Raw genomic sequence first — 115,343 nt, forward strand, 5'->3', positions numbered from 1 at the left:
ACCAAATGTTTGATAAACAGGGCGTGAAAATAGCGGTTATCGGTTTAACGACTGAAGATACCGCTAAAATCGGCAACCCTGAATACATTGGTGGTATTGAGTTTAGAGATCCAAAAGAAGAAGCGAAAAAACTGATCGCAGAAATTGAGAAAACGGAAAAGCCGGACCTTATTTTTGCCGTTACCCACATGGGCCATTATGAAAATGGTCAACGTGGTGTGAATGCACCGGGTGATGTTGCGCTTGCACGATACTTGGATGAAGGTTCTCTCGATATGATCGTCGGCGGCCACTCTCAAGAGCCTGTCTGCATGGAAGGCCCTAATGTGGTGAAGAAAAACTTCCATCCGGGAGATGAATGTAAGCCTGATATGCAAAACGGTACTTACATAGTGCAAGCGCATGAATGGGGTAAGTATGTTGGCCGTGCGGATTACGAATTCCGTAATGGTGAACTGAACATGGTGAGCTACAACCTGATCCCCGTAAACCTGAAGAAAAAAGTGAAAGTGAATGGCGAGAGTAAGCGCGTACTGATTCAAGATCAAATCGCTGAAGATCCAGAAATGCTTAACTTTTTGCGCCCATATCAAGAACAAGGTCAAGAGAAACTGAATGTGGTCATTGCACAAAGTAATGGCAAGTTAGAAGGGGATCGCAACGTTGTGCGTTTCCAACAAACCAATTTAGGTCGTTTGATTGCACTTTCTCATATGGAACGCGCAAAAGCCGACTTTGCGGTGATGAATTCTGGCGGCGTGCGTGATTCGATTGATGCAGGAAAAATTACTTATAAAGATGTGCTCAAAGTACAACCTTTTGCCAATATTCTCACTTATACCGATATGACCGGGGCTGAAGTGTTGGATTACCTCAATGAAGTGGCGACCAAACCTGTTGATTCTGGCGCTTATGTACAATTCGCGGGGATTTCGATGACAGTGGCCAATGGTAAGGTATCGAATGTCTTTATTGGTGATAAGCAGCTCCGTTTGGACGAAACGTATCGCTTCACCGTGCCTAGCTACAATGCAGCAGGTGGTGATGGTTATCCAAAAATCTCCGATCATCCAGGTTATGTGAATACGGGGTTTGTGGACGCGGAAGTATTGAAAGATTACCTCGAAGCACACAGTCCAATTGATGTGAACCAATATGCGCCAGCGGGCGAAATTGTCTATAAGTGATAGCGCGATAAAGAGTTTGACTCATTGTGAGCAATCATTTTAACTAAAGGCGGTGCTTAGGCATCGCTTTTTTATCGGCACTAATGGCTACTTTGAGATAAGCACGATGACACCTGCGATTGATTTGGCGAAAAAGAAAAAAATTCCTCACACTCTCCATCAATATCAACATGATCCTAATCACAGCAGTTATGGTTTAGAAGCGGCTGAGGTTTTGGGACAAGATCCGAAAAAAGTGTTTAAAACACTGCTGTTTTGCTTAAATGGCGAGCCGAAAAATCTCGCTGTCGCGATTATTCCTGTTGATCAAAAATTAAACTTAAAGCGTGCGGCCAAAGCGGCTAAGTCGAAAAAAGCGGAAATGGCTAATCCAGACATAGCGCAAAAAACCACGGGTTATGTGGTCGGTGGCATTAGCCCACTTGGGCAGAAAAAAGCACTACCGACCTTCATTCATCTCAGCGCAGAAGATCAATCGACCATCTGTGTCAGTGCAGGTAAGCGCGGTTTAGAGATTGAATTGGCACCGAGCGATCTTGCGTTATTAACGCGAGGTGAGTTTGTTGAATTGTGTCAAGAATAGAGAATGAAAATCCGGCCTCGAGTGAGGCCGGATTGACTGGCAAAATTAGTTCTTCAGTTTGATCTCTTCTTCCATCTGGGCGTTATCCACCACATGGTTTTCTCCTAAGTCATTAGGAAGGATCAAGTTTAGAATAATGGCTACGATACCGCATAAGCTGACACCTTGTAGGCTAAACTCTCCGATACCAAAGGCCATGCCGCCGATACCAAACACTAATGTCACTGCCACAATCACTAAGTTACGAGACTTGTGAAGATCGACATGATTTTTAATCAGTGTGTTTAGGCCAACCGTTGCAATTGAACCGAACAGCAAAATCATAATGCCGCCCATTACTGGAATTGGAATGGTTTGCAGTAGCGCGCCCAGCTTACCAACCAATGCTAATACAATCGCGGTGATCGCAGCCCAAGTCATGATTACTGGATTAAAGGCTTTCGTCAGCATTACGGCACCCGTCACTTCGCTGTACGTAGTGTTTGGTGGCGCACCCAGCATCGAGGCTGCGATGGTGGCAACACCGTCACCCGCAATGGTGCGATGTAGCCCAGGTTTCTTGATGTAATCTTTTCCAGTGACGTTTGAGATCGCGAGCATATCGCCCACGTGTTCGACTGCCGGAGCAATTGCAACCGGGATCATGAACAAGATCGCGTTGATGTTGAACTCAGGGAAAGTGAAGTTCGGCATTGACAGCCAAGCCGCTTGCGTAACAGGAGTAAAATCCACTACACCAAAATAGAGGCCCAAAAGATAGCCTGCAAAAATACCACCGCAGATCGGCAACAGTTTGAGAAAACCTTTGGCAAAAACGCTAATCATGATGGTGGTTAACAGTGAAACGCAAGAGATCCACATCGCTACATCTGAGCTAATCAGTTGTACCGAACCATCTCCGGTTTTACCTAGCGCCATGTTTACAGCAACAGGCGCAAGGCCTAAGCCAATCACCATGATCACCGGGCCAACGACCACAGGAGGTAAAATTTTGTGGATGATTTCGACGCCACGGACTTTGATGATCGCTCCCAGTAGTATGTAGACAAAACCAGCAGCCACTAAACCGCCCATCGTCGAGGCGACGCCCCAAGTTTGGATGCCAAACATAATCGGTGCAATAAAGGCAAAGGAAGAAGCAAGAAAGATGGGGACAGAGCGGCGAGTAATAAGTTGGAATAAAAGGGTACCGACACCGGCGCCAAATAGTGCAACGTTAGGATCAAGCCCTGTTAACAGCGGGACAAGAACCAGCGCACCAAATGCGACGAAGAGCATCTGTGCGCCTTGGATGGCATTTTTCATCATGATTTCCCTGAAGCAAAATAAAAATTCGCGGGATTCTATCACTTTTGCAAACGATTGCCATTGAAACTAGATCAAATAAAGTCACAAATGTTGATGAAATTATCACCGAACTCTGCCGTGGATTCCTTGCCGCGGACCGGATAGTTGCTTATCATCGACGTTCACAAAACAGATCATAGGAACAGTATGCGCTATTTAGCTATGTTGGTGATGAGCTTACTCACTCTCCCTGCTTATGCCTTAACCAAGGTCGACTTATACCATACCGAAGTCGTGATTGATCAACAGCAAGACAATGCCGACGCGAATGCTCGTATCAAAGGGATGAGCGAAGTGATTGTTCGAGCTTCGGGTGATAGGAATGCGGTGAACAATGAGGTGATTAAAAAAGCCTTAAGGCAGAATTCGCAATATTTAGCGCAAATCAGTTATGGTCAAAATGGGGCGCAATCTTCGATTGTCATGGGGTTTAGCGCACCGCATATCCGCACATTATTAACTCAAGCTCAATTACCATTTTGGCCTGAAAACCGAGCTAATGTTTTAGTCTGGTTGATTGAAGAGTCAGGTTATGACCGCAGTATCGCTTGGGAGCATTCTGACACGAGTACGTTAAAACAGCTTAAAGGCGCGACTCAAACTCGCGGTTTGCCTATCACAGTGCCTGTGGGTGATTTTGATGATATTACCGGTGTGGAAGCATCGGATTTGTGGGGCGGTTTCGTACAGCCTATCAGCATGGCTAGCCAACGTTATCCAACCGATGCTGTATTGGTGGTCAGAGTGCAAAGTAATGGTGTGCGTTGGAGTTTGTATGATCAACCCGCCGCTCAAATGGCACAAGCCACGAAAGCGCCACTGTCTGGTCAAGCGTCTGGTGACGATGCCATTGAACAAATGGTCGATCAATTGAGTGATTACTATGCAAGAAAGAGCTCGGTTATCGTGGCCAGTGAATCCTCTTCTTCGCTGCTTGCTCGTTTTAGCCCGATTGATGATGCAATGGATTTCTTTACCTTGGAGAATAAGTTGAAGCGCTTAAGTTCTGTTGCTTCTTTGGACATTCTCAAGATTCAAGGTGAGGAAATCACTTTCGAAGTGCATTTGTTGGCTTCAGAGTCCGAGTTTGAGCAAGAAGTGCTACGCATGGGCAAAGTCGCTAAAATTGACGACCCACAGCCAGAGAGTGTGCCAACACAGCTTACCCCAGCAGCAGAGGTTGATGATTCTGCTGTGGAGTCAGGCTCTTTGCAAGTCATACCTGAATCGTCATTATCTCACGCCATCACTGAACCTGTGAAGCGAGTGCTCTCTTTTGAGTGGCAAGCGTAAAGTACTCAGTCACCCCTTGAACAAATGCTGAGATAATCAAAAAGAGCCCATCAGGGCTCTTTTTGCATGAGAAGAATAGGCAATCCTGTCATGGATTGACTCTATGGTTGGTTATCGTGGGTAAAATTGGCTTTCTCTTGCTTTTCGACTTCAGATAGACGCTTGAGTTTCAGTCCGAGCTCTTTACCGCGATGGCGAGCATACAAGGTATTACCGACAAAAGCGGCAAACGTCAGTAGCAGTTCCACTACTGCTAACCAGCGCTCCCCTCCATCAACATAAATAAGCGTCAATGCGTGTAGAAAGTAGAGCATTAAAACAAAGTTGGCCCAGGCGTGAGTGTAGGGTTTTCCAGCCAAAATTCCCGGTAATGGTAAAAGCAGTGGGATAACCCATGCAATGGCCAATGCAACATGATTAAGATGAGGGTGAGGAGAGAGCGAGAATTGCCATAAAACCACCCATATAATTAGGGATAAGTTACTCAGTAAAGCTAGCCATCGGTACTGCTTGGTGCTTGGCATCATTTCTGCCGTCATAATCTGTCCTTTAATCGGCTGGCTAGCATTGCCAGCCGTTTTCCTAAATTTTTAGCCAGTTCACTTTCGTGCGTAGTGAGTTGTGGCGAGTGTGTTGCGACATGGCTTGCACCATATGGCGTGCCTCCAGAGGTTGTGGTATGCAGTGCAGGCTCTGAATAAGGGATGCCAACGATTAACATGCCATGATGCATCAGTGGCAGCATCATACTCTGTTGCGTACTCTCTTGGCCGCCATGCAAAGAGGATGAAGAAGTAAACACGCAAGCGGGTTTATCAATTAATGCACCGCTAATCCATAAAGGGGTCGTTTGGTCCCAAAAGTGCTTCAGTGGCGCGGCCATATTGCCAAACCAGACTGGGCTGCCAAAAGCCAAACCATCACATTGCTTTAACTCATCCAGAGTCAGGTAGGGATCGGTCGTTTGCTCTGCATGATTGTCTAGCGCCGGAACGGTGCGCAAGAGCGCTGTCGCGCCTTGTGCTTCAATTCCGCGTGCGATTTGCCGTGCCAGTGCTTGCGTTGAACCGTGCCTGCTGTAATAAAGTACGACGACTTTAATACTCATAAAATCTCAAGTACTTGCTCTGGTGGACGGCCGTGGCGCGCTTTACCATTGGCGACAACAATGGGACGCTCAATCAACTTAGGATGCGCGGCCATGGCTGAAAATAGTTGATCATCAGTAAGTGCATCATCACTTAGGCCAAGTTCTTTATAGAGATCTTCTTTGGTGCGCATCATATCACGAACCTGTTGTAGCCCGAGTTGAGCGTACAAGGTTTTCAACTGTTCGATGGTTGGCGCTTGGTCTAAATATTTAATGATCTGTGGCTTTAACTGGCGGTCTTCTAGCAGTGCCAGAGTTTCACGACTTTTTGAGCATTTTGGGTTGTGATAAATCACGACTGACATAACTTCTCCTCGTTGTATTGTGATTATTGGAGTGATAAGAATCGGTCTCGTTGCACCATCAATTGGTCAATGCGTGCATCGTAGCGAGCTTGTTCTAAGCTGCCAAGTTCAGCGAGTTGACTTGCTTGAGTGTAATATTGAATCGCTTTATTCCAATTAGCTTTGAGCGCTAGAAGCTCCGCTCGCGCGGCGAGATCTTCCTGGCTATTGCCAATGCCGATATTCGCTTCTGATAGCAAATGCCAGCCGTTGGTATCATTAGGGTTGTCATGGGTGTAGCGCTGCAATACCCGAATGGCATCAGACAATTTATCTTGTTTTAACAAGCTGTTGGCGTAGTTAATTGTTAAGGTTGGATTGTTCGGTTTCTGTTTGAGCGCCTTCTCTAGCAAGGTTTGGGCTTTGGCCGCTTGATTTAGAGCGATATCGAGATCGGCCATCGCATCAAGATAGAAATTGTTTGTTGGGTCTTGTGCAACCAGCTTTGATAAAATCGCCTCTGATTTATCAAATTGCTTGCTATCGAGATAAACCAAGGCTTTGCCATATTGGAAGGCTGGCGCGAGAGTCGCACTCTCTTTTTTCTCCGCACGCTTAAACCAATCAAGAGCGGCTTCATTATCAATCCCAGCATAGCGAGCAACAATTCGCGAGCGTGCTAAATGGTAATCCAATGAAGGTTGAAGGCGCATAGGTGGGTAATGTTGGGCGCGCTCACGGCTGTCGGTAATACGATCTTCTGGCAGCGGATGGGTTAGTAACATCGGTGGCGGTTTACTAGCGTAACGATATTCATCAGCGAGGCGGCCAAAAAACCTTGGCATGGCTTGGGCATCAAACCCCGCTTTGGCTAGCGTTGCAATACCAAATCGGTCAGCCTCTTTCTCATTACTGCGCGTATAGTTTATTTGGCTTTGCATACTGCCTGCGGTGGTGGCGGTAATGGCGGCAATGCCCACTTCAGGTGCCGCAATGGCCAGTAACAAAGAGCCAGCCAATGCGGCGATTGTTGCTGGTGATCGTCTGGCTTGGTCTTCCATACTGCGTGCTAAATGGCGCTGCGTGACGTGGGCAATTTCGTGCGAAAGAACCGAAGCGAGTTCGCTTTCTGTTTGTGCATGCAAAAACAACCCAGAGTGCAACGCAACATAACCGCCAAAGAAGGCAAACGCATTGATGTTGCGATCACGGATCATAAAAAAGGTGAACGGCGTTTTTACATCGTTGGCATTGGCAACCAATTTATGTCCTAGGCTATCGATGTACTCGTTTATCACCGGATCATTGACGATAGGCTGGCTGTTACGCAGCATGCGCATATAAGCATCACCATAAATAAGCTCTTGATCAATCGTCAAGGTCGAACCTGCTACTGTCCCAATGTCCGGTAGCTCTATGGTATCGGCATAGCTCAAGGAAGGGGCGTTTATCGCCACAGTAATACAGAGGCAAAGTAAGGATCGAGCGCGTTTAAACTTCATATTTGTCAGTGATATTCCGTGAGCTTCTTGTCTGTATGACATTGAATGTGTGAATTGGTTTCCAACTCAAAATAACGGCCAAAAATTGTAGAGAGAGAAGAGTAAGCCAGCCAGTGTTTGAGTATCGATAAACACTGGCATGCCAGTCAAAACTCGATACAATGGCAGGCATATATTAAGCATTGAGCAGAAGAATGGAACCAAATATTCTGGATTTACGCCAGCAGCGTTGTCCGATGGCTTTATTACTTGCGAAGCGTCACACTGTTCAATTGGTTTTGGGTGAGGTATTAGACATTTGGCTTAACGACGTCAGCTCAGGACAGGATATAGAAAAATATTTGTCTGCTCATGGCTTTCGTTGCCAGTGGAACACGTCACCCGGCTATTTTTGGCTAAAAGTAATTAAGGAACTCGATTAAATGTTTGAAATGGTAACTCGTTGGTATCAAAGACGCTTTTCTGATCCTCATGCCGTTAGTCTGGTTGCTATTCTGTTTTTTGGTTTTGTAACGATATATTTCTTCGGCCATTTGATTGCGCCGCTGCTTGTGGCCATTGTGCTGGCGTATTTACTTGAGTGGCCAGTAATGCAATTGCGCCGTTTTGGGCTTCCTAGGTCCGTTTCCGTAATTTTGGTGATTTTGCTGTTTGTCGGTTTGATGCTGCTGGCTATCTTTGGTTTAGTACCAACCATTTGGAAACAGGTTGGTAATTTAATCAATGACATTCCTAACATGTATGCAGGGTTGCAAAGCTTCATTTTGAGTATTCCTGAACGTTACCCTGAACTCGATAACTTACAGATTGTTGAGTCGGTGATAAGCAATGCGAAGAACCAGGCTTTAGGTATGGGGGAAAGTGTCGTTAAAGGGTCACTTGCTTCTCTTGTGAGTTTGGCCACCTTGGGTGTCTATCTCATTTTAGTGCCGTTGCTGGTCTTCTTTTTATTGAAAGATAAGAATGAAATGCTGCGAATGACCAGTGGGTTATTGCCACGCAACCGTAAACTCGCGGCTAAAGTATGGCAAGAGATGAACCAACAAATCTCAAACTACATCCGTGGAAAAGTGTTAGAAATACTGATTGTTGGTAGTATCAGTTACGTCACTTTCGCGATTCTTGATTTACGTTATTCTGTGTTACTTGCTGTGGCTGTGGGCCTATCGGTTTTGATCCCTTATATTGGCGCGGCCGCTGTGACGGTGCCAGTTGCCATCGTCGGTCTCTTCCAATGGGGCATGACTCCGCCGTTTTACACATTATTAATTGCTTATGGCATCATCCAAGCTTTGGATGGCAACGTATTGGTTCCCGTTCTATTTTCTGAAGCCGTTAATCTACATCCCGTTGCTATCATTGTCGCGGTGTTAGTCTTTGGTGGGCTATGGGGGTTTTGGGGCGTATTTTTTGCAATTCCTCTTGCCACTCTAGTAAAAGCAGTATGGCATGCTTTGCCCAGCACTGATGAACCTGTTGTTGAGGCTGAATCACCCTAAAATCACTGAATTATAAATAAAAAATAGAGAGTAAACAGAATCTCTAAGGAAGCCTAAACCGTAATCGTTTTGGGCTTTTTTTTGCCAAATAGTAAATATTGATTAGACTGAACTAAGTGGATGTGTAAAAAAGCTATAGATTTTTTGTAACTTGGCGATAACTAACTATAACCACAACAATGATAATTAATTTGGCATCAATGAGGGATACTTATGAAGTTTAGCCAAAAAATAGTTGCAGCTTCTTCTGCACTTCTGCTTGTTACCGTCTCGCTTATTTCCATTCAGCAACTGAGCATTGTGCGCTCGGAAATAGAATCCCTAGTTACAAAAAGTCTGAGTGAAATGGAAGCTGGGGTCAAAAACACCATTGTTTCTGAAATGGAAAGTAAAAAAACCTTGGCTCAATCGACGACTGAAGTGATTGAGCTTGATCCGCTCAACCGGGATTACGTTAAAAATATTCTTGAAAAGCCGAAATTGAAAAAAAGCTTTTTAGCCATAGGGTTAGGGTATGAATCCGATGGTAAAGTGGTGGAGAATGATGACGGTTGGGAACCAAGCGGTGACTACGATCCTCGCAAGCGCCCTTGGTTTGTGGATGCTAAAGCATCGAAAAAACTTATCGTTACAGCGCCGTATGTCGATATTTCTACCAAAAATGTGATCATTTCTATTGGTACGCCTATTTACGATCAAGGTCGATTCTCTGGTGCCATGTTCTACGATATGGAATTGACGGGTTTAGCTGAATTGGTGAACTCTATTAATTTATTCGATGCGGGTTACCTCTTTATTGTTTCAGGTGACGGAGCGACGATTGCCCACCCTGATACCAAAAATAATGGTGAGAAGTTATCGACTTATTTACCACAAGTGACTCTGAAAGAGGGGGACCAACAGATTGAAATTGATGGTACCCGTTATCTCGTCAGCTTCACTCATATTCCAAGTGAGAACTGGTACATCGGTGCGATTGTTGATGAATCCATCGCCTTCAATGCGATTGGCGTATTACGCAATAGCTCTATTATCTATACGTTAATTGGGCTTGTGTTGAGTGTGATTGGCTTGACGCTACTGATTAAAGTGTTAATGCGTCCATTAGGTGTGCTCAATGAAGCGATTCAAGATGTCGCCTCAGGGCAGGGGGATTTAACCAAACGCTTGGATACCAATACGGACCAAGAGTTTGCTCAACTCGCATCAGGGTTTAATACCTTTACTGAGACGCTGCAAAAGCAGATCACGCAATCAAAAGCGATTGGTGAAGAGATCATGCGTGGCACAGAGCTCACGGTGCAAGGTGCTCATGAGTCAGCAGAAGCGATGCGCACTCAGTTACAAGAGTTAGAGCAACTAGCCACTGCAATGCACGAAATGGCAGTGACATCGACAGAAGTCGCCAATAATGCGCAAGGTGCAGCAGCAGCGGCGAAAGAAGCCGATGAAGCAACGCAAGATGGTTCCAGTGTGGTCAGTGAAACGACATTGTCGATCGACAATTTATCGGCCCGCATTGACCAAGCGGTGGAAGAGGTGAAAGGCCTAGAGTCCGCGACGGCAAATATTGAAACTATTTTGAAAGTGATTAATGACATTGCTGATCAAACTAACTTGCTTGCCTTAAACGCGGCGATTGAAGCGGCTCGAGCGGGTGAATCTGGCCGTGGTTTTGCCGTTGTTGCTGATGAAGTGCGTACACTAGCTCAGCGCACTCAGCAATCGACCACCGAAATTCGCAGTATGATTGAGCAATTACAAGCAGGAGCGAGTTCGGTTTCTTCGGCTATGAATGAAAGTAAAACGACGGCTGTTGATGCGGTGAATAAAGCGAAAACGGCAAATTCGGCATTGAACCGTATTCGTGATGCGATACAAGTGATTTCGGACATGAATATCCAAATTGCATCTGCGGCAGAAGAGCAAAGCCTTGTGGCTGAAGAGATCAACACCAATACAGTGAAGATTAAAGATTTGTCGACGCAAGTGGCACAATCTGCTGAAGAAGCCAATATCGCAATGCAGGTTCAAACGGAAAACGTTCGTGAGCAAGATGCTCTGCTCAATAAGTTCATTGTGTAATTACACATCAACTTTTGATTAGCCGTGTTACAAAAATGCCAGTATTAAGAACTGGCATTTTTTATTTCAGTCGAGCTTTGATTATTGGGCGTTTAGATAATCAAGTACCACTTCATGGTGATCTTTGGTTTTGAATTTATCAAAAACCTGTTCAATGATACCTTGCTCGTTGATTAAAAAGCTAATCCGGTGTAGGCCATCATAAACTTTGCCCATGAAGTATTACCCTTGAAAATTTCATGAGACAAAAAATTTGACGATTATTGATAAATTTTATCTTTAACAGTGGGTTAGATTAATAATTTCTCTTTTTGAATCTCAATTATAGCAGTTGTCATGATTTTTTGTAAATCGGGCTGATTTTGACGCTTTCCCAAGCGCAAACTTGTCATAAAAACTAAGGCGTTGCTATTAGTTGAAGTTGATAGTCATTATGATGGGAGCACTTGGTGATCACAATCAATAAACTTATCTGCGTATTTTGGTGATTGCGATCGCTCGTTTCCCCCCTGTGTCAGCATAGTTGTCGCCTAGATTTTTAAGGAGATAACTATGCCAGCTAATCCAGTTCCAATTGATGTGAAAACGAAAGGTCAAACTTGGCTGTTACCACCATATAATTGGTCTCATCGAAGAATTGCTAAAGAATTAGATGTGAGTCCTTCCGTGGTATCTAAGTGGAGAAATGAACTTGTTGAAAGCGGCCTATTGTCTACAGAGCCGCCGTTAGAAAATACTACTACTGATTATTCAGCGGAGCAGCGGTTTTTCATAGTGATTGAAACTGCAACAATGTCTGAACGCGAGTTAGCTGAATACTGTAGGTCTAAAGGGTTATTTGTCGATGACGTTAAAACCTGGCGAGCACTATCTATCAAGGCGCAGAGCGCAATATCAACTTCAATATCACACAAAGAAAATAAGCAACTACGTGAGGAACGCAGAAAGGTAAAAGCGTTGGAGAAGGAGTTGGCACGTAAAGAGAAAGCACTTGCTGAAACGGCTGCACTACTGGTTTTGCGGGAAAAGTTCAATGCCCTCTGGGAAATCAACGAGGAAGACTGATTCCTATCTCAGAGCGGCTTAAAATAGTCACGCTTGTTGATGAAGCTGTACGTAAAGGGGCAACAAAGACAAAGGCTTGTTCCACCGTTGGGTTATCAATACGAACGTTCCAGCGTTGGACACGGAACTCTGCCGAAATCACAAGTGATATGCGTCAGCATCCTCGGCAGCACGAGCCTCATAATAAGCTATCAGAAGCCGAAAGGCAGCAGATATTAGATATCTGCAATACACCAGAGTATGCCGATTTACCGCCGAATATCATCGTTCCAATGTTGGCTGATGAAGGCATTTACATTGCCTCAGAGTCCACATTTTATCGTGTATTAAAAGCAAACAACCAGCTAGGTAAGCGAACTCGTAACAAAGCTGGCATAAGTCCTTCTCGACCAAAGGTTCAAAAAGCCTGCAAACCAAATCAGGTATGGAGCTGGGATATCAGTTATCTGCCATCCAAAATACGAGGGAAGCACTATTACCTCTATTTGATAATGGATATCTTCAGTAGAAAAGTAGTAGGTGCAGAAGTGTATGATCAGGAGCTAGGCGAATATGCAGCGGAGTTACTCCAAAGAACAGCATGGCGGGAAAAGTGTGTGCAAGGCAACATTACTTTGCACTCTGACAACGGTGCTCCTATGAGAAGTTACACCATGCTTGCAAAGATGTATGACCTTGGGGTTGTAAGCTCTTACTCTAGGCCAAGAGTAAGCAATGACAACCCATACTCTGAGTCGTTGTTCAAAACAATAAAGTATTGTCCTTCATGGCCAATGGATGGGTTTTCTTCCATTGAAGACGCTCGGTGTTGGGTTGGTAATTTTGTTGATTGGTATAACAATGAGCATAAACACAGTGGCATAAAGTATGTAACACCTCAGCAGAGGCATTGCGGGGAGGATAATGAAATTCTCCGACAGCGCATGCAAGTCTACCGACGTGCTCAATTGACTCATCCAGGCAGATGGAGTCGGCAAACGAGAGACTGGAGTTATATCGATGAGGTGTACTTGAACCCTGAAAAGTGTGCAGCGTAATCATTGACGTTACTAAATTGTAAAAAAGACGACAACTTGCTTGAAAAACAGCGTTATGTAGGTGATGTAGTTTACCTAGAAATGACACACGCTCCTTTTGTTCCATTCACTCGTTCTTGGCCTCCAGAGTCAACAGTAGAGTTTAAAAGGTGGATCTTTGAGGGTACGGAAGGAGAAATTTTGCTGGAACAGCTATTTGAGAAAATATCTCAGTTACCCTTGGGCAAAGGGAGCACAAGTAGAAAAGTAGTAATAACCTTGGGATTTGAAGACTATGCTTTTGGTTTTGAATATCAGCTACAACTCGAAGATCAAAAGTGTATCCGAAAGTACTATGGCCCCAAGCGAAAACGAGCTAGAGGCAAACAATCTAGGGATAAGTTAAAAGAACGTTTGCTCAACTCTAAGAGCAAAGTGAGCCGAATTAAGGCAATTCCGGCATACCACGATTTTTTAACAGCCAGGAATTCACGAACACCTACACTACCACTTAGCTCAAAAAGAGTAGCTCTTATAGGTTGTGGGACAATTGGTGGGCATCTCACCAAGTCATTAGCAAGCCTAGGGGCAGGGAGCAAGTTTCAATTTAGCTTGTTCGATGATGATACCTTCAAGCCGGGGAACACCACGAGGCATGTGCTGGGAATCCCTTACTATGGCGAAAATAAAGCCGAAGCACTTTGTCATCAATTAAAAGAGAGTTTTCCTCAACTTAAAACTATCCCTCGACGACGCTTCTTTGCTAACGAGAATTTAAATGAATTTGATATACTGATAGATGCCACAGGTGATCATGCCTTTTCTCTTCAGTTGGCGAAAGCTGTGAATCAGCATCGCTCAAATGGAAACCGAATATCTTTAGTACATAGCTGGATAACCGCCTTTGGGCATGTAGTCAAAGCCCTTCTGAATGATGACTCAAATTCCGCTTGCTATGCCTGCCAGTTCGTTTACGGAAGTAATGGAAGTAAAACGGAGATATATCCTGGTCTTAAACCATCTGATATAGAGGAAGCCACTCAAAGTTTCCGTAAGGCCTGTGGTGAGAACGTATTGCCGTTTGGCAATGAGGCTAGTATGAGCGCAGCTGGATTAGCCCTGGAATTACTAAACAACCGAAGTGAACGCTCTCCCAAACTCCTCATACGACGGATCACTGATAAAGCAACTAACATTAAAGATAAGCGGATAAAAAAGAGAGAGGGTTGTCCTGCATGTGGGATGTAGAAAAGGTGCTGCTTGCAGAAGATGGAACTCGGATCTTAATTGAAGCAGGTGTTTTCAGTAAGTTGGCCCCTTATCGTCAATGTGCGTCAGATTCTGTTGAATCAGGGGGAATAATCATTGGTGAGTACCGGGGGAATGATCTTAGAATTGTTGATGTATCTACCCCTGGGAATAAAGACATTCAGCGTAGATCCTTCTTTGGTCGCCGTGACCATAGTCATCAAAACTTTGCTATGAACTACTGGAAGCGGTCATCTGGATCTCAGTCATACATTGGTGATTGGCACACACACCCTCAACATACACCACAGCCTTCAGGGTTGGATATCATTGAGTGGCAACGGGTGCTAACTGGCTCTCCAATGCTTGTTGTAATACTGGGTATCCAGAGTGACTGGTTAGCCCTCTGGCGATCTAACAAGTTAGTTTCTATATCACTATAGGAAAACAGTCCACTATTCAACTTCATATAGATCTAGCCCAGAGCAAGGCTTGTCCCTACGCTATTGGATCGATTTCCAGTGTTCGTTATCCGTAAATTTAACCTCATTTACGGTTGAATCTGAATTTCCCAGAAAACTGGCATGAATGGCGGTAAGATTAACCGAAAATTTAATAAAATTTACGGTTGAATCAGGTGATTGGTTGTTAACGCTGGTATTTTTTCTTCAGCTTTTTTAGCTCTTCTGGATTGTTTTTCTCTAGCTCTTTTTCATATTCATCCATATGTTTCGAGAGCCAAATGTGAACTTTTTGCGCATAGAGAGCAAAAACACCAATGGCTAAACTCAATGTGAATACAACACTTAAAAACAACATCCTAGTCCTCCCATGGTTTACATAGCGCTAATTATTACTAGCAAACAATCCTATCAGTACATCTATTTTAGCTGTCTTCCATGAACCACTGCTCGTTTATAGCATTTACAAAAATACGATGCTTGGACTAGTTTTAGTGAAGCAAAGCCAGCTTGCTATTAATTGACAAGATTATGCAACTAGCAAACGTCGAAACATTTCCGTGTTAAAGTTATCAGGCTACGTCATATGCCACCTATTGTGTAAATGTAGTTAGATTCGGAGGTACTCTAATGTTCAGTGCAGCTTATGAAATGCTCGGAGGTGAGAAGCGTAAAGCTCAGAGCGTAATTGATAGTCTAAAAATTATTCGTCAAGGGCTTCCTGTTGAAATGCTGGATAGAGGAATGTTAACTCTTGGTCTGACTAAGACAGATTACGCGAAAATTATTGGCGTTAATCTGCGCACTCTCCAGCGAAAAATGAAAGGGCCAAACGCAACGCTAAGCCCAACTGCCAGTGAGCATGCTCTTATGCTTGCAGATATGGTCAAAGAAGCAGATGAGTATTTTGGTGATCGTGATGCGACATTACGCTGGTTAAATAAACCCAGTTTGGTGTTTGAAAACGAAACACTACTTTCACTCTGTGACACAAAAACCGGTATCATTTTGGTGACAGAAGAGATCAATAAGTTGAAGTACGGATATACGGCTTAACTGGAAACCTACCAATGGTCTGGTCACAAAGCCACTTTTCTGACATAGCAGGGAAAGTTGGTCTGTTTGGTTCTACGACATAGGCTCTTAGACACACTATGATTGGGTACAAGCGTGTTAGTTCCAGCTCATGTAGCGTATCTCTGCCTTACAAAGTAGGCTTCATCCGGAAACAGATGACTAATGACTCAACATATCAATCTGATTTTATGAGAAAAAAGCATCTCAAGAAAAATCACCATACTTGATACGATTTAATGCATCTAAAACGCGTTTTAAATCGCCTTTAAGCACAACTTCTAGCGGAGTTAGACCAGATAGCGCTGGAATTACGGAAGTTAACCATTCTGCTCTCAAACCAGAGTCCTCAAACACATCCTCCATTTGCTCTTTTAAAGTAGGGTGTTGTGAAAGAATGTACTCTATAGACTTCGGCTGGGTATCATCCTCAAGTTCAACTTTGCGTAAAGTCCATGAGCCATCGTTATTGTCGAGCCATTCGATTTGATCGCCTTCTTCCCATTGCAATTCTTCTTGCAGTATTTCTGGAATGTTGAAGAAAGCTTCACCATCACAGGTCTTCTCAATTTTAATTTTCATTGCTGCTTAGAACCTTATTCTCTTCACATGGTGATTTATGACACGCTTACTCTAGTTTAGCAAAAACAGATTGCCACTGATTGGAACGAACATGCAACTAGCATACTAACCATAAGTTACTTAAATTACACTTTTAAATAATTTCTTATACAGACACTTCAAAAGTGAGTTATAGTGAACTTATATATTAAGGCGACCCCAATAGTAACAAAAGTACATTAAAAGGCACTTATGAAAAAAGGTAAGATGGTAAAGGCACAACCTATGCCTGATTTGAATACCGAGTTCAGTATGGAAACGCTGGGAGCCGCCATTCGCTCAAAGCGCACCGATAAAGGCTGGCGTATTGATGATCTCGCTTCAAAAGCCAATTTATCTCGTAGGACAATCATGAAGATTGAAAAAGGCGATACTAGTGTCACCTTTGCCAATGTACTTGTCCTCATGGATATCTTAGGGCTGTCGTTACGCCTTATCGACTTAAACCTATTTGTTCGTCCACACAACCAAATAACCTACCAAGATGAAAACAACGTGATAAGCAATGAGGATGGTTGGTATGAGTAAGTTGCAACAATTAGACGTGTTTATCGGTACGAATACCAAAATTGGTCGTTTGATTCTTCCTGTCGGAACAGAAACAGAATTCTCATTCATCTATGAAGATGAATTGCAACTCATGGGTTTCCCGATTTCTCCACACATCCCTGTTGATGATCAGGCTTCGCCACGAAGTATCGAGAACTATCTCAGAAATCTACTTCCTGAAGGAGAAGCCTTTGAGGAGATGATACAAAACACCACTATTTCCAAAAGCAATACGTTTGGGCTAATTCGTAAGCTTGGTGCGGAAACATCTGGCGCATTATCTTTTCGAGTCCCAAACTCAGAACCTGAGGAAACCAGCTTTAGAGCTGTCCCTGATGATGAGCTCATAGAACGACTAGAGCGAAATTTAGCCCCATTAGTTTATTGGGACGGTAAGGTTCGCCTTTCAGTTGCTGGTGTTCAAAACAAATTAAACTTACTTAAGCGCGGTGATGAATGGGGATTTGGTGAAGGAAAATTAAGTTCGAACTACATTCTGAAGTTTGAAAGCGGTAAAGCACCGTGTATTGCTGTGAATGAGTTCTTTTGCATGACATTAGCTAAGCTAGCAGGTTTGGACGTCGCTAATGTTGAGTTAACCCGTATTGGGAAGACTAGGACACTGATCATAGAGCGGTTCGATCGTGCTTATATCGAGGCTCGTGATGTCGTTCAACGAAAACATGTGATTGATGGCTGTCAGGCGACTGACTTACCTCCAGGTTACAAATACGAGCGTCAGAATGGGGATGAAGGCGATGGTGTATATATGCGTGATGGCGTTTCTTTCCCACGCCTACTGAGCGTCAAAACCATAGACACGGTAATCACCAACCTAAAGCTTACCCAGTGGATGCTCTTTAATCTAGCAACACTAAACTACGATGCTCATGGTAAAAATATTAGCTTCTTCGTCACCCCTAAAGGCCTTGAACTGACCCCTTTTTATGATTTAGTCAACATAGAAGCTATCGCTCAAGAGGGAGCAAAACGCAACTCACAAAGCGGTAAATTGTCTGCTGATGAGGGGCGTGCCGCCAGTATCCCTCAATATTTTGCAATGTCGATTGGAGATTGGGAAAGCGAAGACTTTCAAAATCCGCCGAAAGGTAACTTCAAACGTCCTATCACCAGCTATGATCTAGCTGAATTCGGCGCTCTGCTTGGCTACTCAGGCCCCAAAATGGCTTCCATAATGGTAGAAACCGTTATTGTTATAAAAAATGCCCTGAAGAAAGCGATTGATCTTACCGAAGCTCAAGGAATCGATGACGGAGAGCGTGAACACATAGAACTATGTGTCTCACTAATCCAAGCAGAGTGTGAATACTTGTTAGCGCAAGCCGACAGTGTACCAGAAATGAGTGAGCTTCTTTAATAGCAAATGCAGGGAGCGATCTTTAGCAATTTATAAACCATTTTTGGACAGAAATTACTTTGATCTGCAGCTAAAAATAACGCCAAACACATTGTTTTTTTTATTGCGGTTTCATCAATTACTTAAGTCAAAGATGAATATAAATGCGAAAGTTTTCTGATTTAGTTGTTTAGAATAGACAAGCGTGCACCTCACGCACTAATCACGCAGCAACGCTCTGGATTTGACTTGCCCTTGCGATACGTTTCAGAAACCACTAATACAGCTTAAAAGTTGTTTACCCATCCATAAGTCACCAGTAGCCAAATATTCACAGAATTAGTCATTGAAATCATATGACATTGGGAAAATAGACTTTAATACCCCTGCCTCAATTCTTCGATTGCTTAAATAGTCATCATCCGCATGGCTCAAAGGTCGCCGAGTAAGAAATTGCTCAAAGTTCTAACAAAAAATACTCCACTGGTAATAGAATATTCGACTAAAATCACACGCTTAACGCGAAAATTTCAAGGACCGGGTATGAATAATCAGGGCTGGATTCACTATTGGCGTAATTCTCTTGCCGATGCCGATAGCGCGAAAGGTGCATTAAAAAAGCAAGATCTGAAGAATTATGTACGAGCGACAACCGACGAGTTCAAAGAAGGTAAGCTTAAACCTGATTCTACATTGCTAGAAGATCTGTTTCGCAATGAACTCGATACCCTAACCGCCGTACAAATTCATCATCGACCGGTCACCTATTATCTTCGGAAAGTTCATGGCAAAGATTACAGCGGTAATATGCCTGGTGTACTGACACCGATTGTCTGCTCTTTATGGGTCAATCGTGAAGGACTACTATTTCCCCACACCACGCCATTCATACCTCGTGATTTGCTTGCTCCTCAAGGAAATGACACCTTTACTATCGCTGACGTCGATAAGCTCGATGAATTCCTGACAACAAATGAAATTCCAGCGCAGTCTACTGAAAGTATTCCAGCCAAATTCGAACAAGAAGAACAGTATCAGAACCATCAAAAAGATTGGCACAACTACTACGGACTCACCCAAAAACTATTTGCCGATTACTGTGATAGAAACCGAATCGAGCAATTCTACGAAGAAATTGAAAGTCGTGGCTTAGTCAACAAAATCAGCGAGTGCTTGGGAGCTTCAAGGCATATTTTAAAACTGTACGATAACCTGAGCAATTCAAACACAACCTTGCCTTTGCTTGATAGTTACGCGGCAAAAACAGTAACCAACCACGATGAATGTATTGATGTATCTCAGACAGTGAATTCGCGTTTTGGCCACTCAAATAGTCAATTCCCGCTAGCTAAAGCGCAATGCGATGCCTTGGCCCATACCTTAGCCATGCAAGAAGGCGATATTCTTGCGGTAAATGGTCCTCCTGGCACAGGTAAAACAACGTTTGTTCTATCTGTAGTCGCGTCACTGTGGATTGAATCTGCGCTAAAAGAGAGTCAACCGCCGCTAATCATTGCGGCATCAACTAATAATCAAGCAGTAACCAACATCATTGATGCTTTTGGTAAAGACTTCGATGAAGGCGACGACGAACTATCAGGCCGATGGTTACCCGACATTTTTAGCTATGGTGGCTACCTGCCATCGGCGTATGGAGAATTGGAAGCTGCCAAAAGTTACCAAACTAAGCATTTCTATGAAAAAGTCGAGCAGTTGGATTTTCTCGATCAAGCCCAAGCGCATTATTTGGATAGAGCAAAACAGGCGTTTCCACAACAGAATTTTGCTGATGTAACGCAAGTTAAAGCGTATCTCCTTGCCGAATTGCGCCAACATCAAAACCAGTTAGATCACATCCAAAACAATTGGCATCACTACAACCGCCAACTGAATGACATCCATTCTCGGCTTGGGGACAATCCCCAACAAACATTGGCAGATCAACAACAAGCCGTTTCTAATGCGCAAGCATTGAAAGATAACGCCAAAGAACAGTTAACTGCGTGGCGAAGCTACCTTGGCAATGAATCTACATGGTTAACTCTGTTTAAGTGGTTACCGCCAATCAAGAATAAACTTGATCTCCAGCGTAGGAGTTTCATGTTTAATCTTATTGAGCACGATGAAGAGCAAATTGAAAACCTGTCATCAGACCGATTTGAGAGCCTACTCAAGCAAATATTTTCTAGTAAAAAAGACGATTTTGACGAACAAAAAAATCGGTATCAATCTTGGTTAGAGCAGTATCAAGAGTTTGAGCAATCACAACTGAATTGGCTTGATTCTATCAATAACTTTACTGAAGACTCTCCAGAACAAACCATTCCACAATTGACCGACATCGATTCGGTTTTAGATATCACGACCCGTTTTCGAATGTTCCGCTTAGCTGTCCATTACTGGGAAGCATGCTGGCTACTCAGTTGCCGAGATTTGGGTAAAGAGCTGAACAAGCAGGCCCGGAAAACAGGTTTGAAAACTGTTCGTCCTCGCTGGCAACGTCGAATGATGCTCACTCCTTGCATTGTATCAACGTTCCATTCTCTGCCTTCTCATATGACTTACCAGTCTCACGTTGGGAATAATGAATTTGAAACTGACTATCTGCTTAATGAAATCGACCTTTTGATCGTTGATGAAGCAGGCCAAGTGGCTCCAGAAGTTGCCGCGGCCTCGTTCTCACTAGCCAAAAAAGCGTTGGTGATCGGTGATATTTACCAAATCCCCCCGATTAGAAATGTGTGCTCATCAATTGACCGGGGTAATTTAAGGCAACATAAAATTATCAGCTCTGATGATGAATACACAGTCATTCAAGAGCAAGGCCGAAGTGTAGTGACTGGCAGTGTGATGCATGTAGCGCAACAAGCAAGCCGCTTTCATTATATGCCGGAAGTTGAGCCTGGAATGTTTTTGCAAGAACATAGACGCTGCTACGATGAACTAATCTCATACTGCAATGACCTTTGCTATCAAGGTATCCTGATCCCCAAGCGAGGACAAGCGACCGAAGATAGCCTCTACTCTCCTTTCAGTCATTTGCACGTCGACGGTATCGCGGAATCATTTAGCGGTAGCCGACGCAATAAGTTAGAAGCAGAAACTATCGCTGCATGGTTACATGCCAATAAGGTTGAAATAGAGAATTACTACGGCGAGCCACTGGCCAAGTGTGTGGGTATAATTACTCCATTTTCAGCCCAAGTGAACCAGATCAAGACCGCGTGTAGTGAGTTCGATATCAAAGCAGGCAAGGGGGATGACCAACTAACCGTTGGCACCGTTCACTCTCTTCAAGGAGCTGAACGCAAAATCATTATTTTTTCCCAAGTGTATACCAGACACAACGATGGCGGGTTTATCGATATGGATCCTTCAATGCTCAACGTCGCTGTCTCTCGAGCCAAAGATGCATTCTTGGTGTTTGGTGATTTGGATATCATTGAAGCTGCGCCATCATCTTCTCCACGAGGATTACTCGCCAAGTATCTCTTTACTGACGAGCGAAATGAGCTGGAGTTTAGTGTTGGTCAACGCCCCGATTTATTACAAATATGCGGCCATCCGAAACTGCTAACCAATGCCGAAGAACACGATGCGTTCTTATCAAAACTGCTGAGGGAAGTACAACGAAAAATAGATATCGTCTCGCCTTGGTTACAGCTAGACAAACTGCAATCAACAGGGCAGTTAGAACTACTAAAAACAGCACTGCACAAAGGTGTCCAGATAACCATACACACCGACAGACATTTCAATACCACTGTCGCAAACCACCCGGATACCAATAAAATAAAAGCGTTTCGACATTGCTGCGCGATCTTGGAACAGCTTGGTATCGTTATCAATGTGATAAATGGTGTCCATAGTAAAAGCGTTTTTGCTGATGATCGGTATATGGCGGTGGGGTCATTCAACTGGTTTAGTGCAAGCAGAAGCGGAAAATACGCCAATATCGAGACATCATTAATCTATGTCGGTGAGTTAGAGAAGGAGAGCAAAACTCAACTCGACTTCTTAAATAGCCGAAGCTGCAACACAAACAAGCAGCCCGTGACGTAGACACAAAGCGTCTCTCTTTTGTCCCGAAGTGACTCAAAACCATTTTCAGCATACCCTCAGACAGTTAATTGCTAATTATTCACTTTTAATGTATCCGCCCCATGATCCCACGGGGCGATATTGTTAGTGTTGGAAGTTCCAAGGCAGGAGTGCATCGATATCAGGCTCAGATTTCGCTAGCTCTTTCATGCACTTAACCATGTAGTCGTAAAGGATAAGGCCGTTGGCTTTCGCTGTCTCGACGATACTGTAAAGCATCGCGCTCGCTTCAGCTCCATTGGGATTGGTCGAGAAGAGCCAGTTCTTTCTGCCTATAACCAGCGGTTTTATTGCGCGTTCAGCACGATTATTGTCTATCGATAAGTGACCGTCATCGATATAGCGGCTCAGCTTCGGCCACTGACCGAGCGTGTATTTTATCGCTTTACCCAGCGGGCTAGACTCAAGCACTTTCTGAGTTGTCATCCATTCATAAAGCTCATCCAGTATCGGCTTAGCATGCTCTTGGCGCTCTGCTTTCCGTTTTTCGGCACAGGCACCTTTTAAGCGTGATTCTATTCCATAGAGTTTCTGGATTTTAGCCAATGCACTATCCGCTTTGCCTGACTTGCCTTTGCCTTGCAGCTTTTTCGCCTCCATGAACTTGCGCCGAGCATGCGCCAAGCAACCGACATTGGTGACGAGATGAAGCCCATCATAAACACCATAGCCATCGGTTTGTAGATAACCACTGTAATCCCCCAAGAAGGCAACAGGGCACGCCCTAGCTCGACTGTTTTGATAGTCGTACAAGACGATATTTCTCACATTAGGGAGGGCGGCTTCAGGCGAGTCTGCGCCCGAGCAGTAAAGCCACATATAACACTGTTTATCTTCTTTGAGGACATTGAGCGGCGTTTCATCCGCCTGAATCACCACTTGCTCAAGTAGGTGCGTTTTTAAGGCCGCGTAAAGTGGAGCGAACTTCTCACTGACTTGGATAATCCACCTTGCCATGGTGGTTCGTGAGAGTTCGATACCCGACTGGGTAAACAGGGATTCTTGGCGGTAAAGTGGCATCGCGTATTGATATTTGCCGAGGATGATATTGGCCAACAAGCTTTCTGTGGCGAAGCTCTTCGGGATAATGCTTTGCGGCGCTGGCTTTTGAACGACGTGGTTTTTGTCTTCTGTTTGCTCGCATTGGCGGCAAGCATATTTAGGACGAACATATTCCAACACTTTTAGTACCGCTGGCGTGAACTCAAGTTTCTCGCTACGGTCTTCACCGATTTTATGCAGGTTATGTTGACAGCAAGTGCACTGCTTTTCATCGTCGTTTAAATCGAGTTCGATAACTTCACGAGGCAAGGTCTTTGGCAGTGGTTTGCGTTTACCACGTTTCTTCTTTGTGATGGTCGTTGTGACAACTTCAACCTCTTCTTCCTTAGCGGCCTCACACTCCGCTTCGTTGAAGAGATCACCTTGAGATTCATCGTAAGGCTTTAACGCCTCCGAGCGTTTAGCGAACTGACGGTCGAAGGCAAGTTTGAGCTGTTCAAGCAGCGATTGACGCTCTTGTTTCAATTGGGTTTCTGACGCCAACAGCGCTTTCACCATCGCTTGTAGCTCGGCAACATCTTGGCTTTCTGAGTTGATATTTGGCGTCTTTTTCATGGCATTGATTATACTAAAATCATGCCGTTAATGCTTGGTGGATATGGCTATATTATCGCTTAAGTCATTGTAAAATCGTTTATTCTAACGGGTTTATGGCCGATAATCGTGAAGCCAGAAAGCAGTCTGTCAAGCTCGAATTGAGTTAGGGTAAACACCTCATTTTGCTCTTTTGATGGCCACTTGTACTTGGCTTTTTCAAGGCGCTTGTACCAAAGAGCAAAGCCTGTTTTATCCCAGTACAGCACTTTGATTTTGTCGCGCTGTTTGTTGGTGAACAGGAACAGTGCGCCGCTGCCCAAGGGCAAGTCGGTGTCATTTTCGATAATCGCAGCGAGGCCGTTGATGGACTTTCTAAAATCGACGCTTTCGCGATAGAGATAGATTTCGGGAGCACTGAGCATACGTTTCATGACAGCGCACCGATAAGCTCTGCGAGATAGGTCGCTGGCGTGCCTTGTGGGATGCTCAGTTCAACATCATTGACGAGCAGCGTCATATTGGCAACGACAACGTGAGTGGCTTGATACTTTGTGGTCTTTTCAACGACTTCTGCTTTAACAAAGCCAACCGTGTTCGGTTTTTCGATGTGCTTTAACTGTTGGCGCTTAGCGTAAAAAGTGGAGAGGCTCAGTCCGTTACGTTCACAGAATAATCGTTGTGATAGTTGGCTGGATTCATAGTGTTCGAACAGGGTTCGCCATTCTTGGTTAGTGCGTCGTTTGGCCATTTCAAATCTCCTTTGGGTTGGAGGTTTGATCTTATTATTCGGGCTAGGTGATTAGAATGCGGGGTTTATGACGCGCTTACCTTTTAATTAGCAATTACGAAGTGAGTCGCATGCCTTTCACATGAACTTTAATGGGGGAAATTTGAAGCTAGAAGAGCAAGCGATTTTATGTGCAAAATAATGACAATGGGGCACTTCTGAGTTACGAACTGCCAAAGCTAACGTTTTCTGAGTGAATATAAGGTACTAGTTTATACGTAAGTCACGATTTGAATTTAGATAGTCGTTGATCAGCGAGTTTCGGTAAGTACCAAATGGTGCATCACTTGCTGAGTCTCTATGAGTGAGATATCGCCCTTGTAACCGGACTGTATCGCCTGAACTAACAAAAAAGCTAACAGAGTCACCCGTGTTTAATTTTAGGCTTTTAGCAGTAAGCACATCATTGATGTATAAGCTATCGATATAAGTAGTCTCGTCTTCCAGCTCGGCAATTGTGAACTGTTTTACATTCTCAGGGACAGTAAAAGAATCTGAGACGGTAGTGTTTTGACCATCTGGAAGCAACTCTCTTATGTATACTGCCTGATCCGAAGTGAAGAACAAATGTGGGCAGGAACCACATTGCCATGCTCTGTTTATTGTATACATGTTGGTGATATCAAAGTCATGTATGTCTACGGAGTGTTTTTTGTTTTGACTTTGAAAGCTAATAGATTTTGGTGCAATGAGCGTCCCAAAACTCAACATTTCTTCTAAGTCGTCAGGCGACCCTGATTGATGGCTTAGTTCTCTAAACCATTCTCCATCGGCAAATTTCGGGATTCTAGAGATTTCATTTGTTGTTATGCCTCCGATTGGAGTAATCAATATGCTTACAGGGATAACAACCGTTTCATTCGGCTTTATAGGCGCTCTAGGTAAAGTATAAGCTAGAGATTTGAGAGCAGCCTTAGAAGTGCTCTCGAAGGTTTGACTCAGGTGTGTTTCACTTTCTAATTGCTCAAAAATAATGGTATCCGCCCCATGATCCCACGGGGCGATATTGTTAGTGTTGGAAGTTCCAAGGCAGGAGTGCATCGATATCAGGCTCAGATTTCGCTAGCTCTTTCATGCACTTAACCATGTAGTCGTAAAGGATAAGGCCGTTGGCTTTCGCTGTCTCGACGATACTGTAAAGCATCGCGCTCGCTTCAGCTCCATTGGGATTGGTCGAGAAGAGCCAGTTCTTTCTGCCTATAACCAGCGGTTTTATTGCGCGTTCAGCACGATTATTGTCTATCGATAAGTGACCGTCATCGATATAGCGGCTCAGCTTCGGCCACTGACCGAGCGTGTATTTTATCGCTTTACCCAGCGGGCTAGACTCAAGCACTTTCTGAGTTGTCATCCATTCATAAAGCTCATCCAGTATCGGCTTAGCATGCTCTTGGCGCTCTGCTTTCCGTTTTTCGGCACAGGCACCTTTTAAGCGTGATTCTATTCCATAGAGTTTCTGGATTTTAGCCAATGCACTATCCGCTTTGCCTGACTTGCCTTTGCCTTGCAGCTTTTTCGCCTCCATGAACTTGCGCCGAGCATGCGCCAAGCAACCGACATTGGTGACGAGATGAAGCCCATCATAAACACCATAGCCATCGGTTTGTAGATAACCACTGTAATCCCCCAAGAAGGCAACAGGGCACGCCCTAGCTCGACTGTTTTGATAGTCGTACAAGACGATATTTCTCACATTAGGGAGGGCGGCTTCAGGCGAGTCTGCGCCCGAGCAGTAAAGCCACATATAACACTGTTTATCTTCTTTGAGGACATTGAGCGGCGTTTCATCCGCCTGAATCACCACTTGCTCAAGTAGGTGCGTTTTTAAGGCCGCGTAAAGTGGAGCGAACTTCTCACTGACTTGGATAATCCACCTTGCCATGGTGGTTCGTGAGAGTTCGATACCCGACTGGGTAAACAGGGATTCTTGGCGGTAAAGTGGCATCGCGTATTGATATTTGCCGAGGATGATATTGGCCAACAAGCTTTCTGTGGCGAAGCTCTTCGGGATAATGCTTTGCGGCGCTGGCTTTTGAACGACGTGGTTTTTGTCTTCTGTTTGCTCGCATTGGCGGCAAGCATATTTAGGACGAACATATTCCAACACTTTTAGTACCGCTGGCGTGAACTCAAGTTTCTCGCTACGGTCTTCACCGATTTTATGCAGGTTATGTTGACAGCAAGTGCACTGCTTTTCATCGTCGTTTAAATCGAGTTCGATAACTTCACGAGGCAAGGTCTTTGGCAGTGGTTTGCGTTTACCACGTTTCTTCTTTGTGATGGTCGTTGTGACAACTTCAACCTCTTCTTCCTTAGCGGCCTCACACTCCGCTTCGTTGAAGAGATCACCTTGAGATTCATCGTAAGGCTTTAACGCCTCCGAGCGTTTAGCGAACTGACGGTCGAAGGCAAGTTTGAGCTGTTCAAGCAGCGATTGACGCTCTTGTTTCAATTGGGTTTCTGACGCCAACAGCGCTTTCACCATCGCTTGTAGCTCGGCAACATCTTGGCTTTCTGAGTTGATATTTGGCGTCTTTTTCATGGCATTGATTATACTAAAATCATGCCGTTAATGCTTGGTGGATATGGCTATATTATCGCTTAAGTCATTGTAAAATCGTTTATTCTAACGGGTTTATGGCCGATAATCGTGAAGCCAGAAAGCAGTCTGTCAAGCTCGAATTGAGTTAGGGTAAACACCTCATTTTGCTCTTTTGATGGCCACTTGTACTTGGCTTTTTCAAGGCGCTTGTACCAAAGAGCAAAGCCTGTTTTATCCCAGTACAGCACTTTGATTTTGTCGCGCTGTTTGTTGGTGAACAGGAACAGTGCGCCGCTGCCCAAGGGCAAGTCGGTGTCATTTTCGATAATCGCAGCGAGGCCGTTGATGGACTTTCTAAAATCGACGCTTTCGCGATAGAGATAGATTTCGGGAGCACTGAGCATACGTTTCATGACAGCGCACCGATAAGCTCTGCGAGATAGGTCGCTGGCGTGCCTTGTGGGATGCTCAGTTCAACATCATTGACGAGCAGCGTCATATTGGCAACGACAACGTGAGTGGCTTGATACTTTGTGGTCTTTTCAACGACTTCTGCTTTAACAAAGCCAACCGTGTTCGGTTTTTCGATGTGCTTTAACTGTTGGCGCTTAGCGTAAAAAGTGGAGAGGCTCAGTCCGTTACGTTCACAGAATAATCGTTGTGATAGTTGGCTGGATTCATAGTGTTCGAACAGGGTTCGCCATTCTTGGTTAGTGCGTCGTTTGGCCATTTCAAATCTCCTTTGGGTTGGAGGTTTGATCTTATTATTCGGGCTAGGTGATTAGAATGCGGGGTTTATGACGCGCTTACAAATAATGTTGGTATCAGAGTTATTTGTAATGGTGAGGAATACCCCCCAAACACCTCTTAATATATATTCTTCGATCAAAGGCACCCCCCAACAGCCATGCTCATAGGTTCCGATGAGTGCTGCCGGAAACTTCTCGTGAACCTTATGATCAAGCATTGCTCTTGTCAGAGGGTCATCTTCTGAGAGCTTTTCAAGCTCCTCAAACTCAGGTGATCTAATAGTATCAAAGTAAGGAAACCTACCTTGTCTCCCTTCAACAATCTCAGCTTCAGGGTATTCTTTTAAGTAATCTTCAACACTATTAAAGTTATTCCCATATTTACCCAAATCTCGATATCTTCCGCTCTCACTCCTTGTTAGCTCTTGAAGGGAAGTGAATACATTGTTTTCAACAAGCAACGGATTCATCACAGGGATAACCTCTAAGTTCCTGTTTGCTATAGCAATTAGATCATCAAAGGTCTGTGATACCAGATATTTGATAGACAGTTCTGGAAGAGAGGTCTGTGACTCGTTCAAAAATGCCTTCAGTTCCTCAAGAGAAAATTGAAACTGAGAGTTAATATGAACATCTCTCCCTGCCTGAATGTTAATAGACTCATCACCAGAGTCTATCTTCTGCTTGTTGAACATTGTAACTCCTAGAAACGTGTATCTCTGCCAGATTGGATATTTATGGATTTCTTGCCTGACTTTATCTTTTGATTAGCCAAACTGCGCTTGTTCCGTATCTTTATTGTGAGCACAGCCAACAGAACTGCTGCAATACCAGAGATTACGTACGTTCCAAGACCACTAAATAACCACTCATGATTATCCTGTAGGTAATTTATAAACTTTTCAATGAGTTCCATCATGCTCTCTGAGTTGAATTTAATAAAAGGAGGTTAGTATTGGGCACTAGAACGTCGTTGTGCTCAAGTGGTAATTTGCCTCAACCAAGTTCCTGAATCTTTGAGATGAGATATCTTCTATGCGTGCCCAATGTCGGGTAGAGATAGGGGGATTTGCATATCCCCCTTATAAACCTATTTCATTCGTTTATTGATAAGTTTGAATAGCGACTCAAAGCTATCGATTACTTCTTCTGGAAGATAGTTTTCTTTTCCTTCGGAGAGTTTACCCATAAATATTCTTGCTGGTTTTGCTTTTACAAACTGCTTCTTTAATCCGAAATCCTTCATCGCTTTTTCGAATCGTTTACAGACCCTTGGAATATTATCGTTGTATTTGAGATCATCAGTTATTTCATCCCTGTAGGCTTCCTCTGCGAGAGAAAGAAAGTAATCTGAACCAAAAAGGTCTTCAATATCCAATTCAGTGACATCGCTATCTATTGCTTCAGAAACTAAGATGACGTTTCTTTTAGATAGCTTGTGATTAGCTATCAAATCGGTCTTAGTGGCAATTGCATCTTTCTCATGATCGAGTAACACCAATAGATTGAGGTGTTGAGACGATAACAAACTCACTAAGTATGGTATTTTTTGAGCCCCTCCAGCTGGAGTTATAGTTATTTTATCCATTAGACCTGTCCTACCCAACGATTTCAGGTATTCAGACATCGAGGACAGGTACCAAAAATCCGTAACCCCTTCAACAACCAAATTGTTTGAACCGATAAATAGCGACTGAGAAACTTCATATCCGAGCGCCGCTTGTAAAGGGAATAACGTAGTTGAATCACCAGTGGGATCATTAGTAACTGTTGTTCCTTTTTCTTGGCATATATTCACGGTCTTAACCGTAGAAAGTTGCTTTGTTGGGACCAAGAAAGGTGAATGCGTTGTATAAATAATCTGATTGCTAAAGTCGTCATCAAGATGTTTTAACAAGTCACTTTGAGATTTTGCGTGCAGATAAAGTCCTGGCTCATCTAGAAGAATGATCGCATTTTCTGCATCCCCGCCGTGTGTATCTGCAAAAAACGTAATATAGAATGAAAAGAACCACCTAAAACCTCGGCTCCTTTCGTTAAGGTTAACTTCAACATCATAAGTAGACGTTGGGTCAGATACGTAGGTATCAAAAAAGTTGCCATCCAAATTGAAGCGGACTTTTAACTCGCGGTCTGTCCATAAGCGTCTAATTTCACTGGTAACAACAGCCCCTGCTCTATTAACGAGCTGGTTTCGTGTCTCAGGATCTGATGCTAACTCTTGGAGCTTAGATGGGTCTATATCCGCAACCTTACACAATTTAATGAAACCCTCGTCCTCCGCAGTCAACTGGTGATTTTGTCTGTGCTGACTGAGGATGCTGAGGTTTTGATGTCCATCCAAATGTGGGTATTCATCGATATATACAAAAACAGGGAGGCATTCCATTATAAAGTTACGGGCTTTTTTCTCTTGTTCGCCATCATCTAAAGCCATAACTATTTGTACGAACTCATCTTTCAGGTCGAGGAAGTCGTCTTGTTTTTCTAACGTGTATTGCGCGGCACCTCTAAGCACTTGGTCATATTGGTCTAAAACTGCTTCCAACCAACTATTGGCAGAATGTGTAGCTGTTGCTTTCAGCATGCTTACCTGCTGCACAGCAGTATCGACGCTATCAGCATTTTCATCTGTTTTTAAAGCATCTAGTAGCGTAACTATTTTATCAATATTTCTGTTTATTGCTTTTGTATCTAAGCTCAGGTCTTTTAAGCCGGAGAAACCAATATATCTAGTGCTTCCGTATCGGCGGGCAATAGTGACAGTTGAAACCTCAGACGCTCTAGGAAAAATCGAAGACAGGGATTCTCTTTCCTCCTGTGACAACCTCCATTCGGTGTTAAGGAATGGTGTGTTTTCATCCTGTTCAGCAAGTCTGCGATGGCGCGGGAAGTTCTTTATGGCTTCAATATCAGTTATGCCACCCGGAGGATTTAAGTGTTGAAGAGCAAGTAAAATGTTGGACTTGCCACTTTCGTTACGACCTAGTATAGCTGTTAAATCATTTGTCGTAATCTCACCACTATCATTGATTGAACGAAAATTTCCAACTCGGAACTTAGTGAGTTTCATCATTATTCCTTTTAAGAACTACTACTGACAATCTGCGCTAGAATCGCCGCTATTGCCGTGGCAAAAGCACCAGTCAGCGCAACCCAAACCTTCATATTGTTGTGTCTTGAGTCTTCTTTAAGACGTCGATTCTCGGCTTCTAACCCAATCATATTTGTTACTAGGTTAAGGAGTATCTGCATTTCTTCAGAGGACAATGGTGCTGACCATTCCTTGAGACTGCTTTCTCCCTCAATTTGTTTCTTAACTCTTCTCGCATACCTGATATGCAGAGAGTACAAAGGTTCTTTCTGGGCACTTAGATTAGAGGATTTTCTAAAAAAGGCGGGGTATCCATCAAGAACATTCTCTACATCTTCTACATCCAAGCCAATGCTATCAGCTATGTTTCTTGGTGTTCTGCTGTTCCATTTTTCATGAGCACCTAGATGCTGAATTAATGCGACTAAACAGTGAAAATCGTTTGTAAAACTACGCTCGACGACCTCAGAAACGAGTGTAATTGGTTTCGCGCTATCCATTTTATTAGCTTACCTATTGAATATGTCATATTTAGAGACCACACTGAAGGTGCCTCCTATTAGCTCGTTGTTATTTTTTGAGCATACCAGACAGAAAATAGAGTGATAATCGTTACTCATTGTTTTTACTTAAAACTTAACGATGATTTACCCAAAACTAGATAGCTCTTCAATAATCAAGTTTAGCTTTGGGTGTGGAGTGTTTTCTGAGTCAATTGATACAGCGATCTTTCTGTTACCCATAATCCGTGCGTGGCTATCTCTTATGTGGTTAGTTGCACTATATAGTCATAAGTAATATTTGTTCAAATGGGAGTGCTCAGAAATGTTATGAATAACAACTCTAAACAGAAAAGGGGCATTTTTGATTTTGACTGATTTGTGCAACAGACTGTTGCACAATTAGAAGATTGGATTGGAGTTGTTGCAGAATTTGCAACAACTGAGGCTTTCCTCGAAGCCTTAGTACTTGATACTAGAAAAGTATGTATCCGAGTGTTAGGCCCACAACCATTATGATGATACTGGTTAACGTCATATTGTTGTCGACCCATTCATCAAGCTTACTCATTCGAAGTTCCTCTTTCTTTGCTAATCATGTCAAAACCATGTTCAACTCCATAAATTACTTCACGTAGAAGTGCCTTATTTGGTGAATTCAAATTAGCAATGACTCGACCAATTTCATTACCCAAGTCACAAAACTCAATATCACCATCTGGAAGGCTATCAAGTGCTAACTTGAGGTTTGAAAGAAAAATATCAGGGTTCAGCAAATCTAAACTAGGTTCATCGAAAACCTCATTTCGGTTGGCCATGAAATCATCTGTAACCCGTTCACCCCCGTCGGCGAAGGATATCCAATCAGGTTTTGTTTCGCTCTTTGCAAGCAAATCACTGTGGGTATTATAAGGAGTCATCCCTTCTAGCAACTCTTTTTCGGTCAACTTTTTCTTGCTCATCGCATACAACCTGACAGGATATTTAGATTAGTTGCAGTATAGCAAAATCAGCTAGACTGCCGTTAGAACGAATACGCTGAAACAAACTTCGGGGCAAAAACGAGTTTGCGAAAAGTGAGGGACGTCAGGCAAACTAGGCTTGCTATGAGAACATGTCCACTTGAAATTCAGCTTTTTTGTTATGAAGCCCACGGGCTTCCAACCAAGAGTAGAATCGACTTCGAGAAATCGATACACCACGTTCGTTTAGTTGCCTAAGAATTTCAATTTTGGTGGTCTTGGTGTCGAGAAGGTTCAATATAAACGCTGTATGCTCATCAAGCCTTGATTTCACCTTCTGCCCCCTCTGACGGCCAGATGATAGCCCTTTGGCCTTACGTTTAGCGTGACCAGCTTTGGCTCGCTTTGAGCGCTTCTGGGCTTCTACGGCGCTGGCAAAAGATTGCCCAATAACTGTAAAAATGATTTCAGCATTATCAACGTTCTCTGAGCTTATGATGGTGTCGTTGTATGCTAAGTGTAGCTCTCCGTATGAGGCTATTTGACCAATGGCACCTACTAGCTCCATAACTTTATGGCGACCCAACCGAGTGATATCCGATACAATGATACTTTGTTGAGAGGTGATGAGAGAAAATAACTTCCGCTCGCTCAACTCTGTCTTGGTGGCAGACTCGTGCTCTTCTATCCAATCCGTTATTTGTATGCCACGTTTAGCAGCGTACGCCTTGATAGCTTCTCTTTGTGATTCGCCATCGGCTCTTTGTGAATCTGATACTCGAATGTAGCCAATCATGCCTGCCCCCAAGTTAAGAGTTAATTGCTCATGGAAGCTTATTTGCTGTTTAGGTAGTCTAATACGACTTCATGGTGATCTTTGGTCTTGAACTTATTAAATACATGCTCAAGGTTACCAGACTCATCAATCAGGAAGCTTGTTCGTACTACCCCCATATTTTCGCGGCCCATAAATTTCTTGAGTTGCCAAACATTGTACTTTTCACAAACTGTGTGGTCTTCATCGGCTAGCAAAGTGAAATTAAGCTCTTGCTTGTTGATAAAGTTAGTTAATTTTTGCGGTGTGTCTGGACTGATACCAAGAACAACAACATTGTGGGCATCTAACTCAGCTTTAGTATCTCGTAACCCTTTAGCCTGAACTGTGCAGCCAGGTGTTGAAGCGCGTGGGTAGAAATAGAGCAATACCTTTTTCCCCTGAAACTCGGATAGCGTCACTGGGTTATTGTCTTGGTTATTCAGGGTAAAATCTGGTGCGATTTCTCCAGCTTCGATTGCCATTGGTTTTGTCCTTACTTTCTCAATTAATGGTATTTGGCGTAGCATTATTCGCTACGTCCTTTTTAGTGCATTTTTATTACGTTAGAGTGTACGTTTTTATCGTTAATTAAGTGTCCTGTCTAGTGTTCACACTAAACAGGACGACCTTTGGGGTTACAGTGCTAAAAGCTACTTTGGTTTTCTAAATTGGGGAGCAATAACATTGTCTAAACGAGATGATACGATTTTATCCATCGCTTTTTCTCGCTGACTTTCATGTAACATCTCCATTAGTTCTTGAACGATCTTAATATGAGTGGCTGCTTGAACAGCTAATGCCTCTTTATGGCTTTGAGCTTCGTCGTAATACTCTTTTTTCTTCTTATTTGCCTGTGCTCTTTCTCCTTTGAGTGCCTTTATTTCTTTTTGAAGCACTTCAATAGGGGAGTCAGCGGTTTCATCCTGAGCAATTTGTACTTCTAATGATTTATTTTTTATCATTAAAACGACGTCGTTATGCCTTCTGAGTGCGCCAGTGGAAAGGCCCGCTTCTTTTTCAACATTGCTATTGTTGATTTTGAGCTTGCCTTTTCGCGCCTTATTGCGCAGCTCTCTCGATGTCAACTTCGCTACATCACCATCCAGCAGCCTTTCCAATGCTTTGATTAGCTTATTTTTGGTTATCTGTGACATTATGAAATCACTCCGTATGGGATGAGTAAGTTCTTAACTTCATCAGGGAAAATGACAGGCTCATAGTCGATACCTAAATCATCCATAATGCGTTCAGCAGCTTGAACTTTAATGTAAGACTCCGTGGCGGTTTGAGGGGTGAGTTCGTCGTTTTCAATATCATAAAGCATGTGGATTTCGGCTTCTTTGCGCTTTGCTTCAGCAAATACGGCATCAACGATGTAATCATTCTTGCAGTCTACACATTCCATTAGGTTAACGAGCGTTCTTAAACCACAGGTGGTCGAAGTACAGTATATCCCTGGCGCAACAGCATGAATGTGTCGGTTTTGAGTTCGAATTTGCTTTTTCCAATAGGTTAGAGATAACATCTCATTATCTACTTTATCCTTGAATAAATTTCGGTCTGTTTTCATCATGTTCTTAGCAAACTCTTTGCCTTTCCCTCCGGCAACCCGCTCCTTGTTTGCCAGTTTCTGATAGATATTCAAGTAGATACGGGCTTTCTGGTCGATTCTTTCTTCATCAATGGCATTGGCAAGGTTTTGTTTCTTTTTCCTGAGCTTTTGAAACTTGCTGGCATTTTTTGCATAGTGCCGCGTCATTGCCATAGAGACATGGCTGAATTGCTGTTTCAGTTGCGGAAAACTGCAAAGCTCGTAGCCAATTAAGTAGTAAGCAAAAGAGCGGCGAAGTTGATGGCCTGTAAATTCATAGTTCTTACCCACTTCAAACGATAAGTTTGGGTCAGATGTTTTTAGGTCAACAATGTCATCATTGGTTAGCGCAAGCTCTTTACCTGTCGCATTTTCAAACCAAGCTTGAGAATGTCTTCCTATTTGCACTTTGCTTATTCCACTGAAATCCTCTTTTATTTTATGGAAAAACGATAGTGAGCTAGGATGTCGCTTTCTGAGTGGCGTGTGCAGTGCTTGAAGCACTTCATACGCTTTCATGCCGATTTCGGTTGTGACAAACTCATCTTGCTTTGATTGAGATCCTTTTGCTGTCTTGGATAGGTTGGCGTGGATAACGTGTATCTTCTGGCGGTTTATTGTTTCAGTTGTGCAGCCCTGAGCGGTGTTTAGGGCATACATCTCATCGGCTCTCATTCCTGTTCGAGCCATTAACCCCCATAGACAACCACCATTAAGCGTTTTAAAAAGCGATTGAGCCTCTATTAGATTGGTGATTGTCCACTGTCCAATCGTTAGGCTACGCTCGGTGTGGAACCTATCAATGTAGTCGGTCCTTATTTGTGGTTTATGAAGGCGCGTGAGAACCAGTGCCTCTTCTTCACTAGGAGAGTGAAGGGCGGTAAAGGTGCCTATAAAGGCCAGTGTACGTTTTTTACTTGATCCCGGTTTTAAATACCATTGAATCTTACCGTTTTTAGTTCGGGCTTCATCACTGACCAGATACTTCGCATATCCTTCATACACCTTATCAAAGTAGGTGGCGATGTATTCTGCAAGTTGCTCTAACTCATCACGAAGAGCATAAGCTTCATCAATAAGGGCCTCTGATCTTTGAAGACCCAGATAGTAGAGCCTTTGAGGGATGACGGTATACTGCTTAGCTTCTTTGATTGTTAAACCAAAATCAGAAGCGTTTAGTTTTTTGTTTAGGCTAACCTCAAACGGTAAGCCTCTCGCTTCTTTGTAAAGCCGATTTAACCCGTTGTAAATCGTTTCTCTTTCAAAGTCGATGTCAGTAAAGCCGGTTAGAGCCCAAGTCTCGAGTCGCTCGAAGTCCAAAGCAGACAGCGTATTAAACCCTTCATTTAAGAGTGGTGTGATGACTTTTTTTAGGTCATGTAATGCATCCCGAAGAGTGCCAAACGAGTGGCTTTGAGGTGATAGCCACATCATTTTAAGTAAAAGGGTTTTAAGCTGATTTTTTAGGTTGCGCTCAATGACTTTATCATCGAGCGTAAAATCTATGGTAAAGATGTGCTTTGCTTTTGGCTCAAAATAAGGCTGTAGCTTGCTCCAAGCGTCATCATCGCCAATTTTGCCTAATGATTCACCCGTAACAGTAAAGCCTATGTCAAGGCTTTCGATCTCATCCCAATCACCACGCTCAATAGCTGGCTTTAAAACATCCATTAAGTAATTTGCATGAGCACCAACATTTTCTTGTGCTTTAAGAAGCTTATTTTGATGCTCTAGGTCAGTGAGTTTTATCATTTTAGCCTCCGTCAGTATATGGATAAAAGAGCGTGATCGAGAGAGACTCTTGGGTGACGACTTTGGGAATTAAATCGCTTCATAGCCCCGTCAAACACATCGTCACTAGCCCCGTCTAGCGTATATTCAAACTGTTCAATTTTCTCATGAATATCACTTTTCGCATCAGGGTACATATCAAGTGTTTCTTTAAGAACATCTATGTATGAAATGAGCTTATAAACAGCTTCAACATCATCTACCGCCTTGGCTGATTGGCACTTGTAACACATATCAAATTCAGCACAAGGTAAGCTTATGCCTACTGCGTAGTTTGTTTCTCGCTGCGTGTTTTTGCCATCACTAATGGCTTGTTGCCCATTACAAGTTAGACCATTGGGGTTGGTTTTAGCATTCCCTGCTGTGCGCTTTTTTTCCCACTCATCGTGTGACAACATCGGAATGCCACGCCTTTTAACCACAATATCTTTTGCTTGCTCTAAGCTCGTTTCATCATCGAGGTTTTCAATGACTTCTATACTCTGAGATAGGATGACTTTATTTAATAATGGATGCCCGTTAAGGTAACTTCTCTCTAACGTTTCCTTCGCGTTTTGGAGTAAGCTTTGAGCGCCTTGAATCCCACCCTCAGCATAGGCTTGGTTACTGGTCATTTCTCGCCAGCGACTCGATTGAAGAGAGAGGTAGTAATGGTTTGGTTCAACAGACCAAGTCCGCATTAGCTCTGCTGAAATAGGGCTGATGCCCTCCCAATCTTTAGGGGTGTCATTTCTATTTTTTGCTAAAAGCAGTCGCTCATATTTCTTGGGCTGCTTGTTTGCTTTTTCATTCGCGTATTGCTCAATCTCTTTGATTACAGCTAAATCAGAAGCGGGGACTTTAAAGAAGGCGCCGATGCCATTCCTATATTTAAAAGAAACGGTAACATTGCCATTGCTGTCTTTTTCGGAGTATGTGAGCGGAAGTAAAATCCCTTTAAGCGGTAAGTCGGTGTAGCAAGATAAAAGACAATAGGCACTATTGGTCGCCCCTTGCCCTGCTTTGGTTTTGCTTGTTGCCTTTAGTTCTTTATGAACAATAGAGCGACCCAGGTGATTAATGACTTTCTTTAACGTGATAGTTTGTTGGTTTCGATGGGCGTAAAACAGCTCTTTGAACCAAGGTAGGCTTTCAGCCCTATATGGAGATAGCAGGTGTAGTTGGTTAACGAGCCTTTTATTTATCTCTTGCAAATTAAAGGTATGATTCACATCAGCGTGATTATTAAGGGTAAAAAGTAACTCAGAGCCATCTTCACTGTTACCGTACAATTTGGACAGTCGCTCTAGTAACTGTATAAACTTTACCCCGCCACGCTTATCCACGTCAAACTGCTCACCCACCAATAGGGCATCGACTGCTTTGTTCGCTCTAGGCTTATGGCTTGAGACCTTTACCACTTGTAGGCTCTTATCTCGCTCTTCTGTATGAACCTTAATTGGGTGGGCAATATCTCGAATGTTACTGTCATTGAGTGAAGTGAAAAAGCACAACAGATGATAGGCAGCACCCATTGTGAGATTAAAGGCTGCGCCAGAATTAACAGCGGTGCCAACTTTACTGCGACTTGTAATTCGCGCTTCCAATGATGTTGGGATTTGAATCACTTCCTCATGTTTACCAAGGGCAAGAATAAAGGGAAGCGTTTCTGGTAAGGGGATGTTGTTTTCTTTGGCAGCAATAAGCTGTGGCGCAACAGTGAAGAATAACGCCTCTAACCGTGTCACAAGAAGCTTTTCTTCCTTATCTGAGTACCCCTTATATGGCGTATTTTCTCCTACAAACCCCCTATGAAGTAAAGCCCAATCAGAAATAGGCAAGCCACACCAATCGAGTGCATTGCGAAGTGCTGTAAGCATGCTCGGTGCTGTCGATTCTTTAATCCCTAACTCATCACCATTATTGTATTCCCATAGGCGTTTTGAAGGGCTAAACATTTTGATACGATGCCTTAACTCGCCATCGTTGCCAGCAAACTTTAGATAACCACTTTCGGTGAATGGGTCAACATTTACCGTATCACAAAAAGCAATATAGGAGCGTAAATTTTCGTAGAATGAACTGATGGTTCTTGCTGAGTTACCATTACTGACATATTGGTTAGCTTTTTCGCAAAAGCGTCTAATAAATACGGTTCGGCTGTCTACTTTTTCACTTTCCTTGTTATTCCTTAAATGCAATAGATGGGAAACATCGATCTGCTTTGGTTGACTTGAGTTCGAATCTTTATAAGGAATCGTCAGATTTAAAGAAATGACATTTTGACTGTTGTGCACACGCTTAATGGTTTTTGAATGTCTTGCGATTTTACTTTTCGCCATTAAGACCAACCTCCGTTTATTTTGCGGTTTTTGGCCTTAGCCATGCTGATTTGGTCGTCCAGCTTATTCATGTACTTAATGTACTTTTCAGTGGTTGACGTGCTTGCATGCCCCATTAATTGAGCTAATTCATCCATCAGGTAGTCATAGCCAACACCGCGTTCTTTTGACTCCTTCCAAAGCCAATGAGTGGCAAAGGTCGAACGCAAATCATGAATACGGTAATACCAAGAAGAGTTCACTTCTCGTATCTGTTTTCGAAGGTTTGAAAAGTACGTTTCTAAAGTATTGACCGAGTAAGGCGTCCCTTTATTTGAAAGAAATAGGTAATCTACGGTATCTAACTTCTCTCCTGACGGAACAAGCTCATTGCGTTTGGTTAGGTTTTTAAGTCGTGCGTGACTTTCTTTGTATATCTCTAGCTCTTCGTACAGCGTAATGGGAATGTCGACGGTGCGTTCCTTACTGCCTTTTGTGCGAGTGATTTTGACTGGTACTGCGTCCAAATCACTGTAGTCAGCCTTTCCTATGTCATTAGCGGGGAAGTGAATGGCTTCGTCAATTCTAAGCCCCGCGTCGGCGCATAGCCGATAGATTAATTCTGTCGACTTTGGGAGAGACGTTACATGCTCATTAAATAAAGCCTTGTGATCAGGGTGCATAGGCTTGAGTTTTTTATGGGCGGGTGTGTTCTCTTTTTTAGGAAACATCCTCATGATATTGGAGGCTTCATAAGTACGTTCAGAGCCGGATTTTGTGTGAGCCAACATATCGTGTTGGTTTAACTCTTGAAGCGCAGTTCCAGTTGTGTAGTGGGTAACAATATTCCGATCGTTATTTTTGATGTGGCCGTATTTTTGCATCCATTTATAGAATCCAATCACGGCACTCATATAACTTCTAGCGGTAGATAAACTAAAAGCTTCATCGCCATTAGCACCTTCAATATTATTGCAGTTTGCAAGCAGAAACTCAGCAAACCGCCAAGGTGCCCCTTCTTCTTCATACTTGGACAACGTTTTATAGGTTAGGTATTCAGGTGGTATTTCATGACCATCTTCATCTACTTGAGAGTAGTGAGTGGAACGTAAGCGCGTCATAAACCCCGCATTCTAATCACCTAGCCCGAATAATAAGATCAAACCTCCAACCCAAAGGAGATTTGAAATGGCCAAACGACGCACTAACCAAGAATGGCGAACCCTGTTCGAACACTATGAATCCAGCCAACTATCACAACGATTATTCTGTGAACGTAACGGACTGAGCCTCTCCACTTTTTACGCTAAGCGCCAACAGTTAAAGCACATCGAAAAACCGAACACGGTTGGCTTTGTTAAAGCAGAAGTCGTTGAAAAGACCACAAAGTATCAAGCCACTCACGTTGTCGTTGCCAATATGGCGCTGCTCGTCAATGATGTTGAACTGAGCATCCCACAAGGCACGCCAGCGACCTATCTCGCAGAGCTTATCGGTGCGCTGTCATGAAACGTATGCTCAGTGCTCCCGAAATCTATCTCTATCGCGAAAGCGTCGATTTTAGAAAGTCCATCAACGGCCTCGCTGCGATTATCGAAAATGACACCGACTTGCCCTTGGGCAGCGGCGCACTGTTCCTGTTCACCAACAAACAGCGCGACAAAATCAAAGTGCTGTACTGGGATAAAACAGGCTTTGCTCTTTGGTACAAGCGCCTTGAAAAAGCCAAGTACAAGTGGCCATCAAAAGAGCAAAATGAGGTGTTTACCCTAACTCAATTCGAGCTTGACAGACTGCTTTCTGGCTTCACGATTATCGGCCATAAACCCGTTAGAATAAACGATTTTACAATGACTTAAGCGATAATATAGCCATATCCACCAAGCATTAACGGCATGATTTTAGTATAATCAATGCCATGAAAAAGACGCCAAATATCAACTCAGAAAGCCAAGATGTTGCCGAGCTACAAGCGATGGTGAAAGCGCTGTTGGCGTCAGAAACCCAATTGAAACAAGAGCGTCAATCGCTGCTTGAACAGCTCAAACTTGCCTTCGACCGTCAGTTCGCTAAACGCTCGGAGGCGTTAAAGCCTTACGATGAATCTCAAGGTGATCTCTTCAACGAAGCGGAGTGTGAGGCCGCTAAGGAAGAAGAGGTTGAAGTTGTCACAACGACCATCACAAAGAAGAAACGTGGTAAACGCAAACCACTGCCAAAGACCTTGCCTCGTGAAGTTATCGAACTCGATTTAAACGACGATGAAAAGCAGTGCACTTGCTGTCAACATAACCTGCATAAAATCGGTGAAGACCGTAGCGAGAAACTTGAGTTCACGCCAGCGGTACTAAAAGTGTTGGAATATGTTCGTCCTAAATATGCTTGCCGCCAATGCGAGCAAACAGAAGACAAAAACCACGTCGTTCAAAAGCCAGCGCCGCAAAGCATTATCCCGAAGAGCTTCGCCACAGAAAGCTTGTTGGCCAATATCATCCTCGGCAAATATCAATACGCGATGCCACTTTACCGCCAAGAATCCCTGTTTACCCAGTCGGGTATCGAACTCTCACGAACCACCATGGCAAGGTGGATTATCCAAGTCAGTGAGAAGTTCGCTCCACTTTACGCGGCCTTAAAAACGCACCTACTTGAGCAAGTGGTGATTCAGGCGGATGAAACGCCGCTCAATGTCCTCAAAGAAGATAAACAGTGTTATATGTGGCTTTACTGCTCGGGCGCAGACTCGCCTGAAGCCGCCCTCCCTAATGTGAGAAATATCGTCTTGTACGACTATCAAAACAGTCGAGCTAGGGCGTGCCCTGTTGCCTTCTTGGGGGATTACAGTGGTTATCTACAAACCGATGGCTATGGTGTTTATGATGGGCTTCATCTCGTCACCAATGTCGGTTGCTTGGCGCATGCTCGGCGCAAGTTCATGGAGGCGAAAAAGCTGCAAGGCAAAGGCAAGTCAGGCAAAGCGGATAGTGCATTGGCTAAAATCCAGAAACTCTATGGAATAGAATCACGCTTAAAAGGTGCCTGTGCCGAAAAACGGAAAGCAGAGCGCCAAGAGCATGCTAAGCCGATACTGGATGAGCTTTATGAATGGATGACAACTCAGAAAGTGCTTGAGTCTAGCCCGCTGGGTAAAGCGATAAAATACACGCTCGGTCAGTGGCCGAAGCTGAGCCGCTATATCGATGACGGTCACTTATCGATAGACAATAATCGTGCTGAACGCGCAATAAAACCGCTGGTTATAGGCAGAAAGAACTGGCTCTTCTCGACCAATCCCAATGGAGCTGAAGCGAGCGCGATGCTTTACAGTATCGTCGAGACAGCGAAAGCCAACGGCCTTATCCTTTACGACTACATGGTTAAGTGCATGAAAGAGCTAGCGAAATCTGAGCCTGATATCGATGCACTCCTGCCTTGGAACTTCCAACACTAACAATATCGCCCCGTGGGATCATGGGGCGGATACAGTGGAACCTAGATAACGAGTGAAAGCTAGCAAGCCTTTCGCGATGGAGCCAGTGTCTTTGACGGCCTCTTCACCACGCAATTTAGACACTAGGTATAACGATTGTGGATAAACAATAGTCCCATCAGGAGCAATGATGATATCGGTTTTCTTTAGGCGTGATTCCAGATTGGAAGGGGAAAGGTAGGGAGAATGTGTCTCCTCTCCAGATTCAGTATTGGTACTCTCTGAAATTTTCAGCTTGGCTAATGTATCGACTTCGACGGAAAACAGTCGGTAGTCATCATAAACATCGGAACATTTTTCTTCATGCGTTTCTATCACAAAACAATCCTCGATATGTTACCCACATATCAAAGATAGATTTGTCATAAAGAAACATCAAGGTTATTTGTCATGAAAAATTTCTAAGGGTAAACTTCTTCTCACCCCATACGCCAAACTGCTCAGCAACCACGTGGTCTTCATCGGATAATAAAGTAAAGTTTAAGTGATCACGTTCAATGAACTTTCCTAAACGCTTAACGGGATCGGTGCTGACTCCGAGTACCACTACGTTGTGAGCATCGAGTTCCGCTTTTACATCTCGAAGGCCTTGAGCCTGAACAGTACAACCTGGTGTCATGGCTTTAGGGTAAAAGTAGAACAACACCTTTTTCCCTGAGAAATCAGCAAGGGAAACGGTATTTCCATCTTGATCTAAAAGTGAAAAAGCAGGTGCTGGCGTGCCTGCAGTAAGCGTTTTCATTATTCTTCCTTTTTTATTGACTGTTTTTTATAAAGTTGAGCGAACCTTGTACATCCAGTGTCTTGCATAAACTGTCAAATTCTTCTTGTAGTTGCATTAAGTTACACCCTGAATCGACACTGGCGGTAATGGCAATATGAAATTGGTTGTGATCAAGATGTAACTTCGATTTATGAATCGTCTGCGCACTCAGTGAAGCCATACCAATATTACGATTGGCAAAAAATTGAGTGAATTTCTCTGTTAGGCCAATTTTGTCTTCAGACTCAACAAACACTTCAACCGTATAGGCATTATCTTGATAATCATGAGGTGATGTACGTTTCATGATAGTGATGAGATCATGTTGTTGGCCTAATAGAGGTAAGGTTGTCTCTACTCGGGTGATGTGGTTTGTATTGCCAGAGACCAGCATGATGAGCGTGAACTCTTTGCCAAACAACGCAATTCGGCTATCGATGATATTGCAGCCTGATTGCGTAACTAAACGTACCACTTCATTACAGATACCAGGGCGGTCTGTCCCTACAGCAGTGATCACTAGATGCTGAGTCATAATATCGCTTCACTTTTATCGTTTTGGGCATGTTATCACAGTTAAATTATAGAGGAACGGTGGTGGAATAGCTTTTTAAGAACTCCGTCTTGAAAATAACGTGTTGTTGACATCGACATATTCAGATCCGCTATAAAGTTTGCCCTTAATTGATGTTGTTTGTTAAACCTCTAACATCTGATAAATATTCATCCAAATGGGCTGATTAAGCGAATTTAATCCCTTGTGTTTTTCAATCGCCTTACAGTACCATGCAGAAAGTAACAAATTAGGGAGATGGACATGTTTTCAGGAAGTATCGTAGCGCTCATTACACCGTTTAATCATGATGGTGAGGTTGATTTTGTTAGTTTGAAGAAGCTGGTGGACTTTCACGTGACAGCCGGAACTGACGCCATTGTTGCCGTCGGAACAACGGGTGAATCTGCCACGCTAACCGTTGAAGAGCATGTCAAAGTTGTCGCAAAAACCGTCGAGTTTGCCGAAGGACGTATTCCTGTGATTGCGGGAACGGGTGCGAATGCTACTCATGAGGCGGTAACGTTTAGCCGTTTATTAAATAATACAGGTATTGCTGGCTGTTTAAGTGTGACTCCTTATTACAATAAACCAACCCAAGAAGGTTTATTTCAACACTACAAAGCAATTTCTCAAGAGACTGATATTCCACAGATTCTCTATAATGTACCTGGCCGTACCGCGGTGGATTTACGCCCTGAAACGGTTGCCCGCCTTGCTGAAATTAAAACGATTGTCGCCTTAAAAGATGCAACGGGTGATTTGAGCCGAGTGGCTCTGCATCGTGAACTTTGTGGAAAAGACTTTATCTTATTAAGTGGTGATGACGCGACAGGTTTAGAGTTCGTTAAATTGGGTGGACAAGGCGTGATTTCGGTGACGAATAATATTGCCGCTAAAGATATGGCGCAGATGATGCACTTAGCATTACAAGGCCGATTCGACGAGGCTGAGCTTATTAATCAACGTTTAATGCCTTTGCATAAAGGTCTGTTTGTTGAGTCGAGCCCGATCCCAGTGAAATGGGCTGCTCACAAAATGGGATTGATTACAAATGGTGATCTACGTCTACCTTTGACTGAACTGTCTGAACCAGCACGACCAGCTGTTGCCCAAGCCATGACCGAAGCTTGTATCTTCTAAATCGATTCAATATTGTGCCGAGGTTTTTTCCTCGGCAGTCTAGGAGTTTTAATGAAATTTACTCATCAGCTAGTTATTAGTTCACTAGCTGTTTTTGTTTTAAGCGCATGTGCTGGTAACCCTTCTCAGCGTCGCCAAGCAAAAGATGATTTTGCTTATTTAGAAACCCCTGCTTTAAAAGAGTGGCAACTTCCAGAAGGAGCCACCCCGCAGTTTTATCTTAACTACCAAATACCAGAAGGTGAATTCCAAGGTGGTATTGGCCGCAGTGTGGACATTCGTCCTCCTCAACAAGTCTTAGAATTGATCCCTGGTGCGCGTGCAGAGCGTCAAAATGGCGAAGTGACATTATGGATGATCAAGCAAGATGAAGCCGATAAGGTGTGGCAAACTGCGTTAGCCATGCTTAAAGAGCGAGATATTGGTATCGCTGCACAAAGTGAAAACCAGATTGATACTGATTGGGTGACTTGGGTTTCCGAAGATGAAGAAGTTGAGATTGGTAGCCGCTACCAAATCTCACGGGTAATGGCGAATAATCGTTTTGGCTTTAAGATTTCATTGACTGGTTGGCGTGAAGGTGGCAAAGAGATGTCAGTGAGTGCCACCAATAAAGAGCGTTATAATGCGTTCATGACCAATTTGGTCACGGCTCGTTACGATACCGATCTACGTCAAGAAGCAGCACGTAAAGCTCAACAGTTGGTTAAACAGATCCCCATTACGATGGGCAGTGACCGTAGTGGTTTCCCTGTAATTATTGCTCGTACCTCTTACGATGTTCTGTGGCAACGTTTGCCTAATCTTATGCCGCAGATCGGTTTTGCGCTCGAAGAGCGCAACCAATCTCAAGGTACAATAAAAGCGAAATACTCCGCGCCAGATGACGCTTTTTGGCAAGACATTGGCGTGAAACCTATCTCGCTGAAAAGTGGAACTTACACCTTCTTATTAGGTGATCTAGGCAACCGTACCTCGATCAACGTGACCAATTCAGCTGGCAAACCGGTGGAAGAAGAGCTATTGAAAGATATGGTGCCTGTACTGTCGGCGATTGCCGAGCGTCAGTAATTGTGATGACGAATCCATGAAAAATAAAGGGACGAAAGTCCCTTTATTTTTGCTCTGAATCTGAGTCTTCGTGCTTATCAAGTTCGTTGAGTTTATCCAGATCACTCTTTTTCCCTTTCAAGCCAAATTTCATGTTAGCCGTGTATTTCAGCGCGGCAATATTACCGATAAACACCGCTAAGATTACAATAGTGATAACCCAAGGGTTGGTAATGAATTCCATATCAGGACTCCGGTTGGCTGATGTTAACAATGTACTGAGTGTAGATCCGATCTAAGTTCTCTTGTACCGTCGACACACCTAGGAGCGGCATGTTTTCAAGCTGTGTCGCCAATATGCTTGGCGTCAACAGGTTAAGACAGTCTTTAGCCGCTGTTTTGTGGCTAATATGCCAAGGTTCAAACGCAACACCGCCTTTCTTTCCTTGGTAGGGGAAGAAAAAACCAAACTTAGGTAAATGCTCTTTCATCCATTGATAAAAAGGAGCTTGGTGGCCTGAGAGATATTCCCACGGTTCAAGCTTGAGTGTGACACCTGTCGGTAATGCTTTGCGATCAAAAACATCAAAGTCACACCCCCAATGGTGGCGGCTGCTACCGGGCAGCGCTGACCAGCGCAAAATCGTGAATATCTTTTGTTCTTCGCTTAACTGAGCAGGGTTTACCGGTTGACTGTTATTATCAAGTAATTCGGCTTGCCCTGACATTTTCCGATTCCAGATGTTCAACTGGCGTTCAAAATCACGAAACCCACTGGCGATATGGAAATCAAAACCAGCGTCGTCAGCCGCTTGCTTTAGAGCGAGCAAATCTTGGATCACCCCGGGGTGAACCAAGAAAGATTTCTGCCCAATCAGCACTGATGTTAAATGGGAGTCGGTTTGTCCGGTCAACTGCTCTGGAGTCATGGGTTACACCAATAAATTCTCTAGGGTTTTTTGGTACATATCCGTCAGTTTCTCTAAATCGGCAATCTTAACGCACTCGTTAACTTTATGAATTGTCGCGTTAACAGGACCAAGTTCGACCACTTGTGCGCCCATCTGGGCAATAAAGCGTCCATCAGATGTGCCCCCTGTCGTCAATAGCTCTGGGGATTTGTGGTTCACCTCATCGACGGCTTTAACGACGGCAGTCAGTAATGAGCCCGTATCGGTCAAGAAAGGTTGGCCGCTTAATGTCCAGCGTAATTCATAATCCAATCCATGGGCATCTAAGATAGAATGCACGCGGCGCTTGATCTCTTCATCGGTTAACTCGGTACTGAAACGGAAGTTAAACTGCACGTCAAACTCACCGGGGATGACGTTTGATGCTCCCGTGCCAGCTTGCAAGTTTGGAATTTGGAAGCTGGTCGGTGGGAAATAAGCGTTCCCTTCATCCCATTTTATTGCCGCAAGTTCGGCTAACGCAGGCAAGGCTTGGTGAATCGGGTTATTAGCAAGGTGAGGATAAGCAACGTGTCCTTGAATCCCTTTTATCTGTAGATCGCCTGTAATTGAGCCACGACGGCCATTTTTTATCACATCGCCCACATTTAATGTACTCGATGGCTCACCGACGATACACATATCAATTGGCTCATTACGCGCCATTAACGTATCGACTACGCGAGTGGTGCCATTGATGAATGGCCCTTCTTCATCTGAAGTGATCAAAAAGGCAATCGAACCTTGATGGTTAGGGTGCTGTTCAATAAAGCGCTCGACAGCGACAACCATGCAAGCAAGCGAGCCTTTCATATCTGCCGCCCCGCGCCCATGTAAATAACCATCAATTACAGTAGGTTCAAACGGCGCTGTATGCCACTGCGCCAAAGGACCCGCGGGAACCACATCCGTATGGCCAGCAAAGGCAAAAAGAGGCGATTGAGTGCCGCGGCGAGCCCAAAAATTAGTGGTATCTTCAAAGACCATTGTTTCCACTTCAAACCCTAGCGCTTGTAAGCGTTTAATCATCAGGTCCTGGCAACCTGCATCCTCAGGAGTTACTGATTGGCGACTAATGAGATCTTTTGCGAGCGCCAGTACAGGGCTGTCTGTCATCCTTGAAATCCTTGTATTAAGAGAAAATAGCAACGTATTGCTGAGCATTAAAACCGAGATGGTAATGGGTATCGACCAATAAAATAGGTCGTTTGATCATAGCAGGCTGTTCAACCAGCAAGGTCACAACACTGTGAGCATCTAACGACTCTTTTTGTGAGGGCGTGAGCTGACGAAAGGTTGTACCGCGTTTATTGAGTACATTTTCCCAACCAAGCGCTTGGCAAAATTGAGCCACGAGCTCGGCATCAATACCTTGTTTGCGGTAGTCATGAAATTGGTAATCCACCCCCGCAGCTTCCAACCATTTCCGTGCTTTTTTAATGGTGTCGCAGTTGGGAATGCCATACATGGTGATCGTCATAAAAATCCTTGTTGAGGCGTATTATTTTTTTAATGGTCAAATCCTATCAGGAAGCGCTGTGGCTTACAAAATAGAGATGCTTTTATTTCGTTGTTTAAAAAAATGTGTTTCAGTTGCTTACGATTGGAAAGTTATTGATCGAACGCAACACTCTAAATGTGAAAACAGAAATAATGAAGCGGCACAGTAATAGGAGGTGTCAATGGAACTGAGTCCTGTTTTTGCAAGGCGACTGTATTTAGCTTTGTTAGTAGAAAGCCTTGAAAGACCAAACGTGCCCAAACTCATCGAAAAAACGGGGTGGCCTCGCCGTACGATTCAGGATGTCCTGAAAGCACTGCCAGGAATAGGGATTGAACTGATGTTTGTTCAAGATGGAAGGCGTCACAATGATGGTTACTATCAACTCTCTGATTGGGGGCCATTTGATAGTCAATGGGTATTAGATCGTCGCTGTGATATTGCGACTAGCCTTGGATTTAGTGCATAAGCCAGCATTTGCTGGCTTTTTTTATGGTGTTTTCATATCCACATTGGGTAAGCAACGATAAACAGTACCGAAAATCGTGACAGAGGTTTTGAAATAATTGGAGTAGTCGAGCGTTACTGTATCGCCTCCCAGTTGATGAGCGTGAGTTTTTAGCTCGTTTACCGCCCTTCGAATCAATCTGTCATTGGGAATGAGCCAAGAGCTGAACCAGTAACCTTCACTGCCTGTCACATCCCCTAACCAGTCACACTGACCAGCATCAAATCCGGCATCAGTACGGATCTGGATGCGATCTGCATCGTTTGGGAGTGGGTTGTGTGATGAGCTACAGCCTATCATTAGCGCTGTCAGCAATAATATAGAGAGTCTTTTCATAAGTTTAACCTTTCAGAACTAGATAAGAGATAAAACCAAGCCAGCTCACGATCAGCAGTGCCCAAGGTAACCATGAGGTCGATACCAAGCTGGATGCAGTTTCAATATGTGCGGGTTCTTCTTCCGTATTTTGTGCGGTTTTCTTTAGCTGCAATGCTCTTTTTTTAGCTTTATCTGCTTGTCGGTTTTTCTCTTTTTGCTGCTTTTTATACAAGGCTATGCTTTTCTCAATACCTTGGGCGATCAGCTTGGTTTGCTCTTTAGTTTGTCCCTGCTTCTGAGTGGCTAAGGCGACTTTCATGGCTTGTTGCTGAGTTTGTTCTGAGGGAATAATCGTTTTATTCATAACGTTTACAAGCGGCTATAGACAGGCGCTCACCCTATCACGTATCGTCATCCTTCACTATTGAGATTGATCACTATGCGTGATGTTCAAGTTAGAAACTGGTCAAGAGCAAAAGATCTGGCTAGCTATTTGAAATCGATTCGCTAAAGTAAAAACGTTTTTTTAAAAGAGCGAAGGTATTGATGCGTTATGCGTTAGAGCGATACGACCAGCATGGTTTTCTTAAAGCCCCTAAACTTATCTGGCTTGGTTGGTTATTTTTGGCAAAAGCTTGGATTGTTTTCGTGGTGGCAGGAGCAAGCCGAGATAATGGCACGACGATTTTAACCATTGTTTACCCAGACCATTCGATGCTTTATTTGGGGTTGATTATGGGGTTGCCAAGTATCATTCTGATGTGGCTTATCAGCTTACGTGCTCCTGAACGATCGTGGCTAAACCGCATCGTCAGTATGGGAAAACCGCTGACGTTACTTATGGTTATCTTGCAATTTATACAAACGCTTTATCATATCTATTTAGAGCACGGCGTTTTTAATTGGGCCAATGCAAGCACACTGTTGGTGCTGTTATGGTTTGGTCTATATCTACTGAAGAGTAAAAGTGTGCGTGATTGTTTTTCTATCCCGATCATAGACAAGGCGTGATCCCAATCAAGGTCGCCCCCAAAAACTGAATTACACTGAGCAAAATAAGTAAGTGAGGATATTTTATGACACAACCTCAAACCGCGATTCTGCCTGAAGCAGGTCCGTTTGCACTATTTAGCCTTTTAAAAGTAAAGCAAAATCCGGCGCATGTTTTAGCGCAATTGAAAGCATTGCCCGCTTTAGTCAATGAGATAAATCAACATCAACCCGGCGCTGAATTAACCGTGTCGGTCGCATTTACTCGCACCTTTTGGCAGCGTTTAAACCAAAGCATACCACAAGAGCTGATTGATTTTCCTGAGCTTGGTAAAGGCGAAACCATAGCACCAAGTACCGAGGTGGATGTGTTGATTCACTGCCATTCTCATCGTCATGACTTGCTGTTTTATGTGTTGCGTAAATGGATGGAATCTGTGGCTGAGTTGGTTGAAATGGTGGATGAAACCTACTCATTTCGTTACTTAGATGCGCGAGATATGACGGACTTTATCGATGGCACTGAAAACCCTAAAGCCGAAAAACGTCAAGAAGTTGCACTGATTGCTGATGGTGAATTTGCTGGCGGCAGCTATGTGATGTTGCAGCGTTTTGTGCATAACCTTCCAGCTTGGAATCGCTTAAATGTGGCGGCGCAAGAAAAAGTTATTGGGCGCACTAAGCCTGATTCGATTGAGCTTGATAATGTACCTGCAGCGTCTCACGTTGGCCGTGTCGATATAAAAGAAGAGGGGAAAGGGCTGAAAATTGTTCGTCATAGCTTACCTTACGGTACGGTGAGTGGTGAGCACGGTTTACTATTCATTGCTTATTGCCATACGCTGCATAACTTTAAAGTGATGTTGGAAAGTATGTATGGTGTGGCGGATGGTAAAACAGACCAACTGCTGCGCTTTACCAAAGCCGTAACGGGTGCGTACTTTTTTGCCCCTTCAGCTGAGATGCTGCAACATCTTGAACTAAAGTAAGTTTCAATACTGACCTACTATCGGACCGAGCCTTGTGCTCGGTTTTTCTTTTTTAAGCATTTTATGTAAAGAAAAGCGTCTACTGTCCGATAAAGAGATCATTCATTCTATGGCATGGGTCTGTTATGGCAATTACCGTTAATACCAATGTTCCCGCTTTGATTGCGCAGCGTCACTTAGGCTCAGCAAGCGAAATGTTGAATCAATCTTTGGAGCGTCTTGCTTCCGGGAAGCGTATTAATAGTGCCAAAGATGATGCTGCGGGTTTACAAATTTCGAATCGTCTTGAGTCGCAAATGAGGGGCTTAGATGTCGCTGTACGCAATGCTAATGATGGCATTTCAATCATGCAGACTGCTGAAGGTGCAATGCAAGAGACAACCAGCCTGCTTCAGCGTATGCGAGATCTCTCTTTGCAGTCGGCGAATGGCGCGAATAGTAAAGCGGATAGGCAAGCTTTACAGGAAGAAATGAGCGCCTTGAACGATGAATTAAACCGAATTGCTGAAACCACCTCTTTTGGTGGTCGTAAGTTACTGAATGGTTCGTTTGGTCAATCCTCATTTCAGATAGGGGCGAGCTCTGGCGAAGCAGTGCAAGTTTCGTTAAAAAACATGCGTTCAGACAGTTTGGATATGGGGGGCTTTAGCTATGTTGCGGCAGGCATGGCGGGTAGCCAGTGGCGGGTGACACAAGATAATCGGCTGCTCACCATGAGCTATACCGACGCCAAGGGAAAACAGCACAACATTCAAATCCAAGCAAAAGTAGGGGACGATATTGAAGAGTTGGCAACCTACATCAATGGGCAAACCGATAAAGTATCGGCGTCAGTCAACGACAAAGGACAGCTACAGCTGTTCATGGCGGGTAAAGAAACCTCTGGGACTATTGATTTTAAAGGTAGCTTAGCCAATCAGTTGCAAATGAATGTGACGGGATATGAAGCAGTAGACACTATTGATATTACCGAAGTCGGTGGTGCGCAGCGGGCGGTTGCCGTCATTGATACCGCAATGCAGTACGTTGATAGCCATCGCTCTGAGTTAGGCGCGTTGCAAAACCGTTTTAACCACGCCATCAACAACCTCGACAACGTACATGAAAACCTCGCTTCTTCAAACAGTCGAATTAAAGATACTGACTATGCGAAAGAGACCACCCAAATGGTAAAACAGCAAATCCTACAACAAGTCAGTACCTCTATTCTTGCGCAAGCCAAAAAACAGCCAAACCTAGCATTGGCCTTACTTCGCTAGCGATAAAAATCAACAATTATCGACCTTTATCAACAACTCTTTAGCGAAATTATTACCTTTTTGGTGGGTTTTTGACCTCTCGTCCTGTTTTTTACACTAAACACATTTTTTTTAAGAAAATTGAAAAAAAATCCTCAAGCTTTGGAAAATACCGCCGTTATAAAAAGTAACTTTGAGAGAACTATTTGGTTTTCCGAGACGTCGGAAACCGGAAACATCGGAAAATCAATTGGAGTAATCACCATGGCAGTTAATGTAAATACCAACGTATCAGCGATGACAGCACAGCGTTACCTAAACAGCGCTAGCAATGCACAACAAACATCAATGGAACGCCTATCTTCTGGCTTTAAAATCAACAGCGCAAAAGATGATGCGGCAGGCCTACAAATCTCTAACCGTTTGAATGTTCAGAGCCGCGGTCTTGACGTAGCAGTACGTAATGCGAATGACGGTATTTCTATTGCACAAACCGCTGAGGGTGCGATGAATGAAACGACCAACATTTTGCAACGTATGCGTGACTTGTCACTACAATCAGCTAACGGCTCAAACTCAAAAGCAGACCGTGTAGCGATTCAAGAAGAAGTCACCGCTCTGAATGACGAGTTAAACCGTATCGCAGAAACCACATCATTTGGTGGTAACAAATTACTTAACGGTACTTTTGAAACTAAGTCATTCCAAATCGGTGCGGATAACGGTGAAGCCGTCATGCTTAGCCTAAACAACATGCGTAGTGACAATGCTATGATGGGCGGCACAAGCTACCAAGCGGCGAACGGCAAAGATAAAGATTGGTCAGTTCAAGCCGGCAGCAACGATCTACAAATCACACTGAAAGATACTTCAGGTACAGATCAGACTATCAATATCTCAGCTAAAGAAGGCGATGATATTGAAGAGTTGGCGACTTACATCAACGGCCAAACTGATATGGTGAAAGCATCAGTTGATGATGAAGGAAAACTACAAGTCTTCGCTGGCAGTAATAAAGTAGAAGGCCCTGTAACATTCGCAGGTGGTCTTGCTGGTGAGCTCGGCATGCAAGCTGGTCAAGCTGTTACCGTAGATGTCATTGATGTGACCTCTGTGGGTGGCGCTCAAGAATCGGTTGCCATTGTTGATGCTGCACTGCAATTTGTAGATAGCCATCGCGCACAATTAGGTGCATTCCAAAATCGCTTTAGCCATGCAATCAGCAACTTAGATAACATTAACGAAAACGTGAGTGCTTCTAAGAGCCGTATTAAAGATACTGACTTTGCCAAAGAAACAACAGCGCTTACTAAGTCGCAAATTCTTTCTCAAGCATCAAGCTCAGTGCTGGCTCAAGCAAAACAAGCGCCACAAGCGGCACTTAGCTTACTTGGCTAAAAGAGCCCAATAGCTCAAGAGTTACCCTTAATGAAAATCCAGCCTCGGCTGGATTTTTTTGCTTAGCGGCAAAGTGGAAAAAGTGTTAGTTGATGCAGCATTATCTTTCTTACTTTTTGACGCTAATCACATTTCTCATGCTCGCTGCATAAATTTTAAAAAAAGGCTTATTTTTTTCTAAAGGATATAAATCTTTCGCCGTTAAAGGATACGAGAGAAATGAGGTGTACCGACGTGAGGTGAGAGACACGGAAGTACATCAACACAATGCCTAAGGAGATCAATATGGCAATTAATGTAAGCACTAACGTGTCTGCAATGACCGCACAGCGTTATTTAAATAACGCCGCTGATGGTACGCAGAAATCGATGGAGCGTCTGTCATCGGGCTATAAAATCAATAGCGCGCGTGATGATGCAGCGGGTCTACAAATCTCAAACCGTTTAACGTCACAAAGCCGTGGCTTAGATATGGCGGTAAGAAACGCAAATGATGGTATCTCCATTGCACAAACCGCAGAGGGTGCAATGAATGAAACCACCAATATCTTGCAACGTATGCGAGATCTTTCTTTGCAATCAGCAAACGGTTCTAACTCAAGTTCAGAACGCCAAGCGATCCAAGAGGAAGTCTCAGCACTCAATGATGAATTAAACCGTATTGCTGAAACAACCTCGTTTGGTGGTAATAAACTGCTAAATGGTTCGTTTGGTAATAAATCTTTCCAAATTGGTGCCGATTCTGGTGAAGCTGTGATGCTTTCCATGAGCGACATGCGTTCTGACACAAAAGCGATGGGCGGTAAGAGCTATGTCGCGACAAATGGCAAAGCGCCTGACTGGTCAGTCACCAATGCGACGGATCTGACTCTGAGCTATACTGATAAACAAGGAGAAGCTCGCGAAGTCACCATTAACGCTAAAGCGGGTGATGACTTAGAAGAGGTCGCTACTTACATTAATGGTCAAAATGGTGACATCAAAGCTTCAGTCGGTGATGAAGGTAAACTGCAACTGTTTGCTGCCAATCAAAAAGTCTCAAGCGATGTCACTATTGGTGGTGGACTGGGTACTGAGATTGGTTTTGCTGCAGGTAAAGACGTAACCGTCAAAGACATCAATGTCACAACGGTTGGCGGCTCTCAGGAAGCTGTAGCTTTGATTGATGGTGCACTAAAGGCCGTTGATAGCCAACGCGCCTCGTTAGGTGCATTCCAGAACCGTTTCGGTCATGCCATCAGTAACCTTGATAACATCAACGAGAACGTCAACGCTTCTCGTAGTCGAATTAAGGATACTGATTATGCCCGTGAAACAACCCAAATGACGAAGTCGCAGATTTTGCAGCAAGCGAGTACGTCAGTTTTGGCACAGGCGAAGCAGTCACCATCTGCAGCTCTTAGTCTATTGGGTTAACCGATAGGCGAATGGAGCTTTGTGGGGAAAGCAGTGTTTTCACTGCCAACCTATGAGGTGGAAGGGAGATTGTTATGGAAATACCATCCTACACATCGAACATCCAGCCTTACGGCTCGCAAAGTGGCATTAAATTTGCTTCAGAAAACGATGGCGCGACACGCGCTTCCTCGAAACAAAATGAGGTGAATCGTACTGAACAGTTAAGAAATAGGCAAAACCAAAGCGTTGAAGCGGCAATCGAGCTTGCACAGCAACGAGAGCAGATCAACAAATCGGAAAGAGCCAAGATGGTAGAGCAGATGAATGAATTTATCTCATCTATCAACAAAGACTTAGCGTTTAGAGTCGATGAAGAATCAGGACGGGATGTTGTGACGATTTATGAAGCCAGTACTGGTGACATTATTCGTCAGATCCCGAACGAGGAAATGCTAGAGGTTTTGCGACGCCTTGCCAGACAAAAAGACCACAGTACAGGTTTATTGGTTGCTAAGGTGTAATCGTAGTTTTTGAGGTGATTTAATGAGCTTAGGCCCGATGGGTATGAATACTGGCATGGATATCAATTCCTTGGTCAGCAAAATTGTCAATGCAGAGCGCGTTCCTAAGCAGCAACGTATTGATAATGAGCTTGGCCAAATTGATGCCAGTATCAGTGCCTACGGCCGGCTCAAAGAGTCGCTGGATACGATGAAAAATCTTATGACGAATTTTCGTCAGGAGAAGGCTTTCGCTTTGCGAAAAGTCGATACTACTGATGAAAACGTCGTCTCCGCGACAGCCACCACTGACGCAATAGCAGGTAAATATGCTATCGATGTGTTGCAGCTTGCACAGAGCCATAAAGTTGCCTCGGATGTTTTAGATAAAGAGGCAAAGTTTGGTCCTGGTAAGCTGCAGATTTCACTTGGTGATCAGAAGTTTGATGTTGATGTCCAAGCCAATTCAAAATTGATTGATATCGTTCGCGGTATCAACAGCACTAAAACCAATCCCGGAGTTCGTGCTTCGGTAATCAATGATGTTGAAGGACCACGTTTGATTGTGGCCTCTAATCTATCTGGAAAAGATCATGACATTAAAATTAATGCTCAGTCTGATGCCGGAAATCCGCTCAAAAATCTAGAATACAAAACGCTGGAAGAGCGCGTTAAAGATTTAGAAAAAGCACGCGCTGCGGCGCAACAAATCATTGCACCACTCACGCCAGCTCAACAAGCTATCGCTGCAAAAGTCGCCGAGAAAATAGGTGCGGCGGCACGCGAAGTTGACCAAAGTATGGCGAGTGGTGTTCAAGAAGTCGCCGGACAAGTAGCTGCCGACGGTAAAGTCGCTAATGCTGCCGGTGAATTAACCGATGCCGCCGTCAAAGCTGCTGCCGCCGCCGGTGTTGCTGCCAATAAATATCTGAAACCGCAAGATCGTATTCCAGGGTGGACTGAAACCGCCTCTGGCACCTTGCTCGATTCCTACTATGAACCTGATCCAGAGCTTGATGCGACCGCGTTAGAAAAAGCGCCAGATGTGCCCGGTTGGACCAATACTGCTTCTGGTACTTTGGTTGACTCCTATGTCACCCCCAAAGAAGCGCAAGCCAAGCTTGAACAGCAATTAGCAGCCGAAAAAGCCGCGGTTGCGGCGGCGGTGCGTAGTGGTGAACTGACGCCAGAGCAAGCCAAGCAGAAAGAGCGTGAAAAGCTTGACCCGCAAGAGCGTGAGTATTTAGATAAAGTGGACAAAGCAGATGCTGAACTTAGAGCGGCACAAGCATCATTTGACGCCTATCAAGGTATGACTCAAGTACAAGCAGGCCAAGATTCCGTGGTGGTTTTGGACGGTGTGGCGACCCTTTCTAGCAACAACAACGTGATTGAAGATGCGATTGAAGGGGTTGATTTGACCCTTAAAGGGCAAACGGCCAAAGGCAAACCACCGGCTGAAATTGGCATCGAATATGACCGCAAAACCGTGCGCGATGATATTGAACAATTTGTCGCGGCGTATAATCAGTTTTATCAGGTCTCTAAAGAACTTGGAGGCGTTGACCCTCGGACTGGCCAAGCTGGGCCACTGGCGGGTGACAGTATTGTGCGCAGTGCAGATTCCCGCCTACGTAGTGTTTTTTCGACTAGAATTGAGCAGGCTCCAGAAGAGATCAAAAGTCTGATTGAGTTTGGTATTACCACCACACGCCAAGGGACACTTGAAATTAACTACGACATGCTAGATCGCCAACTCAATAACAACTTTAATAAGCTAGGTGAGTTCTTTGGTGGAAACCAAGGATTTGCCAAACGGGTTGAAGATGCTATTCAGAGCATGACGGGGGTGACAGGGTCGATTCGCACACGCGAAAAAAGCTTAGTAGAACGCAACTACCGTGTGGCGGACGACCAAGCGGCACTTGATCGCCGCATGGACAGTTTGGAGAAGCGAACGCATTCTAAGTTTTCAGCAATGCAAGACGCGACCAGTAAAATGCAGAACCAATTAGCTGGTATGATGAATGCGTTAGGCGGCTGATATGGAGCAGCAACTCGACCTTTTAAGTGATCTAGATCACCAAATAAGAGCAATGCTTGTCATTGATGAAATTAATACTGAAGAAATCAATCATCTTGTCGATAAAAGGGAACGGATATTGCAAAACTTACTGACGCATGCGTCAGAAAATCCACAGTTTGCAATGTCGAGCCGATGGCGAGAGGCTATTGATGAAACTAAACATCTTGTTGAACTGATGCAGTCAAAAACGGTCGAGATCGGTAGAACGCTCCAAAAATACCGACACGGTAATAAATCCGTTCAGCAATACAAAAAGTTTTTATAAGAGGAAGACTATGCGCGGTTCTTTACAGGCATACAAAAAGGTATCAGTGGATAGCCAGCTCAGTGCGGCCTCGCCGCATAAAGTCGTACAAATGTTGATGGCGGGTGCCATTGAACGCCTTATTCAAGCAAAAGCAGCAATGCTACAGGGGAATATTCCAAGTAAGGGTGAACGCCTTGGTAAAGCATTGGATATCATTATTAGCTTACGCAGTTGCTTATCGATGAGTGATGGCGGGGATATTGCAAAAAATTTAGATCAGCTTTATGAATTTATGATCACTCAGATCACCGAAGCGAATCATCAGAATGACCCGCAACCACTGGATGATGTGATCGACATCATTCGAGAAATTAAATCAGCATGGGATCAAATCCCTCCTGAATACCACAATCTAACGGCAAGCGAAGTGGGCATATAAGTTATTTATAAAACTTTAGGCACTTATTTTTTAAAGTTTTAACTGATGTCACACCAGCTCATTGCTTGGTTGCCTTATTTTTTTTATTCCATAGAATAGAAGCCATTACTAGCCTAATGGCTTTTTTTGTTGCTGAATTCCACAAATTGTCTATCGTTTAATCAAGTGATTATAGAAAAACAAAACTGAATAACGATTTTCAGAAGTGCGGCCACAATTTCTCTGATTTAAGGCAAATATTCTCACCTATGCAAGGTTTAGCAAAACTGCTTGTGATAGAAGACGATCCGCAGATCCGTCTCAATCTAAGTAACATTTTAGAATTTGTTGGAGAGCACTGCGAGGCGATCGAGTCATCCCAAATCAAGGATATTGATTGTTCAAGATTGTGGGGGGGCTGCATTATTGGATCGCTAAAAAGTGAGCAGTTAACTGATGAGATAGCTCAGTGGTTGACTAAGGCCAATTATATTCCACTTCTAATGGCAAACAAGCAGCCATATTCATTGGAAGAATTTACTCAATACGTCGGTGAACTTGAGTCACCTCTTAATTACCCTCAACTGAGTGACGCATTACGACATTGCAAAGAATTTTTAGGACGCAAAGGCGTGCAAGTTCCCTCTACATCGCGTAAGAATACCTTATTTCGTAGCCTTGTAGGCCAAAGTCATGGTATCCAAGAAGTTCGCCATTTGATTGAGCAAGTCTCAGGCACAGAAGCTAATGTGTTGATCTTAGGTGAATCTGGAACGGGCAAAGAAGTGGTTGCGCGTAACATCCATTATCATTCTGCACGCCGCAACGGTCCGTTTGTGCCGATTAACTGTGGCGCGATTCCGGCTGATTTACTTGAAAGTGAATTATTTGGTCATGAAAAAGGGGCGTTTACCGGAGCGATAACCGCGCGTAAAGGTCGTTTTGAGCTTGCCGAAGGCGGTACTTTATTTCTCGATGAGATCGGTGATATGCCGATGTCGATGCAGGTAAAGTTGTTGCGTGTGTTACAAGAACGCTGCTTTGAACGTGTGGGCGGTAACACCACCATTAAAGTGAATGTGCGTGTGGTGTCAGCGACTCACCGCAATTTAGAAAACATGATTGATGATGAATCATTTCGTGAAGATCTTTACTATCGACTCAATGTTTTCCCAATTGAAATGCCAGCGCTAAAAGATCGCAAAGACGACATCCCATTGCTGTTACAAGAACTCATGACACGTATGGAAGCGGAAGGTGGACAGCCATTTTGTTTTACCCCGCGAGCAGTCAATTCGTTAATGGAACACAATTGGCCGGGCAATGTTCGTGAGCTAGCGAATTTAGTTGAGCGGATGATCATTCTCTATCCAAATAGTCTCGTCGACGTCAATCATTTACCAACTAAATACCGCTATAGTGATATTCCAGAATTCCAACCAGAGCACAGCTCTTATGGTTCTGTTGAAGACCAAGAACGTGATGTGCTGGCGGGTATTTTCTCTGAAAACTTCAGTTTTGAAGACGTCGAAGAGATGCACGAAAATCTCAACGCACCGCAGTCATTGCCTCCTGAAGGCGTGAATTTGAAAGAGCTATTGGCGGACTTGGAAGTCAATATGATCAACCAAGCCCTTGAAGCTCAAGGCGGAGTGGTAGCGCGTGCCGCTGATATGCTGGGTATGCGCCGTACGACCTTGGTTGAAAAAATGCGTAAATACAATATGCAACGGTGATTCAAAAACAGCATGGGTAAAGTTTAGTCAATATATTGGCAATGGATTAATTATTTGATTTTAAAGAAAAATAGCCTGGCATGTATTTTGCGTGTTAGGCTATTGTTGTTTTATAGGTAGAATTTCGACATGCAGTCTCCTGACACACCCATTAATCAATCTCACTTAGATTCTGTAGAGGATCAAGTTGAGCGCTATAAACAGGTTCTTGATGTGATGCCTGCTGGCGTCATTTTGCTCGATACTCAAGGCGTAGTCAGAGAGGCTAATCCTGAAGCTCAGCGGTTATTGCAAGTCCCATTGGCGGGTGAAAAATGGTATTCCGTCATTCAAAGTGCTTTTGCGCCGAGAGAAGATGATGGGCATGAAATCTCGCTGCGCAATGGTCGTAAAGTTAGATTAGCCATTTCAGCATCAGCAACAGGCCAATTGATATTAATCACCGATTTAACCGAAACTCGGTTACTTCAATCACGCATCAGTGATTTACAGCGCTTATCCTCACTCGGTCGAATGGTGGCGTCTTTGGCACACCAAGTTCGCACACCGTTATCCAGCGCTATGCTCTATGCCTCAAATTTAGGTGCGCCTAACTTGCCAAACGCTACAAGAGAGCGTTTTCAGTCTAAGCTGATGGATAGGCTTCATGATCTTGAAAAACAAGTCAATGATATGTTGTTGTTTGCCAAAGGTGGTGACAATAAAGTCATTCAGCCGTTTACAGTGACAGACTTGGTCAGCGAATTTGTTCCCATGGTGGAAACGGCATTAAAAAATAGCGCAATTGATTATCATCAGGAAGTGGAACAAGAAGGGACTGTGGTGTTAGGTAATGCAAATGCCATTGCCTCTGCACTGAGTAACTTAGTGATGAACGCAATACAAATTGCGGGTAAGGCGTCGCAAATTGATGTCTTTTTTCGCCCGGTAAATGGTGAGCTGAAAATCTCGGTACAAGACAGTGGTCCGGGAGTCCCTGCTGCGCTGCAAAGTAAAATTATGGAACCGTTTTTTACCACTCGCTCACAAGGAACGGGGTTAGGGTTAGCGGTGGTACAAATGGTCTGCCGCGCCCATGATGGGCGATTGGAATTAATTTCAGAAGAAGGGGAGGGTGCTTGCTTTACTATGTGCATTCCACTCGAGCGTCATGCCCCTTCTTCACCAACAGAGACTGGAGAAGGATGATGGCTCAAAGCAAAGTCTTAATCGTTGAAGATGATGAAGGTCTACGCGAAGCGTTAGTCGATACTTTGGCGCTGGCCGGTTATGAATGGCTGGAAGCTGATTGCGCCGAAGATGCACTGATTAAACTCAAAGCACATCCTGTTGATATTGTTGTCTCTGACGTTCAAATGGCTGGCATGGGTGGCCTTGCACTGCTGCGCAACATCAAACAGCATTGGCCCAATTTACCCGTGTTGCTGATGACGGCGTACGCCAATATTGAAGATGCGGTCTCGGCGATGAAAGAGGGCGCCATTGATTACATGGCAAAACCCTTTGCCCCCGAAGTGCTACTCAACATGGTTAGCCGTTACGCGCCAGTGAAATCGGATGATAATGGTGATGCGGTTGTTGCAGATGAGAAAAGCCTGCGCTTATTGTCACTTGCCGACAAAGTGGCAAAAACCGATGCTAACGTCATGATTTTGGGCCCAAGCGGCTCTGGAAAAGAGGTCATGTCTCGCTACATTCATAACTCATCTCCGCGTAAAGATGGGCCATTTGTGGCGATCAACTGTGCCGCCATTCCAGACAACATGCTCGAAGCCACCTTATTTGGTTATGAAAAAGGGGCATTTACAGGAGCGGTACAAGCTTGTCCGGGCAAATTTGAACAAGCACAAGGTGGGACCATTTTACTCGATGAGATCAGCGAGATGGATCTGAACCTACAAGCAAAACTGCTGCGCGTACTCCAAGAGCGTGAAGTGGAACGCTTGGGGGGGCGTAAAAGCATTAAGCTTGATGTCCGCGTATTGGCGACCAGCAACCGCGACCTAAAGCAGTATGTGCAGGAAGGCAATTTCCGTGATGATTTATATTATCGCCTCAACGTCTTTCCAATCTCATGGCCAGCGCTACGTGACCGCAAAGGGGATATTGAACCGCTGGCTCACCACCTTGTAGAGCGTCACTGCACTAAACTTGGTTTACCTGTGCCTCGTATCGCGCCGCAAGCCATTAACAAGTTGCTTAGTTACGCTTGGCCGGGCAACGTCCGTGAACTTGATAACGTCGTGCAACGCGCGCTGATCTTGAGCGAGCAAGGAGACATTGCAAGTGAACATATCTTGTTGGAAGGGGTTGATTGGCAAGATGCTAGCAGCTTGCAACAAGTCGTAGAGCGCAGCGATATTGCCACACCAGAGATTAAGCCTGTAGCACAAGCCGAAGTGAATAAGCTGTTTAATAACAATGGCGCTGCATTGGGTGATGAGCTGAGAGATCAAGAGTACACCATTATTATGGATACTTTAGTCGAGTGCCAAGGCCGCCGTAAAGAGATGGCTGACAAGCTCGGAATTAGCCCTAGGACACTGCGTTATAAATTAGCGAAAATGCGTGATGCAGGAATTGATATCCCCAATTAACCCCAAAGTGGGTGATGGCATATAAATTGCTGCATCACAGAAAGAAGCAGCACAGCAGTCAAAGATTTGGCGTTAGAGGTAGCAATGAGACTTGATGGTTTAAACAGCGAAATGCAAACAATGATGTTGGAAGCAACCAATGCTCGTCCTACGGCAACTGGACAAAGTGTGAGTGCTGATTTTGGCGACATGCTTTCCAAAGCCATTAATAACGTGAACAGTTTGCAAAAGACCTCAGGTAATTTACAAACCCGCTTTGATCGGGGAGATGAAAATGTCTCACTATCAGATGTGATGATTGCTCGTAATAAGTCGAGTGTAGCCTTTGAAGCGACGATTCAAGTTCGAAATAAACTTGTCGACGCCTACAAAGAACTCATGAATATGCCCGTATAAATTAGGTAGCCGCCGTGGCAGAAGATAAGCAAACAACCGATCTTACCGTGACCAGTGGTTCTGACCACGCTTTAATGGCGAGCTCAGATCTAGACATGGACACGCAAAACCCAGATCTTGAAGAGAAGAGTTCATCCAAAAGTGATTTTGCGATGGGCGACTTGGACTTGTTGCGCCAGGTGGTGTTAGTCCTTTCTATTTCCATCTGTGTCGCGCTGATTGTCATGTTGTTCTTTTGGGTTCGAGAACCTGAAATGCGCCCACTTGGCGCTTATGAAACCGAAGAACTTATTCCTGTCCTCGATTATCTTGATCAGCAGAAACTAACCTACAAATTAGATGGTAATACTATCTTAGTGCCATCCAGTGAATACAACAGCTTAAAACTCAACCTCGTCCGTGCAGGGTTAAATCAAAACAAGCAAGCGGGCGATGAAATCTTGATGCAAGACATGGGCTTTGGTGTTTCTCAGCGCCTTGAGCAAGAGCGCCTTAAACTTAGCCGTGAGCGTCAACTTGCTAAAGCAATCGAAGAGATGAAGCTTGTCAACAAAGCTCGTGTATTATTGGCGCTGCCAAAGCAAAGCGTATTTGTTCGTCATAACCAAGATGCTTCTGCCTCCGTATTTCTTACCTTGCGAACTGGCGCGAATCTCAAACAAGAAGAGGTCGACTCTATTGTCGATATGGTCGCCAGCGCTGTGCCAGGGATGAAGCCCAATCGAATTACCGTGACTGATCAACATGGTCGGTTGCTCAGCTCAGGCTCTCAAGACCCCGTCTCTTCTGCTCGTCGTAAAGAACAAGAACTTGAACGCAAGCAAGAAGAGGCGCTGCGTGAAAAAATTGATTCGGTATTAATCCCAATTCTAGGTTTTGGTAATTATACCGCCCAAGTGGATATCCAACTGGATTTCAGTGCCATTGAACAAACGCGTAAACGCTTTGACCCGAATACGCCAGCGACACGCAGCGAATATACGCTTGAAGACTATAACAACGGCAATGTGGTGGCTGGCGTTCCAGGTGCATTAAGTAATCAGCCACCTGCGGATGCTTCGATCCCACAAGACGTCGCGCAGATGAAAGATGGCTCGGTTCTTGGGCAAGGTTCGGTCCATAAAGAAGCCACGCGCAATTTTGAACTCGATACCACCATCAGTCATGAACGCAAACAATCGGGTGTGGTGAATCGTCAAACCGTTGCGGTGGCGATTAAAAACCGACCATCGGTTAACCCAGAGACTGGCGAAGTCACCTATACTCCCTTGAGCGAAAGTGAAATTAGCGCCGTGCGACAAGTATTGATTGGGACGGTTGGCTTTGATGAAAACCGTGGCGATTTGTTGAATGTCTTGAGCATGCAATTTGCCGTGCCTGAAGTTGAGTCAATGGTTGATGTCCCTATTTGGGAGCATCCAAACTTCAACGATTGGGTACGTTGGTTTGCTAGTGCCTTGGTTATTGTGGTTGTGGTGCTGGTGCTGGTTCGCCCTGCGCTGAAAAAACTGCTCAACCCTGCTGCGGATGATGATGACCCAATGTACGGACCTGATGGTTTACCGATTGGTGCTGATGGTGAAACCAGTTTAATTGGCAGTGGTATTGATGGCGGTGATCTCTTTGAGTTTGGTTCCGGTATTGATTTGCCAAACTTACACAAGGATGAGGATGTACTGAAAGCGGTGCGTGCTCTAGTGGCCAATGAGCCTGAACTTGCGGCTCAAGTAGTGAAGAATTGGATGCAAAATGCCTGATAATAAAAATAAGAGTGGAACAGAAGTGACAGAATCATCGGTTGATATTTCAACAATTTCTGGTGATGAAAAAGCGGCTATTTTGTTGTTGAGCTTAAACGAAGAGGACGCCGCGGGCATCATCCGCCATCTTGAACCTAAGCAGGTACAACGAGTCGGTAGCGCGATGGCGAAAGCGAAAGAGCTTAGCCAAGAGAAAGTGGGCGCGGTGCATCGTGCTTTCCTCGAAGATATTCAGAAATACACCAATATCGGTATGGGCAGCGAAGACTTTATGCGTAACGCGCTTATCGCTGCATTAGGTGCCGATAAAGCCAATAACTTGGTCGATCAAATTTTGCTTGGCACGGGTTCAAAAGGGTTGGATTCATTGAAATGGATGGACCCACGACAAGTGGCGAGCATCATTGTTAATGAACACCCACAAATCCAAACCATTGTTTTATCGTATTTAGAACCGGATCAATCGGCTGAAATTTTGGCGCAGTTTGCTGAACGTGACCGTTTAGACTTATTGATGCGCATTGCCAACCTTGAAGAAGTACAACCTTCGGCATTGGCTGAGTTGAATGAAATCATGGAGAAACAATTTGCCGGTCAAGCGGGCGCGCAAGCGGCGAAAATTGGTGGCTTGAAAGCCGCGGCTGATATCATGAACTACCTCGATAACAATATCGAAGGCATCCTCATGGATCAAATGCGTGAGCAAGATGAAGACATGGCAACGCAGATCCAAGATCTGATGTTCGTGTTCGAAAACTTAGTCGAAGTCGACGACCAAGGCATTCAAAAATTGCTGCGTGATGTACCGCAAGATGTACTGCAAAAAGCACTTAAAGGTGCTGATGACGCATTGCGTGAGAAGATCTTCAAAAACATGTCAAAACGTGCAGCTGAGATGATGAAAGATGATCTGGAAGCCATGCCTCCGATTAAAGTATCAGATGTCGAAGCGGCGCAAAAAGAGATTCTGGCGATTGCACGTCGTATGGCCGACAGTGGCGAAATTATGCTGTCTGGCGGCGCAGACGAATTCTTATAATCTAACCCTGACTCAACAATAGGTAGCATTATGTCTGGAGAAAGAAAACGCGGCTTTTTACGTTTAGATGCAGACGCTAATATTGAACAAGCCAAAAAGTGGGGGTTGCCGGACTACGGCGCAGAGATCAATAAAAAAGCCAAAGAAACGGCAATGAACTACGACCCCGGTTGGATGCCAAGTTTTGATGAGCCAGTGGTCGAAGAGCCGCTGCAACTCAGCGAAGAAGAGATTGGCCAGATCAAACAAGGGGCTTATCAAGAAGGTTTGCACCAAGGCCAAGAAGCCGGATTCAAACAAGGTTATGAAAAAGGCAAAGAAGAAGGGCTGATTGCAGGACACCAAGAAGGTGTTGAGCAAGGCAAAACCGAGGGTGTCGCTGAAGGGCAAGCCCTCATCCAGCAGCAGGTTGATATTTTCGTTGGTCTTGCCAATCAATTTGCTCAACCGCTAGAGTTGATGAATGCCCAAGTCGAAAAACAGCTGGTCGATATGGTTTTAACCTTGGTCAAAGAAGTCGTTCACGTTGAGGTACAAACCAATCCGCAAGTGATCTTAGATACCGTCAAATCGTCGGTTGAATCCCTGCCTGTATCCGGTCATGCCATCACATTAAAACTCCATCCAGAAGATGTTGACGTGATTCATTCTGCTTATGGCGAAAAAGAACTGGATTTCCGAAACTGGACATTGGTCAAAGAACCAGCATTAAATCGCGGTGACGTCCAGATTGAAGCTGGTGAGTCGAGTGTGAATTATCGAATGGAAGATCGCATTCGTAGCGTGTTGAAAAGTTTTTGTGGCACCAATCGTCACCAACAAGGTGATCAATAGTGTTGTCTCTTGCCGATCGCCTTAGTCAATACAAAACTGAAGGGTTAACCTGCCGCCCAATGGCATCGGGCAAATTGGTCCGTGTGGTTGGTTTAACCCTTGAGGCTACTGGTTGTAAAGCCCCTATTGGTAGCTTATGTAAAGTAGAAACCATGTCCGGAGAAATGGAAGCGGAAGTGGTTGGCTTTTCTGGCGATAACCTCTATCTGATGCCCAGCGAACAGATAACAGGCGTACTGCCCGGAGCTAAAGTTACCCCAATGACAGGGGATGCGGGGCTACCAGTCGGGATGGAGCTGCTTGGACGGGTGATTGATGGTGTCGGTAATCCACTCGATGGGCTGGGGCCTATTTATACCGAAAAGCGCGCATCGTTTAATGCTGACCCCATCAATCCATTAGCTCGCAAACCCATAACAGAACCTCTGGACGTTGGCCTAAAAGCGATCAACGGTTTACTGACGGTGGGTAAAGGGCAGCGGATTGGTTTATTTGCTGGTTCTGGTGTCGGTAAATCTGTAACGCTTGGCATGATGACTCGTGGCACAACCGCTCAAGTGGTGGTGGTGGGGCTGATTGGTGAACGTGGCCGCGAAGTAAAAGAGTTTATAGAAGAGATTTTAGGCGTTGATGGACGTCAACGTTCAGTTGTAGTAGCCGCGCCTGCGGACTCCTCACCGCTGATGCGTTTAAAAGGCTGTCAAACCGCGTTAGCGATTGCGGAATACTTTCGTGATCAAGGGTTAGATGTATTGCTACTAATGGACTCGTTGACTCGTTTTGCCCAAGCGCAACGTGAAATTGCGTTATCTGTCGGTGAGCCGCCAGCCACAAAAGGTTATCCGCCGTCGGTGTTTGCTAAACTGCCCGCCTTGGTTGAACGAGCGGGAAATGGAGGTCCTCACCAAGGATCGATTACCGCTTTCTTTACCGTGCTCACCGAAGGGGATGATCTACAAGACCCGATCGCTGATGCATCGCGAGCCATTCTTGATGGTCACATTGTTTTATCACGTGAAATGGCCGATGCCGGACATTACCCTGCGATTGATGTAGAGAAATCGGTCAGCCGTGTCATGCCACAAATCACCACCGATGAACATCTGTTGATGTCGAAAGCGGTGCGTCAAATACTCTCCATCTGCCGGAAAAATCAAGATCTCGTCTCTATCGGTGCTTACAAGCCGGGGACGGACCCTGCGATTGACAGTGCATTTACGCTAAAACCTAGGCTGGATGAATATTTGCAGCAAGGGATGAAGGATTCGGTTCCTTACGACATGTGCGTCAATATGCTCAAGCACGTTTTGCAAGTGGGGTAATCGATGGATAACGCACTCGAGTTTTTGCTTGATCAAGCCAAAGACAAAGAAGAAAAAGCCGTGATGGCGTTATCTAAATCGCGTGATGAGCTAGAGAGTTATTACAAGCAGCTAGCGCAGATTGAACAATATCGTCTTGATTATTGTCAGCAGCTTATGGAGCGCGGCATGTCGGGTTTGACGGCGAGCCAATATGGACACTTAAACCGATTTCTTACCCAGTTAGATGAAACCCTTGTCAAACAAAGAGATGCAGAACAACACTTCAAAAATCAGGTAGAGAACTGCCAAGAGCATTGGATGGAAGTGAGAAAACAGCGACGCTCTTACGAATGGCTCATTGAAAAAAAACAGATAGAAGCGCAACGTCTGCAAGATAAACGAGAGCAGAAGCAGATGGATGAGTTTTCTACACTGCTCTTTAGTCGGCAACGTTCTAATCAACACAAGTTTTAAGCAACATAAGTTTTAATCAAAATAAGTTTTAAGTCACTGACGCCTCAAGTCGTCAACGTGTCCAATAAGATGGGTGTCATACTTTCTTATCGATATTGAAGGCTTGGCTCATTTCTTGCTTCTGACTAATCACGGAGTTCATTAGGTTAATCCACTGCGCCATCGTCAAAAAATGATGAAACATGGCTTACTGGCCAATAATGAATCCGCGTCATCCTCTGTTTTTAGTGCGAGCATCATGGATATGAATGTAAATATTACAACACCATCCGACACATCTAAAATGGCCAGCGTGAGTAAAGCAGGCTCTGATGCGGTGAGTGAAGGTTCTGAATCCCAAGGTTTTTTTGAAAAACTGACCACCCTCATTATGGGTCGTAGCACTGAATCTTCGGCAGAAACTGACTTTAAGGCGCTGGATGAGGGAGCTGTGCTCACCGATGACGTGGCAGCCCAAAGTAGCGATGCCTTGTTAGATAAAGAACTTGGTGAGGCATTGAGTGAAGAGGCTGATCTTGCTACCGTGCAAACAAAATCACCCCCTTCAGCAGAGGTTGATGACTCCGCTCTTCAGCAGAAAACAGCACAAGTGATGAGCGATGGCGATGAAATCCTTGGCCGTTTAAATAGCGCCAATCAAGCACTTGCTGACCAAAACGGCAAAACCTTGCCACAAAACACTCATCCGGTAGACGTGCAAATCGACGACAACGCAGGTGACTCCTCGGATCAAGTGGAGCAAAAAGCGCCAGCGGCTGCGCAAATATCAGCACAGGATGTATTCGCTAAACCCACTACTGAACCAGTAGCACCGACGTCAGTGAATGAGCAAGCTCCATTATCTGATCAGCACATCACGGAACAAGATGCAGAGCGTGTGCTGCCTATTCAGCAGGGCAAAGAGCGTTTGATGGCTGCGGAAGGTTCACCTACGGCATCAAGCTTAAACGCAGAGACCGAAGAGAATAGTGAACTCATCCTGCCGGAATCAGTCCGAAAATTCATTCAGCCGCCTCAAGATACAAAGTCAGTGCAAGCAAGCGCTTTGTCGCAAGCGATAGAAGATGAGGCCACTTTACTTGCCACAACTGAAGTTGGCGATGCAACAGTCAACGCGGTGGCAAAAAGTGACAACGCCATGCCCATAGAGTCATCACCTTTGGTTGAAGCGCAAGCACTTGATTCACAATTGACGACAAATTTAGCAGAGGGCAAGCTACCTATTTCCCCATCCCCATCGGCGAATACACCTCAAACCGATTCGGAAAATGATCAGCAAGGACTGCCCACAGAGGCGTTACTGACTGCCGCTGCCATTCCTTGGGCGAACACAGTTGTTGCCGAAGGGCAAGCATTACCTCTAGATGTGGCACAAAGTGAAACGGTCCTCAAGGGTAAAAATACGCCAGTTTCATTAGCCCATTCTGTTCAGCAAGCCTTAGCTCAGCAACAATCTCAAACCATGCAGACTGCCGTGGCGGCAGATAAAGCCGCACTAGCATCGTCACCTCTTGTGACAGCAAGCAATGAGTTATCCAATGTACAAATACAACAGTTAGCGAATGCGGCCGCGATACCAGCTGCAACCCATGCAGAATTGCCACTCAACCCCGCGCTATTCAAAGCCGGATTAGGCGCGAAAGCGTTATCGGGTGTGAATGATGCAGGGTCGGCTCAAGAGCAAAAAGAGGGCACATTAGCGCAGCAGCTTTCGAGTGCTTTGGGGCAACATGGTTTGAACGCGACGCAGAGCCGTGCTGACAACTTGCAAGCCGCGCAACAGCCTCCTTTGTTGCTTAACCGAGAAATGGCCAGTGAGCAAATGGCGGAACGGCTGCAAATGATGATGTCGAAAAACCTTAAACATGTCGATATTCGCTTAGATCCACCGGAATTGGGGCGTTTACAAATTCGTATGAATATGAATGGTGATCATACGACGGTTCATTTTACGGTCGCTAACCATCAAGCACGTGATGTGATTGAACAATCTATGCCAAGGCTACGAGAAATGTTGGCACAACAAGGTGTGCAGTTGGGTGAGACCTCTGTCCAACAACAGAGCGCTGGTCAGCAACAAGCGCGCTACACTGCTGACGGGGATGCTCAATCTGGTCAATTGGCGCGCAACGGAAGCTATTTAGACGAAGAAAACCTTGATACAGACGTCAAACTTGATTTGAATGTCGCATCAAAGCGTGATGGAATCAGTTATTACGCTTAAACTAACATTAAAATAACGACATAGAGAAACATTATGGCTGATGAAGAGTTAGGCGCGGAAGCCCCCAAAGGGAAGAAAAAACTGCTGATTATCGTTATTGCTGCCGTAGTGTTACTGCTTGGTGGTGGTGCAGCTTTCTTTTTGATGAGCGGAGATGAGGCTGAAGCCACGAGTGAGCAAGCCCCCGCAGCGCAGCAAGCTTTGCCAACGGATCCTGTGGCCTACGTTAATATTGCACAGCCGTTTGTGTTTAACGTCACGGGTGATAAGAAAGATCGTTTGGTGCAAATCAAAGTGCAGTTGATGGTGCGAGGTTCAGAAAACGAAAGCCTTGCACGTTACCATTCACCTTTAGTGGAAAGTTCTTTACTGGCCACTTTTGCGTCTGCCACTGTGGAACAGCTTCGTAGCCCTACCGGGCGAATTGAGCTGAGAGATAAGGCGACAGATGATATTAAAGCGGCACTCACTAAAGCGGTTGGGCAACCTGTGATCGAAAAAGTGTTGTTTACCGATTTTGTAATGCAGTAGGTGAGAAGTGACTGATTTATTAAGCCAAGACGAAATTGATGCCCTGCTTCATGGTGTAGACAGTGTTGATGAGGCGGAAGATGATGACGATGTTGCCGATAAGTCGGCGATTAACTTTGACTTCTCTTCGCAAGACCGCATCGTCCGTGGGCGAATGCCTACGCTGGAGCTTATCAACGAACGTTTTGCTCGTCACATGCGTATTAGTTTATTCAACATGCTACGCAAAACGGCTGAAGTGTCGATCAACGGCGTGCAGATGATGAAGTTTGGTGAATACCAAAATACGCTTTATGTTCCAACTAGCTTGAACATGGTGCGTTTTCGTCCGTTAAAAGGGACCGCGTTGGTCACAATGGAAGCGCGTTTAGTCTTCATTTTGGTGGAAAACTTTTTTGGTGGCGATGGCCGTTTCCACGCTCGAATTGAAGGGCGCGAATTTACGCCAACAGAACGACGAGTCATTCAATTACTGTTAAAAATTGTTTTCGGTGACTACAAAGAAGCTTGGTCACCGGTGATGGGCGTTGAGTTTGAATATTTGGATTCAGAAGTGAACCCAAGTATGGCTAACATCGTCAGCCCAACGGAAGTGATCGTAGTGAGCTCGTTTCATATCGAAGTCGATGGCGGCGGCGGCGATTTCCACGTGGTCATGCCTTATTCGATGGTTGAACCCATTCGTGAGTTACTCGATGCGGGTGTCCAGTCGGATAAAATGGAAACCGATGTGCGTTGGAGTTCTGCACTGCGCGAAGAGATCATGGATGTACCCGTCAATTTCCGAGTCAATTTATTAGAACAAGACATTTCATTGCGTGACTTAATGGATCTACAAGTAGGCGATATCATCCCAATTAAAATGCCAAAAAACGCAACGATGTTTGTTGAAGAGCTGCCTACTTACCGAGTGAAAATGGGCCGCTCTGGTGAAAAACTGGCGGTTCAAGTCTCTGAAAAAATTAAACGCCCTGATGTAGTAAAAACGGATCTCGCCTTTTTAGGCAAAGACATCATGTCTGAATTTGAAGATGATGACGAAGAAGATAACGAAGAATAATAGAGTAGGTAACGAAGATGGAACCAAGTGACGACCAAAGATTGGCAGACGAATGGGCAGCCGCATTAGGGGAAGACCCGTCCGCGCCTAGTATTGATGTAGATGAAATTCTGGCCGCGCCTCTTGATGAATTGAAAGACACTTCACCACCGATCACCGAAGATGAGCGCCGCAAACTTGATACGATCATGGACATTCCGGTGACCATTTCGATGGAAGTGGGACGTTCGAAGATCAGCATTCGTAACTTACTGCAATTGAACCAAGGCTCGGTGGTTGAGCTTGATCGCATCGCGGGTGAGTCATTGGATGTGATGGTGAACGGAACCTTGATTGCTCATGGAGAAGTGGTAGTGGTTAACGATAAATTCGGTATTCGTTTAACCGATGTAATCAGCCAGACTGAGCGTATTAAAAAGCTGCGTTAGCATAACGTCAGTTTACGAAAAAGAAGTATTTGGATGAAAAAACTGATCGGTTTATTGCTCTGTTCAAGCCAAGCGATGGCAGCGCCGAATGATCACTTAGATTTAGCGACCACTTTCGGGTCGCTTTTGTTCGTTATTGCGCTAATTCTCTTTTTGGCTTGGGTGTTAAAACGAATGCGAGTGCCCACGTTCGGTAATCAAAAAGGGTTGAGCATTGTACGTCAACTGCCAGTGGGTACTAAAGAGCGTATCGTTATTGTGCAAGCGGGAGAAGAACAATTTCTCGTCGGAGTCACGTCACAATCCGTCCAATTGATCGCAAAATTAGATGCCCCACTCAAACAGGAGGAGGCTGAGGTCAGTCCGTTTGCCGGTCAACTGACTCAGCTGCTAAAGAAAAATGACAAGAAATAGTCGCACGGCCTCATTGAGTTACCTTGGTCATCTATGGCATCTTTCTATGTTGCTGGTGGCATTATTGTTTACCCCGTTTGCGTTTTCAGAGCAAGAGTTAGCCACGCCAATTCCTTCCAGCGCCGTAGGCGCAGAAACGGTGACAGTAACGGCGATGAATAAAGACAGTGGTGCCTCTAAAACGATAGCCACTGGTAGCGTCAGTGGTGGTGGCGGTATTCCAGCATTTACCATGACGACCAATTCAGATGGCAGTCAAGATTACTCGATCAATCTACAAATTTTAGCCTTGATGACCATGTTGGGTTTTTTGCCTGCCATGGTCATTTTGATGACTTCCTTTACACGTATCGTGATTGTGATGTCGATCTTGCGCCAGGCAATGGGCCTGCAACAAACGCCGTCAAACCAAGTAATTATCGGCATCGCTATTTTTCTCACTTTTTTCATTATGTCACCAGTCATCAATGCCATTAATGAGCAAGCTGTGCAGCCGTATCTCAATGAGCAGATGACGGCGCGTCAAGCGTTTGATACGGCTCAAGAGCCACTAAAAGCCTTCATGCTGAAACAGACGCGAGTCAAAGATTTAGAAACCTTTGTTGAGATATCGGGCTCTGACGCAACCAATCCTGAAGAGGTCTCGATGGCGGTGCTGATCCCTGCGTTCATCACCTCGGAGCTAAAAACGGCGTTTCAAATCGGCTTTATGCTATTTTTGCCCTTTTTAATCATTGATTTAGTGGTGGCGTCTGTTTTGATGGCGATGGGTATGATGATGCTTTCGCCGATGATCGTCTCGCTGCCTTTTAAACTCATGCTGTTTGTACTAGTGGATGGATGGAACTTGATCCTCTCAACGCTAGCCGGCAGTTTTGCTTTATAGCGGGGGCGCGAATGACTCCTGAAGTCTTTGTTGAGCTGTTTCGAGACGCACTGTGGATGGTGCTTATCATGGTGTGCGCCATCATCATCCCGAGTTTGTTGATTGGCTTAGTGGTCGCCATTTTCCAAGCCGCGACCTCAATTAACGAACAGACGTTGAGCTTTTTACCGCGTCTCATTGTGACGTTACTGGCACTGATGTTCTTTGCCCATTGGATGACGCAGATGTTGATGGAGTATTTCTTCTCTATCGTTGAACGGCTACCACAGGTGCTGTACTAGGAGCTTGAATGGAGTACCCAACAAGCCTCGTTTTAGAGTGGATTGCTAGCTATTTTTGGCCCTACACTCGTATTTCCGCCATGCTGATGGTGATGTCAGTCACTGGTGCCCGCTTTGTTCCGACCCGAGTGCGGCTCTACTTAGGTTTGGCTATTACCTTCGCCGTGATGCCCGCGATTCCTGCCGTTTCAGAGACCGTTGAACTACTTTCATTTAAAGGTTTTTTGACCACCTTTGAGCAGATTATTATTGGCGTTGCAATGGGCATGATCACCCAGTTTATAATCCAAACCTTTGTTATGCTTGGCCAAATATTGGGTATGCAAGCCAGCTTAGGTTTTGCTTCAATGGTCGACCCCGTAAACGGGCAAAACACCCCTTTGCTTGGTCAATTGTTTATGTTTTTAGCGACCTTGTTCTTCTTAGCAACCGATGGTCATTTAAAGATGATCCAACTGGTGGTATTCAGTTTCAAAACCTTGCCTATTGGCGATGGGGCATTAACGACCGTGGATTTTCGTGAGCTCGCATTGTGGCTGGGAATTATGTTTAAAGTGGCGCTGAGTATGTCTCTTTCTGGCATCATTGCGCTATTAACCGTCAACTTATCATTTGGTGTGATGACTCGTGCAGCCCCTCAGCTCAACATTTTCTCATTGGGTTTTGCGTTTGCGCTTTTGGTCGGCTTGCTACTCTGTTGGTATATTTTAGGCGGCCTGTATAGTCACTACGAACTATTCTGGTTAGAAGGCGAGCAACAAATTTGTCGCCTTATCCGTATTAACTGTTAGGAGGCGCGTTTGGCAGAGTCAGACGGTCAAGAACGTACCGAAGACGCCACGCCCAAGCGATTGGACGAGGCGCGAAAAAAAGGTCAAGTCGCTCGTTCAAAAGAGTTAGCGTCCGTTTCGGTACTGGTAGTGGGTGCGATTGCATTGATGTGGTTTGGCGAATCGTTAGCCCGAGCTTTGTACGCTTTGATGGGTCGAATCTTCAACTTAAGCCGAGAAGAAGTGTTTGATCTCGGAAAGTTGTTTGATATTACGGCTGGTTCTCTTGCGACCCTCATATTGCCACTCTCGCTTATCTTAATCACGTTATTTATTGCTGCATTAATTGGCGCGGCTGGCATTGGTGGAATTAACTTTTCTGTCGAAGCTGCGATGCCAAAACCCTCCAAAATGAACCCGCTTAGTGGCTTAAAACGTATGTTCGGTTTGCAAAGTTGGGTTGAGTTATTTAAGTCCATTTTAAAAGTACTGCTTGTTTCTGGCGTTGCTTTTTATCTGATCAATGCATCGAAAGAAGATCTATTTCAACTGAGCATGGATGTCTATCCACAAAATATTTTCCATGCGCTCGATATTTTGCTCAACTTCGTGTTGCTGATCAGTTGTTCTTTATTGGTCGTGGTCGCCATCGATATCCCATTCCAAATCTGGCAGCACGCTGACCAATTAAAAATGACCAAGCAAGAAGTAAAAGACGAATACAAAGATACGGAAGGAAAACCTGAGGTTAAAGGCCGAATTCGGATGTTGCAGCGTGAAGCGGCCCAGCGGCGGATGATGGCGGAAGTGCCACAAGCGGATGTAATCATCACCAACCCAGAACACTTCTCAGTTGCGCTGCGCTATAAACAAAATACGGATAAAGCACCGATTGTGGTGGCTAAAGGCGTCGATCACATGGCGATGAAAATTCGTGAAGTAGCACGTGCGCATGATATACACATCATTCCCGCACCGCCTTTGGCTCGAGCGCTTTATCACACAACCGATCTTGAGCAGGAGATCCCCGACGGGCTTTTCGTGGCGGTCGCGCAGGTACTGGCTTATGTCTTTCAGCTTAAGCAGTATCGTAAACGCGGTGGTCAAAGACCCAAACTCGATGAGAATAACATGCCGATTCCACCGGATTTACGACATTAATCCTCATCGTTATGCTGGGGCAAAAGCGTTAATGCTGAAGTTAGCGTCAGTTTAAATCACTTATCAGGAATAGAAAGCAGCACCAACACCGCGCCATGCCCGCCAAATTCAAGAGGGGCTTGATGAAATGCCATCACATCAGGGTGTTGAGCGAGCCAGAGAGGAACTTTTTGTTTGAGAATGTGTTTACCGATCCCATGTTGGACACAAGCGCAGTGAATATTTTCTTTCACACAATAAGCAACCATCGCCCCGAGTTCTCGTTTCGCTTCTTGCTGTGTCATGCCGTGCATATCCAAAAATACATCCGGCACATAGACGCCACGTCTTAACCGTTTAACTTCATATTTCGACACATCATCACGAGCATAGCGTGTCGGGCCTTCATCGCTGAGTTTTGGTATAAACTCATCGGAAAAATAAAATTCGGTATCGCTGGCTTCCCGCGCAATACGGCGGATTTCTTTTTGTTTGGGGTTTCTGTTTGGCGGCTGGATTATGGTATCCTGTCGCAACTTTTTAACGCCCTTTACTGCATCCCGAAACAAGTCGAAAGCGTCATCGTGTTCGGTCTCTTTTTGGCTCATTGGGTTTGGTCATTTTCTAACAGATCGATATTGGCAGTATTGTAGCGCTTTTCGGAGGCAATTTTGGATAAGATTTTTGTAGAAGAGGCGGTTTCTGAACTTCACACGCTTCAAGATATGATTCGTTGGACGGTCAGCCGTTTTAATGCCGCCAACTTATTTTATGGTCATGGGACCGATAATGCGTGGGATGAAGCCGTTCAGCTAATCCTACCGACACTCTATCTTCCGATTGATGTTCCTCCGCATGTACTGAATTCTCGTTTAACAGGCAGCGAACGTCTGCGTATTGTTGAACGGGTGATTAAGCGCATTAATGAACGTACTCCTATCGCCTATTTAACCAATAAAGCCTGGTTCTGTGGCCTTGAGTTTTATGTGGATGAGCGAGTACTGGTGCCACGTTCACCGATTGGCGAATTGATTGAAGCGCAGTTCCAACCTTGGTTGATCGACGAGCCTGTACGCATTATGGATTTGTGTACTGGCAGCGGTTGCATCGCCATTGCGTGCGCCCACGCGTTCCCTGATGCTGAAGTGGATGCGATTGATATCTCAACCGACGCACTGCAAGTGGCAGAGCAAAATATTCAAGATCACGGTATGGAGCAACAAGTTTTCCCGATCCGTTCCGATCTATTCCGTGATTTGCCAAAAGAGAAATATGACCTAATCGTGTCGAATCCACCGTATGTGGATCAAGAAGATATGAATAGTTTGCCCAAAGAGTTCAAACACGAACCAGAACTCGGCTTAGCCGCCGGTACCGATGGTTTGAAATTGGTGCGTCGTATTTTGGCCAATGCGGCGGGGTACCTCACTGATAACGGTATTTTGATCTGTGAAGTGGGCAATTCGATGGTGCATATGATGAACCAATACGACCACATTCCGTTTACTTGGCTTGAGTTTGAAAATGGTGGGCATGGCGTATTCATGCTGACTCGCCAGCAGTTGGTTGATTGCGCTAGCGACTTTGCGCTTTATATCGACTAATGCCGTACGCATAAGAAAAACGCCAGCCACAGTGCTGGCGTTTTTTTATCCATTAGAAAAATACACATTGCTTTATTTTGGGGCTTTACATCATTTCCTAATAAAGCCACTATGAATCCACGAACAATAGAATGAAGCGGTGATAGGGAGCATGTTGCTCTGTGTCATCAATATTGAGGAAGTAATGGCAGGAAACAGTATCGGACAACATTTTCGGGTGATGACATTCGGAGAAAGTCACGGTATCGCACTAGGATGTATCGTCGACGGATGCCCTCCGGGCTTAGAAATTACAGAAGCTGACTTACAGATAGACCTAGATCGTCGCCGTCCTGGCACATCTCGCTATACAACGCAGCGCCGTGAAGCGGATGAAGTCAAAATTCTTTCTGGTGTATTTGAGGGGAAAACCACAGGTACATCGATTGGTCTATTAATTGAAAATACCGACCAACGTTCAACCGATTATTCAGACATTAAAGACAAGTTTCGCCCCGGTCATGCCGATTATACCTACCATCAAAAATATGGCATTCGCGACTATCGTGGTGGTGGCCGTTCATCAGCACGAGAGACAGCGATGCGAGTGGCAGCGGGAGCCATTGCGAAGAAATATCTCAAACAAGAATTTGGGGTTGAAATTCGCGCTTACTTGTCACAAATGGGTGATGTTTGTATCGATAAAGTGGATTGGAATGAAATTGAGAATAATGCCTTTTTCTGTCCAGATGCAGACAAAGTGGCGGCATTCGACCAACTGATCCGTGATTTGAAAAAAGAAGGTGATTCGATCGGTGCAAAGATTCAAGTTGTCGCGACCAACCTGCCTGTTGGTTTAGGTGAGCCGGTATTTGATCGTCTAGATGCGGATATTGCGCATGCTTTGATGAGCATTAATGCGGTGAAAGGGGTAGAGATTGGTGACGGTTTTGATGTCGTGCAGCAAAAAGGCAGCCAGCATCGAGATCCTCTAACACCGAACGGCTTTCGCTCAAATCATGCTGGCGGTATTTTAGGCGGTATTTCGACTGGACAAGATATTGTTGCCAGTATTGCACTTAAACCCACGTCAAGTATTACAGTACCTGGCGATACCATTACTCGCACGGGTGAACCCACACAACTTATCACGAAAGGTCGCCATGATCCTTGCGTTGGTATTCGCGCAGTGCCCATTGCCGAAGCAATGCTGGCGATTGTGTTGATGGACCACTTACTTCGTCATCGCGGGCAGAATTTTGCGGTTCAAACCGAAACGCCTAAAATCTAATCCAGCATAACCGAATTAAAATGAAAAGCGCCCTTCTTGTTAGGGCGCTTTTGTTTTAATCAATTTTCTGTTTGGCTAATTTCCGCGGCTGAATGAATTTTTTATCGAAACAAGTCAGCTAACTAACCAAATATCTAACATCGGAATATCTAACATCGGATTATGGCTAATGAATCTGATTTTCAGCATCAAGCTGGAAAGAAGGCAAACGCCATTTAAAACGCACTGCCGCCATACGCAATAAATAACCCACAATAAGCGTTACTATCGTGCTGGTGACATCATTGATGCCGAATGCGAGTAAGGTTAAATAAAGCCCTGAAGCGACTAATGAAACCGAAGCGTAGAGTTCTTCATGTAGTACCAGTGGCGTTTGTCTGCAGATTAAATCGCGTAATAACCCACCAAACACCCCAGTGACCAACGCAGAAACCATACAAATGCCGGGATGCAAACCCATGCCCATTGCGATTTTTGTGCCTATGATACTGAACACAATTAGCCCCAATGCATCTAAACGAATGAACAACCCTTTGAGTTTGATTACCCATTTAGCTAAGCCTGTGGTGAGAACGCCTGCGATACAGGTAATGGCTAAAAACTCCGGATTCTTCACCCAACCTAGCGGATAATGGCCGAGTAAAATATCCCTCACCGTACCGCCTCCAATCGCAGTGGCACTCGCTACTAACATCACACCGAACCAATCCATTTTTCGACGGCCTGCACTCAATGCGCCAGTCATCGCTTCGGCAGTAATACCAATAATATATAAAACACTGAGCAACATAATGCGGTACTCCGACAGCACTTCCTTAGGTATATAAGAACCGAGAAAGCGGTTGAACTTAAAAATGGAGGCGCAAGTGTAGTAGTAAAGTCAGGCGATGGCGAATGAGATTTTATGCCAAGAAACCGTTTGACCGATTAATAAAACGGCTCTTCTCCGCTTTCATGAGTCTGTATGCACAGGCTCATTCATCATAATCACATGATTTATAATGCTTATTTTAAAAATAAGTCAGTAGTCTATTTTGTCGTCTTTGTCTTCCTCGTTATTTAGCTTTAAAGGCCAGTGTGTTGAATCTTGTTCAATAGAAGAAATGTCCCAAGGCGTACTCGTTCGCTGTCGTCGAGATCGTAGGTATAAAGTCAAAGAGCCAATATCAGGGACTTCCTGCACCGTCGATCACTACGTTAAAAGACGTCTTCAAGATTTACCTGTGAGTGGGCGACCTTGTACGATTGAGGTTGAGCTGGCTAAAACTAGAGACAAAGAAGGACGACGGTTGATCGAAGAGACTGAATATGTGGCTAAAGGTGGTCGTTATACCGCTCGCTTTTGCAAGTTCATCAGTGGGTTATGTCGCCATATGAGCATACATGCCGTCTCTCAACATTTAGGAATCCGCTGGGAAACAGTAAAAAATATCGATAGGGAATACTTGCGTTCAAGCCTACCAGCATTAGACCCCGAGAAACTGAATAACTTGGTTCATATTGGCGTCGATGAAGTTGCCAGAGCCAAGAGACACGATTATATGACGGTTGTTTATGACCTCGTCTCTGGGCATTTAATTTGGGTTGAACATGGCCGAAAAGCAGAAGTTCTGATCTCCTTCTTTGAGCAACTATCAGAAGAAACCAAATCAGGAATCAAAGCAGTATCAATGGATATGGGCCAGTCTTACCAGTCGGCGGTCAGGAAAATGCTTCCCAATGCTGATATTGTTTTTGACCGATTTCATGTCATGCAGAACTACTGCATCTTAATCAAAAAAGAGAGAGCAAAAGCTTTTAGAAATGGCTCTCACGACGAAAAAAAAATGTTGAAAGGAACGCTCTTCCTCCTACTGAAAAACGCTCACAAATTGGATGATAGGCAGTCTGACAGACTTGATGACTTACTTGAGAGCAACAAGACTTTGTGCGTTGTTTACATGCTCAAAGAGCAGCTACAAGCCATATGGGATGAACCCGATTACGAAACAATGGTGGCAGCTCTAGAAGCTTGGTGTCGTCTTGCCAAATCGACCAGAATACTTTCCTTAATTAATTTTGCCGATGCTTTATTGGAAAGAAAAGTGGGTATTTGTAACTACGGAAAATACAAACTGACTAACGCTCGGGTAGAAGCAGGTAATGTCTCGATTGGCTTACTCAGACGAAGGGCAAGAGGGGTGAGAGATACAGACTATTTCAAATTGAAGATCAGACAAACATCGGTTCCCGATACACACTCAACTTTTTACCCAAATATCAAGCTCACCTAAGCGGAGAAGAGCCATAAAACTAATGAAGTGGGGCGATTGAATGGCTTTACCTGACTACAGAAAAATAAGAGAATGCGTTGAGAAATTTTTGCCTGCATGACTGAGTGATGATACATCAATACCAAGACTTGATCTCCCTGTTCAATGACACTTTTTTTGAGCCATTCAATACGCGTTTAGAGCTCGGTGGTGATGAGCCGATTTACTTGCCTGCTGATGCACAAATCAATCATCACCGCATCATTTTCGCACGAGGCTTCTTTGCCTCGGCACTGCACGAAATCGCGCATTGGTGCGTCGCCGGCCCTGAACGGCGATTGATGGAAGATTTTGGCTATTGGTATCAACCAGACGGGCGAACCGCGCAAGTCCAAGCCGAATTTGAAAAAGTAGAGGTTCGCCCTCAAGCGTATGAGTGGATTTTATCGGTCAGTGCTGGCTTTCCTTTTACTGTGAGTTGTGACAACCTACACGGCGATTTTGAACCAGACCGTATCGCTTTTATGACTCAGGTACATCGTGAGGTAGTCGCTATCTTACAGGTTGGGCTTCCACCCCGAGTGAAGATGCTGTCAGATGCATTACGTGCTTTTTATGGTACGACAGAATTAAGGCTAGAGCACTTTATCATCAGGTAACTAGCTAAATAATAAGAGAAAATGAGAGTTGTATGATTATTGGATTTGAAGAAAAACTGCTGGAAATGATTGATGCACGTATTGCGACGGCATCGGACGATGAATTGTTTGCGGGTGGTTATTTGCGAGGTCATATTTCTTTGTCTGCAGCCGCGTGTGAAGATGAAGGAATTGATGATCTATCTCTGTTTAAAGCACGAATTGAGCAAAGCCTAGAGCAAGCGCGCACAGAGCTTACGCCTGCCGACCGCGTGATTGTGTTCGATTTATGGACCGAGCTTCACAACCAAGCTTAAGATGAGCACATTTAACTCATTCGAATTCTTTGAATGAGTCCGTAAAATTTTTATGGTTGTTGTTAATTTGTGCGATCGCTATGCTTAAGCCATATTCGAACACACAAGGGCAACACCATGAAAGTCATCGCATTTGGAGCATCAAACAGCTCAACTTCAATCAATAAAGCATTGGCCACTTACACCGCTCACCTCATTGAAGGTGCAGACGTGGTGGTGCTTGATATTAACAACTATACCGTTCCTATGTTTAGCGAAGATCTTGAAAAAGAGCTTGGTCAAGCCGAAGGCGCTCAAGCTTTTCTGCGTGATCTTGCTCAAGCGGATGCGTTTGTTATCTCTTTTGCTGAGCATAATGGTCACTACCCAGCGGCGTACAAAAATTTATTTGACTGGGCAACACGCATTGACCGTGAACTATTCAAAGGTAAACCTGCTGTTTACCTAGCCAGCTCTCCAGGTCCTGGTGGCGCGCAATCGGTTTTGGCGGCGGCAAATAATTCTGCTCCTTATTTTGGTGGTAATGTAAAAGCGTCTGTCTCGGTACCGAGTTTTTATGACAATTTTGACTTGGCTACGGGTCAAGTGACTAACCCAGAAGTGGCGGCACAATTGAAAGACGCGATTGCGAAGCTCGTATAGCTTTCTTGTCTCGTTTTAAGTTCGTTTCACCTTAAGTCTCACGCCTTTTCGCGTGAAAAAGTGAGCATTAAAAAAGCCTTGCTGGATAAGTAAGGCTTTTTTCTATGATGGTTTTTATCGAGGAGTACGTTCGGTGATGGCTTTGCCTTTTTTGAGTTTTCTCACCCACATTCGACTTGGATGAAGCGTTTCGAGAACATCAACAGCAAGCGGAAGTGGATCGCCACTCATTTGTGAAGCCAGCAACTCAGCCATTAATGGCGCAGAACTTAGCCCTCGCGATCCTAGCCCGAGCATGCAGTACAAATGAGGATAGTGAGCCACAGATGGAGTCTGTTGCGGATCTTGGGACGTTAACGGCTGGTAGTCGAGCTTGATCTGTTCAAAGTTGCCCACATTCCCGACAAACGGCAAATGATCGCGGCTGACACAGCGAACGCCTTGGCGAGATTGATTGCTAGATGTATCGACTTGCTGTATCCAGTTTTGATCGTTAATACAACGGGTTAAGCGTTGTCCATTCTCTTGCTGCGCCGCCGCATCGAATGCTTGGTTGATTTGACTTCGGTCATAGCTTGCGCCAATGCAGTGCTGTTGAGTGTTGGGGTTGTGCGGTGTCATATAGCCGTCGTAACACAACACGCTGCTCAGCTTTTGCAATGTTTCTGAGGTTGGAATATGGCTCACTTGTCCTTTCACTTTGCCAAGTGGCAACGCTTGAGTTTGCTCGAAATGGTCAAATTGATGACCGTTTGCAATGACCACACACTGATGGTGCTTTTCGCTACCATTAACACTTAATGTCCACTGCCGCTGTATTTCATCCCAGCGCAAAGACTCCACCTTGTGATTGAAATAGGCGTTGAATCTCTCACTTTGGCTTAATTGGTCAAACAGGCCTTGTGTCAGTTGAGCAGGGCAAAGCCATCCTCCGAGTGGGTAATGTAAGCTAGCCATGTCAGTCGGTAAGCCGACGTTTTGTAACGTTGCTTGTTGATCGCAGTAGTGCATTAGCTGAAGGTTAAATTGCCCTTCAAGCATCGCCATCTGTTTTTGGGTCGATTTTTCATCCCACATCAATTGGGTCACACCACACCAATCATGATCAAAAGGGACGGTTTGCGCCATTTGCTCAACAAATTGCCGAGCAAACAGAAAAGCGGGCGCAAAAACACGCGATACACCACTGTGGTTTTTATTCAGCAGTGGGTAAACCGCACCTTGTCGGTTACCTGAAGCACCTTGAGCGGCCTGAGGATCGGCGCAATACAGGCTGACATTGATACCGCGGCGATTGAGCATTTTAGCTAATGTGGCACTAGCAATGCCGCCGCCGATGATCGCCACGTCGGTAACATTGGTCGTCGGCGCAATCGCAAACCAAGGTTTTATGTTGCTGTACGATGTTTTGTGTTCCAGTTGACCAGCAATCATCTCTCTTTTGGTGCCAAAGCCTTTCACTTTTTTCATCGAAAAGCCTGCTTCTATCAATTCGCGTCGTACAAAACCTGCGGCGGTAAAAGTGGCGCACGTGGCTTTGTGTTTCGCCAGTTTGGCCATATTCTCAAACAGCGTTTGATTCCACATTTCAGGGTTTTTACTGGGAGCAAAACCATCCAAAAACCATGCATCTACCACGCCTTGCTCGGTTGTTGGAACTTGCGGCATACACTCTTTGATATCACCGAACCAAAGATCAAGGGTAATGGCGCCATCATCAAGAACAATGCGATGACATTCTGGTACTGCAATCGGGTAGTGTTGTTGAAGCTTTTTCGCATAAGTCGCTAATTCAGGCCACGCTTGGTGCGCTGTTATCAAGTCGTGTTTATTGAGCGGATATTTTTCAAAACTGATAAAATGCAGCGCTTGCAATGGCGCATTTGGGTTTTGTTGCCTAAACGCATCAAATTCTTGCCATACAGCGAGAAAATTTAACCCAGTGCCAAACCCCGTTTCGGCAATGACGAATCGTTTTTGGTCATATTGGTGCCATCTTTGTGGTATACGATTTTGGGAAAGAAACACGTAACGCGTCTCTTCTAGGCCGTTAACGTTGGAAAAGTAAACGTCATCGAATTGGTCGGAAACGGGTGTGCCCGCTTCATTCCAACCCAGTGTTGCGTTGGTTATGCTGGTCATAATGGTGTAATTCTGTGAAATCGGGCGATATATAGCTCGAGATTGTACGAATTTCTGGGAAAGCTGACCACTTTTGTTATTCTTCTTAGTTATTATCTAAGCGAATTTTGAATTATAGGAATGTCACATGAAACGAGTCGTAATCACCGGTATGGGTATTGTTTCAAGTATCGGTAACAACGTCGAAGAAGTTTTAGCGTCTCTAAAAGCAGGCAAATCAGGTATTACCGCTTCTGAGCAGTTCAAAGAGAACGGTTTACGCTCTCAAGTGTGGGGTAGCCTGAAAATGAACCCTGCTGACCATATTGATCGCAAACAGATGCGTTTTATGGGTGATGCGGCCGCGTTTGCATACCTATCAATGGAACAAGCGATTGCCGATTCAGGTTTAGCACCAGAGCAGGTCTCTAATGACCGCACTGGTATTGTGGCTGGTTCTGGCGGTGCGTCGTCGTATAACCAAGTTATTGCTGTCGACACATTGCGCACAAAAGGCGTGAAGCGCGTTGGCCCTTACATGGTTCCACGTACTATGTCTTCGACTGTTTCAGCCTGTCTTGCTACGCCATTTAAAATCCGTGGCGTCAATTACACCATGAGCTCCGCTTGTGCGACGTCGGCTCACTGTATTGGTCACGCAATGGAACTTATCCAATTGGGTAAGCAAGATGTTGTGTTTGCAGGTGGTGGTGAAGAGCTCGATTGGTCTTTAACTATGATGTTTGATGCAATGGGTGCGCTGTCAACTAAGTACAACGAAACACCAGAAAAAGCGTCACGTACTTACGATGCTGACCGCGATGGTTTCGTGATTTCAGGCGGCGGCGGCATGGTTGTGGTTGAAGAGCTTGAGCATGCACTGGCTCGCGGCGCAAAAATTTACGGTGAAATCGTCGGTTACGGTGCGACATCCGATGGCTACGACATGGTGGCTCCATCAGGTGAAGGCGCTGTGCGTTGCATGAAGATGGCAATGCAAGCGGTAGATAGTGTGGATTATGTCAATACACATGGTACTTCCACACCTGTCGGTGATGTAAAAGAGTTGGGTGCCATTCAAGAAGTGTTCGCTGGCAACAGCCCAGCTATCTCGGCAACAAAAGCAATGACTGGCCACGCATTGGGTGCGGCAGGTGTGCATGAAGCCATCTACTCTACCTTGATGCTTCACCACGGCTTTATCGCGCCAAGCATCAACATTGACAATTTAGATCCAGCGGCTGATGGCCTTGATATTGTGACCGAAATGCGCGAGCAAGAGCTAACCACTGTGATGTCTAACAGCTTTGGTTTTGGCGGTACGAACGCGACGCTAGTGATCAAAAAGTATCAAGGCTAATGCGCCTACACACCTCTAATAAAAAGGTTTCCAGAGCGGGTCAGCTTAGCTGATCGAACAGACGCAGACTCTGTCCCATGGAGAGCGGGACGGGATCCTTTTGTTCTGGGTTTTTGCCCGGTTTCCGTGAGGAGCCGGGCATTTTTATGGAAAGCGGGATTTCTTCTCGACAGTCTGTGCGCTTTTCTGCACAATTCCTTCAATTTCGAAAATTGTGAACTCCGCTATGAAAATCCTTATTGATGAAAACATGCCTTATGCTGAATCGTTATTTAGCCAGCTTGGTGAGGTGGTGTTAAAACCCGGTAGAAGCTTAACGGCTGATGATCTTATCGACGTTGACGCCTTGATGATTCGTTCTGTTACGAAAGTAAATCAAGCACTATTAGCGAAAGCCAATAAATTAAAGTTTGTTGGTACGGCGACGGCAGGTATGGACCACGTTGATCAAGCGCTTTTGGCTGAAAGAGGCATCTTTTTTACTGCCGCACCGGGGTGTAATAAGGTGGGAGTGGCTGAGTATGTTTTCAGTGTATTGATGGTGTTAGCACAGCAGCATGGTTTTTCTGCCTTAGAGAAAACCGTTGGCATTATTGGTGCTGGTCAAGTCGGCAGCTATTTAGCCGAGTGTTTAGCGGGGATTGGCATTAATGTGCTGCTCAACGATCCCCCAAAACAAGCACAAGGTGATTGCCGCGAGTTTACTCATCTTGATGTTTTACTTGATAAAGCGGATGTCATTACGCTGCATACACCCATTACTAAAAGTGGTGAATGGCCAACTCATCACTTGATTGATGAAGTTCGACTTGCCCAGTTGCGCAGTGATCAGATCTTGATCAACGCGGCTCGTGGCCCTGTGGTGGATAACCAAGCGCTGAAACAACGCCTACAGAAAAATGATGGTTTTATTGCCGCTTTAGACGTGTTTGAATTTGAACCTGAAGTGGATATGGAACTGCTGCCTTTGCTCGCCTTTGCGACGCCGCATGTGGCTGGCTATGGGTTAGAAGGTAAAGCCCGAGGCACGACCATGATTTTTAATAGTTTTTGTGAGTATCTTGGCGATGACCATTGCGCGAATGCCAGTAGTTTATTACCCGAGACTCCCATTGCCAAAGTGTATTTATCACGCGGTTGGGATGAGGAAACATTACACAGTTTAACCCAATTGATTTATGACGTACGCAAAGATGACGCCTTGTTTCGCCGTGAAATTGGCAAACCAGGTGCTTTTGATCAAATGCGTAAACTTTATTGGGATAGAAGAGAATATAGCGCGATGACTGTCGTCGGTAGTGAGTCGTGTGATCTCACTCCCTTAGCTAAATTAGGTTTTAAAACAGAGGTAACAAATGAGCCAAGAATTTAATATCGCTATTTTAGGAGCAACCGGCGCGGTTGGTGAAACCATGCTTGAAGTGCTCAAAGATCGCAAATTCCCCGTTGGTGAACTTTACCTACTTGCCAGTGAGCGTAGTGAAGGTAAATTCTACCGCTTCAATGGTAAGACCATACAAGTACAAAATGTTGAAGATTTCGATTGGTCACAAGTTCAGATTGCACTGTTTTCCGCTGGTGGTGAATTGTCCGCAAAATGGGCACCTATTGCCACAGAAGAAGGCGTGGTAGTCATCGATAACACCTCACATTTCCGCTATGAGTACGATATCCCACTTGTTGTGCCTGAAGTGAACCCTGAAGCGATTGCGGATTTCCGTAACCGCAATATTATTGCGAACCCAAACTGCTCAACCATCCAAATGTTGGTGGCGTTAAAGCCGATTCACGACGCTGTGGGTATCGAGCGAATTAACGTATCAACTTATCAGTCCGTTTCAGGAGCTGGGAAGTCAGGCATTGATGAGTTGGCGGGACAAACCGCAAGGCTGTTAAACGGTGTTTCGGCCGATCCTGATGTGTTTAGCCAGCAAATTGCGTTTAACTGCATCCCACAAATCGACCAGTTTATGGATAATGGCTACACCAAGGAAGAGATGAAAATGGTGTGGGAAACGCAAAAAATATTCAATGACTCAACCATTATGGTCAACCCAACTTGTGTACGCGTGCCAGTTTTTTACGGCCATGCTGAGTCACTGCATATTGAAACACGCTTACCGATTGATGCTGAGCAAGTTATTGAGTTATTAGAGAAAACTGAAGGTATTGAAGTATTCAGCGGGAATGATTTCCCCACGCAAGTTCGCGATGCGGGAGGGAAGGATACGGTTCTTGTAGGGCGTATTCGCAACGATATCAGTCACCACAGTGGCATTAACATGTGGGTAGTGGCAGATAACGTGAGAAAAGGCGCTGCAACAAATGCGGTACAAATTGCGGAAGTGTTGATTCGAGATTATTTCTAATTAATACCTAGTAAAAAGGAGTGGCTTACCACTCCTTTCTCTCTACACAAAAAAGCCGAGTGATTGATTCACCCGGCTTTTTTATTATCGTCCAGCTCAAGGCTGAGAATGATGGCTATCTTTTTGACTTGTGCGCGTTAGGGTTCTGCTTGCAACTGCCGTCGGCACATTTACCATATAGATAAAGGCTGTGATTGGTGAGCTGTACATTATATTGCTCGGCAATCTCTCTTTGGCGTTGTTCGATCACCTCATCTGAAAACTCAATCACTTCACCACAATCTAAGCACACTAAGTGGTCGTGGTGGTGGTGTGTTGAAAGTTCAAAAACGGATTTTCCACCTTCAAAATGGTGACGAGTGACAATACCCGCATCATCAAATTGGTTTAATACTCGATAAACAGTCGCAAGACCGATTTCTTCACCAAGATCAATCAATTTCTTATACAGTTCTTCAGCGCTGATATGTTGGCATTCAGGCTGCTGTAGCACTTCTAAAATTTTTAGCCTAGGAAGGGTAACTTTAAGACCTGCATCCTTGAGCGCTTGGTTATTATCTGACATACACTTTCCTGTTGATGATCTGCAGCAGTTAACAGAATTCATAATTGCGATCATTATAGGGGAGTCACTGCTAACAATAAACCACGAAGTTCAAAGGGTTACTTTATATTTGTCACAAAGCCGCGCAATATCACTGATATAACAGCTCTTACCAGTTACAATTGCGTAACATTTATTAGTGATTGAGTCGATAGGTTTAAAAGGTGAGCACGGAATGAATCACTCTTTAGCAAGATTTTATAAGCCAAATATTGTTAAGTGGGCGTTAAATAGCTGGCCTCCTTTTTGGGGAGCTGGTATCCACATTGATGAAATTAGTAGCGACTTCCGTCAGGTGAAAATGCGCCTAAAGCTGCGGTGGTGGAACAAAAATGCCAATCGCACTCAGTATGGTGGCAGCATTTTCTCTCTTACTGACCCTGTTTACTCGTTGATGTTAATGGGGATTTTGGGTGAGCAATATTACGTATGGGACAAAGAGGCCAGCATCAACTTTATCAAACCGGGCCATTCTGATTTGTATGCGGAGTTTCTGATAACGCAAGACCAACTGGATTCAATCTTAGTGAGCACGGCCAATGGGGATAAATGCTTTCCGGAATTTGTTATCCATGTTAAGGATGCCAAAGGCGAAGTGGTCTCTGAAGTGCAACGTAAATTGTACGTGCGCAAAAAACCTAAATATAGAGAAGAGAGTGATGCAGACAAAATGGTTACTTTTTGTGATCGCTAAGGCTGTTCGTTCTGCATTTGGCACAGCTCAATCCAAGCTTCGGCGGTGCGAGAAACGTACCGTTCCGCGTGCCATATTAATCCTAAGTGCCAATCAATACTGGGTGTCATCGGTTTGACTAAGACGCCTTCTCCTTGAATTCGTCGACAAAGTGGTTCGGGTAGAAAGGCAACGCCTACGCCACTTTTGACCAACGCGACTAAAAAATCCCATTGGCTACTGCGCGCTGCAACTTGTGGTGTAAATCCGTGTTGTAGGCAGAATGAGTGGATGTAGTCACTCAGCGTAAAATCATGGGTATAGAGGTAAAATGGCTCATTTTGTAGTTGCTCCCAACCGATAGCTTCTTGCTGCTTCCAAGGGGATGTATCAGGGAGTACGGCGCAAATGGGGTAACTGTCTAAGGAGAGTGACCGCAGATTATCAATCGGATGAGGCGAAAGCATGGTGACGGCTACGTCAATTTCGCCATTGAGGATAGCTTGCTCTATTTTACGTCCGCCATACTCAACGATGGTGAGCTCTACATGAGGGTAGGTTTGACGGTATTGGCGGATCAGACCTGCGTAAAGGTGTCCAACCATTGGTGGAATTCCGAGATGCAGTTGTCCCCGCTTTACCTGATTGAGATCGACCAGCTCGGCTTCTAACTGAGACATCTGCGCTAAGATCTCTAGCGCTCTTTGATAGACAACCTCTCCTGCATCGGTAAGCCAGAAACGTCGACCTTCACGATGTAGTAGTGGCTGTTCAATTTCCTGCTCTAAACTGCGGATCATCTTACTGATGGTGGGCTGGGTAACGAACAGTTGCTCGGATGCGCGGGTAAAGCTTTGTTGATTGACCAATTCAACAAAATAGCGCAGTGCTTTAATATCCATAATATCTCCTTTTATCATTCCATTTTGGCATGAAAATGATAATAAAAAGTCATTTTACGATGGTTTTATGGCTTAATATAATGTGACTAATTTCACAAAACGGCATTAGTCTCATCATGCAAAGAATAAGAAACAGCCAAAGAGTAAAAAACAATCTGCAAACAGTGGTACAAGTTGTTGCGCTATCAATGATCTGGTTTTTGGCGGATTTTCTAGTCAGCACTTTTCATATTCCTTTACCAGCAAATTTAACGGGCATGCTATTGCTGTTAACTTTAGTGATTATGCGAGTTGTAAAAGTTGATTGGCTGCGCAAGGGAGCAACTTGGTTATTGGCGGAAATGCTGTTGTTCTTTGTACCAGCGGTCATTGCGGTCGTTAACTATCAAGAGTTAATGCAACAGCAAGGGTTACGAATTATGGCGGTACTTGTCATTAGTACCATCATGGTCATTGCTATTACTGCTTGGACCGTTGATAAAATGTATCGTTTAGAGCTGATATTAGCGCGTAGAAAAAGCAACCGGGCAATACGCCTAACCAAAGTGGAGCGTTCATCATGAGCTCACTACTTACCTCAACGCTGCTTGGTGTATTTTGCTTGCTGCTAACCTTGGCTTTTTACTATGGCAGCAAGTGCCTTTATCAACGTAAACGTTCTATTTTCTTAATGCCGCTGCTATTGGCCCCTATATTGTTAGTGGCTGTTGTGATGATCTTTCACATCCCTTACCAAACCTATATGGCAGAATCTCATTGGTTATTGTGGCTACTTGGTCCGGCGACAGTGGCTTTTGCTATTCCGGTCTATGACAACCGATTGTTGATCAAGCGCCACTGGCTCTCTCTATCCGTGGGAGTGATCGTATCGGTTGTGGTTTCTGTGGGGAGCACGGTTTTGTTGGCTCGTTGGTTTGAATTACCCGATATGCTTCAGCGCAGTTTAGCGATGCGCTCGATTACCACGCCTTTTGCTGTTGAGGCGACGAAGTCAATTGGTGGGCAAAGTGATCTGACTGCTCTGTTTGTGGTACTTACTGGGGTGATAGGCATGGCGGTAGGTGAAGTGGTGTTAGCGTTATTATCCATTCGCTCTGGGCTTGGTAAAGGAGCCAGTCTTGGCGCTTCCGCGCACGGTGCAGGAACGGCAAAAGCGTATCAAATTGGCAATGCTGAAGGGGTAGTGTCGAGTGTGGTGATGATGATTGCGGGTATGGTCACTGTGTTGCTTGCTCCATTTATCGGCCGTCTACTTTGGTAAAGAAAAGAGTGCTGTTGTATACGGGTCAATAAAAAATCCCCTCGCAAGGGGATCTTTTATGTTTAAGAGATTAGCCTTCAAGTTCGGCTAAACACATCTCTTCATAAATCTGCTTAACCCATGTGCTGACGCGCTGTTCAGTCAGCTCTGGTTGACGATCTTCATCGATGCATAAACCAATAAAGTGGCTATTGTCACCCGCAACCAAGGCTTTAGAGGCTTCGAATTCATAACCTTCAGTTGGCCAGTGGCCAATAATCGTTGCACCTTTGCTTTCGATAATGTCACGCACTGTACCCATCGCGTCACAGAAGTATTCAGCGTAGTCTTCTTGATCGCCGCAACCGAAAATAGCAACTAATTTCGTCGAGAAGTCGATCGCTTCTAATTCTGGGAAAAAATCATCCCAATCACACTGCGCTTCACCGTAGTACCAAGTAGGGATACCCAGTAACAATAAGTCAAAATTATCAATGTCTTCTTTGCTGCTTTTCGCAATATCTTGAACGTGAACGAGCTGCTTACCCAGTTGCTTTTGAATCATTTTCGCAACGGCTTCAGTATTACCGGTATCGCTACCAAAGAAGAGGCCTACACTTGCCATAGAATCATTACCTTTAATTTGTCATTTTCTGGCGGATGAGCGTGCTCTTTACCCCAGTCCGGTGCCTTCCCAACTGAGTTGGATAAGTCCTTTAAGGATAAAGCCAGCACAACCTAAAAACAGAACTAGCCATACAATACGGCGCCCAAATGGCGGTACATTACCTTGCTTAAGGACATCTTTTATTGCCATACCGATAAGGAAAAATATAGACGCAAAAAGAAGATCGAGTCCAATCGACTCAAGCATGTTCATGTAGTCGTACAGCATGGGTATCCTTTATGCCAATTTGCTTGAGCGCACTATAACACTGTTATTCGTCAAAGTTAATGCGCGCATTGGTACCTATTTCACACTTGTTGTTTCACAGTAAAGCGGCTAGCTGCCAATGAACTTCCTGATCGCTCGTAAAACTTCAACGGGCTTTTCTGCGTGTAGCCAGTGCCCTGTGTTAGCGATGACGTGCGCTTTCGCTTGGCTAAACTGCTGCTGGATCATTTCTTGGTGTTCCGCTAGTAGATAGTCAGAGTTGCTGCCTTTAACCAATAAGGTTGGAATAGAGCTGCAAGGGATTGGTTCCCAGCCTAAAATATTCCAGTAATTTTTTTCAATGGCGGGAACATTAAAACGCCAGCTCATTACACCATCTTCTCGTTTAAATAACGATTTACTGAGAAATTGTCGTACGCCTTCTAGCTCAATATGTTGCGCTAAAATGGCCATGACCTCTGCTCGCGAGGTAGGCTGCTGTGCAATAACCGCGTTGAGCCCCGCCAGTACGTTGTCATGTTTCCGATGCTGATAGCTGACGGGTGCCATATCTAAAACCACCAGTTTGGCGACTTTGGATGAGGCGATGTCAGCCAGCTTCATGGCAACTTTACCACCCATTGAATGGCCAATCAGCGTGACTGAATCACAAGCTAACTCTTCGAGTAAACTAGCAACATCGAATGCCATACTCGCGTAATCATGTTCCTCACTGTGAAATGATTGACCGTGATTGCGCAAGTCAATACTCAATACTTGGTGATCGGCTTTTAGGTCTCTTGCAAGTAAACCTAGGTTGTCTAAATTGCCGAATAAACCATGGATCAAAACAACGGTGTGACCTTCACCTTCGAGTTTGTAATTAAGAAGTGCTGACATTTTATCTTATTAGTGATTGGTTTAACGTAGAGTATCAGTGAAGATCTCGCTATAATCCCTCAGAGTTTAAACATTGAGATTGTGAAAAGCGAATGAAAACAATTGAGGTTGATGAGGATCTATACCGTTATATTGCCAGCCAAACCCAACATATTGGAGAAAGCGCGTCGGATATTTTACGCCGTTTGCTCAATGTTGACGGTAAAGTGTCTGCAGCAGCGGTCGTGACGCAAGTAAGTACCGAGCCCAAGGGCATTGTTGTGAGTAAAGATGCCGTACAAGAGATACAGATTGATAGCGTAAAAGAGATGCGTTCTTTGCTCATTTCTGATGAATTTGCGGCTTTGAAAAAAGCAATTGATCGTTTTATGTTGGTGCTTTCAACCTTATACCGTATCGATCCAGTAAGTTTTGCTGAAGCGACCTTAGTGAAAGGACGTAAGCGTGTGTATTTTGCTGACAACGAGCAAACCTTGCTTGCTAGTGGGCAGACAACCAAGCCAAGAGCGATTCCAAACACACCATTTTGGGTCATTACCAATAACAATACTAGCCGCAAACAACAGATGATCGAGCAGCTGATGGTATTGATGAATTTCCCGAGTGACATTATTGAGAAAGTGACGCACTCAATCTGATTTGTGCCCATTCATAGATAAAAATCTGATTCAAGCCTCATACTGCGGACCACTAAGTCCGTATCATGAGGCTTTTTATTTCGTTGTTATTTTAAGAAAGGATGTCAAAAATGGCTATGCACCCACGCGCCGGACAAAAAGCACGGCAGGAAGACTTACATAATATCCCTGCGCTCGTTGCAAACTACTTTTTACTTCAACCTGATGCGGCTAACCCAGACCATAAAGTACAATTTGGTACTTCGGGGCATCGTGGTTGCGCGGATAAATCGACATTTAACGAAAACCACATTCTTGCTATTGCTCAAGCGGTAGCAGAAGTGCGCGCTCAGCAAGGAACCACTGGGCCGATTTTTGTCGGAAAAGACACGCACGCACTCTCTGAGCCTGCTTTTTCTAGTGTACTTGAAGTACTGATCGCTAATGAAATTGAAGTGATCGTTCAACAGGATAATGGCTATACGCCAACTCCGGGTATTTCACACGCAATCTTGACTCATAACTTGAAGCACGCGCAAAAAGCTGATGGCATTGTGATCACACCTTCTCATAATCCACCACAAGATGGTGGTATTAAATACAATCCTACCCATGGCGGCCCTGCTGAAGGGGAAATCACGCAAGCGATTGAAAACCGTGCCAATGAGATCATTGCAGAAGGCATGCAAGGCGTGAAGCGTCTGCCTATTATGTCGGCAAAGCAATCGCCGCTGTTTAAACAAGTTGATCTTGTGAAACCTTATATTGATGACTTAGTGAATGTGATTGATATGGAGGCCATCCAAAAAGCCAATCTAAAACTGGGTGTTGATCCGCTCGGTGGCAGTGGTATTGATTATTGGCGTCAAATTGGCAAAGCGTATCAGCTTGATTTAACACTGGTGAGCGAAGCGGTGGATCCGACATTCCAATTTATGTCACTCGATAAAGATGGTGTAGTGCGTATGGACTGTTCTTCTCCTTATGCAATGGCGGGGTTATTAGCGTTAAAAGATCAGTATGATCTCGCGTTTGGTAATGACCCTGACTACGACCGCCACGGCATTGTCACTCCGAAAGGTTTGATGAATCCAAACCATTTCTTAGCCGTATGCATCGATTATCTGTATCGTCACCGCAAACAATGGCGTAAAGAAGTGGCTGTTGGTAAAACGTTAGTATCAAGTGCATTGATTGACCGTGTGGTCGCCGATCTTGGCCGTGAGCTGTGTGAAGTACCTGTCGGCTTTAAGTGGTTTGTTGATGGCCTATACAGTGGTCACTTCGGTTTTGGTGGTGAAGAGAGCGCAGGTGCGTCATTCCTGCGTAAAGACGGAACGCCTTGGTCAACGGATAAAGACGGTATTATCCTTTGCTTACTGGCGGCGGAAATCACCGCTGTCACAGGTAAAAATCCGCAGCAATATTATGAAGATCTGGCCGCGAAACATGGAGAGTCTAAATATAGTCGTATTCAAGCTGTCGCAAATGGCCCACAAAAAGCAGTGCTGAGCAAATTATCACCAGAGATGGTCTCTGCGCAAACATTAGCGGGAGATGAGATCACAGCCCGCTTGACGCATGCTCCCGGCAATGGCGCAGCCATCGGTGGATTAAAAGTGACCACTGATTATGGCTGGTTTGCTGCTCGTCCATCAGGCACAGAAGATATTTATAAGATCTATTGTGAAAGTTTTAAGGGCGATGAGCACCTCAAGCAAATCGAAGCGGAAGCGCAACAGATTGTTAATCAAGTCTTTGCCGACGCTGGTTTGTAAGCAAACTTATCAATTAAAATAGGCGGCCAGAGGCCGCCTATTTTATATTTAGTCGTCTACTATCTTGGTTAAAGCTGAGGCCAACTGTCGGGAACGATGAACCAGAACTTTCCGCTGTCACTTTGGCAATGCACAAAACCATGCTCTTCATTTGCTGTGTAACGCGTGCAGTTTTTACCTTTCCCGCTAATCCATTGAGGCTTTTCCAGTAAGAATAATGCTTCATCTATTTGATGTGACTGGCTTTGATAACACCAAAAACCAGCAATTTGTGACGGATTGAGTTTATAACCTAGGCATTCACTAGGAACAGGCTCATCGTGAAAAGGGTTTACATATAAGCGCCCTTGCATCAGTAAATGACGGCTAACGTCACGCCAAAGTGGGTAAGCCGCACTAAATTGGGCTGATTGGGAAAGGGTCAATTGGTGGTTCAGCATATGTTCAAGTTTGAGATCTAATCGATCTTGAGCATTGGGACCATACCACAGCCCTTGATGTAGCAGGTAAAACTTCACTGCGACTTCCCAATGCTCATAACGCTGACTGCGTTTATTTTTGATGACAAAATCTAGCGAACCTAGTGTACTTCCTGCTTCGTTCAATTGAATTTCTTCAGAAACGGCGGAATAAGTGGGGTTTAGCGTAAACAATAAAGAACATAAATGCTGGTAGAGAAAGCCTAATCTAGGGTTCCCTCCATATTCTTCTTTCAATGTCGGAACATTGGGTAAAAAAGGAGTACGCGCCGCGACTACACCCTCTCCTTGAAAAAGAGTAGGGGTTGTCGACACCCAGTGTGCCAGTGTGTTGAGGTCCATTGTCATTAATTGTTCTCGTCCTTATTTTTCGACATTCTAGCTTGAAATTGTTATAACCACGCTAATGATAAAACTCAATTTTGGAATGAAAGATGGATAATTTAAAACTTGAAGCTCTGCTCAATCAAAAGCTTAATCCTCAATTGATTAAAGACTATTGCCCTAATGGATTGCAAGTTGAAGGTCGCACTGAAATCAAAAAGATTGTGACGGGTGTGACGGCCTCGCAAGCGCTGATTGAACAAGCAATTGAACGAAATGCTGACGCTTTATTAGTGCATCATGGTTATTTTTGGAAAAGTGAGCCTGAGTCCATCCGTGGAATGAAAGGCCACCGGATCCGAGCTTTGATACGAAATGATATAAATTTATACGCATATCACTTGCCGTTAGACATCCATCCAGAATTAGGTAATAACAAATTGCTAGCTGATTTATTGGGGATTCATGTTGATGGTGGATTAGAAGGGCACCCGCAGTCGGTCGCCATGTATGGCCATTTTGAACAAGCGTTGACAGCCGATGAACTCAGTCAACGAATCGAACAAGCTTTGCAACGACGGCCACTGCACGTAGCACCGAACTCAAACAGAATCATCAAAACGGTGGGTTGGTGTACTGGTGGTGGGCAAGATTACGTCGATCTAGCGGCGCAGCACGGATTAGATGCGTTCATCTCTGGTGAAATATCAGAGCGGACTACCTATTCAGCAAGAGAGCAAAACGTCCATTACTTCGCAGCTGGCCACCATGCAACAGAACGGTATGGAGTGAAAGCTCTCGGAGAATGGTTAGCGAACGAATATGATTTTGAGGTCGAGTTTATCGATATCGATAATCCTGTCTAATGGGCTGTTTCTTTTTGTAAAGGTACCAAGTAAAAAAAGAGCGAGTGTTAACTCGCTCTTTTCAATGAAGTGTTATAACTGATTACTATGCACGTTCGTGTAATGGCTTGAAATCACGCATTTTTTGGCCAGTATAAAGTTGACGAGGTCGACCAATTTTATTGTCTGGGTCACTGTGCATTTCATTCCAGTGAGCAATCCAGCCGATAGTACGAGACATTGCAAAGATAACGGTAAACATTGAGATTGGAATACCGATCGCCTTTAGAATAATGCCTGAGTAAAAATCTACGTTGGGGTAGAGTTTTTTCTCAACAAAGTATGCGTCAGAAAGGGCAATGCGCTCAAGTTCCATTGCGACATCCAACAATGGATCCTGAATATTGAGCTCTTTGAGTACATCATGGCAAGCTTCACGCATTACCGTTGCTCGCGGATCGTAGTTTTTATAAACACGGTGACCAAAACCCATTAAACGGAATGGGTCATCCTTATCTTTTGCTCTGACCACATACTCAGGAATGTTATCAACGTTGCCTATCTCCTCTAACATACGCAGACAGGCTTCGTTAGCCCCACCATGAGCAGGCCCCCACAAAGAGGCAATGCCAGCAGCAATACAGGCAAACGGGTTAGCACCAGAAGAACCAGCAAGGCGAACCGTTGAGGTTGATGCGTTTTGTTCATGATCAGCATGCAGAGTGAAAATTTTATCCATCGCACGAGCAACTACAGGATTAACCTCATATTCTTCACATGGTGTTGCAAACATCATATGCAAAAAGTTTTCAGCGTAGCTTAAGTCATTACGTGGGTAGATAAATGGTTGGCCGACAGAGTACTTGTAGCACATTGCCGCCAGTGTTGGCATTTTTGAGAGTAGCCTATAAGCCGCTATTTCTCGGTGTATATCATTATTAATATCAAGTGAATCATGGTAGAACGCGGCAAGCGCTCCAACCACACCACACATTACAGCCATTGGATGAGCATCACGGCGGAAGCCGTGGAAGAAACTTGCAATTTGCTCGTGGACCATAGTGTGACGCGTCACCGTATGTTTAAACTCTTCATATTGCTTACGATTAGGGGCTTCACCGTAAAGAAGAATATAACAAACTTCCAAGTAATCAGCGTTATTGGCTAATTGATCAATAGGGAAGCCGCGGTGCAGTAACACCCCTTTTTCGCCATCGATATAAGTGATTTGAGATTCACAAGATGCAGTGGCAAGAAAACCAGGGTCAAAAGTGAAGTATCCGTTGGCTCCTAGTTTACGAACGTCGATTACTTGTGGGCCTACAGTCCCATCCATAATCGGCAGCTCGATTGGCGCTTTACCTTCAATATGAAGGGTCGCTTTCTTATCTGCCATAACAATCTCCTTTGTTTATTATTTAATCCGTCCAGGATGTTTGTGTGACATTTTTTTACGTGTGTTCTTAATTAAAGTCAATTTTTCTCGTCTGATGTGTGCACTTGTTTTGATTTTTTATACATATAAAGTTAAAAATCTGTTCTGTGTAGCAAAAATTGTTACATCAATTGTATTAGAATGTTGCGAGCCGTATAGTGGCACTGAAAATTTTGGTGAACACCTTATAAATAAAAGGCTAGAAACTGTATTTTAGTATTGCATTCTGTCTTTATTGTTAACGGAATTATTACATTTAACTGCGCGATATCGGGCTTTTTATGTTAAAATAATGTTAACTTTTGTGGGTTTTACAACCAAAATTCATTTATAACTATAAATGCTCAATGGAGCTGAGTGAGCAAGCCCGTGAAAGAAAGAAAGTCAAGACCTGTTAATTTAGATTTACAGACCATTCACTTTCCGATCAGTGCGATAGCATCCATCCTACACCGAGTGTCTGGGGTGATGATGTTCGTTGCGGTCGGAATTTTGCTGTGGTTACTCTCCCTCTCGTTAAGTTCTCCGGTAGGTTTTATGGAAGCCAGCAACATTGTGAATGGCTTTTTCGCAAAATTTATTTTATGGGGAATTTTAACAGCGCTGTCTTACCACATTGCAGGTGGTATACGCCATTTGCTGATGGACCTGGGCCACTTTGAAGAGTTGGAGTCAGGGGTTATGAGTGCCAAAGTCGCCTTCATCGCAACAGCAGTGCTTTCAGTTTTAGCGGGAGTATTGGTATGGTAAAACATGTTTCTTCTTTTGGTCGTAACGGAGTGCATGATTATCTGCTGATCCGTGCTTCTGCGATCATTATGACTCTTTATACTATCTACCTAGTCAGCTTCTGTGCTTTCTCTGGTGATATCTCCTATGTTTCATGGACACAGTTTTTTGGTGGAACCTTTACCAAAGTCTTCACAATGCTGGCGTTAGTCTCTGTCCTTATCCATGGTTGGATCGGTTTATGGCAAGTATTAACGGATTACATTAAGTGTTCTAAATTGCGTGGTGGCCTGCAATTGGTCGTTATTGCAGTGCTCTTTGGATACTTCTTCTCTGGCTTATTTGTATTGTGGGGTGCGTAAGTGACTATTCCAGTTCGTGAATTTGATGCCGTAGTGATCGGCGCTGGTGGTGCTGGCATGCGTGCAGCACTGCAAATTTCAGAGCAAGGTTTATCCTGTGCTCTGCTTTCTAAAGTTTTTCCAACACGTTCTCACACGGTTTCGGCTCAAGGTGGTATTACCGTTGCGTTAGGCAACGCGCATGAGGACCACTGGGAACAACATATGTATGACACGGTGAAGGGCTCCGACTATATCGGTGACCAAGATGCTATCGAGTACATGTGTAAGAATGGTCCAGAGTCGGTGATTGAACTAGAGAAAATGGGTTTGCCTTTTTCTCGTTTTGACAATGGCACCATTTATCAGCGCCCATTTGGTGGGCAATCCAAAAATTTTGGTGGTGAACAAGCGGCTCGAACCGCTGCTGCCGCTGACCGTACTGGTCACGCACTACTTCATACCTTGTATCAACAAAACATTAAATATAAGACCACTATTTTCTCTGAGTGGTACGCACTTGATTTAGTGAAAAATGAAGAGGGTGCAGTACTTGGCTGTACCGCCTTGTGTATGGAAACAGGCGAAGTTTGTTATTTCAAATCTAAAGCCACAGTATTAGCGACTGGCGGAGCTGGCCGTATCTATGCTTCAACCACCAACGCGCACATCAATACGGGTGATGGCGTGGGCATGGCTATCCGCGCTGGCGTCCCGATGCAAGATATCGAAATGTGGCAATTCCACCCAACAGGGATTGCTGGTGCTGGCGTTCTTGTGACGGAAGGGTGTCGTGGTGAAGGTGGTTATCTTTTAAATAAAGATGGCGAACGTTTCATGGAACGTTATGCACCAAACGCGAAGGATTTGGCTGGTCGTGATGTAGTAGCCCGCTCAATGATGATTGAGATCCGTGAAGGTCGTGGTTGCGATGGTCCATGGGGTCCGCACATCAAGCTTAAACTCGATCACCTTGGCAAAGAAACTCTGGAATCTCGTCTGCCGGGCGTATGTGAGTTGTCACGTACGTTTGCTCACGTCGATCCAGTTAAAGAACCTATTCCAGTGATCCCAACCTGCCACTACATGATGGGAGGAGTACCGACTCAAGTTTCAGGTCAGGCGATTAAGCAAGATGCTAAAGGCGCTGATGTGGAAGTTCAAGGTTTGTTTGCGTGTGGTGAAATTGCATCAGTATCGGTGCATGGCGCGAACCGTTTGGGTGGTAACTCTCTACTGGATTTAGTGGTCTTTGGCCGAGCAACAGGCTTACATTTGGGCGAAACGTTGAAAAAGCAAGCGGACGCAAAACCTGCCACAGAAGCGGACATTGAAAAATCGCTAGAACGTTACAACCGCTGGGAAAACAGTACAGGTGGTGAAGATCCCGCGCAAATTCGTAAAGATTTGCAACGTTGTATGCAAAATAACTTCTCGGTGTTCCGTGAAGGTGAAGCGATGGCTAAAGGTCTTGAAGAGCTTAAAGTGATTCGTGAACGTTTGAAGAACGCACATCTTTCAGACAAGTCAACCGAGTTCAACACTCAACGGATCGAGTGTTTAGAGCTGGAAAACTTGATGGAAACAGCATTTGCTACCGCGGTTGCTGCAAATTATCGTACCGAAAGCCGTGGAGCCCACGCTCGCTTTGACTATCCTGAACGCGATGATGCTAATTGGTTATGCCATTCAATTTACAACCCTGAGACTGAAAGCATGTCGAAGCGTAGCGTAAATATGGAACCAATTTATCGTGAAGCGTTTCCGCCTAAAGCGCGCACATACTAAGGAGAAGGCACTATTATGAAATTGAAATTCTCTTTGTATCGCTATAATCCGGATGTCGATCAAAAGCCTTACATGAAGGATTATCTGCTTGAAGTCGAAGAGGGCTCTGACATGATGTTGTTGGATGCACTCATTTTGCTGAAAGAGCAAGATCCCACCATTGCTTTTCGTCGCTCGTGCCGTGAAGGGGTGTGTGGATCTGACGGTTTGAACATGAACGGTAAAAATGGATTAGCGTGTATCACTCCATTATCCGCGCTTTTGGCCAAAGGCACGATCGTTATTCGACCTCTGCCTGGGCTACCAGTCGTCCGTGATTTAATTGTCGATATGGCCCAGTTTTATGAAAATTACGAGAAGGTTAAACCTTATCTTGTGACTGACGGAAACTTGCCTCCGGCTCGTGAGAACTTGCAATCACCAGAAGAGCGAGCGCATTTAGACGGTTTATATGAGTGCATTATGTGCGCTTGCTGCACAACTTCATGCCCTTCTTTCTGGTGGAACCCGGATAAGTTTATCGGCCCAGCAGGTTTGTTGGCGGCTTATCGTTGGCTAATTGACAGCCGAGATACTGCAACAGATGAACGTTTATCTAATCTTGATGATGCTTTTAGCGTTTTTCGTTGCCATGGCATCATGAATTGTGTAAGTGTTTGTCCTAAGGGATTAAATCCGACGAAAGCCATTGGACATATCAAATCAATGCTTGTGAACCGTTCGGTTTAAAATGAATAAAAATTGCAGGTCTTCGGACCTGCCTTTTATAGCTCGGCATAGACCGAAGCAAACGTGAAAACTACTGGTTAAGGGAAAATATGCACAACGGCGTGATGAAGGCATGGCTCGAGTCTTCACACTTGGCTGGCGCCAATGCAACTTACGTAGAGGACCTCTACGAACTGTATCTAAGTGATCCTGATCTGGTAAGTGAGGAGTGGAAACGTGTTTTTGATGGCTTGCCTGCGCAAGCTGACAATGTGGTTGAACAGCCACATTCACGTGTCCGTGACTACTTCCGACGACTCGCGAAAGAAACAAAGCATTACAATGTCCAAGTTAGTGATCCAGATGTCGATGCTAAGCAAGTAAGAGTCTTGCAGCTGATTAATGCTTACCGTTTTCGCGGTCATGAAGCGGCTCAACTCGACCCCCTAGGTTTATGGCAACGCCCATTAGTGGCAGAATTAGACCCAGCGTTCCACAATCTTAACGAAGGTGACTTCGAAGAAACTTTCAATGTCGGCTCTTTTGCTATCGGGCAAGAGACAATGAAATTGAAAGACATTTATCAAGCCCTCAACAAAACCTATTGCGGTTCCATCGGTGCAGAATACATGCACATTATCGACACTGAACAAAAGCGTTGGATACAACAACGTCTTGAATCAGTCGTTGGACAACCTTCTTTCAGCAAAGAAGAAAAACGAATTTTCCTCGAAGAATTGACAGCCGCAGAAGGCCTTGAGCGTTATTTAGGCGCGAAATTCCCTGGTGCGAAACGCTTTTCTTTAGAAGGTGGCGACGCGCTCATCCCAATGATGAAAGAGTTGATCCGTCATGCTGGTAGCACAGGTATGCGTGAAGTTGTGATTGGTATGGCGCACCGTGGTCGTCTTAACATGCTCGTCAACGTCTTAGGTAAAAAACCTCAAGATCTGTTCGACGAGTTTGCGGGTAAGCATGGTGAAAGCTGGGGAACGGGTGATGTTAAATATCACCAAGGTTTCTCTGCTGACTTTGCGACACCCGGCGGTGATGTGCATCTAGCCTTAGCATTTAACCCTTCGCATCTTGAAATTGTTAATCCAGTCGTAATTGGTTCAGTTCGTGCTCGACAAGATCGATTGGGAGATGAAGACGGTTCGACAGTGCTACCTATTTCGATTCATGGTGACTCTGCTATCGCTGGCCAAGGTGTCGTTGCCGAGACATTTAACATGTCTCAAGCGCGTGGTTATTGCGTGGGAGGGACGGTACGTATTGTTATTAACAACCAAGTTGGTTTTACCACGTCAAACCCTCGTGATACACGCTCGACTATGTATTGTACTGACATCGCTAAGATGGTTCAGGCCCCCATTTTCCACGTCAATTCTGATGATCCAGAAGCAGTTGCTTTCGTCACCCGCATTGCACTCGATTATCGTAATGAATTTAAGCGTGATGTCGTCATTGATCTGGTTTGTTATCGCCGTCACGGCCATAACGAAGCCGACGAGCCAAACGCAACTCAACCGCTGATGTATCAAAAGATCAAAAAGCATCCTACGCCGCGTAAGCTTTATGCCGATGTTTTGATAGAGCGTGGTGAGTTTGATATCGAGATTGCCACACAGTTAGTCAACGAATATCGTGATGCTCTGGACCATGGTGAAGTCGTGGTGAAAGAGTGGCGTCCAATGGCACTGCATTCTGTTGATTGGTCACCGTATATTGGCCATGAATGGGATATGCCATGGAATAATAAAGTTGACCTTGAGCGTTTAAAAGAGCTAGGTAACCGAATTTGTCAGTATCCAGAAAGCCATAAACTGCAAAGTCGTGTGGATAAAATCTATACCGACCGACAAGCGATGGTTAATGGAGAGAAGCTTCTCGATTGGGGTATGGCTGAAACGCTGGCTTATGCAACCTTAGTTGATGATGGAAAGCGAATCCGCATTTCGGGGCAAGACTCTGGGCGTGGAACCTTCTTCCACCGTCACTCGGTATTGCATAACCAAAGTGACGCAAGTACCTATATTCCATTGGCGAATATCCATGATAAACAGGGTCCTTTTGAAGTATTGGATTCGGTTTTGTCGGAAGAAGCAGTGCTAGCTTTTGAATATGGCTACGCGACAGCGGAGCCGAGTGGTTTGACGATTTGGGAAGCTCAGTTTGGTGATTTCGCCAATGGAGCTCAAGTCGTGATTGACCAGTTCATCTCTTCCGGTGAACAAAAATGGGCGCGTTTGTGTGGTTTAACCATGCTGCTACCTCATGGTTATGAAGGGCAAGGCCCGGAACACTCATCAGCACGCCTAGAGCGTTATTTGCAACTGTGCGCCGAACAAAACATGCAAGTGGTGGTTCCCTCTACGCCAGCGCAGGTATACCACATGCTGCGTCGTCAGGTTATTCGTCCAATGCGTCGACCATTGATCGTTATGTCACCAAAATCGTTGCTGCGTCACCCACTATGTATCTCAACACTGGAAGACTTGGCTGACGGATCGTTTTTGTCGGCTATCGGCGAAGTTGACGATCTCAACCCAGCGAACGTCAAACGTGTTGTGTTCTGCTCTGGTAAGGTTTACTACGACCTGCTTGAACAGCGCCGCAATAACGAACAAGGTGATGTTGCTATCGTCCGTATTGAACAGCTATATCCATTCCCGAAAGAAGAAGTGGAAGCGGTTATCGCTCAATACACTAATGTTGTTGACTATGTATGGTGCCAAGAAGAGCCTCAAAACCAAGGTGCTTGGTACAGTAGCCAACATAACTTCCGTTCTGCCATTCCAGCCGGTGCTGATCTGAAATACGCAGGTCGCCCTGCATCAGCATCACCAGCCGTTGGTTATATGTCGGTACACTTGAAACAACAAAAAGCGTTGGTTGAAGACGCTCTGACCCTAGCTTAACGAACTAGAAGTAAAAGGAAGACACAGATTATGACAATTGAAATTCTGGTTCCAGATCTACCTGAATCAGTGGCTGATGCAACAGTCGCGACATGGCATAAAAAGCCAGGTGAAGCCGTCGCTCGTGATGAAGTACTCGTTGAGATTGAAACTGATAAAGTCATTCTTGAAGTGCCAGCACCAGAAGCGGGTGTTCTTGAAGCCATTATCGAGCAAGAAGGTGCGACGGTGCTTTCGAAACAGTTATTGGCGAAATTACAACCCGGTGCCGTTGCAGGTGAACCGACGAAAGACACCACCAACGATACAGAGCCGTCTCCTGATAAACGCCACAAGGCCACATTGACAGACGAAACGAATGATGCGCTTAGCCCTGCGGTACGCCGTTTACTCGCCGAGCATGGTTTGGAAGCAAGCCAAGTGAAAGGCTCTGGTGTGGGTGGACGTATCACGCGTGAAGATATTGATGCTCATCTAGCAGCCGCAAAATCAGCGTCAGCAGTTGCTCCAAGTCAACCTGAGCCTGTCGTTGCGATGGCGCGCAGTGAAAAACGTGTACCGATGACGCGTTTGCGTAAACGTGTTGCGGAGCGCCTGCTTGAGGCAAAAAATAGCACGGCGATGTTGACGACGTTTAATGAAGTTAACATGAAGCCTATCATGGATCTGCGTAAGCAATATCAAGGTCTGTTTGAAGAGAAACACGGTATTCGTTTAGGCTTTATGTCTTTCTACGTGAAAGCGGTAACAGAAGCGTTAAAGCGTTACCCAGAAGTGAATGCATCTATTGATGGCCAAGATATTGTGTATCACAGCTATTTTGATATTAGCATGGCAGTTTCAACGCCTCGTGGCTTAGTGACTCCGGTTCTTAAAGATTGCGATACGCTAAGCCTTGCCGAAATTGAGAAGGGCATCAAAGAGCTTGCACTCAAAGGAAGAGATGGCAAATTGACGGTTGAAGAACTGACTGGCGGTAATTTCACAATTACGAATGGCGGTGTGTTTGGATCGTTAATGTCAACACCGATCATCAATCCGCCGCAAGCGGCCATATTGGGCATGCACAAAATCCAAGACCGCCCAATGGCTGTGGATGGCAAAGTAGAAATTTTACCAATGATGTACCTAGCACTTTCTTACGACCACCGTTTGGTGGATGGCCGTGAGTCAGTTGGTTTCCTTGTGACAGTAAAAGAGCTACTTGAAGATCCAGCACGTCTGCTACTGGACGTGTAACCTCACTGAACGTTGTTCAGTGAATTTAAGGCTAGGCAGGCTCACGTCTAGCCTTCATTTAAGCAAAAGGCTACAAGCTATCCTCTTGGATAAATTGCAGCCGCTTAATTTGAGAAGCACCCTACAGATATATGGCGCAGCATAGCTGCCGCTTTATGGAAATAATAAATCCCCTAAGGGATAAACAAACGGAAGAACATAATGAATTTGCATGAATATCAAGCCAAACAGCTGTTTGCAGAATTCGGTTTGCCTGTACCGGAAGGTTATGCCTGTGATACTCCACAAGAAGCTTTTGAAGCGGCGGGTCGGATTAGTACAGCGAAGAAAGTTGTTAAGTGTCAAGTGCATGCAGGTGGTCGCGGTAAAGCGGGTGGCGTTGAGTTGCACGACACTAAAGATGGTGTCAAAGAGTTTGCTCAAAAATGGCTAGGTAAACATCTGGTTACTTATCAAACGGACGCAAATGGCCAGCCAGTATCAAAAATTTTGGTTGAAGAAGCCTCTAATATCGCGAATGAGCTTTACTTAGGCGCAGTCGTCGATCGTGCGACTCGTCGTGTCGTGTTCATGGCCTCAACAGAAGGCGGCGTGGAAATTGAAAAAGTAGCGGAGGAGACTCCGGAGCTGATTCATAAAGCCGCGATTGATCCTTTGGTTGGTCCGCAAGCCTACCAAGGCCGCGAACTTGCTTTCAAACTTGGCTTGGAAGGCGACCAAATTAAGCAATTTGTGAAGATCTTTCTAGGTCTTGGCGCTATGTTTACCCAGTATGATCTTGCATTGCTAGAAATCAACCCATTAGTTGTCACCGCTGAAGGGAACTTGTTGTGCCTTGATGGCAAGATCAACATCGACTCAAACGCACTTTATCGTCAACCTAAACTTCGCGAAATGCACGATCTCTCACAAGAAGATGAGCGCGAAGCTCATGCTGCTCAGTGGGAACTGAACTATGTTGCTCTTGATGGCAATGTTGGTTGCATGGTGAACGGTGCTGGCCTTGCAATGGGCACCATGGATATTGTTAACCTTCATGGCGGCAAACCTGCAAACTTCCTTGATGTTGGTGGTGGTGCAACCAAAGAGCGTGTTGCTGAAGCGTTCAAAATCATTTTGTCTGATGACAACGTGAAAGCCGTATTGGTGAATATTTTCGGCGGTATCGTACGTTGCGATATGATTGCAGAAGGCATTATCGGTGCGGTGAAAGAAGTTGGTGTAACGGTTCCCGTAGTCGTGCGTTTGGAAGGTACAAACGCGGAATTAGGACGCGGAGTACTCGCAAATTCTGGTCTTGATATCATTGCAGCTGAGTCGTTAACGGACGCAGCTCAGAAAGTTGTTGCTGCGGCGGAGGGTAAATAATGTCGGTACTTATTAATAAAGACACCAAAGTAATCTGCCAAGGTTTCACTGGTGGTCAGGGAACTTTCCACTCCGAACAGGCGATTGCCTACGGTACACAAATGGTCGGTGGGGTTTCTCCGGGTAAAGGTGGTCAAACTCACCTTGGTCTGCCTGTATTTAATACGGTGCGTGACGCAGTGAAAGCAACGGGTGCAACGGCAACCGTTATTTATGTACCTGCACCATTTTGTAAAGACGCTATTTTAGAAGCAATTGACGCTGGTATTGAACTTATTGTGACGATCACTGAAGGTATACCGACTACCGATATGATTGACGTAAAAGTGAAGCTCGAAGAGACTGGTGTGCGTATGATTGGCCCGAACTGTCCGGGTGTGATTACACCGGATGCGTGTAAGATCGGCATCATGCCAGGCCACATTCATAAGAAAGGAAAAGTGGGTATTGTTTCTCGTTCAGGAACGCTAACTTATGAAGCCGTTAAGCAAACAACAGATGAAGGCTTTGGTCAGTCAACGTGTGTTGGTATCGGCGGTGACCCAATCCCGGGCTCTAACTTCATTGATATCTTGAAACTATTCCAAGATGATCCTGAAACTGAAGCGATTGTGATGATTGGCGAGATCGGTGGTACAGCCGAAGAAGAAGCCGCGGCATTCATTAAAGAGAATGTCACGAAACCGGTTGTGTCTTATATTGCTGGTGTGACAGCGCCTCCGGGTAAACGGATGGGCCATGCTGGTGCTATCATTTCTGGTGGTAAAGGGACAGCTGATGAGAAATTTGCAGCGCTTGAAGCCGCGGGTGTGAAAACCGTCAAAAGCCTTGCTGATATCGGAAAAGCATTGCGTGAAGTGACGGGTTGGTAATCACGCCTTCCTCAGTTTGAAGACAAACCCCGAACCTTGTTTCGGGGTTTTTACTTTAGATTCAATAGGTTTTGATACTAGCGTTTTACAAGTTGACTGCACATAAACATCGTTGTAGCCGTCACGACAACCGAAGGGCCTGCAGGTGTGTCAAAATGCCACGAGAGGATTAGCCCGCCCAGCACAGCTAAAGCGCCGACCAAAGAAGCTAATATTGCCATCTGCTCTGGGGTTTTTGTGAGTCGCCTAGCGGTCGCCGCGGGAATAATAAGCAGCGATGTCATAATCAGAGCACCAACAAATTTCATTCCTAGTGCAATCACCACCCCAATTAATAGCATTAGCAGCAAACGCATTAAATCAACGTTGATGCCCTCAACAAACGCAAGTTCTTCGTTCACTGTAGTTGAAAGTAATGGCCGCCAAAAAAGAAATAGCAGTGCACTTACTGCAATCGCTCCCCCCCAAATGAAGGCTAAATCAGTAAAACTTACCGCCAATAAATCGCCAAAGAGATAGCTCATTAAATCGATGCGAACGTTATCAAGGAAGCTTACTGCAATGAGACCAATGGATAACGAGCTATGAGCGAGAATGCCGAGCAAAGTGTCTGTCGCCACAAGCTGCTGTTTCTGCATAGTAACCAAAATGATTGCAAGCCCAAGACAGCAAACGAGCAACGCAAGATAAAGGTTGATATCAAGCAAAAAGCCTAGCGCCAATCCCATCAGCGAGGCGTGTGCGAGGGTATCGCCAAAATAAGCCATTTTTCGCCAAACCACGAATGACCCAAGGGGACCTGCGATAACGGCAATACCAAGGCCTGCTAATATTGATGGAAGAAGAAATTCAATCATGATGGTGACCGTGTGAATGATTTGAACAGCAAGTTGCATCTCCTTTCACAGGTTGGCCTGCTAAGTCGTGATGATGCTGATGTTTGTGATGGTAAAAAGCTAAGGCTTCGCGATTGCGCGTACCAAATAATGCGATATAGCTTGGGTGTTGAGTAATCGTTGCAGGTGAACCGAAACAGCAAACATGGTGATGAAGACAGATAACATCATCCGTTTTTGCCATCACCAGATGCAAATCGTGAGAGACCATGAAGACACCACAGCCGAAACGATGTCGTATGGCATCGATAAGATCATACAGATCAATTTGCCCTTGCACGTCAACACCTTGGGCTGGTTCATCAAGAATTAGAATATCTGGGCGCTGTAGCAATGCACGGGCGATAAGAATCCGTTGTGTTTCACCACCGGACAGCTTATGCATATCATAATCAAGAAGATGCTCGGCCCCGACTAGCCGGAGTGCGTCTAGCAACTCTTGCTGACTAAAACGTCCGGCTAAACTTAAAAATCGTTTAACGGGGAGTGGTAACGCGTCATTAAGTTTTAACTTTTGAGGAACATAACCAATTTTAAGGTTTTTTACGCGCGTCATCGTTCCGCTATGGACGGGCTGTAGCCCGAGCAATACTTTAACGAGCGTCGACTTGCCCGCACCATTAGGACCTATCAGTGTGGTAATCTTCCCTTTTTCTAGGTTGATACTGACATTGTCCAAAACACGGCGGTTGTTGAATTCGACACAAATGCCTTGCAGCTGAATTAAGTTGGACATGAATGGAACTTATTTGCAATTCGGAAGTGTTATAATGTAACATTTCGTTCCCTTTAACGCTATATACCGAATGGAAAAACCATCATGTTGCGTCAGATTATGCTCCTTCTTTGCTTAATAACATTATCGCCTTTGGCGTGGTCTACGGTCATTTTGACCAGCATTAAGCCGATTCAGATGATTACATATGAATTGACTCTCGATGTGAATGAACCAGAAGTACTACTGGGGGCAAATACCTCACCGCATGACTATGCGTTGCGCCCTTCTGATGTTAAAAAAATCAGAGCGGCGGATTTAGTGATTTGGTATGGAAAAGACCTTGAGCCATTCTTAAGTAAGACATTAGCGAGTCACCACAACGTTTTGACCATCAGCCAAATTGATGGCCTGACACTGAGAGAGCTCAGTGGCGAACAACACGATCATGATGGGCATCACCATGGTATGTATGACCCACATTTTTGGCTTGGAACCGATCAAGCCAAGCAAGTGGCAGCGGCGATTACCGCAAGTTTAGTGAAAAGTGATAGCGCTAATGCCGAGCAGTATAAAGTAAACTTAGTCCGCTTTTTGGCTCAATTAGACTCGACTCATCAAGCAATCATGCAGAAGATGAGCAAAATTAGTGATAAAGGATATTATGTTTTTCATGATGCATACGGTTATTTTGAACAGCAATATCATTTGAATAACCTCGGCCATTTTACCGTTAGTCCTGATAGAAAACCGGGGGCTAAAACGCTCATCACCATTAAAAATTCCATTATTAATAATGAAGCAAAGTGTGTCTTTTCAGAACCTCAGTTTACTCCTGCAGTAATTGATACTGTGACTCGTGGCACTAAGGTTAAAACGGGAGTACTTGATCCATTAGGCGCAGATATCAAAGTGAAAAGTGGCAGCTATTTTGAGCTGTTAAATCAGCTGAGCAACAACTTTTACACTTGTTTGTCTCAATAGATGTACGCTGTATTGTATGTTGTACGATCTGCACTGAAATCTAGGATAAAGATTCACAGATTGTCGCTTTCTTAGCTTCAAAAAGCCTTATCTTTGGTTAGAATGTTTTGATAATTATCGCCACGAAAAAACAGTTTGCAATTTGGCGTGCTATTGATTGAGGCTCTGTCTGTTGAAAGGAAAGAACGACTATTTTAAACCTTTGCTCTGGATCTTGGGTTTTCTGACGCTTTTATTAGCGCAGGGGACACAAGCTCTAGACAAAGCACCTTCCATCTTCTATCCATTGCCAGCTCAGGCTCAAGGGAAAATTTTTGCCGCACAAAATTTGTTTTTAGGTGAAGAAGGGGGAATTTGGATACACGATGTGCATGGCAAAGTGGTTTTCTTTGATGGACAAAACATCCTTCCCCGGCGTGGCTCAGTGCTTTCACAAGAGAGCGAAAATATTACCTATCTTAATAACGCTTTTTGGACGTTCATTGATAATGAACTTTATCGAACTTATCCCGCACAAGATCGCGAATTAGTATTTAGCTTAACGCCTGGAATCATCATAAAAAAAATAGGTTCGTCAGGTAATTTCATCTGGTTAGCCGATGAGACGCACTTTTATACATACCATGCGCAAACCCACAAGTTAGTTACTTATTCTTTTAAAGAAATGTATCAATTAAATCAAGCTAGTCGATTGATCGTTAATGATGCGAAGTTTGTGCTTTCTAAATGGGTATTAGCCACTAATGCTGGAGTCTATCTGTCAGATGGAGAGAGTTTTTCTCACGTGCTCAGCTCTGGTAAAAACTTCATTGAGAAACTCTATTTTTCCGAGAAACGTAGAGAACTTGTGATTGGAACGCTCAATGGTGGGCTGATTATTGATGTCGAGGACCCAAAGCGCCAACAAAAGTTGGTTGGAGATTCCCATGTATTATCTGTTGCTGAGACAGATCAAGAGTATTGGATTGGTACTGAAGATGGATTATTTGTTCATTCGTTTTTGACAGGTAAAACCGTCAAGTTAGAAAGTAATGACCAAGACAATAATGGGTTACCAGGCAATAAAATTTATTCATTGGTCAATGACTTACAAGGTGGGATTTGGATCGCAACGGATAAAGGTGTTCGTTACTTTTCTTTGTTTGGACAAAAATTTAAGCGCCATTCCATTGCACAGCTCAACAATAATCCCATAACAAAAATTGTGACAAGGTCAGATAATAAAGGGTATTTGTTTTTAACTCGACAAGGGTTGTACCAAGTCGATGCTGAAGATTGGCAAGAGCCTAAACTTATTTTCCCTGGAGAAGTGCATGATGTCGCTCAAATAGATGATCATTCTCTATGGATAGCTACACATACAGGCATCGTTATTTATCACTTGCAGACAAAAAAGATGATAGAAACGAGCGTTTTACCTCTGAAGCTGCGTTCGAATGATACTAAACATCTTGAATTTGATCATGAAGGACTGTTGTGGGGAGCAACAGGTAACCATTTGTGGTCATATCAGTTGGCCGATAACTCGCTAACCGATTTCGGTTCTGAATGGTTTGTTGATGCATTTTTGCCTGCAAAAATAATAAAACTTAAGTCAACTCGGCGAGGGATATTTATCGGCACTGACCATGGTGTTTATCTTTTTGACAAAGGCAAAATTGTTTTTCTCCGAGCGACTAGTCATTATGGACAAAGCATTGATATATTTGAGAGTAGCAAGGGCGATGTTTGGTTTGCTAGTGCTTATGGTGTCTTTGTTTTGGCACATGATCGTAGTGATATTCGATCTATTGATATGGTTGAAGAGAATATTAGCCCCAAATGTTTAACTGAAACGGGCAACGGTATTTGGCTGACTTCCTCACAAGGAATCTCGCTCTACAATCCTATGGGTGAGATGGTAAAGCATTTTGGTGATCCACACGGATTGATGAATAATGAATTTAAAAGTGGAGTTTGCGAATCAAGTATTATCAATAACCAACAGCAGTTGCTGCTAGGTTCCCGTTTTGGCTTAGTGACAGCATGGTCCTCTGAACTCACGGTTGCTACCCCTCCTAATACCAATATTATCTTTAGCCAAGTGAATGTCGATCACATTCCTGTCATGTTCGGTCGTGGTCGTTTTCAGACACTAGAACTGGAATATGGAAGTTCGATAAGCTTTTTGTTTGGTGCATTGCCAGAATCGAGAGCCTTATCATTGGAGTATCGTATTGCAGGGGATAAGGAGTGGCAGAGATTAGAAAGCGCTCAGTTGACACTTGATCACCTATTACCTGGACACTATCGTTTGCTGGTGAGAAATTACAGTCCAAATCCGCAAAACAGTATGATAAACAGTCTATCATTTATTGTGGATAACCCGTGGTATTGGTCTTCATGGGCTATTGTTCTTTACCTTTGCCTTTCTATAGGCCTTATTGCTTTTGCTTCATGGTGGCGTTCTCGTTGGGTTACCAAAGTAAACCGAAAGTTAAAAGCTCAGGTGGCCTTGAAAACGGATCAACTACGGCATCAAAGCAAAATTGTTTTGACTAATAACCAGCAGTTGCGCAAGCAATTACAAATTCGCCATATCGTTGTTGAACAGATGTTAGATTCTATTACTCCTACATTAAATCAGCTGATTTATCGCTCCCAACTCCATCAACTCGCGCGACTTGAGTCTTTAGCTTTAAAAGTAAAACGTGAACTGGCGTTACTTCGTAACGTAAGAAATGATAAAACAGCGACTCAGTTGCTCTACGATCTATCGATCATCTTGAACTCTTGTGTGGACGGATGGCGTGAAGAGTTCGCGAAAGCGAATATTTCGTTGGCGGTGAACAATGAGCTTAAACAAGCTTATATTGAATCTGCCCATTTTAACCTAGACATCATTTTCAATACGCTACTGTCTGATGCGGTAAAACGTCTTTATAGAAATCAAGAGCTACAAATTCATTGTTATGAAAGGGAGAAAAGACT

Annotated in this window: 113 protein-coding genes and 4 pseudogenes (2 of these 117 running past the window's edge); 71 read left to right on the forward strand and 46 right to left on the reverse strand. The window is 44.6% G+C overall.

Going from position 1 to position 115,343, the window contains the following annotated elements:
• Together ushA and ybaK are read left to right on the forward strand one after the other, a co-directional pair.
• Positions 1–1,187 carry the 3' portion of a bifunctional UDP-sugar hydrolase/5'-nucleotidase UshA gene (gene ushA, locus N5E84_RS02305; protein WP_069212142.1) on the forward strand. 475 nt of this gene lie to the left of the window's left edge, so only the last 1,187 of its 1,662 coding nucleotides appear in the window; its start codon lies off the left edge, out of view; it ends in the stop codon at positions 1,185–1,187.
• 106 nt (positions 1,188–1,293) lie between these two features.
• Positions 1,294–1,770: a Cys-tRNA(Pro) deacylase gene (gene ybaK, locus N5E84_RS02310; protein ID WP_026027304.1), complete on the forward strand. Its 477-nt coding sequence runs from the start codon at positions 1,294–1,296 to the stop codon at positions 1,768–1,770.
• A gap of 45 nt (positions 1,771–1,815) precedes the next feature.
• Here ybaK and N5E84_RS02315 read toward each other — a convergent pair whose 3' ends face one another.
• Positions 1,816–3,075: a uracil-xanthine permease family protein gene (locus N5E84_RS02315; protein WP_029388122.1), complete on the reverse strand. Its 1,260-nt coding sequence runs from the start codon at positions 3,073–3,075 to the stop codon at positions 1,816–1,818.
• 189 nt (positions 3,076–3,264) lie between these two features.
• Between N5E84_RS02315 and N5E84_RS02320 the strand changes: the two genes are divergently transcribed.
• Positions 3,265–4,410 (forward strand): DUF2066 domain-containing protein, encoded by a 1,146-nt coding sequence (locus N5E84_RS02320; RefSeq protein WP_043004120.1) that lies wholly within the window; start codon positions 3,265–3,267, stop codon positions 4,408–4,410.
• 101 nt (positions 4,411–4,511) lie between these two features.
• Here the strand turns inward: N5E84_RS02320 and N5E84_RS02325 are convergent, their stop codons facing one another.
• The 4 genes from N5E84_RS02325 to N5E84_RS02340 are packed head-to-tail and all read right to left on the reverse strand — an operon-like array spanning position 4,512 to position 7,346.
• Positions 4,512–4,937: a DUF2069 domain-containing protein gene (locus N5E84_RS02325; protein ID WP_026027302.1), complete on the reverse strand. Its 426-nt coding sequence runs from the start codon at positions 4,935–4,937 to the stop codon at positions 4,512–4,514.
• An 8-nt stretch (positions 4,938–4,945) separates the two neighbouring features.
• Positions 4,946–5,518, reverse strand: coding sequence for an NAD(P)H:quinone oxidoreductase (gene wrbA, locus N5E84_RS02330; protein ID WP_017042769.1), 573 nt, complete (start codon positions 5,516–5,518; stop codon positions 4,946–4,948).
• A complete protein-coding gene (gene arsC, locus N5E84_RS02335) occupies positions 5,515–5,865 on the reverse strand; it encodes an arsenate reductase (glutaredoxin) (RefSeq protein ID WP_017042768.1) in 351 nt (116 codons plus the stop codon). The genes wrbA and arsC overlap by 4 nt, the downstream gene beginning before the upstream one ends.
• A 23-nt stretch (positions 5,866–5,888) precedes the next feature.
• Entirely contained in the window at positions 5,889–7,346 is a 1,458-nt protein-coding gene (locus tag N5E84_RS02340; RefSeq protein WP_026028354.1) for a tetratricopeptide repeat protein, read from the reverse strand.
• A 194-nt stretch (positions 7,347–7,540) separates the two neighbouring features.
• On the opposite strand from N5E84_RS02340, the gene N5E84_RS02345 reads away from it, so the two are divergent.
• The 3 genes from N5E84_RS02345 (at position 7,541) to N5E84_RS02355 (ending at position 10,930) form a co-directional block, all read left to right on the forward strand.
• Positions 7,541–7,768 carry a sulfurtransferase TusA family protein gene (locus N5E84_RS02345; RefSeq protein WP_017042766.1) on the forward strand — a complete coding sequence of 76 codons (228 nt, stop codon included), beginning with the start codon at positions 7,541–7,543 and terminating at the stop codon, positions 7,766–7,768.
• A complete protein-coding gene (locus N5E84_RS02350) occupies positions 7,769–8,845 on the forward strand; it encodes an AI-2E family transporter (RefSeq protein WP_017042765.1) in 1,077 nt (358 codons plus the stop codon).
• Positions 8,846–9,058: 213 nt separating this feature from the next.
• The gene (locus N5E84_RS02355; protein WP_017048845.1) at positions 9,059–10,930 is read left to right on the forward strand and encodes a methyl-accepting chemotaxis protein; all 1,872 of its coding nucleotides are present in this window, start codon (positions 9,059–9,061) and stop codon (positions 10,928–10,930) included.
• A gap of 81 nt (positions 10,931–11,011) precedes the next feature.
• Here N5E84_RS02355 and N5E84_RS02360 read toward each other — a convergent pair.
• Positions 11,012–11,149: pseudogene (locus tag N5E84_RS02360) on the reverse strand (thioredoxin-dependent thiol peroxidase); the annotation flags it as partial.
• Positions 11,150–11,482: 333 nt separating this feature from the next.
• Between N5E84_RS02360 and N5E84_RS02365 the strand changes: the two are divergent.
• The 3 genes from N5E84_RS02365 (at position 11,483) to N5E84_RS02375 (ending at position 14,702) form a co-directional block, all read left to right on the forward strand.
• Positions 11,483–13,032, forward strand: a protein-coding gene (locus N5E84_RS02365) for an IS3 family transposase (protein ID WP_410001431.1) whose coding sequence is annotated in 2 segments (ribosomal slippage) — positions 11,483–11,951 and positions 11,951–13,032 — 1,551 coding nt in all. Because the reading frame shifts where the segments join, the coding sequence is not laid out codon by codon here.
• Positions 13,033–13,068: 36 nt separating this feature from the next.
• Positions 13,069–14,259: a HesA/MoeB/ThiF family protein gene (locus tag N5E84_RS02370; protein ID WP_103261218.1), complete on the forward strand. Its 1,191-nt coding sequence runs from the start codon at positions 13,069–13,071 to the stop codon at positions 14,257–14,259.
• Positions 14,247–14,702 carry a Mov34/MPN/PAD-1 family protein gene (locus N5E84_RS02375; protein ID WP_019282262.1) on the forward strand — a complete coding sequence of 152 codons (456 nt, stop codon included), beginning with the start codon at positions 14,247–14,249 and terminating at the stop codon, positions 14,700–14,702. The genes N5E84_RS02370 and N5E84_RS02375 overlap by 13 nt, the downstream gene beginning before the upstream one ends.
• Positions 14,703–14,907: 205 nt before the next feature.
• Here the strand turns inward: N5E84_RS02375 and N5E84_RS02380 are convergent, their stop codons facing one another.
• Positions 14,908–15,078 carry a hypothetical protein gene (locus tag N5E84_RS02380; protein WP_019282263.1) on the reverse strand — a complete coding sequence of 57 codons (171 nt, stop codon included), beginning with the start codon at positions 15,076–15,078 and terminating at the stop codon, positions 14,908–14,910.
• A gap of 272 nt (positions 15,079–15,350) precedes the next feature.
• Here N5E84_RS02380 and N5E84_RS02385 point away from each other — a divergent pair, with 272 nt between their 5' ends.
• The gene (locus N5E84_RS02385) at positions 15,351–15,776 is read left to right on the forward strand and encodes an antitoxin Xre-like helix-turn-helix domain-containing protein (protein WP_019282264.1); all 426 of its coding nucleotides are present in this window, start codon (positions 15,351–15,353) and stop codon (positions 15,774–15,776) included.
• A gap of 225 nt (positions 15,777–16,001) precedes the next feature.
• Here the strand turns inward: N5E84_RS02385 and N5E84_RS02390 are convergent, their stop codons facing one another.
• Positions 16,002–16,376 (reverse strand): MbcA/ParS/Xre antitoxin family protein, encoded by a 375-nt coding sequence (locus N5E84_RS02390; RefSeq protein WP_019282265.1) that lies wholly within the window; start codon positions 16,374–16,376, stop codon positions 16,002–16,004.
• A 231-nt stretch (positions 16,377–16,607) separates the two neighbouring features.
• Between N5E84_RS02390 and N5E84_RS02395 the strand changes: the two genes are divergently transcribed.
• The 3 genes from N5E84_RS02395 to N5E84_RS02405 all read left to right on the forward strand — a co-directional run bounded on the left by N5E84_RS02395 (position 16,608) and on the right by N5E84_RS02405 (position 22,383).
• The gene (locus N5E84_RS02395; protein WP_019282266.1) at positions 16,608–16,943 is read left to right on the forward strand and encodes a helix-turn-helix domain-containing protein; all 336 of its coding nucleotides are present in this window, start codon (positions 16,608–16,610) and stop codon (positions 16,941–16,943) included.
• A complete protein-coding gene (locus N5E84_RS02400; protein WP_019282267.1) occupies positions 16,936–18,342 on the forward strand; it encodes a HipA domain-containing protein in 1,407 nt (468 codons plus the stop codon). The genes N5E84_RS02395 and N5E84_RS02400 overlap by 8 nt, the downstream gene beginning before the upstream one ends.
• Before the next feature lie 522 nt (positions 18,343–18,864).
• Positions 18,865–22,383: an AAA domain-containing protein gene (locus N5E84_RS02405; protein ID WP_069212148.1), complete on the forward strand. Its 3,519-nt coding sequence runs from the start codon at positions 18,865–18,867 to the stop codon at positions 22,381–22,383.
• Positions 22,384–22,506: 123 nt separating this feature from the next.
• Here N5E84_RS02405 and N5E84_RS02410 read toward each other — a convergent pair whose 3' ends face one another.
• The 17 genes and pseudogenes from N5E84_RS02410 to N5E84_RS02490 form a co-directional block, all read right to left on the reverse strand.
• Entirely contained in the window at positions 22,507–24,039 is a 1,533-nt protein-coding gene (locus N5E84_RS02410; protein ID WP_069211897.1) for an IS66-like element ISVa11 family transposase, read from the reverse strand.
• 59 nt (positions 24,040–24,098) lie between these two features.
• The gene (gene tnpB, locus N5E84_RS02415; protein ID WP_019283195.1) at positions 24,099–24,452 is read right to left on the reverse strand and encodes an IS66 family insertion sequence element accessory protein TnpB; all 354 of its coding nucleotides are present in this window, start codon (positions 24,450–24,452) and stop codon (positions 24,099–24,101) included.
• Complete coding sequence (tnpA, locus tag N5E84_RS02420) at positions 24,449–24,769, reverse strand: IS66 family insertion sequence element accessory protein TnpA (RefSeq protein WP_019283194.1); 321 nt, start codon at positions 24,767–24,769, stop codon at positions 24,449–24,451. Before tnpA (N5E84_RS02420) ends, tnpB (N5E84_RS02415) begins: the two co-directional genes overlap by 4 nt.
• Before the next feature lie 246 nt (positions 24,770–25,015).
• Positions 25,016–25,849, reverse strand: coding sequence for a hypothetical protein (locus N5E84_RS02425; protein ID WP_116285024.1), 834 nt, complete (start codon positions 25,847–25,849; stop codon positions 25,016–25,018).
• A complete protein-coding gene (locus N5E84_RS02430; RefSeq protein WP_069211897.1) occupies positions 25,818–27,350 on the reverse strand; it encodes an IS66-like element ISVa11 family transposase in 1,533 nt (510 codons plus the stop codon). The genes N5E84_RS02425 and N5E84_RS02430 overlap by 32 nt, the downstream gene beginning before the upstream one ends.
• A 59-nt stretch (positions 27,351–27,409) precedes the next feature.
• The gene (gene tnpB, locus N5E84_RS02435; RefSeq protein ID WP_019283195.1) at positions 27,410–27,763 is read right to left on the reverse strand and encodes an IS66 family insertion sequence element accessory protein TnpB; all 354 of its coding nucleotides are present in this window, start codon (positions 27,761–27,763) and stop codon (positions 27,410–27,412) included.
• Entirely contained in the window at positions 27,760–28,080 is a 321-nt protein-coding gene (tnpA, locus tag N5E84_RS02440; protein ID WP_019283194.1) for an IS66 family insertion sequence element accessory protein TnpA, read from the reverse strand. Before tnpA (N5E84_RS02440) ends, tnpB (N5E84_RS02435) begins: the two co-directional genes overlap by 4 nt.
• A 51-nt stretch (positions 28,081–28,131) precedes the next feature.
• Positions 28,132–28,794 (reverse strand): hypothetical protein, encoded by a 663-nt coding sequence (locus tag N5E84_RS02445; protein ID WP_116285023.1) that lies wholly within the window; start codon positions 28,792–28,794, stop codon positions 28,132–28,134.
• A gap of 395 nt (positions 28,795–29,189) precedes the next feature.
• Positions 29,190–31,175 carry an AAA family ATPase gene (locus tag N5E84_RS02450; RefSeq protein WP_232513653.1) on the reverse strand — a complete coding sequence of 662 codons (1,986 nt, stop codon included), beginning with the start codon at positions 31,173–31,175 and terminating at the stop codon, positions 29,190–29,192.
• 8 nt (positions 31,176–31,183) lie between these two features.
• Positions 31,184–31,693 (reverse strand): hypothetical protein, encoded by a 510-nt coding sequence (locus tag N5E84_RS02455; RefSeq protein ID WP_019282236.1) that lies wholly within the window; start codon positions 31,691–31,693, stop codon positions 31,184–31,186.
• Between the two features lie 563 nt (positions 31,694–32,256).
• On the reverse strand, positions 32,257–32,655 hold the full coding sequence (locus N5E84_RS02460; RefSeq protein WP_019282237.1) for a hypothetical protein: 399 nt from the start codon (positions 32,653–32,655) through the stop codon (positions 32,257–32,259).
• A gap of 142 nt (positions 32,656–32,797) precedes the next feature.
• On the reverse strand, positions 32,798–33,451 hold the full coding sequence (locus N5E84_RS02465; protein ID WP_019282238.1) for a recombinase family protein: 654 nt from the start codon (positions 33,449–33,451) through the stop codon (positions 32,798–32,800).
• 38 nt (positions 33,452–33,489) lie between these two features.
• Entirely contained in the window at positions 33,490–33,954 is a 465-nt protein-coding gene (gene bcp / locus N5E84_RS02470) for a thioredoxin-dependent thiol peroxidase (RefSeq protein WP_019282239.1), read from the reverse strand.
• A gap of 168 nt (positions 33,955–34,122) precedes the next feature.
• Complete coding sequence (locus N5E84_RS02475) at positions 34,123–34,626, reverse strand: bacterioferritin comigratory protein (protein ID WP_069212154.1); 504 nt, start codon at positions 34,624–34,626, stop codon at positions 34,123–34,125.
• Positions 34,626–36,815, reverse strand: a complete 2,190-nt coding sequence (locus N5E84_RS02480; RefSeq protein ID WP_069212153.1) for a tyrosine-type recombinase/integrase — start codon at positions 36,813–36,815, stop codon at positions 34,626–34,628. Before N5E84_RS02480 ends, N5E84_RS02475 begins: the two co-directional genes overlap by 1 nt.
• An 11-nt stretch (positions 36,816–36,826) precedes the next feature.
• Positions 36,827–39,175, reverse strand: a complete 2,349-nt coding sequence (locus N5E84_RS02485) for a hypothetical protein (RefSeq protein ID WP_019282241.1) — start codon at positions 39,173–39,175, stop codon at positions 36,827–36,829.
• Positions 39,175–40,278: pseudogene (locus tag N5E84_RS02490) on the reverse strand (tyrosine-type recombinase/integrase); the annotation flags it as partial. The gene N5E84_RS02485 and the pseudogene N5E84_RS02490, both read right to left, overlap by 1 nt.
• Before the next feature lie 64 nt (positions 40,279–40,342).
• On the opposite strand from N5E84_RS02490, the gene tnpA (N5E84_RS02495) reads away from it, so the two are divergent.
• From tnpA (N5E84_RS02495) to N5E84_RS02505, 3 genes are read left to right on the forward strand one after another with little or no spacing between them, the layout of a single operon-like run.
• Positions 40,343–40,663: an IS66 family insertion sequence element accessory protein TnpA gene (tnpA, locus tag N5E84_RS02495; protein ID WP_095661309.1), complete on the forward strand. Its 321-nt coding sequence runs from the start codon at positions 40,343–40,345 to the stop codon at positions 40,661–40,663.
• Positions 40,660–41,013: an IS66 family insertion sequence element accessory protein TnpB gene (tnpB, locus tag N5E84_RS02500; RefSeq protein ID WP_019283195.1), complete on the forward strand. Its 354-nt coding sequence runs from the start codon at positions 40,660–40,662 to the stop codon at positions 41,011–41,013. Before tnpA (N5E84_RS02495) ends, tnpB (N5E84_RS02500) begins: the two co-directional genes overlap by 4 nt.
• A 59-nt stretch (positions 41,014–41,072) precedes the next feature.
• Positions 41,073–42,605, forward strand: coding sequence for an IS66-like element ISVa11 family transposase (locus N5E84_RS02505; protein ID WP_069211897.1), 1,533 nt, complete (start codon positions 41,073–41,075; stop codon positions 42,603–42,605).
• A 33-nt stretch (positions 42,606–42,638) separates the two neighbouring features.
• On the opposite strand, the pseudogene N5E84_RS02510 reads toward N5E84_RS02505, so the two are convergent.
• The 3 genes and pseudogenes from N5E84_RS02510 to N5E84_RS02520 all read right to left on the reverse strand — a co-directional run.
• A pseudogene (locus N5E84_RS02510) lies at positions 42,639–42,962 on the reverse strand (site-specific integrase); the annotation flags it as partial.
• Positions 42,963–43,053: 91 nt separating this feature from the next.
• Positions 43,054–43,386: pseudogene (gene bcp, locus N5E84_RS02515) on the reverse strand (thioredoxin-dependent thiol peroxidase); the annotation flags it as partial.
• A gap of 13 nt (positions 43,387–43,399) precedes the next feature.
• Positions 43,400–43,942, reverse strand: a complete 543-nt coding sequence (locus N5E84_RS02520; RefSeq protein ID WP_019281609.1) for a glycine cleavage system protein R — start codon at positions 43,940–43,942, stop codon at positions 43,400–43,402.
• 282 nt (positions 43,943–44,224) lie between these two features.
• On the opposite strand from N5E84_RS02520, the gene dapA reads away from it, so the two are divergent.
• Both dapA and bamC read left to right on the forward strand, forming a co-directional pair.
• Positions 44,225–45,103, forward strand: a complete 879-nt coding sequence (gene dapA, locus N5E84_RS02525; RefSeq protein WP_029388100.1) for a 4-hydroxy-tetrahydrodipicolinate synthase — start codon at positions 44,225–44,227, stop codon at positions 45,101–45,103.
• A gap of 51 nt (positions 45,104–45,154) precedes the next feature.
• Entirely contained in the window at positions 45,155–46,174 is a 1,020-nt protein-coding gene (bamC, locus tag N5E84_RS02530) for an outer membrane protein assembly factor BamC (RefSeq protein ID WP_019281607.1), read from the forward strand.
• 43 nt (positions 46,175–46,217) lie between these two features.
• Here bamC and N5E84_RS02535 read toward each other — a convergent pair whose 3' ends face one another.
• From N5E84_RS02535 to N5E84_RS02550, 4 genes are read right to left on the reverse strand one after another with little or no spacing between them, the layout of a single operon-like run.
• Complete coding sequence (locus tag N5E84_RS02535; protein ID WP_170906945.1) at positions 46,218–46,397, reverse strand: DUF2897 family protein; 180 nt, start codon at positions 46,395–46,397, stop codon at positions 46,218–46,220.
• 1 nt (position 46,398) lies between these two features.
• Positions 46,399–47,082: a M15 family metallopeptidase gene (locus tag N5E84_RS02540; RefSeq protein WP_019281605.1), complete on the reverse strand. Its 684-nt coding sequence runs from the start codon at positions 47,080–47,082 to the stop codon at positions 46,399–46,401.
• Positions 47,083–47,085: 3 nt separating this feature from the next.
• The gene (dapE, locus tag N5E84_RS02545) at positions 47,086–48,219 is read right to left on the reverse strand and encodes a succinyl-diaminopimelate desuccinylase (RefSeq protein ID WP_017045749.1); all 1,134 of its coding nucleotides are present in this window, start codon (positions 48,217–48,219) and stop codon (positions 47,086–47,088) included.
• A gap of 16 nt (positions 48,220–48,235) precedes the next feature.
• Positions 48,236–48,583 carry an ArsC family reductase gene (locus N5E84_RS02550; protein WP_019281604.1) on the reverse strand — a complete coding sequence of 116 codons (348 nt, stop codon included), beginning with the start codon at positions 48,581–48,583 and terminating at the stop codon, positions 48,236–48,238.
• A gap of 202 nt (positions 48,584–48,785) precedes the next feature.
• On the opposite strand from N5E84_RS02550, the gene N5E84_RS02555 reads away from it, so the two are divergent.
• Positions 48,786–49,073: a helix-turn-helix domain-containing protein gene (locus N5E84_RS02555; RefSeq protein WP_010318729.1), complete on the forward strand. Its 288-nt coding sequence runs from the start codon at positions 48,786–48,788 to the stop codon at positions 49,071–49,073.
• A 21-nt stretch (positions 49,074–49,094) separates the two neighbouring features.
• On the opposite strand, the gene N5E84_RS02560 is transcribed toward N5E84_RS02555, so the two are convergent.
• The gene (locus N5E84_RS02560; protein ID WP_019281603.1) at positions 49,095–49,448 is read right to left on the reverse strand and encodes a DUF4156 domain-containing protein; all 354 of its coding nucleotides are present in this window, start codon (positions 49,446–49,448) and stop codon (positions 49,095–49,097) included.
• A gap of 4 nt (positions 49,449–49,452) precedes the next feature.
• The gene (locus N5E84_RS02565) at positions 49,453–49,794 is read right to left on the reverse strand and encodes a DUF2956 domain-containing protein (RefSeq protein WP_069212108.1); all 342 of its coding nucleotides are present in this window, start codon (positions 49,792–49,794) and stop codon (positions 49,453–49,455) included.
• A gap of 179 nt (positions 49,795–49,973) precedes the next feature.
• Here N5E84_RS02565 and N5E84_RS02570 point away from each other — a divergent pair, with 179 nt between their 5' ends.
• The 27 genes from N5E84_RS02570 to flhB all read left to right on the forward strand — a co-directional run bounded on the left by N5E84_RS02570 (position 49,974) and on the right by flhB (position 76,589).
• Complete coding sequence (locus N5E84_RS02570) at positions 49,974–50,441, forward strand: DUF2919 domain-containing protein (protein WP_019281602.1); 468 nt, start codon at positions 49,974–49,976, stop codon at positions 50,439–50,441.
• Positions 50,442–50,506: 65 nt separating this feature from the next.
• Positions 50,507–51,409 carry a Dyp-type peroxidase gene (locus N5E84_RS02575; protein ID WP_019281601.1) on the forward strand — a complete coding sequence of 301 codons (903 nt, stop codon included), beginning with the start codon at positions 50,507–50,509 and terminating at the stop codon, positions 51,407–51,409.
• A gap of 125 nt (positions 51,410–51,534) precedes the next feature.
• A complete protein-coding gene (locus tag N5E84_RS02580) occupies positions 51,535–52,668 on the forward strand; it encodes a flagellin (protein WP_019281600.1) in 1,134 nt (377 codons plus the stop codon).
• Positions 52,669–52,911: 243 nt separating this feature from the next.
• Positions 52,912–54,045 (forward strand): flagellin, encoded by a 1,134-nt coding sequence (locus N5E84_RS02585; protein ID WP_019281599.1) that lies wholly within the window; start codon positions 52,912–52,914, stop codon positions 54,043–54,045.
• 285 nt (positions 54,046–54,330) lie between these two features.
• Positions 54,331–55,461, forward strand: a complete 1,131-nt coding sequence (locus N5E84_RS02590; RefSeq protein WP_026028066.1) for a flagellin — start codon at positions 54,331–54,333, stop codon at positions 55,459–55,461.
• Positions 55,462–55,535: 74 nt separating this feature from the next.
• Positions 55,536–55,964 (forward strand): flagellar protein FlaG, encoded by a 429-nt coding sequence (gene flaG, locus N5E84_RS02595; protein WP_013856302.1) that lies wholly within the window; start codon positions 55,536–55,538, stop codon positions 55,962–55,964.
• Between the two features lie 22 nt (positions 55,965–55,986).
• Positions 55,987–57,987, forward strand: coding sequence for a flagellar filament capping protein FliD (gene fliD, locus N5E84_RS02600; protein WP_019281598.1), 2,001 nt, complete (start codon positions 55,987–55,989; stop codon positions 57,985–57,987).
• Position 57,988: 1 nt separating this feature from the next.
• Positions 57,989–58,294: a flagellar protein FliT gene (locus N5E84_RS02605; protein WP_069212109.1), complete on the forward strand. Its 306-nt coding sequence runs from the start codon at positions 57,989–57,991 to the stop codon at positions 58,292–58,294.
• Positions 58,295–58,304: 10 nt separating this feature from the next.
• Entirely contained in the window at positions 58,305–58,715 is a 411-nt protein-coding gene (gene fliS / locus N5E84_RS02610) for a flagellar export chaperone FliS (RefSeq protein WP_010318718.1), read from the forward strand.
• Positions 58,716–58,963: 248 nt separating this feature from the next.
• The gene (locus N5E84_RS02615) at positions 58,964–60,430 is read left to right on the forward strand and encodes a sigma-54 dependent transcriptional regulator (protein WP_017045739.1); all 1,467 of its coding nucleotides are present in this window, start codon (positions 58,964–58,966) and stop codon (positions 60,428–60,430) included.
• Between the two features lie 129 nt (positions 60,431–60,559).
• Complete coding sequence (locus tag N5E84_RS02620) at positions 60,560–61,618, forward strand: sensor histidine kinase (RefSeq protein WP_013856306.1); 1,059 nt, start codon at positions 60,560–60,562, stop codon at positions 61,616–61,618.
• The gene (locus N5E84_RS02625) at positions 61,618–63,027 is read left to right on the forward strand and encodes a sigma-54-dependent transcriptional regulator (protein ID WP_026028065.1); all 1,410 of its coding nucleotides are present in this window, start codon (positions 61,618–61,620) and stop codon (positions 63,025–63,027) included. The genes N5E84_RS02620 and N5E84_RS02625 overlap by 1 nt, the downstream gene beginning before the upstream one ends.
• Before the next feature lie 84 nt (positions 63,028–63,111).
• On the forward strand, positions 63,112–63,423 hold the full coding sequence (gene fliE, locus N5E84_RS02630) for a flagellar hook-basal body complex protein FliE (protein ID WP_026028064.1): 312 nt from the start codon (positions 63,112–63,114) through the stop codon (positions 63,421–63,423).
• Positions 63,424–63,437: 14 nt separating this feature from the next.
• A complete protein-coding gene (gene fliF, locus N5E84_RS02635) occupies positions 63,438–65,180 on the forward strand; it encodes a flagellar basal-body MS-ring/collar protein FliF (RefSeq protein WP_019281597.1) in 1,743 nt (580 codons plus the stop codon).
• The gene (fliG, locus tag N5E84_RS02640; protein WP_013856310.1) at positions 65,173–66,222 is read left to right on the forward strand and encodes a flagellar motor switch protein FliG; all 1,050 of its coding nucleotides are present in this window, start codon (positions 65,173–65,175) and stop codon (positions 66,220–66,222) included. Before fliF ends, fliG begins: the two co-directional genes overlap by 8 nt.
• Before the next feature lie 30 nt (positions 66,223–66,252).
• Positions 66,253–67,056: a flagellar assembly protein FliH gene (gene fliH, locus N5E84_RS02645; RefSeq protein ID WP_019281596.1), complete on the forward strand. Its 804-nt coding sequence runs from the start codon at positions 66,253–66,255 to the stop codon at positions 67,054–67,056.
• Positions 67,056–68,378 carry a flagellar protein export ATPase FliI gene (gene fliI, locus N5E84_RS02650; RefSeq protein WP_013856312.1) on the forward strand — a complete coding sequence of 441 codons (1,323 nt, stop codon included), beginning with the start codon at positions 67,056–67,058 and terminating at the stop codon, positions 68,376–68,378. Before fliH ends, fliI begins: the two co-directional genes overlap by 1 nt.
• 3 nt (positions 68,379–68,381) lie before the next feature.
• Entirely contained in the window at positions 68,382–68,834 is a 453-nt protein-coding gene (gene fliJ / locus N5E84_RS02655; RefSeq protein WP_010318709.1) for a flagellar export protein FliJ, read from the forward strand.
• 172 nt (positions 68,835–69,006) lie between these two features.
• Positions 69,007–71,058, forward strand: coding sequence for a flagellar hook-length control protein FliK (locus N5E84_RS02660; protein ID WP_019281595.1), 2,052 nt, complete (start codon positions 69,007–69,009; stop codon positions 71,056–71,058).
• Between the two features lie 33 nt (positions 71,059–71,091).
• Positions 71,092–71,589, forward strand: coding sequence for a flagellar basal body-associated protein FliL (gene fliL, locus N5E84_RS02665; protein ID WP_017042738.1), 498 nt, complete (start codon positions 71,092–71,094; stop codon positions 71,587–71,589).
• 7 nt (positions 71,590–71,596) lie between these two features.
• Positions 71,597–72,649 (forward strand): flagellar motor switch protein FliM, encoded by a 1,053-nt coding sequence (fliM, locus tag N5E84_RS02670; RefSeq protein ID WP_013856317.1) that lies wholly within the window; start codon positions 71,597–71,599, stop codon positions 72,647–72,649.
• A 17-nt stretch (positions 72,650–72,666) separates the two neighbouring features.
• A complete protein-coding gene (gene fliN, locus N5E84_RS02675) occupies positions 72,667–73,077 on the forward strand; it encodes a flagellar motor switch protein FliN (RefSeq protein ID WP_010318705.1) in 411 nt (136 codons plus the stop codon).
• Positions 73,078–73,110: 33 nt separating this feature from the next.
• A complete protein-coding gene (gene fliO / locus N5E84_RS02680; protein ID WP_013856319.1) occupies positions 73,111–73,491 on the forward strand; it encodes a flagellar biosynthetic protein FliO in 381 nt (126 codons plus the stop codon).
• The gene (gene fliP, locus N5E84_RS02685) at positions 73,478–74,377 is read left to right on the forward strand and encodes a flagellar type III secretion system pore protein FliP (protein WP_069212009.1); all 900 of its coding nucleotides are present in this window, start codon (positions 73,478–73,480) and stop codon (positions 74,375–74,377) included. Before fliO ends, fliP begins: the two co-directional genes overlap by 14 nt.
• Positions 74,378–74,388: 11 nt before the next feature.
• Positions 74,389–74,658 carry a flagellar biosynthesis protein FliQ gene (gene fliQ, locus N5E84_RS02690; RefSeq protein ID WP_013856321.1) on the forward strand — a complete coding sequence of 90 codons (270 nt, stop codon included), beginning with the start codon at positions 74,389–74,391 and terminating at the stop codon, positions 74,656–74,658.
• A gap of 8 nt (positions 74,659–74,666) precedes the next feature.
• Entirely contained in the window at positions 74,667–75,449 is a 783-nt protein-coding gene (gene fliR / locus N5E84_RS02695) for a flagellar biosynthetic protein FliR (RefSeq protein ID WP_019281593.1), read from the forward strand.
• 9 nt (positions 75,450–75,458) lie between these two features.
• Positions 75,459–76,589 (forward strand): flagellar biosynthesis protein FlhB, encoded by a 1,131-nt coding sequence (gene flhB / locus N5E84_RS02700; RefSeq protein ID WP_019281592.1) that lies wholly within the window; start codon positions 75,459–75,461, stop codon positions 76,587–76,589.
• A gap of 56 nt (positions 76,590–76,645) precedes the next feature.
• Here the strand turns inward: flhB and smrB are convergent, their stop codons facing one another.
• A complete protein-coding gene (gene smrB, locus N5E84_RS02705) occupies positions 76,646–77,176 on the reverse strand; it encodes an endonuclease SmrB (RefSeq protein ID WP_013856324.1) in 531 nt (176 codons plus the stop codon).
• A 63-nt stretch (positions 77,177–77,239) separates the two neighbouring features.
• Here smrB and prmB point away from each other — a divergent pair, with 63 nt between their 5' ends.
• Entirely contained in the window at positions 77,240–78,172 is a 933-nt protein-coding gene (gene prmB / locus N5E84_RS02710; protein WP_013856325.1) for a 50S ribosomal protein L3 N(5)-glutamine methyltransferase, read from the forward strand.
• 184 nt (positions 78,173–78,356) lie between these two features.
• Positions 78,357–79,442: a chorismate synthase gene (gene aroC / locus N5E84_RS02715; RefSeq protein ID WP_026028357.1), complete on the forward strand. Its 1,086-nt coding sequence runs from the start codon at positions 78,357–78,359 to the stop codon at positions 79,440–79,442.
• A gap of 166 nt (positions 79,443–79,608) precedes the next feature.
• Here aroC and N5E84_RS02720 read toward each other — a convergent pair whose 3' ends face one another.
• Positions 79,609–80,232 carry a trimeric intracellular cation channel family protein gene (locus N5E84_RS02720; RefSeq protein WP_029388098.1) on the reverse strand — a complete coding sequence of 208 codons (624 nt, stop codon included), beginning with the start codon at positions 80,230–80,232 and terminating at the stop codon, positions 79,609–79,611.
• A gap of 313 nt (positions 80,233–80,545) precedes the next feature.
• Between N5E84_RS02720 and N5E84_RS02725 the strand changes: the two genes are divergently transcribed.
• From N5E84_RS02725 to N5E84_RS02740, 4 genes are all read left to right on the forward strand, one after another.
• Positions 80,546–81,715, forward strand: a complete 1,170-nt coding sequence (locus N5E84_RS02725) for an ISL3-like element ISVa10 family transposase (protein WP_076611988.1) — start codon at positions 80,546–80,548, stop codon at positions 81,713–81,715.
• Positions 81,716–81,822: 107 nt separating this feature from the next.
• Positions 81,823–82,353 carry an elongation factor P hydroxylase gene (locus N5E84_RS02730; protein ID WP_019281589.1) on the forward strand — a complete coding sequence of 177 codons (531 nt, stop codon included), beginning with the start codon at positions 81,823–81,825 and terminating at the stop codon, positions 82,351–82,353.
• Between the two features lie 32 nt (positions 82,354–82,385).
• Positions 82,386–82,649, forward strand: coding sequence for a YfcL family protein (locus N5E84_RS02735; protein ID WP_013856329.1), 264 nt, complete (start codon positions 82,386–82,388; stop codon positions 82,647–82,649).
• A 117-nt stretch (positions 82,650–82,766) separates the two neighbouring features.
• Positions 82,767–83,291 (forward strand): NADPH-dependent FMN reductase, encoded by a 525-nt coding sequence (locus N5E84_RS02740; protein ID WP_026028358.1) that lies wholly within the window; start codon positions 82,767–82,769, stop codon positions 83,289–83,291.
• A gap of 114 nt (positions 83,292–83,405) precedes the next feature.
• Here N5E84_RS02740 and mnmC read toward each other — a convergent pair whose 3' ends face one another.
• Complete coding sequence (mnmC, locus tag N5E84_RS02745; RefSeq protein ID WP_019281588.1) at positions 83,406–85,433, reverse strand: bifunctional tRNA (5-methylaminomethyl-2-thiouridine)(34)-methyltransferase MnmD/FAD-dependent 5-carboxymethylaminomethyl-2-thiouridine(34) oxidoreductase MnmC; 2,028 nt, start codon at positions 85,431–85,433, stop codon at positions 83,406–83,408.
• A 127-nt stretch (positions 85,434–85,560) separates the two neighbouring features.
• Between mnmC and fabB the strand changes: the two genes are divergently transcribed.
• The 3 genes from fabB (at position 85,561) to N5E84_RS02760 (ending at position 89,141) form a co-directional block, all read left to right on the forward strand.
• Positions 85,561–86,772 (forward strand): beta-ketoacyl-ACP synthase I, encoded by a 1,212-nt coding sequence (gene fabB / locus N5E84_RS02750; RefSeq protein ID WP_013856332.1) that lies wholly within the window; start codon positions 85,561–85,563, stop codon positions 86,770–86,772.
• A gap of 226 nt (positions 86,773–86,998) precedes the next feature.
• Complete coding sequence (locus N5E84_RS02755) at positions 86,999–88,144, forward strand: 4-phosphoerythronate dehydrogenase (protein ID WP_026028062.1); 1,146 nt, start codon at positions 86,999–87,001, stop codon at positions 88,142–88,144.
• Positions 88,128–89,141: an aspartate-semialdehyde dehydrogenase gene (locus tag N5E84_RS02760; protein WP_013856334.1), complete on the forward strand. Its 1,014-nt coding sequence runs from the start codon at positions 88,128–88,130 to the stop codon at positions 89,139–89,141. The genes N5E84_RS02755 and N5E84_RS02760 overlap by 17 nt, the downstream gene beginning before the upstream one ends.
• A 115-nt stretch (positions 89,142–89,256) precedes the next feature.
• On the opposite strand, the gene fcrX is transcribed toward N5E84_RS02760, so the two are convergent.
• A complete protein-coding gene (gene fcrX, locus N5E84_RS02765; RefSeq protein WP_029388097.1) occupies positions 89,257–89,706 on the reverse strand; it encodes a ferric iron uptake transcriptional regulator FcrX in 450 nt (149 codons plus the stop codon).
• Positions 89,707–89,920: 214 nt separating this feature from the next.
• Here fcrX and N5E84_RS02770 point away from each other — a divergent pair, with 214 nt between their 5' ends.
• Positions 89,921–90,439, forward strand: coding sequence for a DUF4442 domain-containing protein (locus N5E84_RS02770; protein WP_010318688.1), 519 nt, complete (start codon positions 89,921–89,923; stop codon positions 90,437–90,439).
• On the opposite strand, the gene N5E84_RS02775 is transcribed toward N5E84_RS02770, so the two are convergent.
• Positions 90,436–91,320, reverse strand: a complete 885-nt coding sequence (locus N5E84_RS02775) for a LysR family transcriptional regulator (protein WP_029388096.1) — start codon at positions 91,318–91,320, stop codon at positions 90,436–90,438. The genes N5E84_RS02770 and N5E84_RS02775 overlap by 4 nt on opposite strands.
• 116 nt (positions 91,321–91,436) lie before the next feature.
• Between N5E84_RS02775 and N5E84_RS02780 the strand changes: the two genes are divergently transcribed.
• Entirely contained in the window at positions 91,437–91,883 is a 447-nt protein-coding gene (locus N5E84_RS02780) for a CidA/LrgA family protein (protein ID WP_013856338.1), read from the forward strand.
• Entirely contained in the window at positions 91,880–92,581 is a 702-nt protein-coding gene (locus tag N5E84_RS02785; protein ID WP_019281585.1) for an LrgB family protein, read from the forward strand. The genes N5E84_RS02780 and N5E84_RS02785 overlap by 4 nt, the downstream gene beginning before the upstream one ends.
• A 70-nt stretch (positions 92,582–92,651) precedes the next feature.
• Here N5E84_RS02785 and fldA read toward each other — a convergent pair whose 3' ends face one another.
• From fldA to N5E84_RS02800, 3 genes are all read right to left on the reverse strand, one after another.
• The gene (fldA, locus tag N5E84_RS02790) at positions 92,652–93,185 is read right to left on the reverse strand and encodes a flavodoxin FldA (RefSeq protein ID WP_013856340.1); all 534 of its coding nucleotides are present in this window, start codon (positions 93,183–93,185) and stop codon (positions 92,652–92,654) included.
• A 48-nt stretch (positions 93,186–93,233) separates the two neighbouring features.
• Positions 93,234–93,455 carry a DUF2788 domain-containing protein gene (locus N5E84_RS02795; RefSeq protein ID WP_010318683.1) on the reverse strand — a complete coding sequence of 74 codons (222 nt, stop codon included), beginning with the start codon at positions 93,453–93,455 and terminating at the stop codon, positions 93,234–93,236.
• A gap of 108 nt (positions 93,456–93,563) precedes the next feature.
• A complete protein-coding gene (locus N5E84_RS02800) occupies positions 93,564–94,334 on the reverse strand; it encodes an alpha/beta fold hydrolase (protein ID WP_019281584.1) in 771 nt (256 codons plus the stop codon).
• 92 nt (positions 94,335–94,426) lie between these two features.
• Between N5E84_RS02800 and seqA the strand changes: the two genes are divergently transcribed.
• Both seqA and pgm read left to right on the forward strand, forming a co-directional pair.
• The gene (gene seqA, locus N5E84_RS02805) at positions 94,427–94,972 is read left to right on the forward strand and encodes a replication initiation negative regulator SeqA (protein ID WP_010318681.1); all 546 of its coding nucleotides are present in this window, start codon (positions 94,427–94,429) and stop codon (positions 94,970–94,972) included.
• A 110-nt stretch (positions 94,973–95,082) separates the two neighbouring features.
• Complete coding sequence (pgm, locus tag N5E84_RS02810) at positions 95,083–96,729, forward strand: phosphoglucomutase (alpha-D-glucose-1,6-bisphosphate-dependent) (protein ID WP_026028060.1); 1,647 nt, start codon at positions 95,083–95,085, stop codon at positions 96,727–96,729.
• Between the two features lie 68 nt (positions 96,730–96,797).
• Here pgm and N5E84_RS02815 read toward each other — a convergent pair whose 3' ends face one another.
• Positions 96,798–97,556, reverse strand: a complete 759-nt coding sequence (locus N5E84_RS02815) for a DUF1853 family protein (protein ID WP_019281583.1) — start codon at positions 97,554–97,556, stop codon at positions 96,798–96,800.
• An 86-nt stretch (positions 97,557–97,642) separates the two neighbouring features.
• Between N5E84_RS02815 and N5E84_RS02820 the strand changes: the two genes are divergently transcribed.
• Positions 97,643–98,398: a Nif3-like dinuclear metal center hexameric protein gene (locus tag N5E84_RS02820; RefSeq protein WP_019281582.1), complete on the forward strand. Its 756-nt coding sequence runs from the start codon at positions 97,643–97,645 to the stop codon at positions 98,396–98,398.
• An 85-nt stretch (positions 98,399–98,483) separates the two neighbouring features.
• Here the strand turns inward: N5E84_RS02820 and N5E84_RS02825 are convergent, their stop codons facing one another.
• Entirely contained in the window at positions 98,484–99,773 is a 1,290-nt protein-coding gene (locus tag N5E84_RS02825; protein WP_019281581.1) for a citrate synthase, read from the reverse strand.
• A 396-nt stretch (positions 99,774–100,169) separates the two neighbouring features.
• On the opposite strand from N5E84_RS02825, the gene sdhC reads away from it, so the two are divergent.
• The 8 genes from sdhC (at position 100,170) to sucD (ending at position 109,778) form a co-directional block, all read left to right on the forward strand.
• A complete protein-coding gene (gene sdhC, locus N5E84_RS02830) occupies positions 100,170–100,562 on the forward strand; it encodes a succinate dehydrogenase cytochrome b556 subunit (protein WP_019281580.1) in 393 nt (130 codons plus the stop codon).
• Positions 100,556–100,903 (forward strand): succinate dehydrogenase, hydrophobic membrane anchor protein, encoded by a 348-nt coding sequence (sdhD, locus tag N5E84_RS02835; protein WP_010318675.1) that lies wholly within the window; start codon positions 100,556–100,558, stop codon positions 100,901–100,903. The genes sdhC and sdhD overlap by 7 nt, the downstream gene beginning before the upstream one ends.
• Positions 100,904–102,670, forward strand: a complete 1,767-nt coding sequence (gene sdhA / locus N5E84_RS02840) for a succinate dehydrogenase flavoprotein subunit (protein WP_013856347.1) — start codon at positions 100,904–100,906, stop codon at positions 102,668–102,670.
• A gap of 15 nt (positions 102,671–102,685) precedes the next feature.
• Positions 102,686–103,399: a succinate dehydrogenase iron-sulfur subunit gene (locus N5E84_RS02845; RefSeq protein ID WP_013856348.1), complete on the forward strand. Its 714-nt coding sequence runs from the start codon at positions 102,686–102,688 to the stop codon at positions 103,397–103,399.
• An 89-nt stretch (positions 103,400–103,488) separates the two neighbouring features.
• Positions 103,489–106,299, forward strand: coding sequence for a 2-oxoglutarate dehydrogenase E1 component (sucA, locus tag N5E84_RS02850; RefSeq protein WP_019281579.1), 2,811 nt, complete (start codon positions 103,489–103,491; stop codon positions 106,297–106,299).
• Positions 106,300–106,329: 30 nt separating this feature from the next.
• Positions 106,330–107,538, forward strand: coding sequence for a 2-oxoglutarate dehydrogenase complex dihydrolipoyllysine-residue succinyltransferase (odhB, locus tag N5E84_RS02855; RefSeq protein ID WP_019281578.1), 1,209 nt, complete (start codon positions 106,330–106,332; stop codon positions 107,536–107,538).
• A 201-nt stretch (positions 107,539–107,739) separates the two neighbouring features.
• The gene (gene sucC, locus N5E84_RS02860) at positions 107,740–108,906 is read left to right on the forward strand and encodes an ADP-forming succinate--CoA ligase subunit beta (protein ID WP_013856351.1); all 1,167 of its coding nucleotides are present in this window, start codon (positions 107,740–107,742) and stop codon (positions 108,904–108,906) included.
• Complete coding sequence (gene sucD / locus N5E84_RS02865) at positions 108,906–109,778, forward strand: succinate--CoA ligase subunit alpha (protein ID WP_013856352.1); 873 nt, start codon at positions 108,906–108,908, stop codon at positions 109,776–109,778. The genes sucC and sucD overlap by 1 nt, the downstream gene beginning before the upstream one ends.
• Before the next feature lie 77 nt (positions 109,779–109,855).
• On the opposite strand, the gene znuB is transcribed toward sucD, so the two are convergent.
• Positions 109,856–110,635, reverse strand: coding sequence for a zinc ABC transporter permease subunit ZnuB (gene znuB, locus N5E84_RS02870; protein WP_013856353.1), 780 nt, complete (start codon positions 110,633–110,635; stop codon positions 109,856–109,858).
• On the reverse strand, positions 110,628–111,410 hold the full coding sequence (gene znuC, locus N5E84_RS02875; RefSeq protein WP_013856354.1) for a zinc ABC transporter ATP-binding protein ZnuC: 783 nt from the start codon (positions 111,408–111,410) through the stop codon (positions 110,628–110,630). The genes znuB and znuC overlap by 8 nt, the downstream gene beginning before the upstream one ends.
• 84 nt (positions 111,411–111,494) lie before the next feature.
• Between znuC and znuA the strand changes: the two genes are divergently transcribed.
• Together znuA and N5E84_RS02885 are read left to right on the forward strand one after the other, a co-directional pair.
• A complete protein-coding gene (gene znuA, locus N5E84_RS02880) occupies positions 111,495–112,373 on the forward strand; it encodes a zinc ABC transporter substrate-binding protein ZnuA (protein WP_017048516.1) in 879 nt (292 codons plus the stop codon).
• Between the two features lie 172 nt (positions 112,374–112,545).
• Positions 112,546–115,343, forward strand: the 5' portion of a protein-coding gene (locus N5E84_RS02885) for an AraC family transcriptional regulator (protein WP_069212008.1). The gene runs 565 nt beyond the window's last position; the window shows 2,798 of its 3,363 coding nt (coding positions 1–2,798); it begins with the start codon at positions 112,546–112,548; its stop codon lies off the right edge, out of view.

It is taken from the genome of Vibrio sp. J502, from assembly GCF_025397955.1.
Classification (GTDB): Bacteria; Pseudomonadota; Gammaproteobacteria; order Enterobacterales; family Vibrionaceae; genus Vibrio; species Vibrio anguillarum.

Coding starts and splice junctions, on each gene's coding strand:
- sucA (WP_019281579.1), top strand. CDS start 103,489: ATGCACAACGGCGTGATGAAGGCATGGCTCGAGTCTTCACACTTGGCT.
- N5E84_RS02565 (WP_069212108.1), bottom strand. CDS start 49,794: ATGAATAAAACGATTATTCCCTCAGAACAAACTCAGCAACAAGCCATG.
- N5E84_RS02400 (WP_019282267.1), top strand. CDS start 16,936: ATGAGTAAGTTGCAACAATTAGACGTGTTTATCGGTACGAATACCAAA.
- N5E84_RS02430 (WP_069211897.1), bottom strand. CDS start 27,350: ATGAAAAAGACGCCAAATATCAACTCAGAAAGCCAAGATGTTGCCGAG.
- N5E84_RS02585 (WP_019281599.1), top strand. CDS start 52,912: ATGGCAGTTAATGTAAATACCAACGTATCAGCGATGACAGCACAGCGT.
- N5E84_RS02845 (WP_013856348.1), top strand. CDS start 102,686: ATGAAATTGAAATTCTCTTTGTATCGCTATAATCCGGATGTCGATCAA.
- pgm (WP_026028060.1), top strand. CDS start 95,083: ATGGCTATGCACCCACGCGCCGGACAAAAAGCACGGCAGGAAGACTTA.
- N5E84_RS02485 (WP_019282241.1), bottom strand. CDS start 39,175: ATGGCGAAAAGTAAAATCGCAAGACATTCAAAAACCATTAAGCGTGTG.
- N5E84_RS02720 (WP_029388098.1), bottom strand. CDS start 80,232: ATGTTGCTCAGTGTTTTATATATTATTGGTATTACTGCCGAAGCGATG.
- N5E84_RS02520 (WP_019281609.1), bottom strand. CDS start 43,942: ATGACTCAGCATCTAGTGATCACTGCTGTAGGGACAGACCGCCCTGGT.
- N5E84_RS02480 (WP_069212153.1), bottom strand. CDS start 36,815: ATGATAAAACTCACTGACCTAGAGCATCAAAATAAGCTTCTTAAAGCA.
- N5E84_RS02410 (WP_069211897.1), bottom strand. CDS start 24,039: ATGAAAAAGACGCCAAATATCAACTCAGAAAGCCAAGATGTTGCCGAG.
- fliD (WP_019281598.1), top strand. CDS start 55,987: ATGAGCTTAGGCCCGATGGGTATGAATACTGGCATGGATATCAATTCC.
- N5E84_RS02465 (WP_019282238.1), bottom strand. CDS start 33,451: ATGATTGGCTACATTCGAGTATCAGATTCACAAAGAGCCGATGGCGAA.
- fabB (WP_013856332.1), top strand. CDS start 85,561: ATGAAACGAGTCGTAATCACCGGTATGGGTATTGTTTCAAGTATCGGT.
- N5E84_RS02580 (WP_019281600.1), top strand. CDS start 51,535: ATGGCAATTACCGTTAATACCAATGTTCCCGCTTTGATTGCGCAGCGT.
- N5E84_RS02405 (WP_069212148.1), top strand. CDS start 18,865: ATGAATAATCAGGGCTGGATTCACTATTGGCGTAATTCTCTTGCCGAT.
- N5E84_RS02825 (WP_019281581.1), bottom strand. CDS start 99,773: ATGGCAGATAAGAAAGCGACCCTTCATATTGAAGGTAAAGCGCCAATC.
- wrbA (WP_017042769.1), bottom strand. CDS start 5,518: ATGAGTATTAAAGTCGTCGTACTTTATTACAGCAGGCACGGTTCAACG.
- flaG (WP_013856302.1), top strand. CDS start 55,536: ATGGAAATACCATCCTACACATCGAACATCCAGCCTTACGGCTCGCAA.
- N5E84_RS02740 (WP_026028358.1), top strand. CDS start 82,767: ATGAAAGTCATCGCATTTGGAGCATCAAACAGCTCAACTTCAATCAAT.
- mnmC (WP_019281588.1), bottom strand. CDS start 85,433: ATGACCAGCATAACCAACGCAACACTGGGTTGGAATGAAGCGGGCACA.
- N5E84_RS02315 (WP_029388122.1), bottom strand. CDS start 3,075: ATGAAAAATGCCATCCAAGGCGCACAGATGCTCTTCGTCGCATTTGGT.
- dapA (WP_029388100.1), top strand. CDS start 44,225: ATGTTTTCAGGAAGTATCGTAGCGCTCATTACACCGTTTAATCATGAT.
- znuC (WP_013856354.1), bottom strand. CDS start 111,410: ATGTCCAACTTAATTCAGCTGCAAGGCATTTGTGTCGAATTCAACAAC.
- fcrX (WP_029388097.1), bottom strand. CDS start 89,706: ATGTCAGATAATAACCAAGCGCTCAAGGATGCAGGTCTTAAAGTTACC.
- N5E84_RS02550 (WP_019281604.1), bottom strand. CDS start 48,583: ATGACGATCACCATGTATGGCATTCCCAACTGCGACACCATTAAAAAA.
- tnpA (WP_019283194.1), bottom strand. CDS start 24,769: ATGGCCAAACGACGCACTAACCAAGAATGGCGAACCCTGTTCGAACAC.
- N5E84_RS02815 (WP_019281583.1), bottom strand. CDS start 97,556: ATGACAATGGACCTCAACACACTGGCACACTGGGTGTCGACAACCCCT.
- N5E84_RS02345 (WP_017042766.1), top strand. CDS start 7,541: ATGGAACCAAATATTCTGGATTTACGCCAGCAGCGTTGTCCGATGGCT.
- fliO (WP_013856319.1), top strand. CDS start 73,111: ATGAAAAAACTGATCGGTTTATTGCTCTGTTCAAGCCAAGCGATGGCA.
- tnpB (WP_019283195.1), top strand. CDS start 40,660: ATGAAACGTATGCTCAGTGCTCCCGAAATCTATCTCTATCGCGAAAGC.
- N5E84_RS02760 (WP_013856334.1), top strand. CDS start 88,128: ATGAGCCAAGAATTTAATATCGCTATTTTAGGAGCAACCGGCGCGGTT.
- N5E84_RS02755 (WP_026028062.1), top strand. CDS start 86,999: ATGAAAATCCTTATTGATGAAAACATGCCTTATGCTGAATCGTTATTT.
- N5E84_RS02800 (WP_019281584.1), bottom strand. CDS start 94,334: ATGTCAGCACTTCTTAATTACAAACTCGAAGGTGAAGGTCACACCGTT.
- N5E84_RS02590 (WP_026028066.1), top strand. CDS start 54,331: ATGGCAATTAATGTAAGCACTAACGTGTCTGCAATGACCGCACAGCGT.
- N5E84_RS02395 (WP_019282266.1), top strand. CDS start 16,608: ATGAAAAAAGGTAAGATGGTAAAGGCACAACCTATGCCTGATTTGAAT.
- N5E84_RS02770 (WP_010318688.1), top strand. CDS start 89,921: ATGAATCACTCTTTAGCAAGATTTTATAAGCCAAATATTGTTAAGTGG.
- N5E84_RS02575 (WP_019281601.1), top strand. CDS start 50,507: ATGACACAACCTCAAACCGCGATTCTGCCTGAAGCAGGTCCGTTTGCA.
- dapE (WP_017045749.1), bottom strand. CDS start 48,219: ATGACAGACAGCCCTGTACTGGCGCTCGCAAAAGATCTCATTAGTCGC.
- N5E84_RS02560 (WP_019281603.1), bottom strand. CDS start 49,448: ATGAAAAGACTCTCTATATTATTGCTGACAGCGCTAATGATAGGCTGT.
- N5E84_RS02605 (WP_069212109.1), top strand. CDS start 57,989: ATGGAGCAGCAACTCGACCTTTTAAGTGATCTAGATCACCAAATAAGA.
- znuA (WP_017048516.1), top strand. CDS start 111,495: ATGTTGCGTCAGATTATGCTCCTTCTTTGCTTAATAACATTATCGCCT.
- N5E84_RS02340 (WP_026028354.1), bottom strand. CDS start 7,346: ATGAAGTTTAAACGCGCTCGATCCTTACTTTGCCTCTGTATTACTGTG.
- N5E84_RS02385 (WP_019282264.1), top strand. CDS start 15,351: ATGTTCAGTGCAGCTTATGAAATGCTCGGAGGTGAGAAGCGTAAAGCT.
- tnpB (WP_019283195.1), bottom strand. CDS start 24,452: ATGAAACGTATGCTCAGTGCTCCCGAAATCTATCTCTATCGCGAAAGC.
- N5E84_RS02390 (WP_019282265.1), bottom strand. CDS start 16,376: ATGAAAATTAAAATTGAGAAGACCTGTGATGGTGAAGCTTTCTTCAAC.
- N5E84_RS02535 (WP_170906945.1), bottom strand. CDS start 46,397: ATGGAATTCATTACCAACCCTTGGGTTATCACTATTGTAATCTTAGCG.
- tnpA (WP_095661309.1), top strand. CDS start 40,343: ATGGCCAAACGACGCACTAACCAAGAATGGCGAACCCTGTTCGAACAC.
- N5E84_RS02795 (WP_010318683.1), bottom strand. CDS start 93,455: ATGCTGTACGACTACATGAACATGCTTGAGTCGATTGGACTCGATCTT.
- N5E84_RS02785 (WP_019281585.1), top strand. CDS start 91,880: ATGAGCTCACTACTTACCTCAACGCTGCTTGGTGTATTTTGCTTGCTG.
- fliH (WP_019281596.1), top strand. CDS start 66,253: ATGTCTGGAGAAAGAAAACGCGGCTTTTTACGTTTAGATGCAGACGCT.
- sdhD (WP_010318675.1), top strand. CDS start 100,556: ATGGTAAAACATGTTTCTTCTTTTGGTCGTAACGGAGTGCATGATTAT.
- N5E84_RS02555 (WP_010318729.1), top strand. CDS start 48,786: ATGGAACTGAGTCCTGTTTTTGCAAGGCGACTGTATTTAGCTTTGTTA.
- znuB (WP_013856353.1), bottom strand. CDS start 110,635: ATGATTGAATTTCTTCTTCCATCAATATTAGCAGGCCTTGGTATTGCC.
- N5E84_RS02540 (WP_019281605.1), bottom strand. CDS start 47,082: ATGACTCCAGAGCAGTTGACCGGACAAACCGACTCCCATTTAACATCA.
- N5E84_RS02425 (WP_116285024.1), bottom strand. CDS start 25,849: ATGCACTCCTGCCTTGGAACTTCCAACACTAACAATATCGCCCCGTGG.
- bcp (WP_019282239.1), bottom strand. CDS start 33,954: ATGGCAATCGAAGCTGGAGAAATCGCACCAGATTTTACCCTGAATAAC.
- N5E84_RS02325 (WP_026027302.1), bottom strand. CDS start 4,937: ATGATGCCAAGCACCAAGCAGTACCGATGGCTAGCTTTACTGAGTAAC.
- fliS (WP_010318718.1), top strand. CDS start 58,305: ATGCGCGGTTCTTTACAGGCATACAAAAAGGTATCAGTGGATAGCCAG.
- fliQ (WP_013856321.1), top strand. CDS start 74,389: ATGACTCCTGAAGTCTTTGTTGAGCTGTTTCGAGACGCACTGTGGATG.
- N5E84_RS02450 (WP_232513653.1), bottom strand. CDS start 31,175: ATGATGAAACTCACTAAGTTCCGAGTTGGAAATTTTCGTTCAATCAAT.
- N5E84_RS02730 (WP_019281589.1), top strand. CDS start 81,823: ATGATACATCAATACCAAGACTTGATCTCCCTGTTCAATGACACTTTT.
- bamC (WP_019281607.1), top strand. CDS start 45,155: ATGAAATTTACTCATCAGCTAGTTATTAGTTCACTAGCTGTTTTTGTT.
- seqA (WP_010318681.1), top strand. CDS start 94,427: ATGAAAACAATTGAGGTTGATGAGGATCTATACCGTTATATTGCCAGC.
- smrB (WP_013856324.1), bottom strand. CDS start 77,176: ATGAGCCAAAAAGAGACCGAACACGATGACGCTTTCGACTTGTTTCGG.
- N5E84_RS02460 (WP_019282237.1), bottom strand. CDS start 32,655: ATGAGCAAGAAAAAGTTGACCGAAAAAGAGTTGCTAGAAGGGATGACT.
- sucC (WP_013856351.1), top strand. CDS start 107,740: ATGAATTTGCATGAATATCAAGCCAAACAGCTGTTTGCAGAATTCGGT.
- fliG (WP_013856310.1), top strand. CDS start 65,173: ATGCCTGATAATAAAAATAAGAGTGGAACAGAAGTGACAGAATCATCG.
- N5E84_RS02445 (WP_116285023.1), bottom strand. CDS start 28,794: ATGTTCAACAAGCAGAAGATAGACTCTGGTGATGAGTCTATTAACATT.
- N5E84_RS02735 (WP_013856329.1), top strand. CDS start 82,386: ATGATTATTGGATTTGAAGAAAAACTGCTGGAAATGATTGATGCACGT.
- N5E84_RS02455 (WP_019282236.1), bottom strand. CDS start 31,693: ATGGATAGCGCGAAACCAATTACACTCGTTTCTGAGGTCGTCGAGCGT.
- N5E84_RS02505 (WP_069211897.1), top strand. CDS start 41,073: ATGAAAAAGACGCCAAATATCAACTCAGAAAGCCAAGATGTTGCCGAG.
- N5E84_RS02380 (WP_019282263.1), bottom strand. CDS start 15,078: ATGTTGTTTTTAAGTGTTGTATTCACATTGAGTTTAGCCATTGGTGTT.
- N5E84_RS02620 (WP_013856306.1), top strand. CDS start 60,560: ATGCAGTCTCCTGACACACCCATTAATCAATCTCACTTAGATTCTGTA.
- N5E84_RS02355 (WP_017048845.1), top strand. CDS start 9,059: ATGAAGTTTAGCCAAAAAATAGTTGCAGCTTCTTCTGCACTTCTGCTT.
- N5E84_RS02780 (WP_013856338.1), top strand. CDS start 91,437: ATGCAAAGAATAAGAAACAGCCAAAGAGTAAAAAACAATCTGCAAACA.
- odhB (WP_019281578.1), top strand. CDS start 106,330: ATGACAATTGAAATTCTGGTTCCAGATCTACCTGAATCAGTGGCTGAT.
- fliL (WP_017042738.1), top strand. CDS start 71,092: ATGGCTGATGAAGAGTTAGGCGCGGAAGCCCCCAAAGGGAAGAAAAAA.
- N5E84_RS02375 (WP_019282262.1), top strand. CDS start 14,247: ATGTGGGATGTAGAAAAGGTGCTGCTTGCAGAAGATGGAACTCGGATC.
- N5E84_RS02775 (WP_029388096.1), bottom strand. CDS start 91,320: ATGGATATTAAAGCACTGCGCTATTTTGTTGAATTGGTCAATCAACAA.
- fliR (WP_019281593.1), top strand. CDS start 74,667: ATGGAGTACCCAACAAGCCTCGTTTTAGAGTGGATTGCTAGCTATTTT.
- N5E84_RS02320 (WP_043004120.1), top strand. CDS start 3,265: ATGCGCTATTTAGCTATGTTGGTGATGAGCTTACTCACTCTCCCTGCT.
- ybaK (WP_026027304.1), top strand. CDS start 1,294: ATGACACCTGCGATTGATTTGGCGAAAAAGAAAAAAATTCCTCACACT.
- N5E84_RS02625 (WP_026028065.1), top strand. CDS start 61,618: ATGGCTCAAAGCAAAGTCTTAATCGTTGAAGATGATGAAGGTCTACGC.
- N5E84_RS02725 (WP_076611988.1), top strand. CDS start 80,546: ATGTCCCAAGGCGTACTCGTTCGCTGTCGTCGAGATCGTAGGTATAAA.
- N5E84_RS02660 (WP_019281595.1), top strand. CDS start 69,007: ATGATGAAACATGGCTTACTGGCCAATAATGAATCCGCGTCATCCTCT.
- N5E84_RS02820 (WP_019281582.1), top strand. CDS start 97,643: ATGGATAATTTAAAACTTGAAGCTCTGCTCAATCAAAAGCTTAATCCT.
- fliE (WP_026028064.1), top strand. CDS start 63,112: ATGAGACTTGATGGTTTAAACAGCGAAATGCAAACAATGATGTTGGAA.
- N5E84_RS02475 (WP_069212154.1), bottom strand. CDS start 34,626: ATGTCACAGATAACCAAAAATAAGCTAATCAAAGCATTGGAAAGGCTG.
- sucD (WP_013856352.1), top strand. CDS start 108,906: ATGTCGGTACTTATTAATAAAGACACCAAAGTAATCTGCCAAGGTTTC.
- tnpB (WP_019283195.1), bottom strand. CDS start 27,763: ATGAAACGTATGCTCAGTGCTCCCGAAATCTATCTCTATCGCGAAAGC.
- arsC (WP_017042768.1), bottom strand. CDS start 5,865: ATGTCAGTCGTGATTTATCACAACCCAAAATGCTCAAAAAGTCGTGAA.
- fliN (WP_010318705.1), top strand. CDS start 72,667: ATGGAACCAAGTGACGACCAAAGATTGGCAGACGAATGGGCAGCCGCA.
- tnpA (WP_019283194.1), bottom strand. CDS start 28,080: ATGGCCAAACGACGCACTAACCAAGAATGGCGAACCCTGTTCGAACAC.
- aroC (WP_026028357.1), top strand. CDS start 78,357: ATGGCAGGAAACAGTATCGGACAACATTTTCGGGTGATGACATTCGGA.
- N5E84_RS02350 (WP_017042765.1), top strand. CDS start 7,769: ATGTTTGAAATGGTAACTCGTTGGTATCAAAGACGCTTTTCTGATCCT.
- fldA (WP_013856340.1), bottom strand. CDS start 93,185: ATGGCAAGTGTAGGCCTCTTCTTTGGTAGCGATACCGGTAATACTGAA.
- fliJ (WP_010318709.1), top strand. CDS start 68,382: ATGGATAACGCACTCGAGTTTTTGCTTGATCAAGCCAAAGACAAAGAA.
- N5E84_RS02615 (WP_017045739.1), top strand. CDS start 58,964: ATGCAAGGTTTAGCAAAACTGCTTGTGATAGAAGACGATCCGCAGATC.
- fliP (WP_069212009.1), top strand. CDS start 73,478: ATGACAAGAAATAGTCGCACGGCCTCATTGAGTTACCTTGGTCATCTA.